Origin of the sequence: Mycobacterium sp. P7213 (genome assembly GCF_900604305.1) — a bacterium.
Lineage (GTDB): Bacteria > Actinomycetota > Actinomycetes > Mycobacteriales > Mycobacteriaceae > Mycobacterium.
The window spans coordinates 1-99,727 of sequence record NZ_UWOA01000006.1 but is presented as its reverse complement, the minus strand read 5'-3'; the positions used below and the strand labels follow the sequence as shown (position 1 = coordinate 99,727).

General features: G+C 67.4%; 79 protein-coding genes, 2 pseudogenes and 1 riboswitch. Of the genes and pseudogenes, 37 read left to right on the top strand and 44 right to left on the bottom strand.

What is annotated here, in order from left to right:
- A pseudogene (locus EJK91_RS03860) lies at positions 1-604 on the top strand (type I glutamate--ammonia ligase); the annotation flags it as partial.
- A gap of 120 nt (positions 605-724) precedes the next feature.
- Positions 725-1,780, top strand: a complete 1,056-nt coding sequence (locus EJK91_RS03855; RefSeq protein WP_024441676.1) for a MinD/ParA family ATP-binding protein — start codon at positions 725-727, stop codon at positions 1,778-1,780.
- On the opposite strand, the gene EJK91_RS03850 is transcribed toward EJK91_RS03855, so the two are convergent.
- Both EJK91_RS03850 and EJK91_RS03845 read right to left on the bottom strand, forming a co-directional pair.
- A complete protein-coding gene (locus EJK91_RS03850) occupies positions 1,768-2,223 on the bottom strand; it encodes a MaoC family dehydratase (protein WP_125078299.1) in 456 nt (151 codons plus the stop codon). The two genes, EJK91_RS03855 and EJK91_RS03850, sit on opposite strands and share 13 nt — an antisense overlap.
- 18 nt (positions 2,224-2,241) lie before the next feature.
- Positions 2,242-3,474, bottom strand: coding sequence for a CoA transferase (locus EJK91_RS03845; RefSeq protein WP_241178616.1), 1,233 nt, complete (start codon positions 3,472-3,474; stop codon positions 2,242-2,244).
- 183 nt (positions 3,475-3,657) lie between these two features.
- Here EJK91_RS03845 and EJK91_RS03840 point away from each other — a divergent pair, with 183 nt between their 5' ends.
- The gene (locus EJK91_RS03840; protein ID WP_024441673.1) at positions 3,658-4,650 is read left to right on the top strand and encodes an esterase family protein; all 993 of its coding nucleotides are present in this window, start codon (positions 3,658-3,660) and stop codon (positions 4,648-4,650) included.
- 116 nt (positions 4,651-4,766) lie between these two features.
- Here EJK91_RS03840 and EJK91_RS03835 read toward each other — a convergent pair whose 3' ends face one another.
- Together EJK91_RS03835 and EJK91_RS03830 are read right to left on the bottom strand one after the other, a co-directional pair.
- Entirely contained in the window at positions 4,767-5,444 is a 678-nt protein-coding gene (locus EJK91_RS03835) for a YoaK family protein (protein WP_024441672.1), read from the bottom strand.
- Between the two features lie 15 nt (positions 5,445-5,459).
- Positions 5,460-6,506, bottom strand: a complete 1,047-nt coding sequence (locus tag EJK91_RS03830; RefSeq protein WP_046301687.1) for a S1C family serine protease — start codon at positions 6,504-6,506, stop codon at positions 5,460-5,462.
- A 220-nt stretch (positions 6,507-6,726) separates the two neighbouring features.
- Between EJK91_RS03830 and EJK91_RS03825 the strand changes: the two genes are divergently transcribed.
- From EJK91_RS03825 to EJK91_RS03815, 3 genes are read left to right on the top strand one after another with little or no spacing between them, the layout of a single operon-like run.
- Positions 6,727-8,823: an elongation factor G-like protein EF-G2 gene (locus tag EJK91_RS03825; protein ID WP_125078298.1), complete on the top strand. Its 2,097-nt coding sequence runs from the start codon at positions 6,727-6,729 to the stop codon at positions 8,821-8,823.
- A 20-nt stretch (positions 8,824-8,843) separates the two neighbouring features.
- Entirely contained in the window at positions 8,844-9,326 is a 483-nt protein-coding gene (locus tag EJK91_RS03820; RefSeq protein ID WP_024441669.1) for a hypothetical protein, read from the top strand.
- A 39-nt stretch (positions 9,327-9,365) separates the two neighbouring features.
- Entirely contained in the window at positions 9,366-10,130 is a 765-nt protein-coding gene (locus EJK91_RS03815; RefSeq protein WP_046301691.1) for a L,D-transpeptidase, read from the top strand.
- A 73-nt stretch (positions 10,131-10,203) separates the two neighbouring features.
- Here the strand turns inward: EJK91_RS03815 and EJK91_RS21655 are convergent, their stop codons facing one another.
- The 4 genes from EJK91_RS21655 to EJK91_RS03800 form a co-directional block, all read right to left on the bottom strand.
- Positions 10,204-10,380, bottom strand: a complete 177-nt coding sequence (locus tag EJK91_RS21655) for a hypothetical protein (protein ID WP_155943338.1) — start codon at positions 10,378-10,380, stop codon at positions 10,204-10,206.
- 340 nt (positions 10,381-10,720) lie between these two features.
- Positions 10,721-14,245, bottom strand: coding sequence for a carboxylic acid reductase (gene car, locus EJK91_RS03810; protein ID WP_125078296.1), 3,525 nt, complete (start codon positions 14,243-14,245; stop codon positions 10,721-10,723).
- A 143-nt stretch (positions 14,246-14,388) separates the two neighbouring features.
- Entirely contained in the window at positions 14,389-16,464 is a 2,076-nt protein-coding gene (locus EJK91_RS03805) for an acyltransferase family protein (RefSeq protein WP_036457561.1), read from the bottom strand.
- 146 nt (positions 16,465-16,610) lie between these two features.
- Positions 16,611-17,408, bottom strand: a complete 798-nt coding sequence (locus EJK91_RS03800; protein WP_024441665.1) for a rhomboid family intramembrane serine protease — start codon at positions 17,406-17,408, stop codon at positions 16,611-16,613.
- A 55-nt stretch (positions 17,409-17,463) separates the two neighbouring features.
- Between EJK91_RS03800 and EJK91_RS03795 the strand changes: the two genes are divergently transcribed.
- Both EJK91_RS03795 and EJK91_RS03790 read left to right on the top strand, forming a co-directional pair.
- Complete coding sequence (locus tag EJK91_RS03795; protein ID WP_125078295.1) at positions 17,464-18,105, top strand: class I SAM-dependent methyltransferase; 642 nt, start codon at positions 17,464-17,466, stop codon at positions 18,103-18,105.
- Between the two features lie 66 nt (positions 18,106-18,171).
- On the top strand, positions 18,172-18,612 hold the full coding sequence (locus EJK91_RS03790) for a hypothetical protein (protein WP_024441663.1): 441 nt from the start codon (positions 18,172-18,174) through the stop codon (positions 18,610-18,612).
- Between the two features lie 126 nt (positions 18,613-18,738).
- Here the strand turns inward: EJK91_RS03790 and EJK91_RS03785 are convergent, their stop codons facing one another.
- Positions 18,739-19,356 (bottom strand): TetR/AcrR family transcriptional regulator, encoded by a 618-nt coding sequence (locus tag EJK91_RS03785; protein ID WP_231384016.1) that lies wholly within the window; start codon positions 19,354-19,356, stop codon positions 18,739-18,741.
- Between the two features lie 123 nt (positions 19,357-19,479).
- Here EJK91_RS03785 and EJK91_RS03780 point away from each other — a divergent pair, with 123 nt between their 5' ends.
- The 3 genes from EJK91_RS03780 to EJK91_RS03770 all read left to right on the top strand — a co-directional run bounded on the left by EJK91_RS03780 (position 19,480) and on the right by EJK91_RS03770 (position 23,686).
- Complete coding sequence (locus EJK91_RS03780; protein WP_231384015.1) at positions 19,480-19,926, top strand: MmpS family transport accessory protein; 447 nt, start codon at positions 19,480-19,482, stop codon at positions 19,924-19,926.
- Positions 19,923-22,883, top strand: a complete 2,961-nt coding sequence (locus tag EJK91_RS03775; protein ID WP_241178614.1) for an MMPL/RND family transporter — start codon at positions 19,923-19,925, stop codon at positions 22,881-22,883. The genes EJK91_RS03780 and EJK91_RS03775 overlap by 4 nt, the downstream gene beginning before the upstream one ends.
- A gap of 131 nt (positions 22,884-23,014) precedes the next feature.
- The gene (locus EJK91_RS03770) at positions 23,015-23,686 is read left to right on the top strand and encodes a maleylpyruvate isomerase family mycothiol-dependent enzyme (protein ID WP_125078294.1); all 672 of its coding nucleotides are present in this window, start codon (positions 23,015-23,017) and stop codon (positions 23,684-23,686) included.
- A 1-nt stretch (position 23,687) separates the two neighbouring features.
- On the opposite strand, the gene EJK91_RS03765 is transcribed toward EJK91_RS03770, so the two are convergent.
- Complete coding sequence (locus EJK91_RS03765) at positions 23,688-24,314, bottom strand: hypothetical protein (RefSeq protein WP_125078293.1); 627 nt, start codon at positions 24,312-24,314, stop codon at positions 23,688-23,690.
- A gap of 67 nt (positions 24,315-24,381) precedes the next feature.
- Here EJK91_RS03765 and EJK91_RS03760 point away from each other — a divergent pair, with 67 nt between their 5' ends.
- Positions 24,382-26,430 (top strand): MMPL family transporter, encoded by a 2,049-nt coding sequence (locus tag EJK91_RS03760; protein WP_125078292.1) that lies wholly within the window; start codon positions 24,382-24,384, stop codon positions 26,428-26,430.
- A 3-nt stretch (positions 26,431-26,433) separates the two neighbouring features.
- Here the strand turns inward: EJK91_RS03760 and EJK91_RS03755 are convergent, their stop codons facing one another.
- Positions 26,434-27,891 carry an aldehyde dehydrogenase family protein gene (locus EJK91_RS03755; protein ID WP_125078291.1) on the bottom strand — a complete coding sequence of 486 codons (1,458 nt, stop codon included), beginning with the start codon at positions 27,889-27,891 and terminating at the stop codon, positions 26,434-26,436.
- 140 nt (positions 27,892-28,031) lie between these two features.
- On the opposite strand from EJK91_RS03755, the gene EJK91_RS03750 reads away from it, so the two are divergent.
- The gene (locus EJK91_RS03750; protein WP_125078290.1) at positions 28,032-28,652 is read left to right on the top strand and encodes a TetR/AcrR family transcriptional regulator; all 621 of its coding nucleotides are present in this window, start codon (positions 28,032-28,034) and stop codon (positions 28,650-28,652) included.
- On the opposite strand, the gene EJK91_RS03745 is transcribed toward EJK91_RS03750, so the two are convergent.
- From EJK91_RS03745 to EJK91_RS03735, 3 genes and pseudogenes are all read right to left on the bottom strand, one after another.
- Positions 28,621-29,565: an oxidoreductase gene (locus tag EJK91_RS03745; protein WP_046282870.1), complete on the bottom strand. Its 945-nt coding sequence runs from the start codon at positions 29,563-29,565 to the stop codon at positions 28,621-28,623. The genes EJK91_RS03750 and EJK91_RS03745 overlap by 32 nt on opposite strands.
- Positions 29,566-30,067: pseudogene (locus EJK91_RS03740) on the bottom strand (SRPBCC family protein). It lies immediately after the preceding gene.
- 36 nt (positions 30,068-30,103) lie between these two features.
- Positions 30,104-31,867, bottom strand: a complete 1,764-nt coding sequence (locus EJK91_RS03735) for an N-acyl-D-amino-acid deacylase family protein (RefSeq protein WP_125078289.1) — start codon at positions 31,865-31,867, stop codon at positions 30,104-30,106.
- An 81-nt stretch (positions 31,868-31,948) separates the two neighbouring features.
- On the opposite strand from EJK91_RS03735, the gene EJK91_RS03730 reads away from it, so the two are divergent.
- Complete coding sequence (locus EJK91_RS03730) at positions 31,949-32,551, top strand: TetR/AcrR family transcriptional regulator (protein WP_046282873.1); 603 nt, start codon at positions 31,949-31,951, stop codon at positions 32,549-32,551.
- On the top strand, positions 32,538-33,677 hold the full coding sequence (locus EJK91_RS03725) for an epoxide hydrolase family protein (protein ID WP_125078288.1): 1,140 nt from the start codon (positions 32,538-32,540) through the stop codon (positions 33,675-33,677). The genes EJK91_RS03730 and EJK91_RS03725 overlap by 14 nt, the downstream gene beginning before the upstream one ends.
- Before the next feature lie 4 nt (positions 33,678-33,681).
- On the opposite strand, the gene EJK91_RS03720 is transcribed toward EJK91_RS03725, so the two are convergent.
- A complete protein-coding gene (locus tag EJK91_RS03720; RefSeq protein WP_082108050.1) occupies positions 33,682-34,854 on the bottom strand; it encodes an aromatic ring-hydroxylating oxygenase subunit alpha in 1,173 nt (390 codons plus the stop codon).
- A 92-nt stretch (positions 34,855-34,946) separates the two neighbouring features.
- On the opposite strand from EJK91_RS03720, the gene EJK91_RS03715 reads away from it, so the two are divergent.
- Complete coding sequence (locus EJK91_RS03715; RefSeq protein ID WP_125078287.1) at positions 34,947-35,543, top strand: TetR/AcrR family transcriptional regulator; 597 nt, start codon at positions 34,947-34,949, stop codon at positions 35,541-35,543.
- Here EJK91_RS03715 and EJK91_RS03710 read toward each other — a convergent pair.
- Genes EJK91_RS03710 through EJK91_RS03700 form a run of 3 tightly spaced genes read right to left on the bottom strand, consistent with a single transcriptional unit; the run spans position 35,530 to position 39,262 of the window.
- Complete coding sequence (locus EJK91_RS03710) at positions 35,530-38,364, bottom strand: MMPL/RND family transporter (protein WP_125078286.1); 2,835 nt, start codon at positions 38,362-38,364, stop codon at positions 35,530-35,532. The genes EJK91_RS03715 and EJK91_RS03710 overlap by 14 nt on opposite strands.
- Entirely contained in the window at positions 38,361-38,804 is a 444-nt protein-coding gene (locus tag EJK91_RS03705; protein ID WP_024441648.1) for an MmpS family transport accessory protein, read from the bottom strand. The genes EJK91_RS03710 and EJK91_RS03705 overlap by 4 nt, the downstream gene beginning before the upstream one ends.
- A complete protein-coding gene (locus EJK91_RS03700) occupies positions 38,801-39,262 on the bottom strand; it encodes a hypothetical protein (protein WP_046282877.1) in 462 nt (153 codons plus the stop codon). Before EJK91_RS03700 ends, EJK91_RS03705 begins: the two co-directional genes overlap by 4 nt.
- Positions 39,263-39,410: 148 nt before the next feature.
- Between EJK91_RS03700 and EJK91_RS03695 the strand changes: the two genes are divergently transcribed.
- The 10 genes from EJK91_RS03695 to EJK91_RS03650 all read left to right on the top strand — a co-directional run bounded on the left by EJK91_RS03695 (position 39,411) and on the right by EJK91_RS03650 (position 51,797).
- On the top strand, positions 39,411-39,983 hold the full coding sequence (locus EJK91_RS03695) for a TetR/AcrR family transcriptional regulator (protein WP_082108051.1): 573 nt from the start codon (positions 39,411-39,413) through the stop codon (positions 39,981-39,983).
- Positions 39,984-40,099: 116 nt separating this feature from the next.
- Positions 40,100-41,569: a cytochrome ubiquinol oxidase subunit I gene (locus EJK91_RS03690; protein WP_125078285.1), complete on the top strand. Its 1,470-nt coding sequence runs from the start codon at positions 40,100-40,102 to the stop codon at positions 41,567-41,569.
- Positions 41,570-41,589: 20 nt separating this feature from the next.
- Positions 41,590-42,630, top strand: coding sequence for a cytochrome d ubiquinol oxidase subunit II (gene cydB / locus EJK91_RS03685; RefSeq protein ID WP_105295483.1), 1,041 nt, complete (start codon positions 41,590-41,592; stop codon positions 42,628-42,630).
- 56 nt (positions 42,631-42,686) lie between these two features.
- Positions 42,687-44,300: a thiol reductant ABC exporter subunit CydD gene (cydD, locus tag EJK91_RS03680; protein WP_125078284.1), complete on the top strand. Its 1,614-nt coding sequence runs from the start codon at positions 42,687-42,689 to the stop codon at positions 44,298-44,300.
- Positions 44,287-45,996 (top strand): thiol reductant ABC exporter subunit CydC, encoded by a 1,710-nt coding sequence (cydC, locus tag EJK91_RS03675; protein ID WP_125078283.1) that lies wholly within the window; start codon positions 44,287-44,289, stop codon positions 45,994-45,996. Before cydD ends, cydC begins: the two co-directional genes overlap by 14 nt.
- 53 nt (positions 45,997-46,049) lie before the next feature.
- A complete protein-coding gene (locus EJK91_RS03670; protein WP_125078282.1) occupies positions 46,050-47,078 on the top strand; it encodes a fused (3R)-hydroxyacyl-ACP dehydratase subunits HadA/HadB in 1,029 nt (342 codons plus the stop codon).
- A 473-nt stretch (positions 47,079-47,551) separates the two neighbouring features.
- Entirely contained in the window at positions 47,552-48,820 is a 1,269-nt protein-coding gene (locus EJK91_RS03665; RefSeq protein WP_046301498.1) for a PPE family protein, read from the top strand.
- A gap of 68 nt (positions 48,821-48,888) precedes the next feature.
- The gene (locus EJK91_RS03660) at positions 48,889-50,217 is read left to right on the top strand and encodes a PPE family protein (RefSeq protein ID WP_125078281.1); all 1,329 of its coding nucleotides are present in this window, start codon (positions 48,889-48,891) and stop codon (positions 50,215-50,217) included.
- Positions 50,218-50,268: 51 nt separating this feature from the next.
- Positions 50,269-51,444 (top strand): sodium-dependent bicarbonate transport family permease, encoded by a 1,176-nt coding sequence (locus tag EJK91_RS03655; protein WP_125078280.1) that lies wholly within the window; start codon positions 50,269-50,271, stop codon positions 51,442-51,444.
- Between the two features lie 35 nt (positions 51,445-51,479).
- Entirely contained in the window at positions 51,480-51,797 is a 318-nt protein-coding gene (locus tag EJK91_RS03650) for a DUF732 domain-containing protein (RefSeq protein ID WP_036457547.1), read from the top strand.
- A 5-nt stretch (positions 51,798-51,802) separates the two neighbouring features.
- Here the strand turns inward: EJK91_RS03650 and EJK91_RS03645 are convergent, their stop codons facing one another.
- From EJK91_RS03645 to EJK91_RS03630, 4 genes are all read right to left on the bottom strand, one after another.
- Positions 51,803-52,927 (bottom strand): acyl-CoA dehydrogenase family protein, encoded by a 1,125-nt coding sequence (locus tag EJK91_RS03645; RefSeq protein WP_125078279.1) that lies wholly within the window; start codon positions 52,925-52,927, stop codon positions 51,803-51,805.
- Positions 52,927-54,159, bottom strand: coding sequence for an acyl-CoA dehydrogenase family protein (locus EJK91_RS03640; protein WP_024441636.1), 1,233 nt, complete (start codon positions 54,157-54,159; stop codon positions 52,927-52,929). Before EJK91_RS03640 ends, EJK91_RS03645 begins: the two co-directional genes overlap by 1 nt.
- Positions 54,160-54,263: 104 nt before the next feature.
- Complete coding sequence (locus EJK91_RS03635; RefSeq protein WP_125078278.1) at positions 54,264-54,758, bottom strand: nuclear transport factor 2 family protein; 495 nt, start codon at positions 54,756-54,758, stop codon at positions 54,264-54,266.
- Complete coding sequence (locus EJK91_RS03630) at positions 54,755-55,621, bottom strand: LLM class F420-dependent oxidoreductase (protein WP_046301500.1); 867 nt, start codon at positions 55,619-55,621, stop codon at positions 54,755-54,757. The genes EJK91_RS03635 and EJK91_RS03630 overlap by 4 nt, the downstream gene beginning before the upstream one ends.
- Before the next feature lie 120 nt (positions 55,622-55,741).
- On the opposite strand from EJK91_RS03630, the gene EJK91_RS03625 reads away from it, so the two are divergent.
- Positions 55,742-56,563 carry an SDR family NAD(P)-dependent oxidoreductase gene (locus EJK91_RS03625; RefSeq protein WP_125078277.1) on the top strand — a complete coding sequence of 274 codons (822 nt, stop codon included), beginning with the start codon at positions 55,742-55,744 and terminating at the stop codon, positions 56,561-56,563.
- On the top strand, positions 56,563-57,180 hold the full coding sequence (locus tag EJK91_RS03620) for a TetR family transcriptional regulator (RefSeq protein WP_046301502.1): 618 nt from the start codon (positions 56,563-56,565) through the stop codon (positions 57,178-57,180). Before EJK91_RS03625 ends, EJK91_RS03620 begins: the two co-directional genes overlap by 1 nt.
- Here EJK91_RS03620 and EJK91_RS03615 read toward each other — a convergent pair.
- The 5 genes from EJK91_RS03615 to EJK91_RS03595 are packed head-to-tail and all read right to left on the bottom strand — an operon-like array spanning position 57,130 to position 61,427.
- The gene (locus EJK91_RS03615) at positions 57,130-57,861 is read right to left on the bottom strand and encodes a hypothetical protein (RefSeq protein WP_125078276.1); all 732 of its coding nucleotides are present in this window, start codon (positions 57,859-57,861) and stop codon (positions 57,130-57,132) included. The two genes, EJK91_RS03620 and EJK91_RS03615, sit on opposite strands and share 51 nt — an antisense overlap.
- Entirely contained in the window at positions 57,858-58,658 is an 801-nt protein-coding gene (locus EJK91_RS03610; RefSeq protein WP_082105754.1) for a DUF1906 domain-containing protein, read from the bottom strand. The genes EJK91_RS03615 and EJK91_RS03610 overlap by 4 nt, the downstream gene beginning before the upstream one ends.
- A gap of 28 nt (positions 58,659-58,686) precedes the next feature.
- Positions 58,687-59,607, bottom strand: a complete 921-nt coding sequence (locus tag EJK91_RS03605) for an LLM class F420-dependent oxidoreductase (protein ID WP_125078275.1) — start codon at positions 59,605-59,607, stop codon at positions 58,687-58,689.
- Positions 59,608-59,631: 24 nt separating this feature from the next.
- Complete coding sequence (locus EJK91_RS03600; protein WP_125078274.1) at positions 59,632-60,453, bottom strand: SDR family NAD(P)-dependent oxidoreductase; 822 nt, start codon at positions 60,451-60,453, stop codon at positions 59,632-59,634.
- Positions 60,453-61,427, bottom strand: a complete 975-nt coding sequence (locus tag EJK91_RS03595; RefSeq protein ID WP_125078273.1) for an acyl-CoA thioesterase — start codon at positions 61,425-61,427, stop codon at positions 60,453-60,455. Before EJK91_RS03595 ends, EJK91_RS03600 begins: the two co-directional genes overlap by 1 nt.
- 471 nt (positions 61,428-61,898) lie before the next feature.
- A riboswitch (M-box (ykoK) riboswitch) is annotated at positions 61,899-62,071 on the top strand.
- Between the two features lie 289 nt (positions 62,072-62,360).
- Between EJK91_RS03595 and EJK91_RS03585 the strand changes: the two genes are divergently transcribed.
- Positions 62,361-62,660 (top strand): PE family protein, encoded by a 300-nt coding sequence (locus tag EJK91_RS03585; protein WP_125078272.1) that lies wholly within the window; start codon positions 62,361-62,363, stop codon positions 62,658-62,660.
- A 14-nt stretch (positions 62,661-62,674) separates the two neighbouring features.
- Positions 62,675-63,883 carry a PPE family protein gene (locus EJK91_RS03580; protein ID WP_125078271.1) on the top strand — a complete coding sequence of 403 codons (1,209 nt, stop codon included), beginning with the start codon at positions 62,675-62,677 and terminating at the stop codon, positions 63,881-63,883.
- Here the strand turns inward: EJK91_RS03580 and EJK91_RS03575 are convergent.
- On the bottom strand, positions 63,880-64,698 hold the full coding sequence (locus EJK91_RS03575) for a carotenoid biosynthesis protein (RefSeq protein WP_164517874.1): 819 nt from the start codon (positions 64,696-64,698) through the stop codon (positions 63,880-63,882). The two genes, EJK91_RS03580 and EJK91_RS03575, sit on opposite strands and share 4 nt — an antisense overlap.
- 228 nt (positions 64,699-64,926) lie before the next feature.
- On the opposite strand from EJK91_RS03575, the gene EJK91_RS03570 reads away from it, so the two are divergent.
- Positions 64,927-65,721, top strand: coding sequence for a DUF1906 domain-containing protein (locus EJK91_RS03570; protein ID WP_046302122.1), 795 nt, complete (start codon positions 64,927-64,929; stop codon positions 65,719-65,721).
- A 358-nt stretch (positions 65,722-66,079) separates the two neighbouring features.
- Complete coding sequence (locus tag EJK91_RS03565; protein WP_125078269.1) at positions 66,080-66,994, top strand: MBL fold metallo-hydrolase; 915 nt, start codon at positions 66,080-66,082, stop codon at positions 66,992-66,994.
- Here EJK91_RS03565 and EJK91_RS03560 read toward each other — a convergent pair.
- The 4 genes from EJK91_RS03560 to EJK91_RS03545 form a co-directional block, all read right to left on the bottom strand.
- Positions 66,988-74,310, bottom strand: coding sequence for a beta-ketoacyl synthase N-terminal-like domain-containing protein (locus EJK91_RS03560; protein ID WP_164517873.1), 7,323 nt, complete (start codon positions 74,308-74,310; stop codon positions 66,988-66,990). The genes EJK91_RS03565 and EJK91_RS03560 overlap by 7 nt on opposite strands.
- 21 nt (positions 74,311-74,331) lie before the next feature.
- Entirely contained in the window at positions 74,332-77,493 is a 3,162-nt protein-coding gene (locus EJK91_RS03555; RefSeq protein WP_125078268.1) for an SDR family NAD(P)-dependent oxidoreductase, read from the bottom strand.
- On the bottom strand, positions 77,415-81,149 hold the full coding sequence (locus EJK91_RS03550; RefSeq protein ID WP_125078267.1) for a type I polyketide synthase: 3,735 nt from the start codon (positions 81,147-81,149) through the stop codon (positions 77,415-77,417). Before EJK91_RS03550 ends, EJK91_RS03555 begins: the two co-directional genes overlap by 79 nt.
- A gap of 255 nt (positions 81,150-81,404) precedes the next feature.
- The gene (locus EJK91_RS03545; RefSeq protein ID WP_239651172.1) at positions 81,405-83,057 is read right to left on the bottom strand and encodes a PfaD family polyunsaturated fatty acid/polyketide biosynthesis protein; all 1,653 of its coding nucleotides are present in this window, start codon (positions 83,055-83,057) and stop codon (positions 81,405-81,407) included.
- Positions 83,058-83,254: 197 nt separating this feature from the next.
- Here EJK91_RS03545 and EJK91_RS03540 point away from each other — a divergent pair, with 197 nt between their 5' ends.
- Positions 83,255-84,754, top strand: a complete 1,500-nt coding sequence (locus EJK91_RS03540) for a bifunctional phosphatase PAP2/diacylglycerol kinase family protein (protein ID WP_024443071.1) — start codon at positions 83,255-83,257, stop codon at positions 84,752-84,754.
- A 13-nt stretch (positions 84,755-84,767) separates the two neighbouring features.
- Here the strand turns inward: EJK91_RS03540 and EJK91_RS03535 are convergent, their stop codons facing one another.
- The 8 genes from EJK91_RS03535 to EJK91_RS03500 all read right to left on the bottom strand — a co-directional run bounded on the left by EJK91_RS03535 (position 84,768) and on the right by EJK91_RS03500 (position 93,098).
- Positions 84,768-86,147 carry an acyl-CoA dehydrogenase family protein gene (locus EJK91_RS03535; RefSeq protein WP_125078266.1) on the bottom strand — a complete coding sequence of 460 codons (1,380 nt, stop codon included), beginning with the start codon at positions 86,145-86,147 and terminating at the stop codon, positions 84,768-84,770.
- Positions 86,148-86,251: 104 nt separating this feature from the next.
- On the bottom strand, positions 86,252-86,737 hold the full coding sequence (locus EJK91_RS03530; RefSeq protein ID WP_024443074.1) for an SRPBCC family protein: 486 nt from the start codon (positions 86,735-86,737) through the stop codon (positions 86,252-86,254).
- Positions 86,738-86,749: 12 nt separating this feature from the next.
- A complete protein-coding gene (locus EJK91_RS03525; protein WP_036458234.1) occupies positions 86,750-87,082 on the bottom strand; it encodes an ArsR/SmtB family transcription factor in 333 nt (110 codons plus the stop codon).
- A gap of 63 nt (positions 87,083-87,145) precedes the next feature.
- Entirely contained in the window at positions 87,146-88,129 is a 984-nt protein-coding gene (locus EJK91_RS03520; protein WP_024443069.1) for a PE-PPE domain-containing protein, read from the bottom strand.
- Between the two features lie 121 nt (positions 88,130-88,250).
- Complete coding sequence (locus tag EJK91_RS03515) at positions 88,251-89,438, bottom strand: cytochrome P450 (RefSeq protein WP_444850793.1); 1,188 nt, start codon at positions 89,436-89,438, stop codon at positions 88,251-88,253.
- 12 nt (positions 89,439-89,450) lie between these two features.
- Positions 89,451-91,007, bottom strand: a complete 1,557-nt coding sequence (gene mhpA, locus EJK91_RS03510; protein ID WP_125078264.1) for a bifunctional 3-(3-hydroxy-phenyl)propionate/3-hydroxycinnamic acid hydroxylase MhpA — start codon at positions 91,005-91,007, stop codon at positions 89,451-89,453.
- 13 nt (positions 91,008-91,020) lie between these two features.
- Complete coding sequence (locus EJK91_RS03505; RefSeq protein WP_125078263.1) at positions 91,021-91,959, bottom strand: fumarylacetoacetate hydrolase family protein; 939 nt, start codon at positions 91,957-91,959, stop codon at positions 91,021-91,023.
- Positions 91,956-93,098: a VOC family protein gene (locus tag EJK91_RS03500; RefSeq protein ID WP_046300794.1), complete on the bottom strand. Its 1,143-nt coding sequence runs from the start codon at positions 93,096-93,098 to the stop codon at positions 91,956-91,958. The genes EJK91_RS03505 and EJK91_RS03500 overlap by 4 nt, the downstream gene beginning before the upstream one ends.
- A 111-nt stretch (positions 93,099-93,209) precedes the next feature.
- Here EJK91_RS03500 and EJK91_RS03495 point away from each other — a divergent pair, with 111 nt between their 5' ends.
- The 4 genes from EJK91_RS03495 (at position 93,210) to EJK91_RS03480 (ending at position 97,640) form a co-directional block, all read left to right on the top strand.
- Positions 93,210-93,902, top strand: coding sequence for a TetR/AcrR family transcriptional regulator (locus tag EJK91_RS03495; RefSeq protein WP_046300795.1), 693 nt, complete (start codon positions 93,210-93,212; stop codon positions 93,900-93,902).
- Between the two features lie 120 nt (positions 93,903-94,022).
- Positions 94,023-94,991 carry a PE-PPE domain-containing protein gene (locus tag EJK91_RS03490; protein ID WP_125078262.1) on the top strand — a complete coding sequence of 323 codons (969 nt, stop codon included), beginning with the start codon at positions 94,023-94,025 and terminating at the stop codon, positions 94,989-94,991.
- 43 nt (positions 94,992-95,034) lie between these two features.
- Positions 95,035-96,552: a serine hydrolase domain-containing protein gene (locus EJK91_RS03485; protein ID WP_241178613.1), complete on the top strand. Its 1,518-nt coding sequence runs from the start codon at positions 95,035-95,037 to the stop codon at positions 96,550-96,552.
- A gap of 59 nt (positions 96,553-96,611) precedes the next feature.
- Positions 96,612-97,640: a CobW family GTP-binding protein gene (locus EJK91_RS03480; protein WP_046300797.1), complete on the top strand. Its 1,029-nt coding sequence runs from the start codon at positions 96,612-96,614 to the stop codon at positions 97,638-97,640.
- Positions 97,641-97,665: 25 nt separating this feature from the next.
- Here the strand turns inward: EJK91_RS03480 and EJK91_RS03475 are convergent, their stop codons facing one another.
- The 4 genes from EJK91_RS03475 to EJK91_RS03460 form a co-directional block, all read right to left on the bottom strand.
- On the bottom strand, positions 97,666-98,556 hold the full coding sequence (locus EJK91_RS03475; protein ID WP_046189044.1) for an alpha/beta fold hydrolase: 891 nt from the start codon (positions 98,554-98,556) through the stop codon (positions 97,666-97,668).
- Positions 98,557-98,698: 142 nt separating this feature from the next.
- Positions 98,699-99,088, bottom strand: a complete 390-nt coding sequence (locus EJK91_RS03470; RefSeq protein ID WP_046300798.1) for a type II toxin-antitoxin system VapC family toxin — start codon at positions 99,086-99,088, stop codon at positions 98,699-98,701.
- Positions 99,085-99,318, bottom strand: coding sequence for a type II toxin-antitoxin system Phd/YefM family antitoxin (locus tag EJK91_RS03465; protein ID WP_125078261.1), 234 nt, complete (start codon positions 99,316-99,318; stop codon positions 99,085-99,087). The genes EJK91_RS03470 and EJK91_RS03465 overlap by 4 nt, the downstream gene beginning before the upstream one ends.
- A gap of 192 nt (positions 99,319-99,510) precedes the next feature.
- Positions 99,511-99,727 (bottom strand): IS3 family transposase (locus EJK91_RS03460; RefSeq protein ID WP_164517872.1); only part of this gene is annotated, 217 nt, incomplete at its 5' end.

Genomic DNA, 99,727 nt, shown 5'->3' with positions numbered 1-99,727 from the left:
CCAATCGGTATGGCAAGACGGCGAACCATTGTTCTACGACGAGATCGGCTACGCCGGACTCTCCGACACCGCCCGCCACTACATCGGCGGCATCTTGCACCACGCGCCCTCCCTGCTGGCGTTCACCAACCCCACCATCAACTCCTACAAGCGTCTGGTCCCGGGCTACGAAGCACCGATCAACCTGGTCTACAGCCAGCGCAACCGCTCAGCCTGCGTGCGCATCCCGATCACCGGCACCAACCCCAAAGCCAAGCGGCTGGAATTCCGCTGCCCCGACTCCTCCGGCAACCCCTACCTGGCGTTCTCCGCCATGCTGATGGCCGGCATCGACGGCATCAAGAACAAGATCGAACCGGCCGCACCCGTCGACAAGGACCTCTACGACCTTCCGGCCGACGAGGCGGCGTCGATCTCGCAGGCCCCCACCACGCTGGCCGAGGTGATGGACAACCTCGAGGCCGACCACGAATACCTCACCGAAGGCGGTGTATTCACCCCCGACGTGATCCAGACCTGGATCAACTACAAGCGGGAGAACGAGATCACCCCCGTCAACCTGCGACCACACCCCTACGAGTTCGCCCTCTACTACGACTGCTGACCGGTGAGCCGGCCCGACTCGCGCTTCTCGGGCTGGCTCACGGTTGATGGGCACCTCCGCGACTAGGCTGCGGGTGTTGGGCCACCTGGCCGTACCACCGCCGGATGCCTCGAGGAGCCGATGAACGCAGACGACGACTTTCTGCGGCAGCGTGTGCCGCAGCAGCAGCAACAGCCGGGGCCTTGGACGCAGCCTCCCCCGCAGCCACAGCAGCATCCGGCGCCTCCGCGGCCCTACCCGCCGCCGGGTCCGATACCACGGCCGCAGCCGGCCCGTGGCTGGCGACGCGTGGTCCTGTCCGCGACGCTGGGGTTGGTCAACCTGGGCCCGTCACCGGCCGAGCGGGAAGAGATGGCCTACCAGATGGCCATCCGATCCCTGCCCAACGGCAGCTACAAGGTCGGCGTACTCGGAAAGGGCGGGGTCGGTAAGACGACGGTGGCGGCCAGCGTCGGATCGGTGTTCGCCGCACTGCGCCGGGCCGACCACGTGGTGGCAGTGGATGCCGACACCGCATTCGGCCGGCTCGGCAGCCGCATCGACCCGCATGCCACCAGCTCCTACTGGGATCTGGCCGCCGACCAGAGCATGCAGTCGTTCGCCGACATCAGTAGCCGGGTGGGCGCGAACGCGGCGGGGCTCTACGTCCTGGTGGGCGAGCCGGCCGCGGGGAGCCGCCGAATCCTTGACGCGGCGTTGTACCGGGAGGCCGCGCTGCGCCTGGACCGGCACTTCACCATCTCGATCATCGACTGTGGTTCGACGATGGACTCGCCGGTGACCCAGGAGGCGCTGCGTGACCTGGACGCGCTGATCGTGGTCTCTTCGCCTTGGGCGGACGGTGCCGGCGCGGCCGCCAAGACCATGGAATGGCTGGCCGACCGCGGCCAGGGTGGACTGTTGCAGCGCACCGTGGTGGTGCTCAACGACTCCGACGGTCATGCCGACCGGCGCACTCGCTCGGCATTGACGGCGCAGTTCCTGCAGCACGGCCAGGCGGTCGTTGAGGTTCCCTTCGACCCGCACCTGCGCCCGGGCGGAGTGATCGACGTGATGAGCGAGATGGCACCGGCGACCCGCCGTCGATTTCTGCAGATCGCCGCGATCGTCGCGCACTACTTCGCGTCCCGACCCCGGGGCCGGGACGCTAAGCCCGGCCGTCCTCAGAGCACGTAGCGCACAACACTCTCGGCGACGCAGGCCGGCTTGGCGTGGCCGTCGATAGACACCGTGGTCGAGAAGGTCACCTGGTGGGCACCGCCACCCACATCGGCGACCTCTACCACGGAAGTCTCGGCCCGGATCCGGGAGCCGACCGGCACCGGAGCCGGGAAGCGCACCTTGTTCAGTCCGTAGTTGATCGCCAGCTTTACCCCGTCGAGGCGGCTGATCTGCGCCATCAGCTGCGGCAGCATGGCCAGGGTCAGGTATCCGTGAGCGATCGTGGTGCCGAAGGGCCCGGTGGCCGCACGCTCGGGGTCGACGTGGATCCACTGATGATCACCCGTCGCGTCGGCGAACAGGTTGACGGCGTCTTGGGTAATGGCCACCCAGTCGCTGTGCCCAATCACCTGACCCTGACATGCAGCAAGTTCATCGATTGATCCGAAGATACGCACGTGCTTTCGCTCCCTTTGCTAATCCGTTGCCACCACGCCACTTTGGCGCAGCTGATTGATCTCGTCGGTGCTCATTGCCAGTCGTGCGGCCAGCACTCGCACGGTGTCGGCGCCCAACGCGGGCGCCGCCACGGCGGGCGGGTGGGCACCGTCGATCGATGCCGGCAGCCCAGCCGCCAAGTACTCCCCCACCCGGGGCTGATGCAGCGGCGCGAACATCGGGTTGTCGCGTAGGCGCTCGTCGGCAGCTACCTCGGCAAAGCTGCGGTAGCGGTCCCACAGCAGCGACGTCCCCGCCAGCGCGGCTTCGATCTGCGCCGCCGGCCGCTCGGCGAACCAGCCACTGAACAATCCGGTCAGCAGGTCGCGGTGACGATAGCGCTGCCCTTCGTCGCCGAAATCGATTCCACGCGCTTGCGACAGTGCCGCAAGTACTTTGGTCGACCCGGTCAGCTCGGCAAGGTCACCGAAGTGCCGATTGGTCAGCGTGACGACCATGAACGTCGCCCCGTCACCGCTGGCGAAACTCTGCCCGTACTGCCCATAGACCGCATTACCGATGCGTTCCCGCCGGTCGCCGTTCACCATGGCCTCGGTGAGGAAACCCAGTGCGCTGGCGGTGCCCAATGCCACGTCCTCCAGCGCCAGCCGGATCCGGCAGCCCTCGCCGCTGTGGTCGCGACGGTGCAGCGCGGCAGACACCGCCAGCGCGGCGTGCAACCCACAGGCGATATCCCAGGCCGGCAGCACGTGGTTGATCGGGGCGGCGTAATCACTGGGCCCGGTGACCAGCGGAAAGCCGATACCGGCATTGATAGTGTAGTCCACCGCGGTGGAGCCGTCAGCCCGTCCGAGCACCTCGAGGTGGATCAGGTCGGGGCGCTGCGCCGCCAGTGTTTCGTAGGAAAGCCCTTGCCGGCCAGCCATATTCGTCAGCAGCACCCCACTATCTGCGATCAGTTGCTGCACCACCCGCTGCCCCTCGGTCGCGCGCAGATCGACGACCACGGAGCGCTTGCCCTTATTGAGGCCCGTCCAGTAGATCGAGGTGCCGTCGGCGGTGACGGGCCAGCGCCGGTAGTCGGCCGCGCCGCCGACCGGGTCGATGCGCACCACGTCGCAGCCCAGTTGCGCCAACGTCATTCCGGCGAGCGGGACGGCGACGAAACTGCCGATCTCGATGACGCGCACACCGGCCAGCGGCCCGGGCGTCTCCGCAGCACTGGCCTGCATGACCTGCCCTTCGTCCATGATTACGTCGACTATATGCCTACCAAAACGCCCATCCGGTCGGTGGCGAGTCCGCGCTGAATCTCAATCGTTGCCGAACCGCGATATGAAAACCCGTGGCGGCGAACAGGTCACGGTGGCGCCGGTGTGTTTGACTCCGTTCAGAAGGGCTAGACCGCACGACATTGGGATGGGACAAGAGCTATGAAGAGCGTTGAGAAGTTGCGTAACGCGGCCAGTCGGCTACCGCGCCGGCTCACGGTCGCGGCGGTGGGGGCCGCGCTGCTGAGCGGCCTCGTCGGGGCTGTCGGTGGTGCGGGTGACGCGTCAGCGTTCTCCCGCCCGGGTCTGCCGGTGGAATACCTGCAGGTGCCGTCGGCGGCGATGGGCCGTGAGATCAAGGTGCAGTTCCAGCCCGGCGGCACCCACGCCGTATACCTGCTGGACGGGCTGCGGGCCCAGGACGACTTCAACGGCTGGGACATCAACACCCCGGCGTTCGAGGAGTACTACCAGTCCGGGTTGTCGGTGATCATGCCGGTGGGCGGCCAGTCCAGCTTCTACTCCGACTGGTACCAGCCGGCATGCGGCAAGACCGGCTGCCAGACCTACAAGTGGGAGACCTTCCTGACCCGGGAGCTGCCCGCCTGGCTGCAGGCCAACAAGAGCGTGTCACCGTTCGGCAACGCCGTCGTGGGCCTGTCGATGGCGGGTAGCTCGTCGCTGACACTGGCCGCCTACTACCCGCAGCAGTTCCCCTACGCGGCAGCGCTCTCCGGCTTCCTGAACCCGTCAGAGGGCTGGTGGCCGACCTTGATCGGGATGGCCATGAGCGACGCCGGCGGCTACAACGCCTCCAACATGTGGGGGCCGTCGTCCGACCCGGCGTGGAAGCGCAACGACCCCATGGTGCAGATCCCGCGGCTGGTGGCCAACCGCACCCGAATCTGGATCTACTGCGGCAACGGCACGCCCAGCGAGCTCGGCGGCGACAACCTGCCCGCCAAGTTCCTGGAGGGCATGACACTGAGCACCAACAAGACGTTCCAGCAGAACTACACCGCAGCCGGCGGCAACAACGGGGTCTTCAACTTCCCGTCCGACGGCACGCACGACTGGCCGTACTGGAACCAGCAGCTGGTCGCGATGAAGCCCGACATCCAGCGCACGCTGGGCGTGGGCGTCGACCCGACCTGATCGACCCCCCCAACACGCCGGCGGCAGTGCAATCCAGCACTGCCGCCGACGTGCTTTTCAGGGAAAGAAGGACGGGCTGGCAGGGAACCCGGGGCGCGCCTGAAGCGGGCGAACGGTCAGCGCCACAACCCGCGGCTGTCGACGTAACGATGGCTGTACCAGGTAGCCATCAGGCAGATGAACGTGGCGGTGGCCAGCATCCAGGTACCGCCGACGAACAGGCTGATCAGGCCACCGAAAGCCGCTCCCGAGATGTACCCGGTCAGCAGCATGAAATTGAAGAACCAGTCGTGAATGGATCCGCCGCTGATATGGCGCTCGATGCCTTGACCCAGCTTCACCACGGTGCCGGTCACGTAGCTCAGGGGAATCGACACTTCGCCGTCACGGACGAACGTGGTGTTCAGCGCGCCTACCCCGAACGCGACGAGCAGAATCGGGAGCAGGGGCACCGGCAGCGCGGGCCCGCCTTCGATCCAGTCGGTCACGGTCGCGGCGAACAGCGACACCGCGGTCAACCGCAACGCCCCGTGGGGCCGGCTGCGCCACACGTGGCGATGGCACAGCGAGGCGATCACCACACCGGAGATGAAGGACACCAGCAGGGCGGCGGCCGAAATCGACATCCACTGGCTGTCGGTGAACAAGCCCAGCGCCGCACGCCCGGCGTTGCCGGTCATGAAGGTGACGAAGTAGCCCTCGGAATGGGTGTAGGCCGTGGCGGCCAGCACACCGGCCAGCCCAGCAAGTACCCACGACAGTCTTGATTCACTGCCATAGCGTTTATCTAGCACACGCGCCTAAGTGAGTCAGCCGACCGGACCCGGAACCAGGGTCACGGTGGCACTGTGTTCGCCGCCGCCCGGGTTACGCCACGTCAGCGTGACGGTGTCGCCCGGGTGGCGCTGGTCAAGTACGTCGGTCAGGTCGGTGGCCGAGTTCACCGGACGGCCGTTGACCGAGGTGATGATGTCGTCCCGGGCGATACCGGTGCCCGCGGCCGGGGTGCCGTCGAGCACCTGCGCGACCCGCGCGCCGCCGTTGCTGTCGACCACGCCGACGCCCATGAACGCCGTCTCACCGATGTGCACGGTGTTCGACGAGATGCCGGCCCGGATCTGGCCGGCGATGGCCATCGCCTGGTCGATCGGGATCGCATAGCCTTCGCCGCCGGGCTGGGCGAACTTGTAGTTGTCCGACGCGGCGGTGTTCATGCCGATCACCTGTCCGGCGGCGTTCACCATCGGACCGCCCGAGTCGCCGGGGCGGATCGCGGTGTCGGCCTTGATCATGTTGGTCAGGGTCTCGGTGCTGCCGGTCAGCTCGTCGGCCGCGGAGACGGTCTGGTTCAGTCCGATGACGCGTCCGGGCACCGCACTCGGCATGCCGCCGTGGCCGCCGGCATTGCCCATCGCGACCACCGGGTCACCGATGGCGACCCGCGCGGAACTGCCGATATTGGCGGCGGGCAGCCCGTCGGCGCCACGCAACTGCAACACCGCGACGTCGTGGCTGCGGTCGAAGCCGAGCACGTCGACCTCGTAGCTCTGGCCGTTGGCAACCGAGACCGCGGTGAGGCCGGTCGCGCCGGCGATGACGTGGTTGTTGGTCAGCACCACGCCGCTGGGGTCCAGCACGATGCCGGTTCCGGCACCGACTGCGCTCTGGTAGCCCATCTGGGCGTCGATGTTGACCACTGCCGGACCGACTTGGGCAACCATCGCCGACGGGTCGAGCGGAGGAGCGGGCAGAGTGGGCGACGCCTGAGCCGGCACCGCTACCAGCCCCGCGGTGGCGACCGCCGCCGTCATCACGCTGAGCAGCCGCCACCGGCCGGGGCGATACGCTCCGCTCATCCGTCATACCTCCTGCAGTCAGGGTCACAGTCCAGGCGGCGTCGACCCGGCACGTCCCGGGATGTTGCAGACGCTGAACTCGCGAAACAAGAATGCCCAGCTTACCGGAACCTCGAGTCGGCCTGGCAAACGCTATACGGCGGCAGTGCAACCGCCGCCGGTTCGCAAGTCTTGTGCTCAGCGCCCGTTGAGGGAAGGCTGAACTCCGGAGGAGGCTGCCATGGCAGACAAGACCGTGACCTCACGAAGTGGCGCTGCTGCCCCGATCGCGGCCACGCCGGCCGCCATCCGCAATGTCGTTCTGGTCGGTCCGGCCAGCTCCGGAAAAACCACGCTGGTCGAGGCGCTGTTGGTGGCCGCCGGGGTGTTGCCTCGAGCTGGTTGCATCGCCGACGGCAGCACGGTCTGCGACTACGACGACGCGGAGCTCCGTGGGCAACGTTCGGTAGGAGTCGCGTGCGCCTCGCTGGCGCACAACGGTGTCAAGGTCAACCTGATCGACACCCCGGGCTACGCCGACTTCGTCGGAGAACTCCGCGCCGGGCTGCGGGCCGCCGACTGTGCACTGTTCGTGATCGCGGCCAACGAAGATGTCGATGACGCGACTGCCGCGCTGTGGCGGGAGTGCAGCCGGGTCGCTATGCCGCGCGCCGTCGTCGTCACGAAGCTGGACCACGCACGGGCCGACTTTCCGGCCCGTCTGGCCGCCGCCCAGGCGGCGTTCGGCGACACCGTGCTGCCGCTGTATCTACCCGCACCGGCCGAGGGCGCCGGCCTGCTCGATCTACGGGCTGTCCAACCCGGCGCCGAGCAGCAGCGCGGCGCGCTGATCGAGGCGATCATCGAGGAATCGGAGGACGAGTCGCTGCTGGACCGCTACCTGGGCGGCGAGCAGATCGACCCGGGGGTGCTCACCGCCGATCTGGAGCGCGCCGTGGCGCGCGGTTCGTTCTTCCCGGTCATCCCGGCATGCAGCGTCACCGGCATCGGCATTCCCGAAGTGCTCGGGCTCATCACGACCGGCTTCCCCGCGCCGCCGGAACGTCTGCTTCCAGAGGTGTTCGACACGAGCGGCGTAGCGCGCACCGGGCTTACGTGCGACCCGGACGGGCCCCTGCTGGCCGAAGTCGTCCGTACGACGTCGGACCCCTACTTGGGCCGGGTCAGCCTGGTGCGAGTGTTCTCCGGAACTATCAAGCCCGACAGCGGAATCCATGTCAGCGGTCATTGCGAGAGTTTCTTCGGCGATGGGACCGGTCGCTGCGACCACGACGAAGACGATCGGATCGGGACCCTGGCGTTTCCGCTCGGCAGACAACAGCGCCCGGCCACAGTCGTGCTGGCCGGAGACATCTGCACCATCGGCCGTCTCAGCCACGCCGAGACCGGAGACACCTTGTCGGACAAGGATGAACCTCTGGTGTGCAAACCGTGGTCGATGCCGGATCCGCTACTGCCCGTGGCGGTCATTCCGCGCGCCAAGACCGACGAGGACAAGCTTGCGGTCGGCCTGGGCAGGCTGGTCGCCGAGGACCCCAGCCTGCGTATCGAACGGAACCCGGAAACCCATCAGATCGTGCTGTGGTGCATGGGTGAAGCCCACTCCGCGATCGTGCTTGACGCGCTGGCCCACCGCTATGCGGTAGCGGTGGACACCGTCGGACTGCGGGTGGCACTGCGAGAGACGTTCGCCACCAAGGCCAAAGGCCACGGCCGTCATGTCAAGCAGTCCGGGGGACACGGCCAGTACGCGATCTGCGACATCGAAGTGGAGCCGCTGACGCAGGGAGCCGGCTTCGAGTTCGTCGACCGCGTGGTCGGCGGGTCGGTGCCCCGCCAGTTCATCCCCAGCGTCGAGAAGGGCGTTCGCGGCCAGATGGAGCGGGGGCTGACCGGCGACGCCGGCGGCGGTTATCCGGTGGTCGACATCCGGGTCACCCTGATCGACGGCAAGGCGCACAGCGTCGACTCCTCGGACTTTGCTTTCCAGATGGCAGGCGCAGCCGCGCTCCGTGACGCGGCAACCAACGCGACGGTGCGCCTGCTCGAGCCGATCGACGACGTCACCGTGCTGATCCCCGACGAACTGGTCGGCGCGGTGATGGGCGATCTGTCCGCTCGCCGCGCTCGGGTGCTGGGCACCGACAAGGTCGGGGCCGACCGAACCTGCGTCAAGGCCGAAGTACCGCAGACCGAGTTGATCAGGTACGCGGTCGACCTGCGATCGTTGACCCACGGCACCGGTTCGTTCACCCGCGGCTTCGCGCGTTACGAACCGCTGTCAGAGTCGGCGGCCGCGCACGCCAGCACCGCCTGATCGCCGCAGAGAGGACGTTCATGTCGACAATCGCCGGGCTGCCCGCCCACGTCCTGCTGCTGCACGTGGTGGTCTCACTGGTCCCGCTCACCGCGGTCCTGCTGATCGTGTGTGCGCTATGGCCTGCGGCCCGACGGCGACTGGTCTGGTTGGTCGTGACGTTCGCCGGCATCACGCTGCTGGTGACGCCGCTCACGGTCACCGCCGGCGAGTGGCTGGCCGACACCGGCAAGTTCGCCCCGTCTCCCGAACTGGACGCGCACATGGCCGCCGGCGAGTACGGCCTCTATATGGCCCTGGGCCTGGCGGTCGCCGCGGCACTGCTGGCCGGGCTGCACGTGGCGCTGTCACGCGGTAGCAATATCGGCTCGCTGCTGCGGCTGGGAATCGTCACCGTGGTGGTCGCACTGGCGGCCGGGTCGATGTTGGCGATCCACAACATCGGCTCGACCGGGACCGAGGCGGCCTGGGGGGACCTGCTCACCGCGTCAGACGACGGCTAAACCTGCGCTGATGCCGTCGCTGTTGGCACAATGGACGGCATGCGCAACGTGAGGCGGGGAATTGTGGCGATTGCCGGGTCGGTGGCCCTGGCTGTCGGGTCGGTCGGGGTCTCGGCCGGAATCAGCGAAGCGGCTCAGACTTCGCCGGCACGGGGGCTGGCCGTCGCGGCCATCGAGCCCGCCGCCGGCTCGGTCGTGGGGGTGGCCTACCCGGTGATCGTGACCTTCAACGGACCGGTCGGGGACCGGGTGGCCGCCGAACGTGGCATCCACATCAACTCCACGGGCAACAATGCGGGCCACTTCGAATGGACGAGCAGCGATGTCGTGCAGTGGGTCCCGGACGGCTACTGGTCACCGCACAGCAAGATCAGCGTCGACGCCCACGGGATGTCGACGGGCTTCGAGACCGGTGACGCCGTCGTGGGACTCGCCGACATCTCCGACCACACCTTCACCGTCAGCGTTAACGGCGAGATCCAGCGGATCATGGCGGCGTCCATGGGTAAACCCAAGCGCCCCACGCCAATCGGTTCCTTCACCGCGTTGTCGAAGGAGCGCACCATCAAGTTCGATTCGCGCACCATCGGCATCCCGCTCAATGACCCCGAGGGCTACCTGATCAACGGCGAGTACGGCGTTCGGGTCACCTGGAGCGGTGTCTACGTGCACTCCGCTCCATGGTCAGTGGGCTCGCAGGGCTATTCGAACGTGAGCCACGGCTGCATCAACCTGAGCCCCGAAGACGCGGCGTGGTACTTCAACTCAGTGCATCTGGGCGACCCGATCATCGTGCAGGCCTAGGGCTTAACGGCTGAAGCGATCGTAGACGCGGTGCGTCTACGATCGCCTTGGCCTTGACCCGGGACGCACCGCGTCAGCAGGCGCCGAGCACCGCTGTGGGCATGTGCGCCACGTAGCGCTGTGCGCGCTGCTCGCGACGCAATTCGCGACGAGCCGCCAGCCGGTTGCGCAGCCGGTTCACGGTGCGGTTGCCCGCCCGGTAGTCCGACGAGCCGTCGAGAGCAAGAACGCTGATGGTGATGAAAGCCATGATTTTCTCCTGCCGGGAAACTCACCGGCCGACGAACCCGGAGGGTCGGCAGAACTCGTGGCTCAGGCCTTGGAAAATCCTTCAGCAAAGGCGCCGAAACCGGTGAGGAACAAATCGATCGTGGAACACGGATACGGATGCGGACCGTCACTAGAACTCACTTCGCCCTCACCTCCTTCCGGCCGGGACACACGGGCATGTCGTGGCAATGACCACCATGGTCCCATCGAATTACGGGACCGTCAAACGCAAACGGGTCGTGGCGGTGCTGGTCGCCGCACTACCGGAGACCAGCACCACCACGAAACCAATTAGCGGACAGTGCTATTCAGTGCTGCACTCAGAGCAGACCGAGCAGTTGCAGATCGGTGACGTACTTGACGATCACCGCCGGCGTCACATGCGGGATGTCGGGATGCTCGGGGTCAGGCCCGATCCCGGCCGACTGCACCGCAGCCCGGAACCTCTCCGTCGGTGCGATCGACCCGCAGATCGGCGGCTGCGGCTTCTGGTAATTGTGCAGCAGCGGCAGCAGCGACACCTGGCGCTGGTTCTCCGGCAGCGCCCGCAACGTGGTCTCAAACCGCTGCAACCAGTCCCCGTAGTCGGCGATCCGCTGGATCGGGTAGCCCGCCTCGATCAGCCAGTCGACGAATTCGTCCATCCCCAGGCCGTCGTCGTACGGGTTCATCACGTGGTAGGTGGTGTACCCGCCGGTCGCGAAGGACCCCAGCGTGGTGGACGCCTCGGCGATGAACTCCACGGGCAGCCCGTCGTAGTGGGCGCGTTGCCGCTGACCGTCGGCGCTGAGTTCGTAGAACGAACCGGGTGCCACGCCGGTGGCAACCAAGCTGAACATCATCCGGGTGAACATGTCCGGCAGGTTCAATTGGCCGGCGTAGCTGGTGTCGGCCAGGATCATGTCGCAGCGGAACACCGCGACCGGCAGGCCACACAGGTCGTTGGCCTCACGCAACAGCACCTCGCCGGCCCACTTGCTGGTGCCGTAGCCGTTGGCGTAGCCGTCGTTGATCGCCCGGACCGCGCTCATCACGCGGACATCGGCGTCCTCGGTGAACTTGCCCAGCGGAATCTGGTCGCCCACACCAATTGTGGAGAAGTAGGTGAACGGCTTGATCTTGCTGGTGAGCGCGACCCGGATCAACTCGGCGGTACCGAGCGCGTTCGGTCCGAACAGCTCGCTGTAAGGCAGCACGTGGTTGACCAGCGCCGCCGGGTCGACGATCACATCGACGGTGTCCGCCAGACGCTGCCAAACATCTTGGTCCAGACCAAGATTCGCCTCGCCCTTGTCGCCGGCGATCACCTCGAGATGCTTGGCGGCAAGTTCGGTGTAGCGGGCCAGCAGCTGCTCGTCTCCACTGTCGAAGACATTGTCCAGCCGTCGGCGGGCGTCCTCGTCGGACTTCGCCCGCACCAGGCAGATCAGCTTTCCGTCCACCGGAGCCAGCCGCTGGAGCCACTCCAGCGCCAGGTAGCGACCCAGGAAGCCGGTCGCACCGGTCAGCAGCACGGTGCGCACCTGCTCCGAGGGGCCGGGCAGCGACGGAGCCGCGGCCAGGGTCGCCTCGTCGAGAAACTTGTCCAGCGTCAGGTCGGCTGCGGCGACTTCGACCGCGTCACGGCCGTGCACCGAGGCGAAGGTCGCTCGTTTGGAGCCGTTGCGCTCGGCGGTGATGTAGTCGGCGATCGCCGCCAGATCGTTTGCCGGGCTGACGATCACGCCCACCGGCACGTCGACATCGAAGATGTCCCGCAGCAGGTTGCCGAACGTCAGTGCCGACAGGGAGTCCCCGCCCAGGTCGGTGAAGTGGGCCTCTGGGCCCAGGTCGCCGGCTGAGGCCCCCAACAGCGCCGCTGCGGCACGACTGACGGTCTCCAGCGCCGGGCGCTGCGCTCCGTGTTGACGTAGTTCGCTCAACTCACTGGCCTGGCCCTCGGCCAACTCGGCGTAGCGGCGCTCCAGGCGATCGCCGTAGTGCGCCTTCAGCTTCGGCCAGGCCAGCTTGCGGATCCCGGTCAGCAATCCGTTCTCCAGCGTGAACGGCTCGGTCTCGACGATGAAGTCACGCGGAACTTCATACGACTGCAGATCGGCGTCTTTGGCCACCTGCTGCAGCGACTCGGCGATACCGGCCTTGAGGACGGCCTCGGATGCGAAGCGCGCCTGAGCTTCCGGGGTCGGGACCACCACGGCCAGTAGGTAGGGCTGGGCACTGTTGCCATAGACGTAGACCTGGCGCACCAGCGGGCTGTTGCCGAACACCGCCTCCAGCTTGGCCAGGGTGACGAACTCGCCCTGCGCCAGCTTGAGCACGTTGTTGCGCCGGTCGACGTAGACCAGGCGGTCCGGTGCGATCTCGGCCACTACGTCGCCGGTCCGGTAGTAGCCGTCGGCGTCAAACACCTCGGCGGTCACCTCAGGACGCTTGTAGTAGCCGGGGAACAGGTTCTCGGTCTTGAGCAGCAGTTCACCGCGCGGGTGCGGGGTATCGGTGCCGAAGTAGCCCAGATCCGGCACATCGGCCAGCTTGTAGTCGAGAACCGGCGGCCGCTGCACTTCGCCGTCGAAGAGCACCATGCCCGCTTCGGTGGAACCGTAGCCGTTGAGCACATGCTGCTCGGTGAGCTGATCCACCCAAGACCGCAGCTCGTCGGAGATCGGCGCCGAGCCGGTCATCGCGAACACGCACCGCCCGCCGAGCAGCTCGGCACGCATCTGCGCCAAGACCTGCGCTTCGGCGGCAGCCCGGTCTCCGCTCACACCGTCGGCTTCGCTGCGGAAGTGTTGGTAGAGCATCTCCCAGATCCGGGGGACGAAGTTCAGTTCGGTCGGGCGAACCAGGGCGAGGTCTTCGAGGAAGGTAGACAGGTCGCTGCGTGCGCTGAAGTAGGCGGTACCGCCGTTGCCGAGAGTGCCGTACAAGATGCCCCGGCCCATGATGTGGCTCATCGGCATGAAGTTCAGCGTGATCGAGACGGCAGTCGGGCCGAACCAGTTCTTGGCCGACCGCACCCACATCCGGGCCAGGTTGCTCTCGGGGTACATCGCACCCTTGGGGGCGCCGGTGCTGCCCGAGGTGTAGACCAGCAGTGCCAGCGGGTTGGGGTCGTCGCCAGCGTCCGCCTGGGCCGAAAAGTCCGGCAAAGACAGCGTGCGGCCCCGTGTCAGCAGGTCGGCGAGCGGCTCGACAACCACCTCGACGCCGGCCAGTCGCGCCCGCGCATCGGCGAGCGCCTCGCGGTGGTCGTCGACCTGCCCGTGGTAGTCGAACACCACCAGGCGGGTGGGGGCCGGGCCGGTCAGTACCAACTCGACCGCATCGGACAGCGAGTCCACACTGGCAGCGATCACCCGGGGCTCGGTCTCGGCCACGATCGGGACCAACGCGCTGATCGCCGCTGAGGTCTGTAGCGGCACCGACACGGCGCCGATCTGGCCCAGCGCCACGTCGATGACCGTGTAGTCGACGCTGGTGAAGCCCAGCACCGCAACCCGGTCGCCGGGCCGCACCGCACCGGCGGACAGGGCGGCGGCCGCGGCGCGGACGCGCTCCCCCAGTTCGGCGTAGGTGATGGTCTCGTAGTGCGGCAGCAGTGCGGCGGCGGTACGGCCGGTGCCCGAATCGGTGACGTACTCGACGGCACGCTGTCCGAGCGCCGGTCGCTCGGCGTAGCCGTCGAAGATGGCCCGGGCGATCTGCGCCGGCCGCGACAGCCCTTCGACAACGGCGGCGACGGCCGGATCGGGTCGGGCAGCGGCGAACTGCGGGTCGGTGGCGACGAGATCGGCGATGCGGCGGGCGAGTTGCTCCTCGTCAGCGGTGGGAGAAACAGGGGACATGTTCAAACCTCTAATAGCTATCGTGGAAAGTGATTTTTGAGGGGCGCATTCTGCGCCGACAGATACTATGTTAGCGAAACTAACTGAAATTTGAACCGCTGAGCTGCTGTGACGTTGCCCTCACGCAGTGTTTGCTGTGACGGTCAGCTCAGCGATTCCTCCAGCCACGGCAGCAGCCACTTCACCCCTTCGGGCGTGAGGTGAATACCGTCGCTGCGGACCTTGATGCCGTCGACTTTGGCGGTATAGGTGCCCGCCGGTCCCAGCTTCTTGTTCAGGTCCATCACCGTGACCGCACTCCGCCCGGAGACCTCGCGGCGCAGCAACGCGTTCCAGCGGTCGACGCGCTCTGGTTTGTCCTCAGGCCACAGGCTGCCGTCGGGCCGCTCGCCGTAACGGCTGTAGGGCACGGTCGTCACCACGACCCGGCTGCCGGCGGACTCCAGCACGTCGAGCGCACGGCGCAGCTCCGCGATCAGATAGGCGTCGAACGTCGGGTCGCCGATGTGCGACCACTGGCCCTCGTTGACTCGGTCCACGGTCTCCCAGCGGCCGACGAACAACAGCACGACGTCGGGCTGGTCGGCCTTGACCTGCCGAGTCCAGCGGGCCGGCCATCCGTCGCATTCCTTGCCCTGATCGATGGTCTTGCCGGCCCAGCGGTACGGACCGGCGCGCACGATGCTGCAGCCGACGACAGTGTGATCGATGAAGTCATAGCCGGGGGTTTCCGGCAGATAGTGCATCAGGGTCCAGCCGATCGAATCACCGAACACCGACACGGTGCGCGGCCGGTTCGGGTCGCGCCGCGCGGGCTGCGGGCGTGGCTTCTTGGCGTCCGAAAGCCGTGCCGGGGGTGAGGGGGACACCGCCGCGGCCGCGGCCACATCCGGGGTCACTCCGTTTTCGGCCGTGGGCCGCTCGACGACCGGGACCACCAGCACGGTGACCGCCACAGCGGTTCCGCTGACCGCCGCCCCCAGCGGCAGCAGCGACACCCGCGCGGGCCGCCACCGCCGGATCGGCTCCTCGATGGCCCACCACGACACCGCCGCCAGCGCCAGCGTGGCGGCGCACCGTACGCCGAACAGCGCCCACCCCGACCAGCCGGTGCGCTGACCGTTGAGCACCAGGAAGACCGGCCAGTGCCACAGGTACACGCCGTAGGAGATGGTCCCCAGCCACACCAGCGGGGACCAGGCCAGCACCCGAGCGACCAGGCCGCTCTGGTGCAGGGCGACCGGGGCGATCACCGCGATCGCGGCGACGGCCACCAGGGTGAGCAGGCCACCGCGGAACTCCGCGGCCGTGCCGGTGGCGCGGTGGACCGCCATCGCCAGCACGCCCAGGCCCAGCAGCGGCATCAGCCGGGCGACCCACAGGGCGCGGCGGCTCCGCACCACCGACCAGCCGGCGGTCAGCGCCGGCCAGTCGCCCACCAGCAGGGCCGCGGCCGCGGCACCGATCAGCAGGGCCTGCGCGCGGGTGTCGGTGCCGAAGTAGACCCGGTCACGGGTGGCATCAGAGGCGAGCATCTCCGCGGCCGTCGCCGAGGCCGCCGCCCCCGCGCTGGCCACCAGGAAGACCGTCAGGCGCACCCCGCCGACGGAAGCCCACCCGCCGCGACGCCGCGCCCGGGCCCCCAGCAGCAGCGCGATCGCGATCAGCAGCAGGGGCCACAGGAAGTAGTACTGCTCCTCGACGCCCAGCGACCAGGTGTGCTGCAGCGGCGACGGGGTGCCGGCCTCGGTGAAGTAGTCCGTGTGCTGAGCGACGAACCGCCAGTTGGCCATCCAGAAGAAGGCGGCGATCGCGTCCTCGCGCAGGCCCACCACCGCCTCCGACGGCAGCAGCTCGTGGGCGATCGCGACGGTCAGCACCATGAGCACCAGCGCCGGCAGCAGCCGGCGGATCCGCCGGATCCAAAACCCGGTGAGGTCGATGCGGCCGGTCCGGCCCAGCTCGTCGATGAGCAGCGAGGTGATCAGGAACCCGCTGAGCACAAAGAACACATCCACGCCCAGGAACCCACCCGAGAGTCCGGGAATGCCGCCGTGGTCGGCCAACACCAGCGCGACGGCTATCGCACGCAGACCATCCAGGGCGTGAATGCCCGGGCGTCGTCGCTCCCGCCGAACCCGGTCCGCGGCGCGCGCGGTGGTCAACCGGGCGGCACGCGGGGCCGGCGCAACCCAGCGGGATTTACCCGAGGTGCGCATCGAGGTGGCCTGGCGAGTCCGGTTCCCGACCGGTCGACTCATGTCATCTTGGTCGCCGTTGGCGCCGATTGGTCGATCCTCTCGCTGGTGGACCACCGAAAGCTTAGGGGGCCACCCGGCGGCTCAGCGGGAGGACACGCTCGTGATCAGGAGACCAATTCGGCAGTGCGCCACCAGATCAGCGCTACCAAGACGCCCAACACCACAAGAACGATTGCGGCCTGAAGTCGGCCCCGGTAGGCCAGCGGCGGGTAACCGTAGACGGAGGCGGTCACCAACCCGGTGATCAGACCGCCCAGGTGACCTTGCCAGCTGATGTTCGGCACGGTGAAGGTGAAGACCAGGTTGATGACAATCAGGGCACCGATCCACCCGACGTCGACGTTCAACCGGCGGCCAAGGACCAAGGTGGCACCGAACAGCCCGAAAATGGCGCCGGAGGCACCAGCCGTTGCGGCGTTCAGCGGCGCCAGCAGATAGGCCGCAACCGAACCGCCCAACGCGCTGAGCAGATACAGCGTGGTGTAGCGCACTCGGCCGAGACTGCCTTCGAGTGCTGGTCCCACCACATACAGCGCCCACATGTTGAGCAGTAGGTGCATCGGACCGTAATGCAGGAATGCCGACGTCAGCAGGCGGTAGATCTGCCCGTCGGCCACCGCCGGCGTCCAGAGCACCAACTCGGACTCCAGCTCGTGCGAGGACAACTGCGCGACGAAGGCCAGCACGCTCAACGCGATCAGCCCGTAGGTGACCACCGGGGTGCCGGTGACGACCCGAGTGAGCACGTTCGTCCGGCGCCCCGGTGCGGCGCCGGCGTGCGCACAGTCCAGGCAGTGCTGGCCGACGGAGGCGCCGCGCATGCAGTCGCCGCAGATGTAGCGGTCGCACCGCGTACAGCGCAGTGCGGTGGACCGGTCGGGGTGCCGATAGCAGACGGTCATGGCTATACCCTCTCAGAGCGCGCTTGCCCGAGCACCGCGGCGTAGATTTCACGCCATGTCGTCTCAAGCTCCGCGCCAAGCGTTCAACGACGTAGTCACCCGGTTTTGGAGCTTCGCCGCTCCCGCCTATGACACCGGATTCCTGCAACGTTGGGTCTATCGCCCGGCCCAGGACGAGCTGATTGCCGCGCTACGGTCGCACAAGCCGGCCCGGGTCGCCGACGTCGCGTGCGGCACCGGCATCCTGGCCGACCGCATCGAACGTGAGCTGTCCCCGGAGGCGGTCTACGGGGTGGACATGTCCGACGGAATGCTCAAGGAGGCGCAAGAGCGTTCGTCGCGCGTGCAGTGGCTGACCGGGCCTGCCGAGCAATTGCCATTTGACGACGGCGCGCTTGATGCGGTGGTCACCAGCTCGGCGTTTCACTTCTTCAACCAGCCGGCCGCGGTACGGGAGTTCTACCGGGTGCTGGCGCCGGGCGGGATGGCGGCGGTCACGGCGATGAGCCCCCGGCTGTCCGACCCACTCGAGGCGCTGACCGGGATCCGGTGGAATCCGGCGCGTCAACCGACGCCCAGCCAGATGCGCACGCTGCTCACCGACGCCGGTTTTACCGTTCCCGACCAGCATCGGGTGGCGCGTCCGGTGTGGACGCTGGTCGTGTCGGATCTGATCACCGTCGGGGTCAAGCCGTAGGCAGCCGGCCGGTGAGGACCCGTCCCCCGTTATTGCGTGGCGGTACCTTCGTTAGGTATGAGATCAATGGAGCTGGCCGGGACGACGGCGATCGCGCTGGCGACCTGGTTCACCGCGGCCGGAGTCGCCGGGGCTGATCCGGCCCCTCCTCCCCCGCCCGCGCCCAAGCAGGTGATCGACACCGACGGCACCTTCGCGGTCGGCAAGGACATCGTGCCGGGCACCTACCGCTCCGACGGCCCCCGCGACGGCAACGCCTGCTACTGGCGTCGAAACAGCGGCGACAAGGTCGTCGACAGCGCGATGACCAAGAAGCCACAGGTTGTGCTGATCGAGCCCAGCGACACCACCTTCCGGACCGACCGCTGCCAGACCTGGCAGTTGACCGAATGTCCGCCCACCTGCGCACCGGTGCCGCAGCAATCGGTGGGCCTGCCCGATGTGCTGAAGGGCTTCGTGCCGCAGGCTCGGCCCCCGGCCCCGGCGCCCGCTCCCAGCGGCGGTTAGCGCTCGAGCCGCCGGCACCCACTCGACGGGGCGCGTAGGGCCGCTTGAGCTGAGCGCCCAATGAAAGCCACCTGAAGTCGCGCCGGGTATTGCGGCTACCGCTGATAGGCCACCGTGGCCGTCAGCTCAGACTCGTTCCGCCTCGGCCAGCAGTAACGTTGCGCCGTCAACCAGCGTTCCGATCACCTCGTCGGTGCTGAAATCACTGAGCCACAGATTCGGGGTGTCGGTGCGATGCAGCATCGCGACACCGTGCAGCGCAACCGACAACGCCGCCGCGATCCGGTCCGAATCGGGATCCGAGTCCGAAACCGGAGTCTCCCCCCGGCAGGCCAGCAACCCTCGGGTTACGACGGCCAGCGCCCGGCGAGCCGCCGGCGGAGCGTGACCATCCTGGGTCATCAGGGCGTAGCGCAGTGGATGCCGCTGTGCGAACGACACGTACACCCGACACCCGATGAGCAGGCGTTCCCGCGGGTCAGTGGCCTGCTGGACGTATTCGGCGATCTCTTCGGAGACCTGAACCCAGCTCGACTCGGCGACCGACTCGAGGACCCGCTCCAGGTCGTCGAAGTGCGCATACACCGACGGCGCTGCGATGCCGGCCTCCCGGGCAATGCGGCGCAGCGAAACCTCCGCCTCGCTGTCCGCGCTATCGATGACCCGGACAGCGGCGGCCAGGATCTCGTCGCGCAGCAGCGCGCCGTGACCTCGCATATTGCGCCGACGAGGGGGAGTGGGCACGCGGTGATCCTAACGGCCTGTGAGTTGTCCCCACCTGCGTTCCGCATAACATCTTCCGCGCAAGTGTGAGCTGGCACCTTTTAACTTTACACGCGTTTATTTACGGTCGTAAGGTTAAGCGTCATGAGGGCAATGGAAAAGCTGCGCGGTCCGCTCGAGCGGCTGTGGATCGCGCTGGTGATCGTGCCGGTCGCCGCGATCGGCGGACTGGTCATCTACCGGCTCCACGGCGTATTCGGCGCAGACGGAGCGGCGGTTGCCCGTGGCGCCGGTGGCGAGATCGTCTCCACCGTGCCGAAGTACGTCACCTATGAGCTCTACGGACCCGAGTCGACGTCGGGCATGGTCAGCTACGTCGACGAGCGCGCCCAGTCCCGGGAGACCCGGTTCCACTCGCTGCCCTGGTCGCTGACCCTGACCACCACGCAGCCCAGCGTGTTCGCCAACGTCATGGCGCAAGGTGACGGCCACGAATTGGGCTGCCGGATCACCGTCAACGGCGAACTGCGCGACGAGCACCAGTCCGATGGCCACAGCGCCGCGGCGTTCTGCGTGGTGAAAGCGGCATGAGCGGCCTCCACAGCCCGACCGGCCCGGGAGCACCGCGGTTCCCGCGGCTGATCCGCGCGTGCGCCATCCCGATCATCCTGTTCTGGCTTGCCGCGGCCGCCGCGACCAATCTGCTGGTGCCGCAACTGGAGAACGTCGGCGCCCGCAACGCCGTCTCGCTCTCCCCGCAGGACGCGCCGTCGGTGATCGCGATGAAGCACATCGGGGAGAAGTTCGGTGAGTTCACCAGCGACAGCGTGCTGATGATCGTGCTGGAGAGCGACGCCGAGTTAGCAGAAGACGCCCACCGCTACTACGACGAGCTGGTGACGACCCTGCGGGCCGACACCACCCACGTCGAGCACGTGCAGGACTTCTGGGGCGACCGAGTCACCTCGGCGGGCTCGCAGAGCGAGGACGGCCGGGCCGCCTACGTGCAGGTGCATCTGGCGGGCAACCAGGGCTCGGCACAGGGTGTGGAATCGGTGGACGCGGTGCGCAAGATCGTCGAGGACTCCGACCCACCAGCCGGTCTGCGTTCCTACGTGACCGGTCAGGCGGCCCTGGTCGCCGACACCAACGAGGCCGGCGACGCCTCGATGGTGAAGATGACCGGTATCACCATGGCCGTCATCGCGGTGATGCTGCTGGTGGTCTACCGCTCGATCGCGACCACGCTGATCGGGCTGGCAGTGGTTGTCACCGAGATGAGCGTGGCCCGCGGACTGATCGCGGTGTTGAGCGATTCCCACGCATTCGCGATCTCGACATTCGTGGTCAGCATCCTCACCGCGCTGGCCATCGCGGCCGGAACCGACTATTGGATCTTTTTGATCGGGCGCTACCACGAGGCACGCAATGCCGGCGAGGACCGTGAGACCGCCCAGAACACAACGCTGTTCAGCGTCAGCCACGTCATCGCAGGCTCCGGCCTGACCATCGCCGGGGCGATGCTGTGCCTGCACTTCACCCGGCTGAACTACTTCAACACCCTGGCGGTGCCCTGCGCTCTGGGCATGTTCACCATCCTGGCGATGGGCTTGACCTTCGCTCCGGCGGTCCTCGCGATCAGCAGCCGCTTCGGGCTGCTGGACCCCAAGCAGGTCGCCAACACCGGCGGGTGGCGCAAGGTGGGCACCGCCGTGGTGCGATGGCCACTGCCGATCCTGGCCGCTGCCAGTGCCGTTGCCGCCGTGGGCGTCCTGGCGCTGCCCGGGTATAAGACCAGCTACGACAACCGGCACTACATCCCGGCCGACGTACCGTCCAACATCGGCTACGCCGCAGCCGAGAAGCACTTCAGCTCCGCGCGGATGAACCCCGACATGCTGATGGTCGAATCCGATCACGACATGCGCAATCCCCGCGACATGCTGGTGCTGGACCGCATCGCCCGCAACATCTTCCGGGTTCCCGGCATCGAACGGGTGCAGAGCATCACTCGGCCGCTGGGCCCGCCCATGGAACATGGATCGGTGCCGTTCCAGATCAGCGCCCAGGGCGTCACGATGGCCGAGAACCTGCAGTTCTTGCGCGCCCGCCTCGATGACACCCAGACCATGGCCGACCAGCTCTCGTCGATGATCACGGTGATGGACCGGCTGCACGGGCTCACCGTGCGACTCTCCGATGCCACCCACGGCACCGACGAGGCGACCCACGACATGGAAGGCACCATGGCCGAGGTCCGAGACCGCATCGCCGACTTCGACGACCAATTCCGCCCGCTGCGCAACTACTTCTATTGGGAGCCGCACTGCTTCGATATCGGCGTCTGCAACGCGTTCCGAGCGGCGTTCGACGCCACCGACGGCTTCGACAAATTGGCGGAGAACACCGCGGCGCTGGCCCAGCAGATGGACCGGGTCGACGAGATCACCCCGGCAATCGCCGATCAGATCCCGCCGATGATCGCCATCACCACCAACATGCGCGACCTGATGTTGACCATGCACAGCAGCTTCAGCCAGGTGGTGACGCAGCTGGAGCAGATGACCGACACCGCCGCGGTGATGGGCCAGGTATTCGACGACGCCCGCAACGACGACATGTTCTACCTACCGCCGGAAGCGTTCGACAGTCCCGACTTCCAGCGCGGGATGGAGTTGATGATGTCGCCGGACGGCTCGGCGGCCCGCATCCTGATCACCCATGACACCGATCCGGCGACCGTCGACGGCATCTCGCACGTCGGCGCCGAACTGCAAGCCGCCAAGGAAGCCGTCAAGGGCACGCCGCTGGCCAAGGCGAAGTTCTATCTGGGCGGAACCGCAGCCACCTACGCCGATATCGCGACCGGTGCGCACTACGACCTGCTGATCGCGGCGATCGCGGCGATCGTGTTGATCTTCGTGGTGATGCTGCTGATCACCCGGGCGCTGGTGGCCTCGATCGTGATCGTCGGCACCGTGGTGCTCTCGCTGGCCTCCTCGTTCGGGTTGTCAGTGCTGTTGTGGCAGTACGTGTTCGGCATCGAACTGCAGTGGCTGGTGATCGCGATGTCGGTGATCGTGCTGCTGGCGGTGGGGTCGGACTACAACCTGCTGGTGGTCTCGCGGATGAAGGAAGAGATCAACAGCGGCACGGCCACCGGCCTGCGCACCGGGCTGATCCGGGCGATGGGCGCCACCGGCAAGGTGGTGACGGCGGCCGGCATGGTGTTCGCCTTCACCATGATCGCGATGATCGCCAGCGACCTGCGGTCTGTCGGCCAGATCGGCACCACGATCGGATTGGGCCTGTTGTTCGACACGTTCATCGTCCGCAGCCTCATCACCCCGTCGATCGCGGCGCTGCTCGGCCGGTGGTTCTGGTGGCCGATCAACGTGCACCGCCGCCCGACCCCGATCACGGCCGTGCCCGCCGCCCGCGCCGAGCGCGCGGCCACCGTGACTGCCGCCGCCGAACAGGAAGACACCTTCACGCCCGCGCCGAAGCCACCGGCCCCGATGGCACCGCCGGCCGTCCCCGCCGGCTAAGGATCTTACTGTTACGCCAAGATATTCTTATTTTTCTTAATTTGTCTGTATCATGGGTCCCATGCGTCACGGAGAGGGGCTTGCGATGGTCAATTCGGGTACGTCTGCGGCGGTGCGGAGAGGAAGCTCCCTTGCTTGACGCCTGCTACCGGGCCGCACGCGCCAGGATCAGCAGCCTGGCGGCCGGGCTCACCGAGGACCAGTTGCAGCTCCCGGTTCCGGCGACACCGGGATGGTCGGTGCACGACGTGTTGGCCCACCTCACCGGTGGCGCCGCGGACGTCTTGGCGCAGCGACTCGATGGCGCGCCGGGTGACTCGTGGACGGCGCGGCACGTTGCCGAACGTCGCGACCGCCCGGTTGAGGAACTGCTCGACGAATGGGAGCGCGCCTCCCCGGCGGTCGAGGCCAGTCTGCCGGAGCAGTTCACCGGGCCCAACCTCGCCGCCGACGCGATCTGCCATGAAGCCGACCTGCGCGAGGCGCTGGTCCTGCCGCGGATCGACCGCGAACACTGGCAGCCGTTTTTGGACGTCCTGGGTTATCTGCCGGGCCGACGCCTGCCCGACACCAGCACCTTGGTGATCAGCGACGAGCTGGGGCAGCAGTGGCGGTGTGGTTCAGGTGAATCCGTCACCGTGTTGCGGGCTGAAGGTTACGAGCTGATGCGCGGGCTGTTCAGCAGGCGCTCCCGCAGTCAGATCGCCGGATGGGACTGGTCGCCCGAGCCGTCGGCGCACCTGATCGACAGCTTCGGGATTTTCGGCCACCGCGACGACGATCAGCCGATACCGGTCTGCTGATTCATACGCCGCAGGAGGCCAACCGCGGCGGGGAGAACGCGACCGAACCGACCCCGCCGTCGACGGCTCCGTTGTTGGCGAGTCGCATCGTCGTGACGTAGGTACAGGTTTGAATCTCGGTGGATGAATTGAGGTAGACCACGTTGTAGGTGTAGGTGAACGTGCGCACCAAGTGCTTGACATCCCAGGGCACATCCAGCACGAATCCGAGCGACGAGTCCATCGTCCGGATCCAGAGCGCCCGGTCACCGGTCTCGCCGATCGACGGCACCACCGAGAACGCCGAACCGTCGGGCCTGATGCCGGCGATGCTGAGGCTGTCGATGCGGTAGCCGGTGGCGTCCGCCGGCACCGGCGGACCGGGCTGAATCCTGGTGGTGAACTGGATCGCGTAGTTGGTTCCACCGCCGATCGCCCTGGTGGTGGAGAAGCTGGTCCAGCTGAATTCCTCCGGCAGCTCCACTGCGCAGTTGTCGATCAGCTCGTGCGGATCGCCGCACCCGGGCGAACCCGCCGGCGCCGCCAGCGCGCGCGGGGCGGCGAACGCTAGGCCGAAAACCGGCACCGACCAGGCGGCACCGCGCAGGAAGATGCGGCGCGAGATCGCTGTCTTCGCACGGCCGGGCACGAGCTCACAGTAGGCGATCTGAGGGCATTCGGTTGTTTGGCCGTTGATTCGGTGCCATGCTCGCCGGATGGTGTGGGAGCGCTTGTCCACGGCGGTCAGCGCCCGCCGTTCCTGGCTCGTTGCGCTGGTTCCGATCCTGATCGCCGTCGCACTGATGGCGCTCGGCAACGACAACGCGTCCGCGACACAATCCCCCGAGGCGCTGCCGCCCAGCGCCGAATCCGCCCGTGTCGCCGCGGCGCAGTCCACCTTCGCCGGTGGGGACCAGGCGGCCGCGCTGCTGGTCGCCACCCGCAGCGATGGTGGGCCCCTGACGCCGGCCGACGTCGCAGCGGTCAATGCCGCACGTGACCGTATGACGCAGGTGCCCCAAGTGCTCGACGGCCCGGCACCGCCGGCGATGCTGTCCACCGATCAGCAGGCGGCCCTGGCGACGGTGCCCTTGGCTGCCGACTTGTCCGGCTTCGAACTCACCGATGCGGTCAAAGCCCTGCGAGCGGCGGCCGCCGACGGCTTGCCTCCGACGCTGTCAACCCACGTCACCGGCGGGCCGGCGTTCGGCGCCGACATCGCCGATGCCTTCACCGGCGCCAACGTGACCCTGTTGGTGGTCACCGCGCTGGTGGTGGCACTGCTGTTGATCGTCACCTACCGGTCGCCGGTGTTGTGGCTGGTACCGCTGCTGGTGATCGCGTTCGCCGATCGGGTGGCCACCGTAGTGGGCTCCGATGTCGCACGCGCCGCGGGCGTGACCTTTGACGGCTCCACCGCAGGCATCACCAGCGTCCTGGTCTTCGGGGCCGGCACCAACTATGCGCTGCTGCTGATTTCGCGCTACCGCGAAGAACTGCGCTCACAGCCCGACCATCGGACCGCGCTGCGCCGGGCGGTGGCCGCCGCTGCCCCGGCGATCCTGGCCAGTAACGCGACCGTGGTGCTGGCTCTGCTGACGTTGATCTTGGCGGTGACCCCGAGTACCCGCAGCCTGGGGATCTGCGCCAGTTGCGGGCTGGTGGTGGCCGCCGTATTCGTGCTGTTGGTTTTACCCCCGTTGCTGGCGTTGGTCGGCCGGAAGGTGTTCTGGCCGTTCATTCCCCGGGCTGTCGACAATGGAGCCACCCCGGCCGGCCCGTGGTACCGCGTCGCCGCGGCCGTCTCGCGCCGCCCGGCCGTGGTGTGCACGGCGGCGATCGCCGTCCTGGCGGTGTCGGCCACCGGCCTGCTGGGCGCCGGTATCGGGTTGTCGCAGACCGAGCAGTTCCGGTTACAGGCCGACTCGGTGACCGGATTCGACACGCTGGCAGCGCACTTTCCGGACGGTGCGGCCAGTCCGACCGTCGTGATCGGCCCCACCGCCCGTTCGCAGCAGCTCAAGCGGGCGATCACCGCGGTTCCGGGCGTCGTCTCGGTGGTCCAGACGGGTATGTCCGAGACCGGCCGAACCATGTGGTCTGCGGTGCTCGACGCCGCCCCGGCAACCGAAGCCGCCTTCAACACCGTTGCCGGACTTCGAGATTCGGTCGGCGCGGTAGACACCCGCGCGATGGTGGGTGGCGCCGACGCGCAGGCCCTCGATGTGCGCGACGCGGCCGTGCGCGACCGCGCGGTGCTGATCCCGCTGATCCTGCTGGTGGTGCTCACCGTGTTGTTCGTGCTGCTTCGGGCCGTGTTGGCCCCGCCGGTCCTGGTTGCGGCGACGGTGCTCAGCGCGGTCGCCGCGCTCGGGTTGGGCTGCTGGGCCAGTCTGCACCTGTTCGGATTTCCGGCGCTGGACAACAGCACTCCCCTGTTCGCTTTCTTGTTCCTGGTGGCGCTGGGCGTGGACTACACGATCTTCCTGGTGACCCGCGCCCGCGAAGAGACGCCCGCACACGGCACCCGCGACGGCATGGTGCGCGCGGTGTCAGCCACCGGCGGAGTCATCACCAGCGCCGGCATCGTGCTGGCTGCGGTGTTCTGCGTGCTCGGGGTGCTGCCGTTGATCGTGCTGACTCAGCTGGGCATCATCGTCGGCTTGGGAATCCTGTTGGACACGTTCGTGGTTCGTACCCTGGTGATTCCAGCACTGTTCGCGCTGATCGGCGATCGGGTCTGGTGGCCCAATCAGCCACGCTGACTTCTACAGTGCCGCCCAGATCGACTTGGTCTTGAGGTAGCCGTCGATGCCCTCGTAGCCGAACTCGTGGCCCATACCGGACTGCTTGTAACCGCCGAACGGGACGTTGTGGTCGAAGACCAGCTGACAGTTCAACGTCACCGTGCCGGCCTGCAGGCGCTTGCCCAGGTTGTGTGCGCGCGCCAGGTTGGTGGTCCACGCCGTGGCCGCCAGGCCGTAGCTGGTGTCGTTGGCCATCGCCACCGCTTCGTCGTCGTCGTCGAACGGCAAGATGGTGACGACCGGCCCGAAGATCTCTTCCCGGTACAGCCGGCTGGTGGCCGGGTCGACGTTGGTCAGCACGGTCGGCTTCACGAAGTAACCCTTACGGTCCACCCGGTAACCGCCCGACACCACCTCGACGCCGTCCTTGCGTCCCTGGTCGATGTAGCCCATGACGCGCGCGAGCTGCTTGGCGCTGACCAGTGGGCTGATCATGGCGCCGTCGTCCTTGGGCCCGCCGAGCACCAAGTTCTCCCCGATCATCGCGATGCCGGCGACCACTCGCTCATAGACGCTGCGCTCCACGAAGATCCGCGAACCGCAGACACAGCCCTGACCCGAATGCACGAAGATGCCCATCGCGGCCATCATGATCGCCATGTCCAGGTCTGCATCGGCATAGATCAGCACCGGGGACTTCCCGCCCAGCTCCAGCGTCACCTTCTTCAGGTTGTCCGCGGAGTTGCGCATGATCTCCTTGCCGACATCGGTCGAGCCGGTGAAGGCGACTTTCTCCACATCGGGGTGGGCGGTGATCGCCGCGCCGGCGGTGGCGCCGTAGCCGATGACGAAGTTGGTGACACCGTCGGGAACCCCGGCCTGCGCGATCAGCCGTTCCAGCAGCACCGCCGACAGCGGCGTCTCCTCGGCCGGCTTGACGACGCTGCTGCAGCCGGCCGCCAGCGCCGGGGCGACCTTGGCGCAGGCGTTGAACAACGGGCCGTTCCACGGATAGATCAGGCCCACCACGCCGTAGGGTTCCTTCACGGTGTAGGCGTGCATGTTGGCGTAGGTGCTGTTGACGCCGCCCTCCATCTGCACCTGGTAGCTGCTGCCGTTGAGCTTGGTGCACCAGCCTGCGTAGTACCGGTAGAACTCCGCGCAGGTGGACACGATCATCTCGGCCTGCGCGGGCGGCATGCCGGCGTCCAGGGACTCCAGTTCGGCGAACTCCGCGGCGTGCTCATCCATCAGGTCAGCGAGCCGCCACAGCACCTTGGCGCGCTGGCGAGCCGGGAGATCAGTCCACACACCGGATTGGTAGGCCGTCTTGGCGCGGGCGACAGCCTCGTTGACGGCTTCGGGTCCGGCGTCGCGGAACTCGGTGATCTGTTCCTCGGTGGCCGGGTCGATGACCGGGATGACTTCACCGGTACCGGGCCGCTTCGCAAGATCATCGATTACCGACTGCACGGTCATTGGCGGGTCCTTCGGTTGCGACGGCAGATGCTGTGCACCTGCTTAGCATTGCGGACGCGGCGTGGTCAACAGTGGGCATCGGCCACCGCGGTTACGGTTCCGGCTATGAATCGGCGTCGAAGCAGGGCACGGAGGTTCTGATGCGCACCCGCGGCTGGGCCGGCAATGTGCCCGCCAGCGACGAGGAGGCGGTGGCACGGATTCTGCAAGCCACCCGCCGGACCATCGACGAACGCGGTGAGCAGACCAGCATCGCCGACGTCGCGCGGACGCTGGGCGTCACCCGGCAGACGGTCTATCGCTACTTCCCCAGCACCGAGGAACTGCTGACGGCAACGGCCGCCGATGGCGCCGGCGCCTTTCTGGATCAGTTGGCCGAAGCTTTGGCCGGAATAACCGATCCCGGCGAAGCCGTCGCTGAGGGCGTCGCACTCACCCTGGAACGCCTCCCCCACGACCCGTACGTCGGCCTGCTGCTGCGCACCCAACAGGCCAGCGCCTTTGCGGTGACTGTCACGACCGACACCGGCCGAAGCTTCGGGCACTCCCTGCTGGACCGTCTCGACGTCGACTGGTCCGGCTTCAACGATCGGGACGTCGAGGACATCATCGAGATGGTGCTGCGCACGTTGCAGTCGTTCATCCTGGCCCCGTTGCCCGCATCGGGCGACGAACTACGGCGCCTGCTGCGCCGGTGGATCGCACCTGCGGTGAGCGCGGCGCGCCGCGCTACGCCGGATCGCGCGTCAGCGAATAGGTGACGCCGGTCAGTGCTTCGGCGACCGTCCACAGCCGCCGCTGCGCATCGGCGTCACCGGCTCGGCCGGCAGCGCGTACCAACACCGGTGGGCCGATCTGCTCGAAACGCCCACCCGGGCCGTAGAACTGACCGCCCGTGGCGGCCGGGTCGGTCGCTGCCCGCAACATCGGCAGGGCGCCCTCGGCAGGCCCCTGGGTGAACCAACCCGTCACATAGCGAGACCGGCTGTTGAACACCCAGCGCACCGCCCTGGACTGCTCGCGCAGGATCGAGGTACGGGTGCCACCGGGGTGTGCCGCCAACGCGATCGCCGGGCTGGCAGCCGATTCCAGCCGCCGCTGCAGTTCGTAGGTGGCCATCAGTTGGGCAAGCTTGGACTGGGTGTAAGCCCTCGACGGAGTGAACGACGTGGTCAACTGCAGATCGTCGAACGCGATCCGGCCACTGCGGTGGGTCTTGCTGCTCACCGCGATGATCCGTCCCGCCGCGGAGGCGAGCACGCGATCCAACAGCAGGCCCGTCAACGCAAACGGCCCAAGGAAGTTCGTGCCGAAGTCACCCTCGAAGCCGTCGACCGTCAGCTGCCGGGTTTGGTGCATGACACCGGCGTTGTTGACCAGGATGTCGATGATCGGGTGGCCGGCCCGCAACTCGTCCGCGCATGCCCGTACCGACGCCAGGTCACTGACGTCCAGATGGACGACGTCGAGGCGGGCGCCCGGAGCGGATCGGAGAATGTCTTGCCGGGCCGCGGCAGCCGCTTCGGTGTTACGGCAAGCCAGCACGACCGTGGCACCGAGGATCGCCAGTCCCCGCGCGACTTCGAGGCCGACCCCGGTGTTCGCACCGGTGACGACGGCTACCCGGCCGGCCTGCGGAGCACCCTGCTGCAGTGACCATCCGGTTGCGCTCATCTAGCCGCGGCTCGCCGTCGCGAAACGCTGGTCGGTGTAGCGGCGCAGGTTGGCCAGGAAGCGGCGAAAACCCAGGTTCATCAGCGGGCCGCTGATCGGCGAGAACCACGCTGCCGGGCCGGTCAACCGATTGGCCAGGGTCCAGGTGAGCCGGCACCCCTGCGGGGTGGGCTCGATGATGTAGTCCGACGAACACAGCCAGCGCCGAGGTCGAGCTCGCATTGAAGCGAAAGGCCATGTGCCGTCCGGGTTCCCAGGCCAGGAACTCCTCGTCCCCGACAATGCCACCCCGCATGTCGACCACGCGGGTGGTGCCGACTCCGTGCGGTTCGGGGCTGGTCCAGGTCACGTTGGTGATGACACTGGCCCAGTGCGGCCAAGCTTCGGCGTCGGCTAGCACCTCCCAGATCTCATCGGGCGTCACGGCCAGGTCAACGCTGTTGCTGAACCGCTGCGGCGCCCGCTCGAGGAAGTCGAGGCCGACCTGCTCACACGGATGCATCCGAGACAACTGCTGATTCCTTTCGGTGATAGCCGACTAGCGCGCTCCGCGCACCAGACGCCCGGGCCGTGCACCGGTGTCGACGCCGTTGCGCCGGGTGACGGTACCGCTGACGATCGTCGCAACATACCCGCTCGCCCCCTGCAGCAGGCGGTGTCCGCCGGCCGGCAGGTCATAGGCCATCCGGGCCGGGTGCAGCCTCAGCGCGTCCATGTCGATCACGTTGATGTCGGCTTTCTTGCCGACCTCGATGACGCCGCGATCGCCCAGGCCGAACAGTTGCGCGGTGTCGCGGCACTGTTTGCGCACCAGGTACTCCAGGGGCAGTTTGTCGCCGCGATGCCGGTCGCGCGCCCAGTGGGTGAGCAGATAAGTGGGATAAGAAGCGTCGCAGATCATTCCGCAGTGCGCGCCGCCGTCGGAGAGCCCCAGCACACCGGCGGGGTGGGTGAGCATCTCGCGGATCGCGTCGTGGTTGCCATCGGCGTAGTTGAAGAACGGCAGCATCAACATGGCACCGGCGTCGGCCTGCAGCATCAGGTCATAGAGCGTTGCCAACTGATCGTCGCCGCGCGCCGCGGCGATCGCGGCCACCGAGCGGTCCGGGGTCGGCTCGTAGTCCGGCGGGTCACCCAGGTCATAGATCCGGTGCAGTGAGTGCTGCACCAGCGCGAACATCGCGTCGAACTGCAGCGAGGTGTCCACCGGCAGGTCCTGTTCGGACAGGATCGCGGCCTTGATCGCCGGTTCGGCCAGGCGTTGTGCGAGTTCCACGCGGCTGCACTGCGCCTTCAGTCGCCGGTAGGTCGGCCGGTGGGTGAAGGCGTGATGCCCGGCGAAACCGAGCAGCATGCCGAACGGGCGGGCCGCGACCTGTGGGTACAGCGCACTACCGGCCTGGTGCGCGGCCGCGGAGATGTCGAGTTGCTCACGCCACAGGTTCGGGTCGGCGTCGACCTGGATCAGTGCGAACGACACCGGGCGGTCGACCTCGGCGGCCAGGCGCTGCATCCACTCGAGTTCCTTCTTCGGCGCGACGATGTCCTCGCCGGCCGTGCCCTGCGGCGCCAGCTCGAATACGGCCTGGCCACCGGCCGCCATCGCCCGGCCCAGCCCGAACAGTTCGTCCTCGGCGGCGAAAGTTCCCGGCACCGGCTCGCCGTCCATGGCCCGGTGTGCCAGGGTGCGCGACGTCGAGAAGCCCAGCGCCCCGGCCTCGACGGCTTCCCGGACCAGGCGGCTCATGGCCGCGATGTCGTCCGCGGTGGCCGGTTCGTTGCGGGCGCCGCGGTCTCCCATGGCGTAGGCGCGAATCGCGCCGTGCGCGACCTGGCTGCCGACGTCGACGGCGAAGCCCTGCCCGTCGAGCCGGTCGAGGTACTCGGGATAGCTCTCCCACCCCCAGGTGATGCCTTCGGTCAGGGCGGTGCCGGGGATGTCTTCGACACCCTCCATGAGTTTGATCAGCCACTCCTCGCGGCCCGGCCGGACCGGGGCGAAGCCCACCCCGCAGTTGCCGGTCACCACCGTCGTCACGCCGTGACCGCTGGACGGCTCCAGCAGGTTGTCCCAGCTGACCTGCCCGTCGTAGTGGGTGTGGATATCGACGAACCCCGGCGCGACGACACGGCCGGTGGCGTCGATGTTCTCGGCCGCCTCGCCCGTCAGTCCCGGATCATCGGTTCCGGTGCGGCGCTGCACCGCCACGATGCGTCCGTCCCGGACGCCGACATCGGCGAGGTAGCGCTGTTCTCCCGTCCCGTCCACGACGGTCCCACCGGTGATCGTGAGGTCGTACACAGCCGTCTCCTTCAATAGTGGTGTCGGGCGCACCCAAGAACGGTGTTGATCAATTTGTACACATCTCGATAATGTGTGCAAGTGCCCGGTGAGAAGTCGTCGAAACCGCTCCCCACGCCGCTGCTCCTGGCCGCCACCGAGACCCTGCGCCATCTCGGCCCCCGGCGCTTCAGCCTGACCGCGGTTGCCGAAACGGCGGGCGTGTCACGCGGCACCGTGCACAACGCCTTTGGCACCCGCGATGACGCCATCGCCGCCGCACTCGACCATCTGTCCGCGGCATTCATCGCGACCATGGCCGCCGAGGTCAACGAGCTCGACACCCTGGCCGAGCAGGTTGCGGCCGCGGCGGTGCTGATCTCGGCGCATCGCCGCAGATCGGCGGCCGAGCCGCGCACGATCAATCAGAGCGTGCTGGTCCTGCTGCTCGAGCACGGCGGCGACGACCTGATGCAGCGCTCGGTGGCACTCTGGATGCCACTGGTGCGTGCCGCGCAGCGCCGCGGTGAAGTCGACAACACTCTCGACGCCGGCCGCGCCGGGGAATGGATCGTGCGGATGCTGTTCAGCTTCGAGCTGCTGCCGCCGATGCGGGTGAATCTGGACAATGCCCGCGCCGTGCGCCGCTTCGTCAGCGACCACATCATCGACGGACTAACCGGAGGCCACCGTGACTCACCCTGAACCGTTGCCACTACGCGTCCCCGAAGCCGAACTCGATGATCTGCGCCGCCGGCTCGCCAACACCCGCTGGCCGGCGGAGATCGAGGGCGCCGCCTGGGATTACGGCACCGACCAAAGCTTCCTGCGCTCTGTGGTGGAGCACTGGCTGCACGCATACGACTGGCGACGCGTCGAGTCCGAGGTCAACGCGCTCGGGTCGTTCGTCACCGAGGCCGCCGGGCAGCGTGTGCACTTCCTGCACATCCGGTCATCCGAGCCCGACGCCATCCCCCTGCTGATCACCCACGGCTGGCCCGGCTCGATTGTGGAGTTCCTGGATGCAGTGCCGCTGCTACGGAAGCGATTCCACGTCGTGGTCATCTCGATGCCCGGCTACGGGTTCTCCGGGCCCACCCGTCGGACCGGTGTCGACGTTGCGGCCGTGGCAGCCGCAGCAGACGACGTCATGGGGCAGCTGGGCTATCACCGTTATGTCGCCCAAGGCGGCGACTGGGGCGCGCTGGTCACCCGCCACCTCGGCGAGCACTACGCGGGCCGCGTCGCGGCCATTCACACCAACATGTGCTTCGCGCCGCCCGATCACGACCACTCCGAACTGATGGCCGCGGTGACACCGGCAGAGCAGGCGGCGATCATCGACTCGGTACAGCGCACCGCCGACGGCACCGCATACCTGAACCAGCAGGCCACCCGCCCCCATTCGCTGGGCTTTGGCCTCGACGACTCACCGGTGGGCCTGGCCGGCTGGATTCTGGAGAAGTTCCACGCCTGGTGCGACATTCGCGAGGGCATGCCGATCAGCACCGATCGGCTCATCGACAACCTGATGTTCTATTGGCTGACGGTGACCGCGACGTCGTCGGCTCGGCTGTACTGCGAGTCGGCCCGCGCCGGCAACGGCGCGCTCAGCTCGTGGCAGGGGCGCGTCGCCGTGCCGACCGGCTACGCGGTTTACCCCTATGAGCTACTGCAGACGCCGCGGGCGTGGGCCGCCAACCGCTACAACCTCGTTCACTACAGCGTCGCCGACCGCGGGGGGCACTTCGCCGCCTTCGAGCAGCCCGCGATCTTCGCCGCCGACCTGGTGGCATTCGCCGACGTGCTGGCGCAGCAGGCGGTGTTCTAGTTCGTCAGCTCAGCGCGATACCCAGTTCGTCGGCGAACGTCCGGATCATGTGCTGGACGCCGATTTCGTTGCGGCCGATGATCATATGGTCGTGCTGGCCGTGGCGGACCCCCTCGCCACATTGCGGCAGCATGGTGAAGTCCTCATCGCGCACCGCCGCGTGGACGGCGGCGAAGATCGTGTCGTAACCGGAGCGGGTGGCGTCGTCGACGGCCGGAACCCGGGCCAGCCAGCTGTGCCGGACCGTGCAGCGGGTCGGGGATCCGGCGGGCAGGATGTCGATGACCTCCACGCCGACGGAGCTGTTCGCCAAGATGATGTTCGGGTAGATCCAATAGATCAGCCCCATGTTGTCGCGCACATCCCACGAAGCGTTCGCGTCGCTTTCCAGGTTCGTGATCCAGTTGAACGGGAAGCCCATTCGATGGTGCCTGCCGAAGCGGTCGTGGATCGACGTGTTCGCCAGGGCGTTCTGACCGATGAGGCTCTCACCGTGCACGAACGGGAAGTGGTAGCTCTCAGCGAACGCCTCCAAGGCGCCCTTCCACGACACCTCGGACTCGAATTCGCGGTAGTCGTGGTAGCCGAAGGAGGTGTAGTTCAACGCTTCCAGGTCGGGGCCGACGTCGCCGAGGTGCGCCTCGACATCGATGTCGGCACCGACCGTCAGCACGGCCCAGATGAATCCGTGGCTCTCGGTGTTGGGCAGTTCGACCAGCCCATAGTCGTCCTTGGCCATTCCGGTGAAGCCGGTGCTGCCTGGGACGCTCAGCAGCTTCCCGTCGTTGCGGTAGGTCCATGCGTGATACGGGCAGGTGAAGCGTGCCGCACTGCCTTCCCCGCAGGCCGGCTTCGCGCCGCGGTGGCGACAGTAGTTGAGGAAGACGTGGCTGCGGCCGTCCTTGTCCCGTGTGACCAGGAGCGAATCTCCCAGCACCGACCGCACGACGTAGTCGTTGGGCTCCGACACCTGCACGCTCGGGACAATCGCCAGCGGGGTGCGGCGAAGGATCTGGGACTCCTCGATCTCGGTGACCTTCGCGTCCCGGTAGTAGTGCAGCGGTACCCGCAGCACGTCGTCCGCCATCTCGGTGGTCTTGTCGAGCACCAACCGCAGTGCCCGCCGAGTGAGTTCGGTGTCCAGCGCACCGGTGCGCTCTTGCGGAGGGATCGTCACCAGAAGCCCCTTTCGGCGTCGTTATTCCAGACCATACACATGACACATATGTATGGTCCATTAAGACGCCGAGCAAGCGGTAACGTTCGCTCATGCGCACCCACGGCTGGTCGGGCGCAAAACCGGCCGACGATGACGAGGCCGTCGCCCGCCTCCTCGATGCCGCCCGGCGGCGAATCGATCAGTCCGGGATGAACTTCGGGATCTCCGATGTGGCCAAGGACGTCGGCGTCACCCGCCAGACGGTGTATCGCTATTTCCCCAGTACCGAGGCGCTGCTGATCGCGACCGCAGTCACTGAGGTCGACCCCTTCCTCGATGGCCTGGCCGACCACGTCCGCGGTATCCACAATCCAGCCGAGGCCGTCGTGGAGGGCATCGCGCACACCTTGGAACTGCTGCCCGACGAGCGCTACATGAGCCTGCTGCTGACGCCCGGCAAAGCCAGCGCGTTCTCCGCCGGAGTCACCTCGGATGCGGCGTGTGCGTTCGGGCGCTCGATCGTCGAACGATTCGACGTCGACTGGGCCGCCGCGGGTTTCACCAGCGAGGACCTGGATCAGCTGGTGGAGTTCATGCTGCGCGTGCTGCAGTCGCTGGTCATCGACCCCGGCCGCCCACCACGCCGCGGCGCCCAGCTGCGGGCCTTCTTGCGACGCTGGGTGGCTCCGGCGATCACACCGACGTAGTCACCCGCGGCCGCTGCCGCAGTGGCCGCTTCCGCACGATCGTCGGCCACCAGAACCACGGCCCGTATATCCGCACCAGTGACGGCACGATGAACGACCGCACGATCAGCGTGTCGAGCAGCAGACCGATACACACCGTCGATCCCAGCTGTCCGATGGTCCGCAGATCGCTGGCGAGCATCGCCAGCATGGTGAACGCGAATACCAGGCCCGCCGATGTCACCACGCCACCAGTGCTGCCCAGCGCCCGGATCAGGCCGGTGTTGAGTCCGGCACCGAGTTCCTCTTTGAGCCGGGCGATCAGCAGCAGGTTGTAGTCCGAGCCGACCGCCACCAGGATGATGAACGTCAGCGGCAGAATCAGCCAATGCAGATGCAGCCCGATCAGATGCTGCCAGATCAATACCGACAGTCCGAACGCGCCGGCATAAGAGAACGCGACGGTTCCGGGAATCACCAACGCCGCCACCAGGCTTCGAGTGATCACCAGCATGATCAGGAAGATCAAGACGAAGGCGGCGATCGCGGCGATCAGCAGATCCGACCGTGAGTACTGCTGAATGTCTTTGTTGTTCGAGCCCGAGCCACCGATATAGATCTTCGCGCCGGCCAGCGAGGTCTCCTTCAAGGCGACCTTGATCGCCTCGGGGAACCGCTCCACGTGCTCGACGCCCTCGGGACCCATCGCGTTTCCTTCGTGGGTGACGATGAACCGAGCGGCCTTGCCGTCCGGGGACATCATCAGCTGCATCCCGGTTTTGACGTCCGCGTTGTCGAACGCCGGGCGGGGTATGTAGAAGAAGTCGTCGCTTCCGGAGGCGTCGAAGTCGTTGCCGACATTGATCATGTCACCGAAGGTCTGCTCGGTATTCTCGGCCTGAATGCTCGTGGGGCCGTATGTGTTCACGATCAATGCTTGCAACGCGATCTGGTCGTCGGCCATCTTGTTCAGTTGCGCGACCATCTGCGGCAGCAGCGTATCGACGACTTCCAGATGCGATACCGCGTCTTTGATGTTCGCCGCCAGTTTGTCGACGCTGTCCATCATGTCCCACAATGACCGAAACGCCCAGCAGACCGGGATATCGAAACAGTGTGGTTCCCAATAGAAGTAGCTCCGGATGGGCCTCATGAAGTCATCGAGATTGGAGATCTCCTCATCCATCTGTTCGGTGAGCGCCTGCATCTCCTCCATGGTGAGCACCGTGGCATGCATCTCGTCGGCCAGTTTCTGCGTCAACACGATCGTGCTCTGCAGCACCTCCACCGAATGCGCCATGATCTGCGCCTGCCGTTCGGTGTTGGCGTTCTGCTCCCGAGTGAACGGCAGTTGCTGGCCGTTGCCGCTGCCTTGGGTGGTGAACAGGTAGGGCAGCGACGCGTGTTCCAGTGCGCGCCCCATGGGCCGGGTGATGCTCTGCACCATCGCGACGCCCGGAAGCCTGATGAGCGCCTTGGCCACCCGGTCCAGGGTGATGAAGTCCGCCGAGTTACGCATGTCGTGATCGGACTCGATCATTAGCATCTCGGAGAACAATTTGCTTTGGGGAAAGTGCCGATCGGCGGCCGTGAACCCGAGGTTGGCGGCCGAGTCGTGCGGCTGGTAGCTGCGGTCGTCGAAGCTGACCACATAGGTCGGCACGAAGATCGCCCCCGCAGCCACCGCGGCGATGCTGGCCGTCAGGATCGGCTTGGGCCAGCGGACCACGCTGGTGGCGATTCGGCGGTACAGCCGTGCTTTGACCTGCTGGCGAGGATCGAACAGCCCGATCAGGCTGCCCACACTCAGAATCGCCGGTCCGAGCGTCAACGCGCCGGTGACCGTCAGCACCATACTGAGCGCCACCGCGGGCCCCATCGTGTTGAAGTAGTTCAAACGGGCGAAACTCAGGCAGAACGCCGCGCCGGCGATCGTGAGCCCGGAGCCCAGGATCACGTGCGACACCCCGCGATACGCCGTGTAGAACGCGTCTTCACGGCTCTCGCCGTTCAGCCGTGCCTCGTGGTAGCGGCCCATCAAGAAGATGCCGTAATCGGTCCCCGCGCCCAGGGTCAGCGCAACGACCAAGTTCACCGCGAACGACGACAGCTGGATGTAGCCGAAGTGGCCGAGGGTCGCGATGACCCCCTTGGCCGCCAGCATCAGGATCAGCACGCCGAACAGCGGCACCAGCATGGTGATGTAGGACCGGTAGACCAGCAGCAGCATGAAGATGATGAGGAAGATCGTCGCGATCGTGATGTTGTTCAGGCTCGAATTCGCGATCGCGACGGTGTCGGCGGCCAGCGGTGCCGCGCCGCTGACGTAGACGGTCAGCCCCGCCGGCGGGTCGGAGGTGGCGACCGTGCGCCGTACCGCGGCCACGGAGTCGTTGGCCTGCAACTGCCCGATGTCGCCGGCCAGTCGCAGCAGCACATAGGCGGCCTTGCCGTCGACGCTCTGGGCCCCGGCCGCGGTGATCGGCTTCCCCCAGGTGTCCATCACGTACTGGACGTGTTCGGTGTCGGCCTGCAGCGTACGCAACAGTGCGTCGTAGTAGCGGTGGTCCTGCTCCCCCAGTAGACGATCGGCTTCCAGCACCAGCATCGTCATGCTCGTCGAATCGGACTCCTGGAACTTCTCCCCGATCGCCAGCATCGCGGCCTGCGAGGGCGCATAGGTGGGGACCATCGGGCCGGCGAGTTCCTCGGCGACCCTCTCCACCTGCGGCACAAAGGTATTGGTCACCACCGCCAACAGTGCCCAGAACACGATGATCGGAATGGACAGCATGCGGACCAGCCGGGCCGCCAGTGGGCGGGCCGCGCGATGTCCGCTCATGCGGACTTCACCCGGCAACTGATGTCCGCGTTGGGATGGGCATTGGTCCGCTCGTCGCGAATCACGTCGTCGACCAGGATCCGGCAACCGACATAGTCGCCGCGCACCTGCGCCGAGATACTGCCGGACACCACCGTGAGCATCGTCGTCTCCTCATGGGTCCACGGCAGGGTGTCCAGCTCGACCGTGTGCGGGTGCCCGTCGATGTCGACGTAGGACAGCAAGGCGCCCGCGCCGACGGAGCCGAACACCTCATAGGTGAGCTTCTTCGGGTTGAACTTCTCTGCTGCCTGGGGCGGATTGACGGTCAGTACCGGCCCCGGTGCCGACATCTGGTGAACCTTCCACATGCCCAGCGCGCCCAAGCCGAGCGCGATGACCGCGACCAACGGCATCCAGGCGCGTGCCAGCAGTGACCGCCGCGGTGCACGGGGGCTCATTCGTCCGCCTCGCCGGGCAGCGCCGGGAGCCTCTTCTTCAGTTTCGCCGTCCGCAGCAGCTGGGCGGTCACATTGAATGCGCCGAGCATCGGAATGAGCCCCAGGAAGGTCCGCTCCGACGGAGTGGCACCGTGTAGCTGCTCCAGGCTGCCGAGGACGTAGAAGCATCCGAGCGAGAAGATCGTGGCGGGAATACAGAAGGCCAGCGGGCTTCGCTGATCGTCGATCGTGCGAGTGGCGAACTCCAGCTCCTGCGGTTCCAGCGCCTCGCCCTTGCGGACCTTGGCCAGTACGAATTTTCGGGCGCCGATTCCTTCGCTGATCGGGAGGGGCGGACGGTTGCGCAATCGCCGGATGTAGCGAAACGTCCCGATCGCGAAGGCCAGTAACGCCACGAAAGCGACCACCGCAAGGTCACCGAAGAGGTGCCAATTGGTGCCGAACATGGTCCAGCTCATGGCAACGCCCGCCCCCGATCTGTAGCGCGCACGCAGTGCGCGGCCGCACTCTCTGGATGGACAACTCCACCCGAACGCGGACACTATACGTCCACTAATGAGACGTCAACGTCCCATTAATGGACGCGCGGCAAGATATCATCCGGTCATGGACGTCGATGACCGGACGCTGACCGGTTCGCAAGCACGCACACGGGCGGCGATCCTCGAGGCGACGGCGTCGGTGCTCGCCCGCGACCGCACCGCCACGTTGCCCGAGATCGCTGCGGCCGCCCAGGTCGCTCGCTCGACCCTGCACCGCTATTTCGCCGACCGAGAGCGGCTGATTTACGAAACCACTCTGGATTCGGTCCGCATCATCAGCGACATCCTCGCGACGGCAGCGACAGCCGAGGGCCCGGCCATCGAGGCGATGCGGCGGGTGATCACCACCCTGGTACCCGAAGGCGATCGGATCGTGTTCCTGTTCGCAGACCCCGCGGTACTGCGCGATGTCCCCGCCGAGCACCTGCCGAACTCCGCGCCGATCCTTGAACTCATCGCGCGCGGTCAAGAAGAAGGCGTCTTCGACCCCGGACTCAGCACGGAATGGATCCGGATCGCGTTGTTCGGGATGATGGTCAAAGCCTGCAGCGACGCAGCACACGGCCTCATCTCCCGCCACAGCATCGTCCCGACACTCACGCGAATCTTCGAGCGCGGCGTGACCGCCCCGTTTTAGCAACTCAAGTCACGTCGCGGTGGCATCGTTATCCGCATAACAACGACCTGTTGCCAGCCCGCCAGAGCTACTACGCTCTGTCGTAGTAGTTGCCCTGCAGCTCCGGGAGATCGCCCATGGATGTTGTCGACGTATCGCGGTGGCAGTTCGGGATCACCACCGTCTATCACTTCATATTTGTGCCGCTGACCATCGGTTTGGCCCCGCTGGTCGCGGTCATGCAGACGGTGTGGGTGCTCACCGACAACGTGGCCTGGTATCGGCTGACGAAGTTCTTCGGCAAGCTGTTCTTGATCAACTTCGCCCTGGGAGTTGCCACCGGGATCGTGCAGGAATTCCAGTTCGGAATGAACTGGAGCGAATACTCACGGTTCGTCGGCGACGTGTTCGGTGCACCGCTGGCGATGGAAGGACTGGCCGCCTTCTTCTTCGAGTCCACCTTCATCGGCCTGTGGATCTTCGGCTGGAGCCGACTGCCGCGGGTGGTGCACCTGCTGTGTATCTGGGTGGTCGCGATCGCCACCAACGTGTCGGCGTTCTTCATCATCGCCGCCAACTCGTTCATGCAGCACCCGGTCGGCGCTCACTTCAATCCGGAGACCAAGCGTGCCGAATTGGACAGCATCATGGCGCTGTTCACCAACAACACCGCCCAGGCCGCGCTGTCGCACGCGGTCGCCGGCGCATTCTTGACCGCCGGGACGTTCGTCGCCGCGGTAAGCGCCTGGTGGATGGTCCGGTCCCGTGCCGGCGGCGCCCCGCAGGGCGCCGACAGTGACGCGGCAACCATGTACCGGCCGGCGACCATTCTTGGATGTTGGGTCGCGCTGGTCGCCGCGGTTGGGCTGTTCTTCACCGGCGACATCCAAGGCAAGCTGATGTTCGTCCAGCAACCGATGAAGATGGCGTCAGCGGAATCGTTGTGCGACACCGCCACCGACCCCAGCTTCTCGGTTCTGACCGTCGGGCGGCAGAACAACTGCGACCATCTGACCCGGGTGATCGAAGTGCCCTATGTCTTGCCGTTCCTGGCCGAGGGCCGATTCAACGGCGTTCGGCTCGACGGGGTCCGCGACATCCAGCAGCACTTCGAGCAGAAGTTCGGCCCCGGCGACTACCGGCCGAACCTGTTCGTCACGTACTGGTCGTTCCGCGCGATGATCGGGCTCCTGCTGTTGCCGGTGCTGTTCGCGATGGTCGCGTTGTGGCTGACGCGCCGCGGGCAGATCCCCCAGCAACGCTGGTTCTCCTGGTTGGCGCTGCTGACCATCCCTACCCCGTTCCTGGCCAACAGTGCCGGCTGGGTCTTCACCGAAATGGGCCGTCAGCCTTGGGTTGTCGCCCCCAACCCGACCGGGGACCCGAATGTGCGACTGACCGTCGCCCAAGGTGTGTCGGGGAACAGCGTGGGTGTGGTGGTCACCTCGCTGGTGATGTTCACCCTGGTTTATGCGCTGCTCGCGGTGATCTGGTTCTGGTTGATCAGACGCTATGTGGCCGAGGGACCACTGGAGCACGACGCCGAACCCGCGCCGCCGGCACCGCCCGCCGAGAACGAAGTGGCGCCACTGTCGTTCGCCTACTGACGTAGAAGGGGGTCGTCGCGATGGACCTACAACAGGTGTGGTTCGTACTGGTCGCGGTGCTGTTTCTCGGATTCTTCGTCTTGGAGGGCTTCGACTTCGGGGTGGGGATGCTGATGGCGCCGTTCGGGCGGGTGAGCACCCAGGACCCCGAAGCCCACCGTCGGACCGCGCTGAACACCATCGGCCCGGTCTGGGACGGCAACGAGGTCTGGTTGATCACCGCCGGCGGTGCGATGTTCGCCGCGTTCCCGGGCTGGTATGCCACGGTGTTCTCGACGCTGTACCTGCCGCTGCTGGCAATCCTGTTCGGCATGATCGTGCGCGCCGTCGCGATCGAGTGGCGCGGCAAGGTCGATGACCCGAAGTGGCGCGCCTGGGCCGACCTCGGGATCGCCGCCGGTTCCTGGCTGCCGGCGATTCTGTGGGGCGTGGCGTTCGCGGTCCTGGTCCGTGGCCTGCCGGTGGACGCCGATCACCATGTCCGCCTGGCCTTCAGCGACGTGATCAACGCCTACACCCTGCTGGGGGGTCTGGCCACCGGCGGACTGTTCCTGTTTTATGGCGCGGTCTTCACCGCGTTGAAAACGGCCGGGACGATCCGAGACGATGCGCACCGCTTCGCGACCAGGCTGGCGCTGCCGGTGACCGCGCTGGTCGGCGGCTTCGGGTTGTGGACACAACTCGCCTACGGCACCGGCTGGACGTGGCTGGTGCTGGGCGTCGCGGTGGTCGCGCAGCTGGCCGCGGTGACGCTGGTGTGGCGCCGGGTGTCCGACGGCTGGGCTTTCGCCTGTAGCGCGGTGGTCGTCGCAGCGGTGGTCATCTTGTTGTTCGGCGCCCTGTACCCGGCGCTGCTGCCCTCCACGCTGGATCCGCAGTGGAGCCTGACGATCTACAACGCGTCGTCGACGCCGTACACGTTGAAGATCATGACCTGGGCCGCGGTGATCTTCGCTCCGCTGGCGATGGTGTACCAGGGTTGGACGTATTGGGTGTTCCGGCAACGGATCTCAGCGGATCAGATTCCGCCGTCCATCGGGTTGGCGAGGCAGCAGTCCTGAGTACCCGGGCCTCTCGGGCGCCGCTGGACCCGCGGCTCTGGCTGGCATCGACGGCGGTGCGCCGCTTCCTGCTGGCTATGGTGGGCTGCGGAGTGGTGATTTCGGCCTGTGCAATCGGGTCCGCAATCGTGTTGGCCGACATCGTGTCTGGAGTGATCACCGAACCGTCGACTCGAAGCGTCGCGCATTGGTCACCGCTGCTGGCCACACTTGCGCTGTTGTGGACGGTGCGCACCCTGGCGCATTGGTTGCAGGCTCGCCTTGGCCAGCGCGGAGCCAGCGCGGTGATCGCCGACCTGAGCGGGCAGGTGCTGGCCGCTGTCACCGCACGCTCCCCTCGCCGGCTGGCTGCCGAACGAGACGCCGCCGCAACGGTGGTCACCCGGGGATTGGACGGCCTGCGACCCTATTTCACCGCTTACCTGCCCGCTCTGCTGCTGGCAGCGATTCTGACCCCGGCGACCGTGCTGGTGATCGCCCTCTACGACCGACGCGCGGCGGTGCTCGTCATGATCACGCTGCCGCTGATCCCGGTGTTCATGGTGTTGATCGGCCTGGCCACCGCGGATCGCTCGGCGGCGGCGTTGACCGCCATGACGACATTGCAGGCACGGCTGCTGGATCTGATCGCCGGCATCCCGACCCTGCGCGCCCTCGGGCGTGCAACCGGGCCGGAGCGGCGCATCGCCGAACTGTCCGACGCGCAGCGTCGGTCGACGATGGCCACCCTGCGGATCGCGTTCCTGTCGGCACTGGTGCTCGAACTGCTGGCCACGCTGAGCGTGGCGGTGGTGGCCGTCAGCATCGGCCTGCGACTGGTGTTCGGCGAGATGAGTCTGACCGCCGGCCTGACGGTGTTGCTGCTGGTTCCCGACGTGTACTGGCCCCTGCGCCGGATCGGGGTGGAGTTTCACGCCGCCGAGGATGGGCGCGCCGCCGTCGAGAGGGCCTTTGCGCTGATCGGCGAATCACCTCGCCCGGCGCCGGGTCGCCGCACGGTATCCGCACGTGGCGCGCGGATTCTCCTCGATTCACTCTGCGTGGCCGGCCGAGATGGCGATGCGCCGGCCGGCCTGACCGCGCTGATCGAATCCGGCCAAGTCACCGTGCTGACAGGAGCCAACGGGGCCGGCAAAAGCACCGTGCTCACCGCTGTCGCCGGCCTCACCGAACCCACCTCTGGGCACATCACGGTGGCCGGTGTCGACATCGCCGACCTGGACCTGCCGGCGTGGTGGGCCCAATTGTCTTGGCTGCCGCAGCGTCCGGCGCTGATCCCGGGCACGGTGGCGCAGAACCTCGCGTTGTTCGGCGAACTTTCTGACACTGAAGAGGCGTGCACTGCAGCCGGATTCGACGAGGTGATCGCGGGACTACCCGACGGGCTGCACACGGTGTTGGGTCGCGGCGGTGTCGGTTTGTCCTTGGGGCAGCGGCAGAGGCTGGGGTTGGCGCGAGCGCTGGGGTCCAGTGCCCCGGTGCTGTTGCTCGACGAGCCGACGGCCCACCTGGATGCCGCAACCGAGCAACGGGTGCTGGCCGCGCTGGTGCAACGCGCGCGCGCCGGCGCGACGGTCGTGGTGGTGGGCCACCGCGCTCCGGTGCTGGCGATCGCCGATCGAGTTATAACCGTGCACAGCGAGGGGGTCGCAGTCCATGCACCGGCCTGATCCGCTGTGGGAAGCCCTCGGGCTACTGCGGCCGCGCCTGCCCCGGCTGCTGTTGGCGGGCCTGCTCGGGACGCTGTCACTGTGCAGCGCGCTCGCGTTGGCCGCGATCTCCGCCTGGCTGATCACCCGGGCCTGGCAGATGCCGCCGGTGCTGGACCTATCGATCGCCGTGGTGGCGGTGCGCACGTTCGCGATCTCGCGCGGCGTACTGCACTACTGCGAGCGTCTGGTAAGCCACGACGCGGCGCTGCGGGCCGCAGGCAGTGCCCGCGGCGGGCTCTACGGGCGACTGGCCCACGGACCGGTGCAGGCCGCAGTGCGGTTGCCCAGTGGCGAGTTGGTGGCGCGGGTGGGCGCCGATGTCGACGAGCTGGCAGACGTCCTGGTACGCGCCGTGCTGCCGATCGCGGTCGCCGCGGTACTGGGCGTGGTCGCCACCGCGGTGATCGCGGTTATCTCGCCGGTGGCAGCTGCGGTCCTGGCCGCCTGCCTACTGGTCGCGGGTGCGGCGGCACCGTGGCTGGCCGCGCGGGCCGCCGCGGCCCAGGAGCACACGGCCCGCGACCACCTCGCCGAACGTGACGTCGCGGCCTTGGAGGCACTCGACCACGCCCCCGAGCTGCGGATCGCCGGGAAGCTGCCCACCGTCATCGGTGAGTCCCAACACCGGCAGCGGGCGTGGGCCGCGGCCCTGGACGAGGTCGCCAAACCGGCCGCGATCGCCGCTGCGCTGCCCACCGCCGCGATCGGGGTCAGTGCACTGGGCGCGGTGGTGGCGGGGATCGGGCTCGCCGATACCGTGGCGCCCACCACCCTGGCCGTGCTCATGCTGTTGCCGCTGTCCGCGTTCGAAGCGACCACCGCCCTGCCCGGGGCCGCCGTCGCGTTGACCCGCGCACGGATCGCGGCACGGCGGCTGCTCGACCTGGCACCGGCAGCAGACCCCGTGGCTGCGGACACGCCGGTGGCCTCCCCGGCGGATTCGACCCGTACGCCGGCACTGCACGCCGAGCTGCGTTCCGGATATCGAGAAGACCAGTGCGCCCAGGTGCGGCTTGATCTGGCGCCCGGAGACCGGCTGGCCATCACCGGTCCCAGCGGGGCCGGCAAGACCACGCTGCTGATGACCCTGGCCGGTCTGCTGGCACCGCTGGCCGGTCGCGTTTCCCTAGACGGGACCGCTCTGCAGGAGCTGTCCGAAGCCGACCTGCGATCGGCGATCGGCTTTTTTGCCGAGGACGCGCATATCTTCGCGACCACCGTCCGCGACAACCTGCTGGTGGCTCGGGGCGACTGCCGCGACGACGAACTGGCCGCCACCTTGGGCCGGGTGGGACTCGGGAGCTGGCTGGCCGGCCTGCCCGATGGCCTGGCAACCGTGCTTACCGGCGGCGCCGAGGCGGTGTCGGCAGGTCAGCGGCGGCGCCTGTTGCTGGCTCGGGCCCTGCTCTCGCCGGCCCGGATCGTGCTGCTCGACGAGCCCACCGAACACCTGCACGCCACCGACGCGGACGACCTCCTGCGCGACCTCTTGGCCGTGCCCGGGCTGTTCGGAACCGACCGGACCGTGGTGGTGGCCACCCACCACCTGCCGAACGACGGCGCAGCGCCCGGCTACGCCGCGCTCGCGGTCCCCGCTGACCCAACGGCGGCGACCCGCAGCGCCCGGCTACGCCGCGCTCGCGGTCCCCGCTAGGGTGCTTTAGTCGGCTTTCCGCAAACCAGCCGATAGAACGGTTGAGTCAACTCATGACCACAGCAGAGACGTCGGCGCTGGAATCGCGGGTCGGCCACTACTACCAGATGGACGGCACCTACGTGGTCGGCCGGGAGAAGGTCCGCGAGTACGCGCGCGCCGTGCAGGACTATCACCCCGCACACTGGGACGTCGCCGCTGCCGCGGAAATGGGCTACTCGGGTCTGGTGGCGCCGTTGACGTTCACCTCGACCCCGGGCATGGCGTGCAACCGGCGCATGTTCGAATCCGTTGTCGTCGGCTACGACACCTACATGCAGACCGAAGAGGTCTTCGAGCAACACCGCCCGATCGTCGACGGCGACGAACTGACCATCGACGTCGAGCTGACCTCGGTGCGGCGAATCGCTGGCCGCGACCTGATCACCGTCACCAACACCTTCACCGACACGGCTGGGGAAGTGGTGCACACCCTGCACACCACCGTCGTCGGTGTCACCGCCGAGGACATCGGCCCGGAGGTCAAGACCGCGGTGCAGCGGGCCATGATGCACGACGTCAACATCCTTGACGTCGGCGAATCGGCCGCCCGCTACGAAAAGACGGTGCGGCCTGCCGGCGAAGTCCGGATCTCCGAGGGCGGCCTGACCCGCACCCCTGCCACACCCTCCTTCGACGACGTGAAGGTCGGCGACGCACTGCCGGTGCATCACACCCGGCTGTCCCGGGGGGACCTGGTGAACTATGCCGGTGTCGCCGGCGACGCCAACCCCATCCACTGGGACGAGGAGATCGCCAAGCTGGCCGGTCTCCCCGATGTGATTGCCCACGGCATGCTCACCATGGGCCTGGGCGCGGGCTTCGCCTCCTCCTGGACCGGCGACCCGGGCGCGGTCACCCGCTACGCCGTACGACTGTCCGCGCCCGCGATCGTGTCCGCCAAGGAAGGCGCCGACATCGAATTCAGCGGCCGGATCAAGTCGCTGGACCCGGAGACCCGCAGCGGTGTCATTTTGGTCGCCGCGAAGTCCGAGAGCCGGAACATCTTCGGCCTGGCGACCATGAACGTCCGCTTCCGCTGACCTTCGGCTCGGTACGAGGATCTTCAAGCCTGGCAGGACGCCTGCAGTACAGCGACAGGGAAGAGCCAGTTCGCTGACAGCTAGTTTCCAGTAAACACTGCGTACGATCAGTCCGACTGAGATGACGCTTGTGAAGAACAATTTCGCCGAACGTAGAGGCGTAGACCGGATTCGACAAACCGGCTGATGACGCAGCCGGATAACTCGAATCGGCTGCGATTTCTCTCGTTTGGAAATTAGGGCATTAGAGCCGTCAAAAAGCTTGATGTAAGCGGGGAATCGCCGCGGATAGCCTGATGACAGCTGCCTCACAACAGTTTTCGAAGATGTACTGCTACCACTATCAACTGAAAAAGTCGCACGCTGTTTACATCGCAGGAACCTCGAATAGACAACGGCCGTCTAGCGTTCGGGTTTCTACGCGAGTTTCGAGCGTCGACAGTCAAGACGCGTGACGTAAGGAGTCACCCGATATGGATTTTGCTGCATTGCCGCCGGAGATCAATTCCGGACGGATGTACGCGGGTGCGGGCTCCGGCCCCCTGCTGGCGGCCGCTTCAGCTTGGGATGCGCTCGCCGCGGAATTGGGTTCGGCGGCTTCGTCCTACGAGTCCGTGGTATCGAGCCTTACGGGCGAATGGTCCGGCCCGTCGTCCACTTCGATGGCCGCCGCAGCCGAGCCGTACGTGACCTGGATGAGCACGACCGCCGCCCAAGCCGAACTCTCAGCCAACCAGGCCCGCGCCGCGGCAGCAGCCTACGAGGCGGCCTTCGCGGCCACCGTGCCACCGCCGGTGGTGGCAGCGAACAGGATGCAGCTGGTAACCCTGATCGCGACGAATCTCCTCGGGCAGAACACGCCGGCGATCGCAGCCACCGAGATTCACTACGCGGAGATGTGGGCGCAGGACGCGGGGGCGATGTACGGCTACGCCGGCTCGGCCGCGGCGGCAACGCAGCTCAGCCCGTTCAGCCAGCCCCCGGAGACCACCAATCCGGCCGGCGCGGCCAACCAGTTGGCAGCGACGGCAGAGGCAACCGGAAACTCGGCGGCCTCCAACATCTCGCAGCAGGTCTCCCAGCTGCTGAATGCGATGCCCCAGGCACTGCAGTCGCTGGTCTCCAACCCCATGGGGACCGCGGCGGCGACAACACCATCGGATCTCTTAGCCAACTGGAACTTGATCTTTTCTACACTGACCGGGCCCACAACCCCGCTCGGCTGGTCGACGATCCCCGGTGGCTATTGGCTGGCGTTCGGGCAGCTGTACTCCTGGATCATGAACTCGATGGCTGCGCAGTCCTTCTTCGCCGGCCCGAAAGCCATTACCGGAGCGCTGCTGCCGCTGGCACCGCTCGCACAAACAGCACTACCGGCGGCAAGCCTGAGCAGTGCCACAGGTGTACTGGGCAACGCGGCGTCGGTCGGCAAGCTCTCGGTGCCGGCATCATGGACAGTTGCGGCACCCGCGACCAAGTTGGTCAGCATGGCTTCGTCACTGCCGGCAACCCTGGAGGCCGCCCCGATGGCGGCCGTCGCCGGTCAGGACGCCATGTTCGGCGAGATGGCACTGTCCAGCCTGTTGGGCCGCGGCCTGGGCGGCACCGCGACCCAGTCCGTCGGCGCGGCGACCCGGTCGCTGCGCAACAGCGGCGGGTCCGATGCCTTCGGCCCCATTCCGCCCGGTGAAGCCGATCCCGCGGCGGCCACCATCATCGTCATTCCGGCACTCGACGAATGACCCCGCGATGACGAAACGTGGCCTCCCCCAGCCGACTCAGTCGCACTCGACCAGATAAGGGTGTCGAAATGTACTTCTCTTTTCTCCCGCCGGAAATCACCTCGACCAACATGTACGCCGGCCCCGGCTCCGGGCCGCTGATTGCCGCCGCCACGGCGTGGGGTCGTCTCGCCAGCGAATTAAGCACCGCGGCATCTGAATACGACGCGGTGCTCGCCTCGCTGACCGGTGAATCGTGGACCGGTCCGTCGGCGGCGGCGATGACGGCGGCCGCCCAGCCCTTCACCGCCTGGATGTCGACGACCGCGGCCACCGCGGCGCAGGCGGCCGCCCAGGCGCAGGCCGCGGCCACCGCCTACGAAGCGGCGCACGCGGCGGTCGTTCCGCCGGAAGTCGTCACGGCCAACCGGACCCAGAACCAGATGCTGTACGCCACGAACTTCCTCGGCCAGAATCTCGCGGCCATCGCGGCCAACGAAGCCCAGTACCTGGAGATGTGGGCGCAGGACGCCGCTGCGATGCAGACCTATGCCGCATCGGCCGCCGCGGCCACCAAGATCACCGCGTTCACCGAGCCTCCGCAGACCACCACCGGGACCGCCGCAGCCACCTCGGCGGCCAGCACGGGGTCGGCGGCAGCCACCTCGGGCAGCAACTCGATCCTGGATTTCCTGGCCGACCTGGCGACCCAGTACAACACCTTCGTCAACAACCTGCTCGTCCAGCTGACCGGCAACCCGAGTGCTCCAGCCAACTTCGCGTCGCTGTTCGCCGCCTTCAAGGGTCCGGCGGGGCTGACCACACCATTCAACGACGTCTCGCTGCTGGTGAACTTCCCGATCCAGAACTTCCTCAAGTTCGGAACTCCGATAGGCCGGGTTTTCGAAGGCCTGCCGCTCAGCGGGCTCGGCGCCGGGCTTCGTGCCGGAGCCGCCTCCGCAGGTCTTGCCTCGACGGTGTCGGCCACCATGTCGGAGGCGAACCTGGTGGGCAACCTGTCTGTCCCGCCGAGCTGGGCCTCTGCCAGCCCGGCGATCCGGCTGGCGGCCACCGGCGCGCCCGCCGCGGGCCTGGCTGCCGCCCCGGCCGCGGGAATGGCCGGCGGCCTGCTCAACCAGGCGGCACTGGGCAGCATGGCCGGCGGTGCCCTGGGCAGTGCCAGCCCCCGGACCGCGAACGCCGGCTCCGGGCGGATCCGGATCCAGGGCGGCAAGGCCAAGACTCCGGTCAAGCTCGACGCGGTGATCGCCAAGCTGCAGAGCCAACCCGAGGCGGTCCAACACTGGAACGTCGATCAGGCCGGACTCGACGAACTGCTTGACGAACTGTCCCGCAAACCCGGCGTTCACGCCGTGCACCTCAAGGGCGCCAAGAAAGCCGCAACGCCCCTCAGCTGACGCCCACCAACGGCGCCAAAAGCGTTCCCCCTTCCCCGAAAAGAGAGAGTAATGCTTCTCGAGTTCTGGCAGAACTTCACGCACAACCTGTTCAAGCCACTGTTGTTGTTCTTCTACTTCGGCTTCCTGCTCGCACTGGCCAAGGTGCCCTTCGAGTTTCCGAACGCGATGTATCAGGGCCTGACGATGTACCTGCTGCTGGCCATCGGCTGGCACGGGGGCGAGGAGCTCGCCGGCATCGACCTGTCCCAGGTCGGCGGAATCCTCGGATTCATGCTCACCGGCTTCGTGCTGAACTTCCTGATCGGCACCATCGCCTACCTGTTGCTGAAGTACCTGACCAAGATGCGGGAAGTCGACCGCGCAACCGTCGCGGGCTACTACGGCTCCGATTCGGCCGGAACCTTCGCCACCTGCATGGGCGTACTGGCCACCATCGGCATGGCCTTCGACGCCTACATGCCGGTCATGCTGGCCATCATGGAGATCCCCGGCTGCTTGGTGGCGCTGTTCCTGGTCGCCCGGTTGCGCCACCGCGGTATGGACGCGTCGGGCAACATGCCCCACGAGCCGGGCTACACGGTGCCGGCCGTTTCGGTCCCGACAGCCGTGGGCGCCACCCAGGCCGGTGACCCCACCGGCGGCCTGGCCATCGAGACGAGCCCCGAGCGTCGCGTGGAGACCGGGTTGGCCTCGAACGGGCGCCTGATCAGCCGGGAACTGGTGCGAGAGGTCTTCCTCAACCCGGGCATCTGCCTGCTGCTCGGTGGCATCGCGATCGGTTTCATCAGTGGCCTGCAGGGCTCGAAGGTCACCGGTGTGGACGACCCGGTCTTCGTCACCGCGTTCCAGGGCGTGTTGTGCCTCTTCCTACTCGAGATGGGGTTGACCGCGGCGCGCAAGCTGAAGGACCTGAAGTCCGCCGGCCGTGGTTTCATCCTCTTCGGCCTGCTGGCTCCCAACCTCTTCGCAACGCTGGGTCTGTTTGTCGCACACACCTACTCGCAGCTGACCGGCGTCCATTTCCAGCTGGGCACGTACGTTCTGTTCGCCGTGCTGTGCGCCGCGGCGTCGTACATCGCGGTGCCGGCGATCCAGCGACTGGCGATCCCGGAAGCCAGTCCCAGCCTGCCGTTGGCCGCATCGCTGGGTCTGACATTCGCCTACAACGTCACCATCGGCATTCCCCTCTACATCGAGATCGCCCGTCTCATCACGTCGCAGTAGGGGGATTGCACAGCATGCAACGTAGGAGGAACGATATGCGCAGCGTGTTAGCGATCTTGGGCATTGCCGCCGTCATCGGGTGCGCCGCGCCGGCGTACGCGGATCCCGGCGACGGCGACGGCGGTGACGCCGCTTTCCTGTCTGACCTACGAGCCGCGGGGCTCACCTTCGCCGGTAGCGATCAGGCCATTGTGGCCGGCCATGCCGTCTGCAGCATGGCCAACAACGGCGAGACGGGTTTGCAGGTCGTCAAACAACTCACGGCCGACAATCCCGGGCTGACGATGGACGGCGCCGCGAAGTTCGCGGCCGTCTCCGCCAATGCGTACTGCCCGCAGCACTTGCGGAAGTAGTCGGCCTACGCCTTTGTGAGCTCCGCGTAGCGGGCGATGTGGGCGTCGGTGGTTCCGAACTCGTATTGAATTGCGGTGAGCCGCTTGAAGTAGTGGCCGATCGCCAACTCTTCGGTCATGCCCATCCCGCCGTGCAGCTGCACCGCCTCCTGGCCGACGAATCGGGCCGCCCGGCCGATGGTGGCCTTGCCGGCCGACACCGCACGGGCCCGGGTTGCCTCGTCGGCCTCGAGGTTGAGGATCGCCAGGTAGACCGCGGCAGCCGACTGCTCCACCTCCATGAACATGTCGACCATCCGGTGTTGCAGAACTTGGAAGCTGCCGATGGGCTGCCCGAACTGCTGGCGCTGCTTGCAGTACTCGACGGTGTCCGCCAAGACTTTCCGCATGCAGCCCACCGCCTCGGAGCAGATCGCCGCGGCGCCCTCGTCCCGGGCCTGCGCCAATGACGGCCACGCACCGCCACGCTCGCCCAGCAGGGCGTCGGCGCCGAGCCGCAGATCGGTGAAGGTGATGTCGGCCGCGCTGCGGTCGTCGATGGTGCGATACGGATGCAGGGTGATTCCCGCGGCGTCGGCCTCGGTGAGGAACAGCGAGATTCCGTCTTCACCCTCGATGCGGGCGGTGATCAGCAGGTGCGTGGCCAGCGGTGCCGCCACAGCCATGATCTTCGAGCCGTTCAGCACCCAGCCGTCCCCATCGGGGCGCGCCAGGGTCTCCGCATCCTGCCACCGGTCGGCCGAACCCGGCTCCGCGGCGGCCAGGGCCACCACCGCGGTACCGGCGACCAGCTCCTTGAGCACGCCGGCTGCGACCGGGCTGCCGGAGCGGTGCAGCAGACCGCCGGCGACCACCACAGTGTCGACATAGGGCTCAATCACCAGCGCATGCCCGAGCGCCTCAGTGATGACCATGAGTTCGACTGCGCCGCCGCCAATTCCGTCGAACTCTTCGGGGAGTGTCGCGCCAAGGATGCCCAGTTCACCGGCGAAGGCGCGCCAGATCTCGGGCTGCCAGCCGGCTCCGGTCTTGGCCGCGGCGCGGCTCGTCTCGAGGTCGTAGCGCGCGGCGAGGAACTTGGTGATGCCGTCACGCAGCATCTGCTGCTCAGTGTTCACGTTGAAGTCCATTAGAGCCCCAATGCCGCCTTGGCCAGAATATTCCGCTGAATTTCGTTGCTACCGGCGTAGATCGAGCCGGCCCGGTCGTTGAAGTAGCGCAGGGGAGCCACCGCCTGCCACGGTTCGCCAGACGCATATCCGTCGGCGGGCGGCTGGTAGTCGGCGATCGGCCCTCCAGGCGCGGTGACATGCGGCTGATAGATGCGTCCGCGCGGTCCGGCCGCCTCCAACGCCAGCGCGGTCAGTTCCTGGCTCAACTCGGTGCCCAAGATCTTCAGCATCGACGACGACGCTCCGGGATTACGCCCCTCGGCGACGGCGGTGAGCACCTGGTATTCCAGGATCTCCAATACCTCGGCGCGAATCCGCGCGTCCGCCAGCTTGCGCATGAAGGCGTCGTCGTCGGCGAGCTTGCCACCGCGCGGTCCCGGCTGGTCCTTGGCCGCCGTGGCGATCTCCTCGGCCACCACCTGCAGGCCCGGGGCCACCGCGCCGCCGCCGCGCTCGAATTCGAGCAGGTACTTCGCGACGGTCCAGCCGCTGTCGATCTCTCCGATGACGTTGGTCTTGGGGACCCGCACCTCGTCGAAGAACACCTGGTTCTGGATCTCTTCCCCGGAGGTCATCACCAGCGGCCGGATCTCGATGCCGGGCGAGGTCATGTCGATCAGCACGAACGTGATGCCCTGCTGCTTCTTGGCGGTCCGGGAGGTCCGTACCAGGGCGAACATCCAGTTCGCCTCGCCGGCGTGGGTAGTCCAGATCTTGCTGCCGGTACAGACCAGGTCGTCACCGTCGACGGTGGCGGCCATCGACAAAGCGGCCAAGTCCGATCCGGCTTCCGGCTCGGAGTACCCCTGACAGAAGAACACCTCACCGGTGAGAATCCGGGGCAAGAAGTAGTCCTTCTGTGCGTCCGTTCCGTACCGGACGATGGCGTGCGCGACCATCCGGATTCCCATCGGCGACAACGACGGTGCACCGGCAAGCGTCGACTCGCGGCTGAAGATGTAGTGCTGGGTCAGGCTCCAATCACAGCCGCCGTGCTCCACCGGCCACGCGGGCGCCGCCCAACCCCGCTCATGCAGAATCGCCTGCCACGCCATGCTGGCCTCGTGATCGGCGTAGACGCTGGTCATCAGCCGACCCGCTCGACGCAGCTCCGGGGTCAGCTTTTGGTCGAGAAAATCCCGCACCTCCGCTTGAAACGCCCGGTCTTCCTCCGACCACCGCAGATCCATTAATCTCCCCTGCCGTATCGGCGGATAGACGCTTTTCCGCGAAGTCTAGCCGCCGTGCTGTCGGGCCCGACTCCCGCCGCCTCGGCTGATACGCGCGGGCTTGCCTAACGGATGCGCCCAGCGATGCCGTCCACCAACAACGCACGACCCTGCTCGGTGCCGTCGAGCATCCGGGTGATCCGCCTGACGATCTGCCACCGGCCGGGCGCGCCCGCCACCCGGCCGAGGTGAAAGTAGTTGGCGCCGCCGCGCGCGACGCGAAACTGGTTGCCTTGTTTGACCAGCAGCATCGAGTCACACACGGCGACCGCCTCGTCACCGGTCACGGTGACCACCGCCGGGCCCAGAAAATGCATACATCCGCGAGCGATCAGATCCTGGTGACCACGAGAGTGCACCATCGCCGCAATCTCCTCGCGGCCGTTCATCAAACAGTTCTCGACGTCGTAGACCCCATCGTGTTGCCACAACGCCGCAGTCGATTCGGAGTCGCCGGCGTCCACCAGCGGGCCGTAGGACGCGATCAGCCGCTCGATGGCGCGCTCGTCCTCGACCTGCTGCAGGCGCCGCTCCAGTTCGGCCAGCCGTTGCTCGATCATCGCCCGACCCGGGGCGACAGGTCGGCCAACTCCGCCAGTGCGATCAGCTGGTCACGGAAGTGCGCCGAAGAGCGCGCTGCGATCATACAACTGACATCGGTGGCACCGACGTCAGCGAGCCTGCCGATCCGATCGAGGGCCTGCTGCGGGGACCCGATCGGGTCCAGCGGCGGCGTCGACAGCACGACTGCGAAGCTGTCCGGGAGATCCACAGAGCCAAGGTGTTTCGTCAGCTCCTCAATACGCAGGCCGAACGGCGTCCAGCCGTCACCCAGGTCCACCGCCCGCCGAAGCGAACGGCGGGTGTGTCCGCCGACCCAGATCGGAACTCGCTGCTGTACCGCGCACGGCTGCACGACCATCGAGTCGAAGCTGTAGAAGGCGCCGTGATAGGCGGGGTGGGTGGTCGATAGCGACGCCCGCAACGCCTTCATTGCGTCATCAGCCCGGGCGCCGCGGTCATCCCACGCGCAGCCGAGCAGGTCGAACTCCTCACGCAGCGATCCGACCCCGACGCCGAGGGTCAGCCGGCCGCCGCTGAGCCGGTCGAGGGTCCCGTACCGTTTGGCGAGCTCCAGCGGATGGTGATAGCCCAGCACCACAACCGATGTCACCAACCTAATGGAGCGGGTGCGGGCGGCCAGAAACGAGAGCGTGGCCAACGGGTCCCAGTAGGTCGTCCCGCGACCGGCCGCGGCCTCGGCGGGCACCGCGACATGTTCCGAGCAAGTGAGGTAGGCGAAGCCGAGTTCATCCGCGGCCGCGGCGATCTGGCTGATGTCCTCGACGTTGCCGTCGGCTTCCCAGCTCGAGGCTGCGCCAGGGACCTGGATGACGACCGGTGTCGCCAAGCCAAGCCGCATCAGCGGGACCGAATCCGGGGACCGTTGTACCGCAAGGGCTCTACGCCTTTCGTTGCGCCGCGCGAGTGGGATAGCCTCATGGAGCTAAACTAGAATGAATTTTAGTTATGGAGGCGTCTCTTGTCTAGCGGTGGTCAACCCGGGTGGGTACAGCAGTACGGCCCCTGGGCTGTGGTCGCGGGCGGCTCGGAAGGCGTCGGCGCCGAGTTCGCGTTCCAGCTGGCCGACGCCGGCATCAATCTGGTCCTGGTCGCGCGCAAGCCAGACCCGCTGCGCGACACCGCCGATCGATGCAGGACACGTGGCGTGCGCGTCCGTGAGCTGGCCGTGGATCTGACTGCCGCGGATGCGGTCGCGCGGATCGGCGAGGCGACGTCGGATGTCGAGGTCGGGTTGCTGATCTACAACGCGGGCGCCAACACTCACAGCACACAGTTCCTCGACGGCGACCTGGCGGCCTTCGAGCGAGTGCTCGACCTGAACGTTCGGACGCCGCTGGCGCTGATCCACCACTTCGGGAAGCCGATGCGCATCCGGCGGCGCGGTGGCCTGCTGCTGGTCGGGTCACTGACCGGGTATCTCGGTTCAGCGCGGCAGACCGTATACGGGGGCGTGAAGGCGTTCAGCAGGATCTACGCCGAGGGCCTGTGGCTGGAGTTGCGCGACTACAACGTGCACGTCCTGGAGTTGGTGCTCGGTGTGACCAGGACGCCTGCGATGGCACGGGCCGGCCTCAACTTCGACCTGCCGGGGCTGCGCGTGTCCGATCCGGCCGATGTCGCCCGTGAAGGGCTCGAACAGCTTCCGCGGGGACCGGTGCACGTCATCTCGACCCACGCCGACAGTCCTGCGGTGCACGCCATCACAGATCGGGCCGAAGCTGTGCTCGCCTCGCATCGGCTGATGCAGAAGTTGCTCGCAACGGCCCCCCCGAGCTTCTGATGCCCCGCCCGCCGGTTGAGCGCGACGCCGCTGTTCCCACCACGGCCGCGCAACGGCAACGCTGCGAACGCATTCTTGCCACCGCGGCCCGGCTCGGTGCCCGCGACGGGCTGGAAGCCGTTCGGATGCAGGATGTGGCCGACCGGTCGGCGGTGTCGATCGCAACCCTCTACCGCTACTACCCCACCAAGCATCACCTGTTCAGCGCGTTGTTGTTGCACTACACTCGGACCGCCGGCCCGTCGCACCCGCCGACGGGCTGCCCGGCGGCCGACGTCACCGACCTCATGGTCGGCATCTGCCGTTCGATGCTCGCGCGGCCTCGGCTGGCTCGCGCAATGGTCATCTCGGTCAATGCCCGCCGGTCCGAGTCGCCGGCAACCGGGGACTTCAACCTGCGTGCCCGCATCTTGTCGGTGGCCGGGATCTCCCGGCCCGCACGGCGGGACACCCAGTTGGCGCTACTGGTCGAGCAGTGCGCCTACGGCATCTTGTCTTGGGCGGTGATGGGTGAGACGACGCCGGCGCAGGCCGAACGCGACATGCGGCGCGCCTGCGAGCTGCTGCTAGCGCCCTGGCGAGGTGATCCGCACGCCGGACCCGCGACGCTGCGTTGACAACGTGCCCGGGGATACGCCAGCGCTGGAGCGGGGCATTGCCACCGCCGTCCCGAGGATCCAGGCGAACAAGAATGCCGGCATCGCGGTGATCGAGTAGCCCTCCAGCGACAGCGGACCGCTGCGGAAGACGAACGTCAGGAGCAGCACCGGATGGACCACGGCGGCAGCCAGTGCCAGGTGACCGGTGTAGGCCGGCAACGCCTGGCGCGCATAGACCGCGATCACGAACGCGCCCAGCGCCACCACCAGGGGCATCCCCGACATCGCCAGCAGTCCGAACGTCAGGTCGTAAAGCAGTGACGCCGCGTCGGCACTGCGGCGCCGGTACAGCAGGAGGTCAAAGGCGGTGAAACCGCTGAGCAGCAGCGTCAGGCATCCGATGAAGCCGGCGGCGAAGCAGGTCGGAAGGATCGACTTCATGGGCAGCCGATCCCGTAGGTAGGCCCACACCGCGGCCCCGAAGACGAACCAGAGCGTGACGCCGATGGTGTTGAGCGCCATCGCCACAACCAACCGGTCGTGGTGAGCCATGGCCCACCGCGCCACGTCGACGGACTGCGTTCGGGTTTCCGGGAAAGACCAGATCGGGTAAGCCAGCAACGTGGCCGCGGGCAGAACGGCGCCCAGTATGCCGGACCACCGGGCCACCCGTGGCGCGTCCCAGGATGTGCCGATCACGAAAGTTCCCCCTGTGGTCGGGCGAGGTCCCATTGACCGAAGTCCGCGGCGAGGACGTCGTTGACATCCACATGCGCACCGTCGATGACGAAACCCGGCTCGGTCGCGGTGACGATTTCTCGTTGGAAGAGTACGGCTGCCGGTTCGCGGTCTCCGTGCGACCATGCCCGGGTCTGCCATGCCCACCGGTGACCCGGGCTGGTCGACTGTCCGATCACCCCATCGTTGATCGCCCAGGTGCATTGGCGCGCGCCGCCGTAGATGCCCGTGCGGTCAACGCCCAGGACGGAGTTGATCCCGCGAAACCATTGGAGCGCCAGCTTCCTCCATGTTGTGGCGTCGATGTCCTCGTCGACACTGAAGTAGATCGGCGCCGACGGGGGTCCCCCGGCCGCGGCATGCAGCCGCAGCGCCGTCTGCGCATCGGCCACGCCGCCGTCGTAACCCCGGGTGAAGTCCGACGGCGACTGTGTCCAGCCTGGTTTGCCGAACTGGTAGCAACTGGCGACCTGCAGGCCGGCGGCACGCAGCCCGTCGGCGTAGTCGCGGGTGACGGGTTTGAAGTCGAAGGTGGCGCCCGGACGGAGCTCGGAGACGTACACCATCGCCCCGTCGAATCCGGCGGCCTTGATCTGGTCGGGCGGCACCAGCCGGTGGGCGAAATCAACGACCTGCAGCCCGTTCGCACGGGACCTCGGTGCGCCGACCGTCGCCCCGAGGACGCCGGGCAGGGCCAGCGCCGGGGGAAGTAACGCGGCATACCTCAGCAGGTCGCGGCGCGAAGCGGAACGCGTCACAACTGGCAAGGGTACCGGGGAGACGTTCCTACAATGTGCTGATCACCGATTCGCCGAACTGGCCCAGTGCCTCGACCGTATGGCTGAGGCTGTCGCCGGGAACGGTGACCTGTACCCAGGTCACGCCGGCTTCGGCCAGCTGGCCCAGGCCGTCCAGGTAGGCGCCGGGATCGAAGTCGTCGTAGCCGGGACGGCCGCCGACGAGGTTCGAGAAACAGATGTCGATGGCGGCCCAGTCACGGCCGGCCCCGTCGCAGCGTCGTTTCAGGTCGTCGATGCCCGCGGTCAGGGCTTCGACCGAATTCATTTCGGCGGTGCGGGCGGTGCTGGCCAGGCCGGGCGACGCCGGGAACGGCGCCCAGCCCTGGCCCCGTGTCGCGACCCGTTGACGCGCTTTGCCGGTGTTTCCGCCGATCCAGATCGGCGGATGGGGGCTGCTGACCGGTCGCGGGTGCGCGGTGATCCCGCGGGCGCGAAAATGCCGGCCCTCGAATGAGACGTCGTCACCGGTCCAGATGGCTCGGATGACGTCCAGGCTCTCTTCGACCAGTCCGGCGCGCTCCTCGAAGTCCACCCCCAAAGCGGCGAATTCGCCCTTGAGGTAGCCCACACCGACGGCCAAGGTGAACCTTCCCCCCGACAACAGATCCAGGGTCGCACCCGATTTCGCCACCACGAACGGGTTGCGGTAGGGCAAGACAACGACGTTCGGGATGAACCGGATCGTTTCGGTATGCGCCGCGGCGAATCCCATCGCCACGAAGGGATCGAGACTGTCGTGGCCGCCGGCGTCGAGCCAGCGCTGTGTCGGTGCCGGGTGGTCGGTGAAACCCATGGCGTCAAACCCGGCGGCTTCGGCGGCCCGCGCAACGGCGCTCACCGCCTGCGGCGAAACCAGCTCCGGATGGCAGGGATGGGTGATGATCGGGTAGGTGAACGCGAACCGCATACGCCTCTCCTTCGCGTGGAGTTGCTAAGTGGTCGTCGGCCGTGGCGGGCCGAGGATGTAATCGCCACCGTCGGGATGGTGGTACCAGCCGCCCGCGGCGTGGGTTCCGCCGTCGACGTGAAGCGTCTGGCCGGTCACGTACGAACTCAGGTCGCCGGCCAGAAAGACCGCGGCCCCGGCCATCTCGTCGACATGACCGGGGCGGCCCATCGGAATCATGTGGGCCACGCCGGCCAGCATCTCTGCCGAGCCGACTCGTTCGATACCTTCGGTGAGCGTGAGGTCCGGGGCCAGGCAGTTGACCCGGATGCCGTGCGGCGCCAACTCCAGAGCCGCCGTTTTAGTCAGGTTGATGACACCCGCTTTCGCCGCCGCGTAGGCCGCATAGCCAGGCGCGGCACGGGTGCCTTCGATGCTGGCGACATTGATGATGCTGCCGGCCGCGCCGTGTTGGACCAGTGTTTGCGCGACGCGCTGCGTGCAGAGCAGGACCTGGGTGAGGTTGGACCGGATCAGGGTGTCCCAGCCCTTGGGTGCCGTCTCCAGCAACGGGGAGAAGAACACCCCGCCGGCATTGTTGACCAACACCGTCGGCAAGCCCACCGTGGCAAGGGTTTCCGCCATTGCCGCATCGACCTGGCCGGAGTCGCGGACATCGATTGCGCAGGCATGACCGCCGACCAGCTTTGCGGTCGCTTGGGCTGCTTCGGCGTCGCGTTCCCAGATCACCACCCGAGCGCCGAATTCCGCGAAGCCCTCGGCGATACCGCGGCCGATTCCCGAACCGCCGCCGGTGATGACCGCTACGCGTCCATCGAGTGTCGCCGTCTCTGCGCGCAGGACCACTACTGGTCCCCGGGTTTCTGCCGTCCCGGCAGCTCGGCTATCGGCCGGACGAGCACTTCTTGTGCGGTGCTGGCCACATGGCGGCCGGTGTCATCGACCATGGTGCCGTGCACCAGGGCGCGGTGTCCGGCCGTGGCGACGGTCTGCTGGGTGTAGAGGTGCCATCGATCGAACTGGACTGCACGGTGCAGCCACACGCTGTGGTCCAAGGTCAGGCCGGTGTGCGTGGCATGGTCGACCGGCTGCGGGTGGGCACGAAACGCGGTATCCACCAGCAGGTAGTCGCTGGCGTAGGCAAGCAGCACCGCGTGCAGCTGGTGATCGCCGTCGATTCCACGCGGCAACCGCATCCAATGGGCACGCGGACCCGGCGCTTGGGCGCCGCCCAGGAAGACCGGGGCTTCGGCGGTGCGAACTTCCAGCGGCGGGGGCCGTTCTATCCAGGTGTTCCCTCGCCCGGCCAGGTATGGCGGGGCGTGCTGCACCCAGTGCTGTAGCAGCGGAAGGGCTTCCGGTGCAGGCCCGGGCGGCGGCACGGGGTCGGCGTCTGTGCTGTCCGGGCTGGTGTCGAAGGACACCGTCGCCACCACGAGGGTGCGACCGCCCTGCTGGATGGTGACCTGCCGTGCCGACATGGTGCGCCCGTCGCGAGTGCGGTCAACGGCGATCTCCAGTGGTACGCCCGAGTCGCCGGGACGCAGAAACGACGCGTGAATGGAATGGGCGGTCAGCTCGGGGACCGTGGCCGCGGCCGCTGTCATCGCCTGGGCGATGAGCTGGCCGCCGAAGATCCGGCCGAACCGGCCGGCCTCGTTGTCCGCCCGGAATCGGTCCTCGCCCAGTGAGTGCAGCGTCAGCACCTGCTGCAGCCGGTCCAGCGCGTCGAGCGTGGCGCGTTCCAGTTGACTTCCCGACCCGAGCAGGGGACCGCCGTAGTCGGGGTGAGCGGAGACCTCGGACGCCGACGTCTGCACAAGTTCCTCCTCACCCGCTGTGGCCCGTCCGCGGCGGACTGCCGACACGGGTAGCCGGTGATGTGACTGCTAGCCCATTTAAGTAAATCCGGGCTACGTAGGTCAAGGGTGGAGCCCGAACCGCGCGCCGGCAACGACGCGCGCTCGGATCGACCGGGGGCACTTCCGAAGGTAGCAGGAACTCCATCCGGTGCGGGTTTCCGAATCGCCTCCCCGCCAATCCGTCCGGTCGTCCGGTTGCAGCCGTGACTTCGGGATGCATTGGCAATTATGACCGTTCACCTGTTCCGTTGCTTGGACATTCTCAGCAACAACCGATCGATGCGGAGAGGCAAACTTTCTGCGGACATGAATCCTGGTGCACACCAGTATTGTTCGCGAGACATATGCCATGTCAGGCGAACTCATCCGGTAGCGCAGACGTGCTCGTTCGAGTTGACGGCGGCCAGCGGTGATGCCACCATGGCCGCGAACGCACCTCGCTAGGTGAGGCGTCTGTACGGATACAGGCCACTGACCTCAAACGTCGAGAGACGCCCAGGGTCAGGACAGCTCTTCCCGGCTTAAGGGTTGAGCCCAAGTGGCTTTCGGCACATGACTGGATACGCCGTGCAGTGCCAAAACTCTGTCGAGAGGGGTGCCGTCCGGCCAACTCTGCGCTGGTTCGGTTAGCTCCGATGTGCTTACCACAACGGCATCCCCGTATGCCCTGGCCGCGAGGAGGTGAGAGCGACTTTGAGTCCGAGCGATAGTCCCTATCCGAGATCGACGACCATGTCGTTCGAATCCTGCCCCGGCGCCGCCTTCATCCTCTGAATCGGTTCGCCCTTACCGCATCAGCGCTGTCCGCGTCGTGGACGTGTGCTGCTTTGGCGCGCGACTGTTCTTGTGTGGCAGCGAAATTCGTCATGTCCTCTCGAAGGAGAGTCTCCGATGTCTTTTGTGTACGCACTGCCCGAAGATCTCATCGCGACAGCGGCCGATCTGCGCGGTGTCGGCGACACGGTATCCGCGCAAAGCGCCGCTGCCGCAGCGCCGACCACCGGCGTGATTCCCGCCGCCGCCGACGAGATTTCTGCACTGACCGCGGCGCAATTCGCGCGGCATGCACAGATGTACCAAGCGATCAGCAAGCGCGCCGCGGAGGTGCACGAGATGTTCGTCAAAACGCTGCTGCACAGCGCAGAGTCGTACGCAGTGACCGATACCGCAAACGTTATCTCCTTCTACTGAAAGGGTTTTGGCCAATGGACTACGGATCGATGCCACCAGAGATCAATTCGGCGCGCATGTACGCCGGAGCAGGATCAGGGCCGATGCTGGCGGCTGCGGCGTCATGGAATTTACTGTCCGCGGAATTGCGTTCAGCGGCAACGTCGTTCGAATGGCTGGTGGCGAGCCTGGGCAGTCAAGGCTGGTGGGGCCCATCTGCATCGGCGATGGCTGCGGCTGCCCAGCCTTACTTCGTGTGGTTGAGCGTGACCGCCGAGCAGGCTGAGCAGACCGCGGCACAGGCCTACGCCGCGGCCGAGGCGTATGCCGAGGCCCACGCTATGACGGTGCCCCCGGCTGCGATCGAGACCAACCGCGTGTTGTTGGCGTCATTGGTCAAGACCAACGCGCTGGGCCAGAACACACCGGCGATCGCAGCGACCGAAGCGCGCTACGGCCAGATGTGGGCGCAAGACGCGGTGGCGATGTATGGCTACGCCGCGGCTTCCGCCACCGCCACCCAACTGATCCCCTTTGCCAATGCGCCGGAAACCACCAATCGAGATGACGGCAGGCAGGCCGCGGGCGGTGTGGACCCCACCGATGCCCACACCCAGCTGCCCGATGCGCTACGGAGCCTCGCGTCGCCGGCGGAGGGCTCGCGTCCTACGGATCCGGACTGGCACTGGACGAAGTTCTTCGACGGCCTCTTCGACGGAACGTGGGGCCACGACGACGGGTCGGGTTTGAACATCAATGCCCAGCTGTGGAACACGATCGCCGCTACCGGCATTTTCGACCCCGGTGGCAACATCGAGGGGTTTTCCGGGTTAGCCACGCTCGGCTTTCTTGCGCGCGGCATGGATGGCGGCACGGCCGCCCTGGCCCGCGGCGGGGTCGGGTCCATGCCGGGCATGACCCTGGCGTCGACGGCCACTGGTGAGCTGGAGACCGCGGCCCGCGCTGCCGGTGGCAGCAGCTCCCCGGTGGCCGCGGGAGTGGGCCGGGCCACCCTGGTCGGCTCGTTGTCGACGCCCCCGAGCTGGGCGGCGGCCACCCCGACGGGACCTCCTACCGCTGGGATGGGTAGCGGCTGGACCGTCGCCCCGGAAAACCGGTCGATGACCGCGATGCCTCCCCCGATTCCTCCGGGCGGCGCCGGCCGCCACGGCAGCTATGGTCTGGGCACGCCGCGCTATGGCGTCAAGCTGACCGTCATGCCGCGGCCCGTCGGGGTCGGTTAGCCGGCGCGGTGTGCGCTCGAGTCGGCGATCTCCGGCGAGGTCGCCGGCGTGCCCTGATAAAGCCGTATCACGCTGATCACCACCACCAGGCCCATCATGAACCAGGTCATCTCAGCGGACGTCTCATAGATATCGGCCAGAGCAACGGGCACGCCCTGGATGGTCGTGGTGGCATCGCCGGCGCGCAGCAGCCCGAGATTCACCTGCAGGCCCAAACCGAACCAGATGATGGACGGCATCAACAAAGCCGATCGGGTCGAGGTTGCGGGGTCGCGTCCCCACCGTCGTTCGATCAAGGCAAAGGTCTGAAACAGCACCCACCCGGTGATCAGCCAGCCGATGTAGTTGCTCAACGGGACACCCAGGACCCCACTCGGTGATCGGTAGGCGAACATGTGACGCACGTAGGCGCCGATCGGATCGATCACCAGGTCATAGCCACCGACGATGAGGGTGGCCACGACGGGTGTCACCACAACGGACAGTCGCCGATTGTGGATCTCGCCCACAATCACCCGGGCCAGAATCCACGCCAACCAGGCCAGAATCACCCACGCCGCCACGACAACCACCGGAACGTCGAACGCGCGAGGCCCTTCCGCGTAATGGACGTAGAAGCCGAACGGGAAGCCGGTCGCAATACTGCACGCCTCCAGGCCGAGACCCACCGTCACGGCCGTGGCGAAGTAGGCGACGGCTCCGGCGGGTTTATAGAGCGTCAACGTATGGAGCACCACGAACGCCGCCAATGCGGCACCCGAGATTGCTTCGGCTACAGCGGATATCGATCCGGCACTCAATGCCGTCGTTACCATCGCGGCGATGTAGATAGCAACGAGGCACCAGCCCGCAACCACGAGCGGGGCTCTAGGGGCGCGCGGAGTCGTCGGCGATGATGTGCTGGTGACGGGCGTCGACACGCACCGAATCGTAGCCGTCGGCGACTCGTTCTCCGGGCAAAGCAAGGATGTTCGGGGAAAAGCATTCAGGGTTCCCGGCGCGGGCGACACAGTTAACAGCTGCCACATTGTTAACATCGGCCCGTGCCTGACTCGCCGCGGACTTCCCACCCTCGGAACCACGTTTCCCGACGGGACGCGCTGCGGTACGCATCCGCCGCAGCGCTCACCGGGCTGGGCGCGGCGTCGGCCGGTGCACCGACGGCTTCGGCTGCGGCTCCCACGCTGATCGACTACGCCATGCGTCAGATTCCCGCGCAGGACATCCGTGCCGCGGGCCATGCCGGCGTCATCAACTACGTGTCGACGTCGCGGCCCGGCTCCAACTTCGGCGCCAAGCCGATCACCCGGCCCTACGCCGAGTCACTGACCGCCGCGGGACTGGTGATCGTCAGCAACTTCCAGTACGGCAAGCCCGGCGGGACGGCCCCGTCGGACTTCACCCGGGGCTACCCCGGCGGGGTTGCCGACGCACGCACCGCCTGGCAGATACACACCGCCGCCGGCGGGGGCCAAAGCGCGCCGGTCTTCTTCAGCGTCGACGACGACATCGACCGCAACACCTGGAACACCGTGGCACTGCAGTGGTTTCGCGGAATCAACTCGGTACTGGGAGTGCAGCGAACCGGCGTCTACGGGGGCGTGAACGTGTGCCAGTGGGCGGCCGCCGACGGTGTCATCGGAGTCTCACGCACACCCGGTAAGCGGTGGGCCTGGCAGACCCGATCCTGGTCACGTGGTCAGGTCGATCCCGGGGCAGTGCTCTACCAGCGCATTGTGAGTACCGCCTCGAACCCGGGGCCCATCGTCGGTGGGATAGAAGTCGACGTCAACGACGTCCTGGCCCAGGACTGCGGCCAGTGGAATCTACATCCGTGAGGTCGTGCGACCGATCAGGACCCGCTGGCCCAGAAGAGTGCCAGGGTAAGCAGCACGACACACGCGAGGCACGTGTAGACGCCCAGAGATGCTGACGCCATGAGTGGGCTCCTGTCTGCGAAGACTTGGTCGGTCTCGATTCGTTGACGGCCGATCTACGTCCAGCTGCGTAGCTGGACGGCCGTGCCGCGATCGCCACTAAGTTAGCCGTCCACCTCGGCCGCAGTCAACAAACGCTCCAGAGCCCCCGGGGGCGCCAAGGACTACGCGGTTTCCAGGGTGCGCAGACCGACGCTGTCGCGCGATTCTCGATCCGAACGATCCGGGCAGGCGCAGACCGACGATCAAGGAGACGCAGATGAGCTTGAACACCGCCGTACGTGCTGAGAGTCACGAGCCGAACGATCTGGTTCCATCGCGATACGCGGTACAGGTCGGCGACATCGAGGTGCTGGTGATCAGTGACGGCGTGCTGCCGATCAACGCCGCGACCATGGCCACCAACGTCGACTCGTCCCGCCTGGCGGGCTGGCTCGACGACATGTTCCTGCCGCCTGACGTCATCGACTGGCCGTTGAACGTGGTCGTGGTGCGCTCCGGTGACCGGACCATCCTCGTCGACGCCGGCCTCGGGATGGAGTTTCCGGACTTTCCGCGTGCAGGCCAGGCAGTCCGTCGGCTGGAGGCCGCCGGCATCGATCTGTCTGCCATCACCGACGTGGTGCTGACCCACCTACACATGGACCACGTAGGGGGACTGCTCACCGACGGGGTCAACGCGCGACTGCGTCCGGACCTGCGGATCCACGTCGCGGCCGCGGAAGCCGAGTTCTGGGAGGCGCCCGACTTTTCCGGGACCAACATGCCGGCTCCGGTTCCGGACGCGCTGCGATCGATCGCCTCGCGGTTCTTGGACGAATACCGTAACCACCTGGTCCCCTTCGAGAAGTCCTACGAGGTTGCCCCCGGCGTGCTCGCCACACGTACCGGCGGGCACACCCCCGGCCACAGCGTGGTCCGGCTAGCATCCGGTGATCACCGACTTACCTTCGCCGGCGACGCCATATTCCAGGTCGGATTCGACAACCCCCAGTGGCACAACGGATTCGAACACGACCCGGAGCAGTCGATCGAGGTCCGGGTCGGCCTGCTGCAGGAGCTGGCATCGACCGGCGAAGCGCTGGTGGCCACTCACCTCCCGTTCCCGTCGGTGTGCCACGTGGCCGCCGCCGGCAACGCCTTTCGGTGCGTACCGGCGGTGTGGGATTACTGAGCTGTGCTCGCTGACTGCCGAAACCCGGCCAGCTCCCAGTCCTCGTCGGCGATCAGGTTTCGCCAGTCGACCGGCAGCGAGTCCAGCGCGTCCTCGATGCAGAACCACACCGACTCCAGCGGCGAGGCACCCGGGGCGGCGGCCGTAATCCGGCTCTCCACATCGTAGTTCGGGGCGTGCGGTGCGTCACTGAACGGTGCGAGCGCGTTGATCGCGTCCATGACGTAACGCCGCAGCTCGGCGTAGGGACGACCGCGCAGCTCTTCGGGCAGAATCGGCCTGCCAAAGATGTAGTCCTGCGCGGCATGGCCGTAGGGAACTTCGAGCTTGTGCGGCAACGGCTCCTCGGGCAGGCCGCCCGCGAAGTACACCGGCACGATCGGCATCGCCATCTCGATCGCCATGTCCAGCAGTGTCGACGTCAGCCTCTCCACCCGCTGACTCGAGCTCACACTGCGGGTCCCGTCGGCGTGCACCATGACCGACACCCCCAGCGCCGCGGTCTCCCGCTTGAGTTCGTCGACCAGACCGAAGAACTCCTGGGGCTGCTGCTGGTCGAAGTAGCGGAGATGGCCCAACTGTTTGCCCGCCGCCGCGTCGATCATCTGCAGCAGATTGCCGACCCAGCCGGTCTCGTGTTTGGCGTGGCCGATAGTGACGACTTTCGTGCCGGTCAGCCACGATCCGATGGTGGTGCCCAGCAGTGATTCGACCTGCACCTGGTGGTTGGCCAGCAGCAACACCGGCCGGCCGTGCACGGCCGCCATCGCGGCCGGATCGGTGACCACCACGTGGCGTACATAGCGCGACAGCACCGCTCCCAGGGCCAACTCGCCGAACCAGCCGTCCGGCATGCCGGCGCTCTCGGTCCACCAGGCTCGGACCGGCTCCCAGTCGGTTGCCGCTGACGCGCTCGCACGGCACGCACCCGGCCCGAGCTTCTCGACGTCGACCGTGATGCGCTCCAGCGGCAGCGCGGGGCAGCTCACCTTTCCGTCGATGACCTGAACCTGAGCGGGGTGGACCGCATTGTGGACTGCGTCCGCGACCGCTTCCTTGGTCACGATGTCGACCATCAGCGAATCGCCTTGGCTGTCGGTGCCGTACACGGCCTGCAGAGTGCCTTTGAACCAGTCGAGGGTTGCCATCCGGGCGGTGTCGAGCTCCAGTACGCCGCGCCCGAGTCGTTCGCTCAGCGACAGTCCCGGGACCGCCTGCCGGTCACCCATGAAGGCGCGTCGTTCGGGCCCGCCGACCTCGGCCAGCGGTCCCTTGCTCAGCAGGAACTCGGCCATCCGGATACGGGCCCAGGGTTTTCCGGCGACGCTGAGCCACAGGTCGAAGGTCGGCATACGGCGTTCGTCGTCGTCGAAGCCCACGAATCGGGCTTCGACATCCACGGTTCCGGCCACCGGGGTGTCGGAGTAGAACCGGGCCGAGAGGATGCGGCGCGGGAACCCGACGTCGGGGTCGCTGGCATCGGCATACGATGCCGGATCGGCGGTGTCGGTGGTCCACACGCTCATCGCGGTGTGCGGTACGACATGCAGCGCGCCGTCCAACAGCCCCGGCTGCAGTTCGCCGACCGGAACGGCGCAGCGCTCGATCGCGAGCGTTCCGGTCGAGCCGTTGCGGCCGATACGGGCACCCTCGGTCAGGGTCGCGAACGCCGGGCCGTGAAAAACCGTTCCGTCATAGGGATCGGCGTAGGGCACCGCACCTTCCAGCGGGGCGGGCGGCTCGGGTTCACCGCTGTACTGTGCGGCGGTGACGACAACGGCGTGCGCGTGAATTTCCCAGCGGGACAACTCTGCTCGCGGCGCATCACGCCAGACTTCGAGGCGGCCCCGAAAATGTCCGGCCTCCGGCGTCTGCTCCAGCACGACCCGCAGCTGCTTCGGGGCGTCGACCACGACCCAGCGAACCATCTGGACATCGGTGATCTCGACGACCTTGGCTCCGCCTGAGGCACCGGCCGCCGCCTGGGCGAACAGGTCCATGACCGACATCATCGGCAGCGACGGGATCACGTACGTGGGGCAGTGATCGACGACCCAGGAGTCGTTGACCGGATCGAGCGTGACTTCCATCGTGGTGGTCGCGGGCGCGGTGTTCTGCACCGCGGCAGCAGTTTCCGCCGACGGCAGCGATGCCGGAGCGGCTGCACCCGCCGCGCTCCCCGGTACCGCTGCCGATGTGGTGATGGCCCCGGCAGCTGCCGGCGACAGCCGCTCCTCCGGGCCTGCCACGATGCGCATGCCCAGGTTGCTGGCGGTGTAGATGCGCTTGTCGTCCACCCACAGCGATGCCTCGGCCACCGCGAGGATGCCGGCGTCCTCGCGGACGATCCGGGTGATCTCCACCTGTGCGGTGATCTGCTTGTTGGTGGGGATGATCTGGCCGCGGTACCGCCAGGTCATGGCGTCGTGCAGGGCGGCCGGCTCGAAGCGGGCCGACGGTCCGGCTTCCTTGCCGAGTCCGAGGTCGAGCATCCCGAACTGCAGGAGCTGCAAAAGCATCTCGATGCCCAGGGACCCCGGTTGGACCGGGTCGCCGAAGAAGTGCGCCTTGAAGTACCACTCGCCGGGGTTGACGTCTTTAACGCCGCGCCATTGGCCCAGGCCGGCGGCGCCTCCGGTGGGCCAGCGGCCGGTGACCCGATCGACCATCAACAGCATCGGGTCTGCCAACCGCGCTCCCGCCCCGAAGAACTCGGCGGGCTGAGTGGTCAAGTCGACCAGCGGAGCGCCGGAGGGCTGCGCCAGAGAGGCGCGTTGCGAGTCGCTGACCGGGAGACCGACCTGGTTTTGCAGCGCTTCGCGTTTGAAGTAGCCGAACACGGTGTCGAAGGTGTAGACCGGTCCCTCGTCGGCCACGATCTCCCCGTCGAAGCCGACGATGATGGTTCCCGCGGCCTTGGCGAGGCTCTTCAGCTTCACCTTGATGCGCAGTGTTCCCGTCGCCGGGGTCACCTCCCGGTGTTGAGTTCCGGTCCCGTCCAGGTTGCGGAAGAACAGGTCCGCGTCGCCGTCCAGCGGGCAGCCGACGTAGCTGGCCAGCCAGCCGCAGGGCTGCAGCGCGACCTCCATGAGCACCGCGTTGGGCATCGTCTCGTGACCACCGGCGGCACCGTTCTCGGCGAAATACCAGGCATCGGCGGGCACGTCGTACTCCACGACGACTTCGGCGCCGGCCTTCATCACGCCGGTCTCGCCGGCCAGTTCGGTGACCCGGGACATGAAGTGATACGGCGGGCCCGGCAGCCGGGCCGCCTTGCGGGGAGAGTCGAACTTCTCGAACAACGGTCCGAACGCCATGGACGGCTTGGCGATCGCACTGGCGAGCATCGCCTGGTAGTCATAGCGGAACCCGTTGACTTCGGCGACCGCTTTGGGCTCGACGTAGCCTTCGAGTTCCTTGGCGCCGAGGTCCATCGGCCAGCCCGGTGACAGCTTCAGGCCCATCCGCTCGCAGTGGAAGGCGGGCAGCCCGTCGACGGTGCACAGCAGGTCGGCGAACAGTGTCGGCTCGGGTCCGGCGATCACCTCGCGGACGAACACTTCGTAGACCACCTCGCGCGACTGCGGGGTGACCTGGCCCCGGCAGCGCAGCTTGTAGGTCTCGAAGGGAACCGGTTCGAAGCGCCAGCCGTCGCAGTCGAGTGTCATGCCCAGGGCGGTCATGTAGATCGCCATGGTCTGCATGGTCGCCTCATACATCAGCGTGCCCGGCATGCAGGGATCGTTCTTGAAATGGCCGGCGAAGAAGCAGTTCTCCTGCGTCACGGGCGCGACGGCCCGCAGATATCCGCGGCCCCACGGCCCACCGGTGAAGTCCAGATCCGTCACTTCGTCGACGAAGAGCATGTCGCCGGCGTGGATGCTGGGGGTGCGAGTGTGGCTGCCGGCGCGCTCGAATCCCTCGCCGAACGTACGCCAGATCTCACCGGACGCCATCGCCTCCAGGTCGGCGCGCTGCAGCGAGGTGCGCGACGTCTGGGCGGGCGTCTGCTCCATCGGTCCGCTGACGGCCTGTTCCTCAGGCCGCCACAACACCCCGCCGGATGCCGCCAGCTCCTCGTCGGTGAAGAAACCGGCCTGGCCGTTGCGCATCGACATCCGCTCGACACCGTCGATCGTGCAGTCGTAGTGGAAGAAGAACAGCCGCACATCGCCTTGCCGGGCGTGGCCGTCCACGTGGATGTCGAAGCGCAGGGTGTCGCCGATCTCGGGCAACCCACCCAGGTAGGTGACCTCGCAGCCGAGCAACCGATAGACCCGCTCGCTCTTGTTGAGCAGATCCGCGCCCATCCAGGAGATGAGCATCAGGTCGGCCTGCCCGCTTTCGATCATGATGCCGGCGGGCATCCGGCCCTGCTGGAGCCACCAGGAGTCGGCGGTGACATCGGTTTCGGTCCACAGCGTTCCGGTGCCGTGCCGAGCCGGCTCGGCGTCGATGCCCAACAGCCGATCCGCCAGCAGCAGTGGCGGTTCGGGCATCCGGACCTGGCGCGGATATTGGTCCTGCTCGGCGAAGGCCGGGCCGAAGATCTCGGAGATGTTCCCCGAGGAGTGCACGCGCAACCCGTCCTTGTCGAGCTTGAGGCCCACCGGCTCACGCTTCACCGTCGGGGTCGGGACCACCTTGTCGGCAGGTTTGACCGGCTGGATCGCCCGGCTTGCGCCGGCGGGTGCGGTGGCGGGCGTCGCGGGGGCAGCGTCGGCCGCAGTCGGCTGCGGTTCCGGTAGCGCCGGTGTCGCCGCGGCGACACCCAGCGGCAGCCGGGCCAGCGACTCCGCGACCGTTGCCAAAGCCGGAGGCATCGGGAGTTGTATCGGCATGAATTGCTCCAGTTGATCAGGGGGGTTCGTTCCTGGGGCCGGGACGCGTGGGGGCAGGTGGACCGCGGGCAGGTGCGCGGGGAAGTTGAGCCGGATGGGTTTCCCGGCACCGTTGGCTGCTGCCGGCGCCGTCAAGGCCGCGGCCTCCGGCCCGGTTGCCGAGGACACCAGCGTGATGTGTTGTCGCTGGCCGGCCAGTCCGGTGAGTTCGACGGCGATGCGCCGTTGCGCGGATGTCCAGGGCTCGCCGTCGGGCCACACTCCGAGGGCTGCATAGAGCACGCCGGCGGCCACATGCAGCAGTCCCGAGGCGGCGTGCGCGTGACCCAACAACGCCGACAGGCTCACCGCACCGGGAACGGTGCCCAGGTGCAGACATTCGGCGTCGACCGGCTGATCGGGCAGCAGGGTTGCGTACACCGGGTCGCCGTCACGGCGCGCGTCGGCGGCGCGCTTGAGCACCAGGACGACGGCGGCGTCTGCGGGTGTCTGCTCATCGGGGTGCAGTAGGGCGCGCGCCGCCGCCTGATGCACGGGTTCGCAGCTGAGATCCACCGCCCCGACCACGGCCGCGTCGACCTCTCCGCGGCGTAACGCCCGCGCGGCCATCTCCAGGGCGGTGGTGCCCGAGAGCTGTTCGCGCGACACCGTGAAACTGGGCCCACGTAAATCGAATTGGCTGTTCAGTCGGTTCGCGACGATGTTGGGCATGGCTCCCACGACCCCCGCGGCGGTCCACCCCGCGACGACATCGTCGCGAGCGGCGGCGAGCCGGCCGGGGTCGTCGAATTCATCGGCCAGCCGCCAGCGCTGGCCGAACCGGTTGACTTCGGCGTCGCAGCCCATGCCGACGACGACGCTGGTGGTGTCCGGCGGCAGGCTCTTGATCAACTCGCCGATGCCCAGGGCCGCACCGAGCAACGCCAGTTGTTGGGGCTGGGTCTGTTTGAGATCGGCCGGTGGGAAGCGGGTCTGGGTCAGATCCAGGCAGACCTCGTCCATGCGTGCGCCGCGGGCTCCGTCGGCCAGGCCGGTGGGTATCGGCTGACATGTCTTCAAGTGCTCGGCGACGGAGGCGGTTCCGTGACCGTCGCCGATCAGGAGGCTCAGGCCGACGATCGCGATCTCCTGCTCGGCCCGGGGCGCGGCGACCGGAGGAGCCGGCGTGGGACCGGGTCCCTCGACCCATTCTTCGAGCAGCAGGTGGGCGTTGTTTCCGCCGAAGCCGAAGTTGTTGACCGCGGCGCGACGCGGCCCGTCGGTGTCCCAGGGCTCGGCCTCAGTGAGCAACCGGAACGGCGAGTCGGCGATGAACGGGAGCGGATCTTCGGCGTGCAGGGTCGGGGGACGTATCCCGGCACGCATCGCGGCCAGTACTTTGATGGCTCCCGCCGCGCCGGATGCCGTGATCGAGTGGCCCAGATTGGATTTCAGTGAACCGATGGGCACGTCGGTCATGCCGGTGAAGATGCGCGCCATGCTCATCAGTTCGGTCAGGTCACCGCGCGATGTCCCGGTGGCGTGGCATTCGATGAGGGAGATGTCGCGCGGCTCGAGTCCGGCCATCTCGTAGGCCAGGCGCATCGCGCGTTCTTGGCCGTCTTGGGAGGGCACCAGAAACCCATGTCCCCGACCGTCGTTGCTCAAGCCGACGCCCCGGATGACGCCCAGAATGGAGTCGCCGTCGACGATCGCGTCGTCAAGCCGCCGCAGCACCAGGATGGCGGCGCCCTCGGCGGGGACCAGGCCGTCGGCGCCGTTGTTGAACGGTCGTGACCTCCCCGTTCGGCTCAGGGCCTGTAAGGCGGTGAAGCCGACGTGCAGCAGCAGATCACTGGCGCCGTTGATGCCGCCGGCGAACATCACGTCGGCGGTGCGGTCGTGTAGCCGATCGCAGGCCAGCTTGATGGCATACAGCGACGAGGCGCAGGCGGCGTCGAGGGCCGCGGCTCCGCCAGTCAGGCCCAATGCCTGCGCGATCAGGTGAGCCGGCAGGCCGGACATGAAGCGGTTGCGCCAGTCGACTCCGGGTTCTTCTCCCCGCCAGACTGATTCGGCGAGGTCGGTCATCTTCTTGGTCGGATAGCTCAGGTTGCCCAGGACGATCCCGGCGGAACCCGGCACCTCACCTGCCCGCCATCCCGCACTGTCCAGGGCTTGTCTGGCCGCCTCGATTCCCCACCGGTAGAGCGGGTCGAGTCCGGCCAGGTCGTCGGCGTCGAGGAACAGTCCGCGCGGATCGAAAAGGTCGTCGAACCCGCGGACGTAGCCGCCGCGGTCCGACCAGGTGTGGTCGAGTTCGGGCACGTCCGCCGGGGCGCACAGGACGCGCTCCGGGGATACCCCCCAGTAATCCGGCCCGGGTGAGCCCAATGCGTCGCGGCCGTCGTGCACCGTTGTCCAGAGCTCACCCGCGTTCAGTCCCCCGGGCAGGACACACCCCTGCCCGACGATCGCGATCGGATCAAACTTCACTTCGAATCAGCCGCCGTCGATTCAGCCGCCGTAGGGATACAACTCGAGTCGTTTGAGACTGATCACCAGCTGGTTGTCGGCGTCGACCAGGTCAAGATCGCAGACGGCACGGCTGGTCTTGGCGTCCCCACCGGTGAGCACGCATCGCAGGCCGGCACCCAGCGCGCCGGACCGGTAGCGGACGATCTCGCCCACCCGCAGCGGAAGGACATTGCGGCCGAGCAGTTCGTAGCTCCAGACCAGTGCCGCCTGCAGGCATCCGTCGACGGCGGCCGGGTCGGTCGCCCAGCCCTCCCCCGCCCAGCCCACGGACGTCAATCCGGACAGATACGCCGTCGCGGTGGTCTCGGCGCAGTCCATGCCGTCGAGCACCCGGAATGCGGCTCCGTGGAACAGTGCCCCACCGGTGTAGCAGGCTTCGCGGTCGATCCTGCGACCGTCCGACGCCGGGGCCGGGGCGCCCGGGACCACCGGTGCACCCGAACGCATCTCGAGTTTGGCCGAGTAGTACACGGTCGAGCCCTCGATGTCGGAGAGCGTCACGGTCAGCAGTTCGGGCCGATCGTCGACGGGCACACACCGCACGATCAGGGGATTGCCGTGCCTTTCGAACTCGTAGAGCGTCACACCACGCAGCACCTTGAGGTCGAGCACCCGATCCACGTGGTGGCCGGGCCGGCATGCCTCAGCCATCCGGATGAACCATTCGAGCGCCTGCACCACGGGCAACACGACATTGCCCTGGACCCGGTGGTCGAGCAGGTAGGGCTGCTGCGTCACGTGGGCGAGCACCCGCGCGACCCTGCCTTCCGGCGGGATCGGATGCGTGGGCAGCCCTGCCAGTACGCCGTCGCCGAGAGTCACCTCGGAGCTTCCGCTCTCGCCGTCGAGGACGTCGGCGACAAACGCGCGCGCGCCGTCGGCGAGTGGGATCAGCGAGATGCCGCGGGACTCGAACATCGCCTTGAGGCCCGGGGTCACCATGCCGGAATCCCAAGGGCCCCAACCCAGTGCCCGCACCAGACAGGACGGTCCGCGCCGGGCCTGCTCCGCCAAGGCCACCTTGTTGAGGATTTCATTGGCCATGGCGTAGTCGCTTTGGCCGACGTTTCCGCTGCGCGCGGCCACCGACGAGAAGAGGCAGATCACCTTGAGCGCATCGTTGGCTGTGGCATCCAGCAGCGCGCACGCGCCGCCGACCTTGGTCTCGAAGACCCGGTCGAACCCGTCGAGGGTCTTCTTGTGCAGCGGCGCATCGGCGAGCACGCCGGCACCGTGCACCAGGCCGGTGATGGGACCGAATTCGCTTCGCACACTGTCCAGCAGCGCGCTCAGCTGCGCGGCGTCACGGACGTCGGCAGCGGCGTAGCGGACGCGGGAACCGGCCGCGGTCAGCGCGGCCAGAGTGGCCCGCACCTCGCGGTCGGCCAGGATGCGCTGCGCCTGTTGCTCCAACTGCTTGGGTGTGACCTTGAGTCCTTGCGCCGCAGCGCTGGCAAGCAGCGCCCGCTTGAGCTCCGCATCGGTGGTCAAGCCCTGGGCTTCCGGCGGTTCGTCGCTGAGTTCGGTGCGCCCGATCAACACGAACGCCGCCTGGGTCTGCTGCGCCAGGGCGATCACCGAACCGGCGGTCACCCCGCGGGCGCCACCCGAGACCACAATGACGTCCTGCCGGCCGATGCGGTGCGTGCGGGTGCTCACCTGCTGCTCGTCCGCGACGACCGTGGTTCGCCCGTGTGGACTACCGAGGCCCACTTCGAGCTCCACCCCGCCGGCTAGGACTTCGTCGGCGATCTGCTCGGCGACGACCAGCGGGGAACGATGTCCGACGGCGATATCGATCGCCTTGACCTGCGCACTGGTCCATTCCTGCGCAGCAGTTTTGGCCAGCGCACCGATCCCGCCCGACCAGGCCCGCAGGCCGGGGTCGGTGAGCAGACCGAAGGTGCCGCCGGTGTCTTGAACGGTGACGAAGACGCCACCATGTTCCGCGAATTGGGCTGCGACGGACTGCGCGTCGGCGAAGAGCACCCGGTTGACGGCAAGCGCCTCGTCACGAGTGGCGATTTGCCGCAGGCCGCCGAGATGGATGATCGCCTCGGCGTCGGCACTGGGTCGGGCCACGATCGCCGCGCGAATGCCGTGTGTGCGCAGAATTGCGGCCAGGGCCTCGGCCGTTTCAGTCAGCCCGTCCTGGACTGCCTCGGCCGTCACGATCTCGACGGTCCTGGCGGCATACAGACCGGGCATCCCCATCCCGCTCACCGGAGCGGCGGTGGCGCGTACCGCGTAGCGCGCCACCTCCGCTCCGGTTAACTCAAAAGGGGCGCGATCACCTGCCGGCAATCCGTTGGGCGCCACCAGATCCGGTGGTGGTGAACCTATCAATGACTGCAGGTAGTCGACGATCTCCTGCAACGTCACCAACGCCGCCATCGTCGCCGTCTCCACCTCAGGCAACGACGGAACCCGATCCTGCACCGCCGACAAGATCTCCACCCGCTTGATCGAGTCGATCCCCAGATCCGCCTCAAGCGCCATCGACAGATCCAGCATCTCCACCGGATAACCGGTCTTGTCGGCGACCACCGCCAACATGTCCCCCACCAGATCCACCCCCGCCGCGGCCGGAGCCGGCGCGGCGGCCGGTGCGGCAGCTACCGGGGCCGGCGCGGGCGCGGCCGCAGCAGGCGCAGTCGCCGCAGCAGGCGCAGTCGCCGGGCCCATCAACGACTGCAGGTAGTCGACGATCTCCTGCAACGTCACCAACGCCGCCATCGTCGCCGTCTCCACCTCAGGCAACGACGGAACCCGATCCTGCACCGCCGACAGAATCTCCACCCGCTTGATCGAGTCGATCCCCAGATCCGCCTCAAGCGCCATCGACAGATCCAGCATCTCCACCGGATAACCGGTCTTGTCGGCGACCACCGCCAACATGTCCCCCACCAGATCCACCCCCGCCGCGGCCGGAGCCGGCGCGGCGGCCGGTGCGGCAGCTACCGGGGCCGGCGCCGGCGCGGGCGCAGCAGGCGCAGCGGGCGCAGCAGGCGCAGCCGCCGGGCCCATCAACGACTGCAGGTAGTCGACGATCTCCTGCAACGTCACCAACGCCGCCATCGTCGCCGTCTCCACCTCAGGCAACGACGGAACCCGATCCTGCACCGCCGACAGAATCTCCACCCGCTTGATCGAGTCGATCCCAGATCCGCCTCAAGCGCCATCGACAGATCCAGCATCTCCACCGGATAACCGGTCTTGTCGGCGACCACCGCCAACATGTCCCCCACCAGATCCACCCCCGCCGCGGCCGGGGCCGGGGCCGGGGCCGGCGCAACGGCTACCGCAGCGGCCGGCGCGGGCGCGGCCGGCGCGGGCGCTACAGCCACCGCAACCGGAGCGGCAGCAACAGGAGCCGGCGCGGGCGGCGCGGGCATCGTCGCGACAGCAGCAGGAGCGGCCACCGGCGTCGGGGCTGCGGGTACCGGCGCGGGCGGGGCGCTGACCGGGGCCGGCGGAGCCGCAGGCGGCGCGGGCATGGCCGGCGGAGCCGCAGGCGGCGCGGGCATGGCCGGCGCTGGCGGCGGGGCCACCGGCGGAGCCGGAGTGGCCGCCACGCCATACGAGGCTACGGGCTGAGCCGGCACCACCGTGGTTGCGGCGGGAAAGGCCAACTGGGTGACCGGCATCGGCGTCATCCCGGTGCTGGAGACCAGGGTCTGCAGCAGGCCCTGCAGGTGGGCGATGGTCTGCTGCATGCTGCCCAGCGCACCGACCATGTGCGTCACCATCTCGGCGCCGGGACCCGACATCAGTGGCGATGTCACCACCGGGACGGCGGCGGGCTGAACCGGCACCGGGACGTGCGCCGGGACGTGCGCCGGCGACCCGTTCGTCGCGGGAACGTTTGGATGAGCTGCTGTCATTGTGGGCTCCGATACGGTCGCGTGGCCGTTGTGGTCACTGCGGGGGGTGGATGTCTCAAATTCTTCAGCGGGCCGCTGTAGCGGCTCGTCGTTGAGGTCTGGACGGCCGAAGTTGGTGCCGCTGAGCTTCATCGTCAGCTTGGGCGCCGGACGGGCTCGCGGGTCGTCACCGTGGCGGTAGTCGGCCCACAGGGCTTCGAAGTTCATCGGAACGCCGGCGGCCACCAGCTGGGCCAGACCCATCCACAGCGACCGAATCCCATTCCTGCCCTTGGCATCGAGGGAGACCGCGACGTGGTCCTGGCCGGTCAGGCACTTGCCGACCAGGTTGGAGAGCACGCTGCCGGGCCCGACCTCGACAAAAGTCCGGGCGCCGGCCGACCACATCGCCTGAACCTGCTCGACGAACCGCACGGGTTGCGCGATCTGGTTAGCCAGCGTGGCCTGCATCTGCTCGGCGCTGCCGACGTACGGCTGAGCCGTTGCGTTGGCGTAGACGGGCACCTGCGGCACGCCGAACGGAATGCCCGCCAGATACGAGGCGAACGGAGCCGCTGCCGAACTGACAATCTCGGAGTGGAAGGCGGTGGCGACATCGAGGAGTCGCGCATTCATACCCGCAGCGCTGAACCGCTGCGCGGCGTCGGCGATCGCCGCACTGTCGCCCGAGAGCACAACCTGGTTGGGGGCGTTGTGGTTAGCAATGACCACCGACAGGCCCCACTCGCCAAGCAGCCTGCCGACCTGCTCGGCGGGGGCGGTCACGGCGCACATCGCTCCGTCACTGCTGGCGGCGGCCTGGGCCATCAGCGCACCACGCGCGCGGGCGATGAGCAACGCGACGTCGTCGCTGATCACCCCTGCGGCGCACAGCGCGCTGACCTCGCCGAAGCTGTGCCCACCGACGGCGACCGGCGCGATGCCCAGCGAGCGCACGACCGACAGCAGGCTCAGGCTGTGCGCACCGATGCCCGGCTGCGCCCACTCGGTCCTGGTCAGCTCGGCGGCCTGAGCCGCGCGGTCTTCCTCACTGAACGCCGTCTTGGGCCAGACGACCTCGTGCAGGTCGCGGTCGGCGTTGAGTAGGTCGGCACGCGCGAGTTCCCAAGGCGCCAAAGCGGGTTCATAGAGTTGCGGGAGGTCGGCACCCATCCCGACGTACTGGCTGCCCTGCCCGGGGAACAGCAGCGCGACCGGTCCGGCTGGCCGGCAGGAGTAGTAGTAGCCCTTGGGTGAGCTGAACGACGTGTCACCGCTGGGGGTTTGAAGCTTCGCAGCGGCTTCCCCGAGCATCGTGCGCAGGGCTTCGACACTGTTGGCGACGACGGCGAGGCGGTGCGGGCGGCTGGCGTCGTACGCCGATTGCGTGCTGTGCGCGAGGTAGCCCAGCATGTCCGGTGAGTCGACCAGCGAGGCGGCCAGCTCCCCAGCCTGAGCGGCCAGCGCGGCCGCGGATTCCGCACCGAGGACCACCAGCTCGGAGTCCCAGGAGCGGTAGCGCGGTGCATGCTTCCCGGCGCCGGCGTACTCCTCGAGCGTGATGTGGAAGTTCGTACCGCCGAAGCCGAACGCGCTGACCGACGCGCGGCGCGGCACGTTCTGGTCGGCGATCCACGGCTTGGTCTGCGTCGACAGGTAGAAGGGCGACGATTCGATCTCGAGCCCGGGGTTGGGCCGGTCGATCTTGATGGTCGGCGGGAGGACCTTGTGGTGGAGCGCCATCACGGTCTTGAACAGGCCGCAGGCTCCGGCCGCGCCCTTGGTGTGCCCGACCTGGGACTTGACCGAGCCGACGGCGCACCATTGACGGTCGGCCCGGCCTGACTCGTCGAACACCCGGCGCAGGGCGGTGAACTCGGCGACGTCGCCGGCTTTGGTGCCGGTTCCATGGGCTTCGACGAGGCCGACCGTCTCCGGCCCGTAGCCGGCGGCCTCGTACGCGCGACGCAGGGCCTTGGCCTGACCATCCGGGCTGGGTGCGTAGATGCTCTTGGCCCGGCCATCCGAGGAGGTACCGATGCCGCGGATCACGGCGTAGATCCGGTCGCCGTCGCGCTCCGCGTCGTCGAGGCGCTTGAGCGCCAGCATGGACAGCCCCTCGCCGAGCATCGTGCCGTCCGACTGGTCGGAGAACGGGCGGCAGTCGCCGGTGCGCGACAACGCGGTCACCTTGGCGAAGCACATGAACATGAAGATGTCGTTGAAGGCGTCGACGCCCCCCGCGATCACCATGTCGGCCTCACGCAGGTACAGCTCGTGCAGCGCGATCTCGATCGCGGCCAGCGAACTGGCGCATGCGGCGTCGACAACGCAGTTCGTTCCGCCAAGGTCGAAGCGGTTGGCGATGCGTCCGGCGATGACGTTGCCGAGCAGACCCGGGAAGGTGTTCTCCTGCCACGGGGTGTAGCTCGAGGCGACGCGCTCGCTGAACGCGGTCAGCTCGTTGTCGGAGAGGCCTGCGGCGCGCAGGCCTCGTTCCCAGATCGGCCGATGCAGGCGACCGCTCATGTAGCCGGACATCTCGGTGCCGCCGGAGGAGCCCAGCACCACGCTGACCCGTTCCCGGTCGATGCTGGAGATGTCGCCGCCGGCGTAGTCCTCCAGCACTTGCTGCGCGACCCGCAGCGCCAGCAACTGAGCGGTGTCGGTCGCGGGCAGCACGTTCGGCGGAATGCCGAAATCCATCGGCGAGAAGTCCACGGGGGGCAGGAACCCGCCGCGACGGGCGTATACCTTGTCGGGCGTGTGAGGATCTGCGTCGAAATAGTCGTCGATCCGCCAGTGCGACTCCGGCACGTCGGAGAACAGGTCCGCGCCCTCGACGATGTTGCGCCAGAACCGCTCGGCTTCTTCAGACCCGGGAAACAGCGCGCTGACGCCGACTACTGCGACAGGTGGATGTTTGGCTACCACGGGTCTCCTTAAGAGCGACCTTGACAAAAAGCATTGAATACCTAAGTTTTGCCGTCAATGACATGGGTTATAGGTAAGAATTTTGATTCATTTTCGGCCGAGTGTTGCCGGGACCATATCAGAGTGTTGCAGTCATCACACATCGAAGATGTCCGCCCCAGACTGCCCCATGCATTACAGTCGTCCGCCGAAATGTTATGCCGGTGAGCCACTGAACAGCTCGAACATCCCTTTCCAGCGTATTTGACGGCAGCGTCAGACCGCCAGCGGCCGCGGGCTGTAGGCGAATGCTCTGGCCGGCACCGGCACCCCGCAGGAGCGGGCCGCGCTGGCGCGGGTTACGTGGGCGGCACCTTCGAGCAAGTTAAGCGCCACCTGGACAGCCTGGCGGTTCTCACACAGCTCCAGGTGGCTGCCCGCCACCCAGCTGTTGAACGCGCCCATCGCCGGGCCGCACCAGATCTGGTAGTCCAGCACGCGCTCGGGGATGCCGCTGATAGCCCACCGGCTCGACTGCCCCAGGTACCACCGGAACACCAGTGCCATCTGGTACTTGGGGTCCCTGGAGGCGAGTTCGAGAACGGCCGGGTCGCGCTGTTGCCAGTACCGCTGGGTGTCCGCCCACACCTCGGCGACGGTGGTGCCCAGGATCTTCTCCAGCTCGGGGCCGTGCTTGGCGACCACGCTGGCCAGGTCGGGGTTGCCCGCGTACCACTCGTAGAGCTTCTTGCCGCGCGGGGCGAACATCGTTCCCCGTTTGAGCACCTGCAGGTTGACGCCCATTTCGAACATGTCGGAGGCGGGCGCCATCATCACGTCGGCGATGCCGGCCTTGGCGAGCATGGCGCGACCGGGCGCTGAAAGCCCCGACTCCACGCAGGCCTGGTTGACCGTACCGGTCAGTACGTAGGCCGCACCCATCGCGAAGGCGCCGGCGACGGCCTGCGGTGCGCCGAGGCCGCCCGCCGCACCCACCCGCACCCGGCAGTTCAGCTGGTGCTGCTGAGCCAGCGAATCGCGCAGCATGACGATTTCGGAGAAAAGCGCCGGCAGCGGGCGGTTATCGGTGTGCCCGCCACTGTCGGACTCGACGGTGATGTCCTCGGCCACCGGCACATACCGAGACAACTCGGCTTCGCGCTGGGTCAACTTTCCCGCGGCCACCAAGCCGGACACCAACGCCGCCGGCGCCGGCTCCATGAACATCCGCGCCACCTCGGGCCGCGACACCTTGGCCATCACATGGTTGCGGCGCATGATGTTGCCGGCCGGATCGGTGTCCAGTCCCGACAGTGCGTAGTGCACCACCGCGGGGGTCAGCTTCATAAACGCCGAAGCCTCGACGACGGGGACGCCGCGCGCGATGAACAACTCGGCGACGCGCGTCTCGAGGGAGACCTCATTGGGCGAGTGGATCAGGTTGGCTCCCCAGGCGAGCCCGGGCCGGCCGGCCAACGCGGTCTGAATCTCGTCCAGCCCCCGCTCGACCGCCTCGTAGGAGAGTCCGCCCGCACCGAAGAAGCCCATCATTCCGGCCTCGGCCATCGCGATCACCAATGCCGGCGTCGCGATGCCGTTGGCCATCGCCCCGGTGACATAGGGGAAGCGGACGCCGTGCGCCTCGCAGAATTCGCGGTCACCGAGCCACTCGGGGTAGATCGCGGGCAGGGTCCCCACCAGGGACAAGTCCGATTCCCCGGCGCCGACCACCGCGCCGCCCAGGGCCACGCCCAGCATCCCGGTGGCCGCTTCGCGCACCACATGAACGGGGTGGCGTACGTGGCCGATGATGTCGGCGATGTCGTCCGGGGCGAAAGCGGCCGGTGCGGTGGTGGCCCGCCACCCCAGGCCCGGGTCGGCGCCCACTCCGCTTTGCTGCTCCAGTACTGCGCCAGGTCGCTCGTTCACAGTCGGTTCCTCTCGATCACCGGTGCTGTGAGCGCTCGCGCCGAGGGGCCTGCGCACGAACCGGAGAAAACGATGAGAGTTTCTCATGGACCGTGGTGGCGGGGAGTCTCCCCACCGTCAAACGGGTATAGGAGAGCCATTCGGCGCCGGCGGTGGCGCCGCTGGACGGAGGAATCTTTGCCGTGGGTCAACTACCGATGGCGCCCCTGCCGCGCCGCCGTTCCGGGCTGCGTCAGGTCACCGAAGGCCTAGCCGACCTCGACGCCGAGGTGTTCGAGGCGATCGCACAATCGCCCAGCCGCCTGCTCGACACGACCATGCCGGTGCTGACCCGCGCCGCCGACCATTCCAAACTGTGGCTGGCGCTGGCCGCCGCCATGGCCGCCACGGGCGGCCCGGCGACCCAGCGCGCCGCCGCACGCGGAGTGGCCAGCCTCGCACTGACCAGCCTGGTGACCAACCAAGTGGTCAAACGGATCCGACCACGGGCGCGCCCCAACATCCTGCTGGTGCCCCTGCTGCGCCGCGCCCGCCGGCTCCCGCTGTCCAACTCGCTGCCATCCGGGCACTCCGCGAGTGCGGCGGCCTTCGCGGCCGGGGTCGGCCTGGAGAACCCGCTGCTGGGACTGCCTGTCGCGGGGCTGGCCGGTTTGGTCGGCCTGTCCCGGATCGCCACCGGCGTCCACTATCCCGGGGACGTACTCGCGGGACTGGGCATCGGTGCGTCGATCGCGGTGGTCGGGGCAAAGCTGGTGCCGCCGATAGCCTCCCCGCCCGCGCCGCACACCGCGGCTCTGCGAGTCCCCTCCCCCGCGCGTCCCGACGGCAACGGCGTGACCTTGGTGGTCAATCCCGAGTCCGGCGCCGGGCGCGCGGGAGAGGTCGCCGCGCAGGTGCGCGAAGCCCTGCCGGCCATCACCGTCGTCGAAGTCTGCCCCGACGACGACTTGGCCGAATCATTGCGCCGCGCCGCCGATTCGGCCGAGGTACTCGCGATCGCCGGCGGCGACGGCTCGGTCGCGACCGCAGCACACGTGGCGTTGGAACGCGACCTGCCGCTGGCGGTGTTTCCCGGCGGCACGCTGAACCACTTCGCCAAGGACATCGGCTGCGACAGCACCGCAAAGACCATCCGGGCTATTGCCGACGGCAGCTTGTCGCGGGTGGACGTGGTGCGATTCAACGACGACACCACCGTGATCAACACGGCAAGCATCGGTGCCTACCCGACGTTCGTCCGACGCCGAGAAAGGTTGCAGGGCAAGCTCGGCAAGCCCGTCGCCAGTGCCTACGCCATGCTGATGACCCTGCGTCGTGAACGGCCGGTGCGCATCTGCTACGACAACAAGACCCTGCAGACGTCGCTGTTCTTCCTCGGCAACTCGGCGTATCAGCCCGACGGCTTCGCGCCGGCCGTACGACACCGGATGGACGACGGGCTGTTGGATGTGCGGATCCTGGAAACCGGCCGACCGTTGTCCACGCTGCGAATCCTAGCGGCGCTGTTGACCGGACGGCTGCAACGCAGTCGGCTCTACCACGAGTTGCGAGTTCCGCAGTTCCAGTTCACCGCAGTCGACGGACCGGTGCCGATCGCCCACGACGGCGAGGTCGACACCGCCTGCGCCGAAGCCGAATTCACCGCGTGCTATCGCGCGTTACAGGTGTTTCGGCCCATGCCTTCGGGCTCGCGGTAACGACACCGGCTGCTCATCTGGGCGGACGCAGAACCTTCATCGCGACGCGCAGCACCGGTGCGGGGATGCGGTCCTGCATCGCCAGCGCGCCGGCGGCGGCCCGGGTGCGCAGCGGGGTGCCGCGACCGAACATCCGGTTCAACGGTCCGCCGGACGGCTCGATCTCGACGTGCAGCGGCGGCGCGCCGACGGCGGCGCCCAACGCCTGTGCGATCACCATCCGCTGGATCTCGCTGGTGCCTTCGAAGATGGTGTACAGCTTGGCGTCTCGGTACCACTTCTCCACCGGATGGTCGGTGATGTAGCCCCAGCCGCCCAGGGTTTGGATAGCCCGCTCGGTAGCACGGACAGCGACCTCGCTCGCGGCCAGCTTGGCCATCGACCCCTCGCCGCGGCTGAATCCGATTCCGTTGGCCGCCATCCAGGACGCCCGCCAGGTCAGCAACCGTGCCGCGTCGATCGTCGTGGCCAGCTCGGCCAGTGGAAACGCGATGCCCTGGTTGTCGATGATCGGGCCGCCGAAGGCCTCCCGGCGGGTGGCGTAGTCGGTCGCGTACTCCAGTGCGGCACGGGCGATGCCGATGGCCTGCGCGGCGACCATCGGCCGGGTCTGCTCGAAGGTCCCCAGGGTCGCGGAGCCCGAGGGCGTCGCTCCGGCAAGGATTTCACGGGCCTTGGCGAGTTTGTGCTCGAGTTTTTCCGCGCCGCCGAGCAGGTTCTCCGACGGGATACGGACGTGGTCGAAACGCAGTTCGGCCGTGTGGGAAGCCCGGCATCCCAGCTTGTCGAGTTTGCGGACCAATTCCAGCCCGGGCGTGCCACCCGGCACGATGAACAATGCCTGGCCGCGGTGGCCCAGGTCCGGGTCGACGACGGCGTTGACCACGTGCACGTTCGCGATACCGCCGTTGCCGATCCACATCTTGTGGCCGTCGATGATCCAGTCGTCGCCGTCGCGGCGGGCGGTGGTGCGCAGGTTGCGAACGTCGCTACCACCTTCCGGCTCCGATATCGCCAGCGCCGCGAGTTTGAGATCTCCTGGCGTGCCGAAGCATTCCGGCGCCCATTGCAGCATCTGTTCGGCAGTGGCGGCCTGCCCGATCGCCGACAGGGCCAGCGCCGGCATCACGATCGCCAGCCCGATTCCGGCGCAGCCCCAGAACAGCTCTTCCATGAACATCGGCAACGACAACCCCGTCGAGTCGCCGATCAGGTCACGGTAGAACAGCGGGCTGTAGAAGCCCTGCGCGGCAGCCTCTTCGAGCACCGGCCACGGAAAGTCTTGACGCTGGTCATAGTCGAGTGCGACCGGCCGGATGACTGATTCGGCGAACTGATGGGCGCGACGGGCCAGGTCGTGCTGCGCCGTGGTCGGCGTGAGGTCGAAGGCCATGGCGGGATCCTTGCCGTCCTTGCGGCCCGCTGCAGCCGCACGAACACCTGGAATTGCCGCACCTGCGCCGGATCAAACGCGTCGGCCGGCTCCGAGGCCGTGATTCAGGACGCGACCAGGGCGTCGATCTGGTTCAGCGCCGATGTGGAACCTTCGACGACACCCATGTCCAGCACCTTCTGTAGGTCCTCGGCTGACGCGAATGTGCTCGTATACGTCGCGCGGGTTCCACCGTCGTGCTCGACGAAGGTGTAGACGTTCCTGGAGGTCGGCATCCCGGGATCCGGGTTGAAGTCCAGATCGGCGAAGCCGTCGTCGAAGGTGAAGCTCCGCGGCTCGTCGACGGCGATGATCTGCCAGTAGCCGGCGTACTTCTCACCGTCGGGACCGGTCATGAAGTAGTTCGTGCGTCCGCCGGGGGTGAGGTCGTGGTCGACCACGGTCGCGGGGAATGTCGGTGGACCCCAGACCTTTTCCAGCTGGCGTGGGTCGGCGTAGATCTGCCAGATTCGTTGCACCGGCGCGGCGAAGTCGGCGGTGATGGTCAAGGTCAAGGCGTTGATGTCGTGTTGCACGTCGATCACAGGCATGGTGCGGACCTCCTAGGTCTCCTCGGACGAGATGAGTTCGTCGATACGGGCGATGCGACCACGCCAAACCTGTTCCAACTCGGTGAGCATGGCCGCCACCGACCGCACCGCGGCGACGTCACCGCGGGCCAACTGCTCGCGGCCGCTGCGGCGCTTGGTGAGCAGGCCGGACTTCTCCAACACGGCGACGTGCTTCTGCACCGCGGCGAAACTCATCTGGTACTTCACCGCGAGGTCGGAGACCGAGTGCTCTCCGGCCAGCACCCGGCGCATGATGTCACGCCGAGTGCGGTCGGCAAGTGCGTGGAACAGGGCGTCCACCCGGTCGTCGTCGAGCGTGATCACCCGATAATCGTACAACCGATTGGTTGTAGATTGTCAAGGGGAGCCGGCGAAGCCGGGATCGGATCAGACCAACGGGAACCAGTAGTCGAGAGTCTCCTCGACACCTCCCCAGTCGATGCCCATCCAGTCGGTGAAGAACTCCTCGATCTTGCCGAAAGCGTTGTAGATCATCTCCACGATCGAGTTGAACAGTCCTACGAACACACCACTTTCGATCAAGCCGCCGCTTGTCAGCGCACTGATCCAGGTGCTGAACTCGTCGATATCACCGGAGAGGTCGATGTTGGTGATCAACCCGTCGGTGCTGAAGGTGTGGTTGGCGACCTCTTCCGGCGTTAGGCCCAAGTACATGACGTGCTCCCAGAGCAAGCCGAGCATGGAGTTCGACGCGTAGTCGGCAACGGGGTCACCGGGGAACTCGTAGATCGTGGTGGTGAAGGCGTCGTTGGGGGTATGGAAGCCGTTCAGCAGTGGGTACAGGTCGGAGGTGTTGGTGGCGCCGGAGGGATCCGACCACACGCCGGTCGTACTGGACGGATCACCGATGAAAACGAAGTGCAACGCCCCCGACGGGATGACATCGTTATGGGCCAATTGGGCCATCGCGATCGAGCCGGCGGTGGCGCCCTGCGAGTAGCCGAAGACCCACAGCGGGTGCTCTTCGTCGTAGGCGCCGGGGTTGGCGGCAAATTCGGCCTCCACGGCCTGGACGATCAGTGCCGCCCCGGCGAAACTGCTGTGCCCCTGCAGGATGAGTTGCGGGGTGGTCAGCACCTGAAGCGCAGAATCGCAGCCGGCGGAGCCGATCACGCACACGCTCGCGTCGTCGCCGACGTCGAAGCCCAGCGGCCGCAGGAACAGATCGGCCGCGGTGTGGGCGAACTGCGCCGACGGCGTGGTCAACATGGTCCCGCCCACGAAGATCGCGGTGTCCGCCAGCAGGGCTACTTGGCGCGCGTGCGCCGTTTGGACGACCGGGGTTCCGACGACACCGGCCGCGATCACGCTTGCGGCAGCAAGCGGCGCCAGAGCTTTCTTGGGGTCCATCCGCGCTCCCTGAGACACCTAGGTAAATCCTCATAAAAACATGAAAGACAGCCGCGGCGATCATGGCAGCATCGCGCCTGGCCGTCAACGCGCAGCGCGCGAACCGGGTAGGCGAGGCACCTCAGGCCGGCAGGAGCCGTACCGGCAGATGCTGATGACGACGAATGATGTTGTTGACCGCCCAAGTCGGCTCGCCGGTCGCCTCGATGCGGTCGACCTGGTCGATCAGGGCCTTGAGCAGGGCCGTGGCCTCCATCCGGGCAAGGCCTTGGCCGGCACACGCATGCGCGCCATTGCCGAACCCGACGTGCCGGCCCGCGTCGTTCCGAATGTCAAAGACGTCAGGGCTTCGCCATTCGCGTTCATCGCGGTTGGCCGACGCGTACATCACCAGTACCCGGGCACCTGCCGGGATCGTCACGTCGGCGATCTCGTGACTTCTGGCTACTTTCCGGGTGAAGGCCCGCAACGGTGATTCGAAGCGCACTATCTCGTTGAGCGCATGGGGGATCAACGACGGGTCCGCTTTGAGCAGCGCCCACTGGTCAGGATGGGTAGCCAGGAGGTGGACCGCACTGGAGATGGCGCTGATTGTGGTGTCCAGCGACGGTGCGATGTAGTCGACGAGCAGTGGCGGCACCTCGTCAAAGCTCAGGATACCGTCATCTACCGCGCTGAGCAGGTGGGCGGCCATGCTGCCCGGCAGCACGTCACGGCTGCGAGCGATGCGGCGTGCGAAGCGCAGCATCTGCAGGCTGCGTGGAATCGCCTTGGCGCCTTGCCAGTTAAGCGGCCCGAGCACATCGAAGGTAGCTGCGGCCCAATCGAGCAGATGTTCGCGTTGGTCGGTGGGCCAGCCCACCAGATCGGGAACCAACGCGAGCGGCAGGGCGGTGGCCAGATCGGTGACCGCGTCGATACTGCCGCGTCTCACCGCGTCCTCGACGAGCCTCTGCGCCCGCTGATCGACGCTGTCACTGAGAGCACGCAAGGCGCGGGGCATCATCTGGTGGGCGACGAGTTTGCGGCGCCGGTCATGCTCGGCGCCGTCGCTGTTAAGGGTGGTGCCCCTGGAGAAGCGGTTGGTGGGAGCGTTGGCGGCGACGCCGTGGCCCGACAGGTAGAGGGTGTCGTTGCGCAGGACGGCCTTGCACTGGACATACCGAGGTACGGCATAGAGCCGGTGACACGCCAGCCAGACCACCGGGCCCAGCTCGCGCAGCGCCCGGTAGTGCGGGTAGGGGTCCAGGATCGCCGACCGGCGGTAGATGTTGCGCCGGTACACCGGCAGGCCCCGGGGGCGGGTCAGCACAGTCGACTCCTAGTCATGGCGCCCCGCTGTCGCGGACGTCTGCGGCGGCGAGTCGAACACGAAGCTCGGCAGGTCCCGGCACAGCGCGCTGAGGTCCCGGCCGGCGACCATGACGGTTCCGTCGGGCCGTACCACCGCGGCAGTCACGCGGTGGTGATCCAGCCAGCGGGCCAGCTCGGTGCCCGGTGCGGCGAACACCGTCCGCGCTCCCCGGGCGTCGGCCAGGCGCCGCTGCTCGGCGGTCAGCGCCTGGGTGCTCACCACACCGAAACCTCGCCCAAGTTCCTCGTCAAGGCGACTCCCGCAGGCAAGGACTGGATTGGGGCACAGCCGCCCGGCCAGGCGGCGGGTGCGCGCGGTCCTTCGCACCATGCCCGAGCCTCGCAGCGGCGGGGTCGCCGAGTCGGTGATCTTGTCCCGCAGTCCGGGCAACAGGTGCACCCGGGGTACCACCAGTCGCCGCAACAGTGAGCCGAGCTCCCCGCCGGCGGTCATGGCACGGCCGACGTTGAGCGCCAGCGAGATCATCTGCCGGGTGTGGCGGGAGCGTTCGGGTTCGTAGCTGTCCAACACGCTCGCGGGCAGTCCCGCACGCAGGTGGCCGGCGATCTTCCAGGACAGGTTCATGGCGTCGCGCAGTCCGGCACCCATCCCCTGCCCGATGAACGGTGGGGTCAGGTGGGCGGCGTCACCCAGCAGGAACACCCGCCCGGATCTCCAGCGGTCGGCGATCTGGGCGCGGAAGGTGTACTCGGTGACGCGCAGCAGCTGCAGATCCGCGTCGGCGACGTCGCGAGTCCACGGCGCGATCAACGGGCGCAACGCGGCCAATGTGCTGTAGTCGTCGACTGACTCCTGTTCCGCCAGAGCGAATTCCCAGCGATATCTGTTCGGGCCGATCCGCATGTACGTGCCGGCGCGCTGGCTGTCACAGACCTGGTGCACCCCTTCCCACTGGCGCAGGTCCCGAGTGCAGCCGATATCGATCACCAGCCAGCGTTGGTCGAATCGCAGGCTGCGCATGGTCGAGCCGATCGCCGAGCGCACGGTGCTGTTGGCGCCGTCGCAGCCCAGCACGTAGTCGGCGGTGATCCGGGACTCACCGCCCGTCACCCGATCGCGGACCCGCAGCTCGACACCGTCGGCGCCTTCGGTGACGGCCAGAACCTCGGTGTCGCCGCGCAGCCGGGCGGCGGGGAAACGGGTGAGGTTCTGGCGCAGTAACTCTTCGAGCTCGGGCTGGTCGAACATGTTCGCCGCCGGAAATCCGTTGCGGGTCAGTGAGGTGTCCCGGCTGAACTCGGCCAGCACCGTCTGCTGACGATCCACCAGCCGCAGCCCTTTGGCCGGGCGGGTGATCGCGGCGAAGGCGTCCGCGACACCCAGGCGCGCCAGGATGCGGTAGACCTCGTCGTCCAGATGCACGGCCCGGGGCTGTGGGTAGACCTGTGGCCATCGGTCGAGCACCAGTGTGTCTATGCCGTACTGCGCCAGCAGCGTGGCGGCGGTGACTCCGGTAGGCCCGCCGCCGACCACCGCAACCGCGACGTGTTCGGCCGGCGTCATCGCAACCCGCAGATCATGTGTGCCGCACCGTCAGACGCTGCGCCCCCAGGTCGATGGCGCCGTCGTCGGTGGCGATGGTGGCCTCGACGACATCACCGTGCTGCAGGTACTTGGGGTTCTTGGCCTGCCGGGCGAAGAAGGCCTTCCACTTGACCTCCGGGGGCAGCAGGTTGCCGATGATCTCGATCGGCTTGGGGGGTGCACTGAGCGCGGTGCCCACCGGGGTGCCGGTCAAGATGAGGTCTCCGGTGGCCAGGTCTTGGAAGCGCGTCAGCGACTGCAGGGCCTGCAGGGGGCGGTACAGCATGTCGCCTTCGACCAATCCGTTCTGGCGCTGGTCACCGTTGACGCTCAACCGCAGGCGCAGGTCACCGAAGCGCGCCAGCTCGGCGGCGTCGACGAGGACCAGTGCCGGCCCCACGGGTGTGAAGGTCGGGTACGACTTGGCTTCGTAGAACTGGGTCTGCGGCAGCTGGATGTCGCGCGCGGAGACGTCGTTGGTGATGACCAGCCCGGCCACGTAGTCGGCCAGGTTGGCATCGGTGATCTGGATTCCGACTGGGATGTCGCGGCCGATCACCAGACCGATCTCGACCTCGTAGTCCAGCAGTGTCACGTGCGACGGACGCACGATCTCACCGTAGGGATCGGTCAGTGAGGCAGAGGATTTCCGGAAGAACGTCAGTGGCACCGTCTTGGGGTCCATGCCCGCGTCGGTGACGTGCGACTCGAAGTTGGTCATCTGGGCCACCACACGGCACGGTGCCGTCACCGGCGCCAGCAGCTGCAGTTCGTCGACCGCGACGGTGCCGCCGGATGCTGCGGCCGCGTCGATGGCGGGCCGGTCGGCGAGCAGCTCGGCGGTGGTTGTGGCCGTGGTGGCGATCTTGGCAGCACCCGTAGGGGTCTGCACCCACCAGGCCTCGGAGGTACGCAGGACGGAAATGGTCATGAGACAGCTACTTTCAGCAGGCCGATGAGGCGGTTGAGGTCGAATTCGTTGTCGTGCCGTAGGGCGGTGAGCATGGCGGTCGCCTGGCGGCCTGCCGCCCGGGGACTCGCATCGAGAAAGTCTTTGGTGGCCGGTGGCCCCCATTGGGCAAGTCCGGATGCGGTGAAGGGCGCCCAGCCCGGTTCCACGGTGTTGTCGAAGACGTCGCCGTCGGCGTAGTGCTCGACCAGAAACCCGTCGGGGTCGCGCCAGTAGTCGAAGATCTGGCTGCCCTGGATGTGGCGGCCGATCCCCCAGGACCGGAAATAGCCTCGCTCACGCAGGTATTCGCCGCCGGCGGCCAGCGCGTCCAGGTCGGCGACTTCATAGGCCGAGTGCACGTAGCGATTCTCCGGACCCAGCGCCAGGGCCAGGGTGTGGTGGTCGGCGGGGATGGTGCCGCGGTCGCAGCGGATGAAGCTCATGGCCGGCCCGCGCTCACGCTGCCCCGGGAAGAACTGGAAGTCACTGACGATCATGCCCAGCGTCTCCAGGTACCAGTTCAGCGTCCGCAGATAGGTAGTGGACTGCAAGACGATGTGGCCCAGGCGCTGCACCCGGGCAGGAACACGCAGCGGACGCACTCCGGCGTTGATCCGCCTCTGGGTGCTCCCGATGTTGGCGAGCGGCGGATCTTGGCTGGGCTGAGCCGGGAGGACGTGCATGCCGGCCACCACCTTGACGGCGGTGCCGCTGGGGTCGGTCAGCTGTACCGCGACGCCACCGATGGATTCCGGCAGCTGCCGCAGCGGAGCACCGGTCTTGTCAGCCAGCCGCGCGACGTCGGCTTCGTCGGCGGCGCGCAGTGCATACCCGGCGAAGCGCGTGTGCGGCCCGCGGCGCACGAATACGCAGGGCGCGCCGGGACTGGTGCCGCGCAGCTGCACCTGTGCGGGGTCGCGGTGGGCGATGCCGAACCCGAAGGCCCGGGCGAACGCCTCGGCGCGGGCCAGGTCCGGCTTGTCGAATTCCAGCCAGGCGATGTCGACCACCCGGATGAGCGGGTCGCGGGCGCGACCGGGATGCTCGCCGCGAACCGAGCCCTGCTCGCTGTGCAGCTCTTTATGGCCGTCGGCCCACGGCTCGCCCGTCTTCGGCACGTCGCGCCACCGCCTTCCGGATCAACTGACGAAATCGTCACATACGACCAAAGCTTCAGTCAAATGTTTTGACGAATTCCTCAGAACTGAGTTGGCTGATAATCTGCAGGCATGGATGTGGCCGAGCGCAACGGTGACCAGCCCGAGGCTGGTCCGGCCAACCGGCTCGAACGACGCAAACTGCGGACCCGTACCGCGTTGATCCGCGCAGCTCAAGGCTTTATCGCAGACGGCAGGCTCGCCGTGCCCGTCCTGGAGATCACCCAGGCCGCCGACGTCGGCATGGGCTCCTTTTACAACCATTTCGACAGCAAAGAAGAGCTGTTCGCGGCCGCGGTGACCGACGCGCTCGACAGCATCGGGGCCCTGCTCGACACCTTCACCTCCGATATCGCAGACCCGGCCGAGGCCTTCGCCGCCAACTACCGCCTCAGCGGCCGACTGTTTCGGCTGCGCCCCCAGGAGGCCGCGCTGCTGCTGGCCAACAGCTCCACGATGATCCTGTCCGACCGCGGCCTGTCGCCGCGGGCGTTGCGCGATATCACCACGGCGATCGAGCAGGGCCGGTTCACGCTGTCGGACCCCGAATTGGGACTGGCCCTGGCCGGGGGCGTGTTCGTCGGACTGGGGACGCTGCTGAGCCAACGGCCCGACCGCGATCCCGAAGCCACCGTCGATGCGGCCACCGAACACCTGTTGACCACCTTCGGCATGAGCCCCGAGGAAGCCCACCAGATCTGCAGCAGGCCGCTGCCCGATATGTCACCGCTGCGCGATTCACCTGCGGCTGGGCCACGACACTGACCACAGCGCAGCCATTGACTCCGCTTGGGAGCCCTGCGATGATCGCCCTCAGGTTCACCTTTGGATTTACTCGTGTGATTTTTAGCTGCGGGGTGGCCCGTTGCGGAAGGACGCCCACTGATGCTGACCAAGGTCTTCGCCCCGATCGCGATCGCCGGAACCGTGGCCGGAGGGGTGCTGGCCGCCCCGGTGACCCACGCCGCGCACATCGACGTCAGCCTGCTGTCGGGCACCGCGTTCTTCGTGGGCCCCACGACCCTGTCGACGCCCTCGCCGAGCTTCGCCCAAACCGCCGCTGACCTGTTCCTGCAGCCCCTGGGTTTCGACGGCGGTGACGACTTGGACTCCTGCGTGGTGGGCGTCGGTATATGTGACGCCCCGCTGCGCGTGCTGTCCACCCCGGCGCTGATTCAGCAGGGCCACAGCAGCTTCGTCGGTGCCGCCGAGATCGTTCGGGCGGTGCAGGCCGAACTCCAGGCCAACCCGGATGCCTACAACGCCGACAATCCGCTCTGGATCTTCGGCTACTCGCAGGGCGCCACGGCCGGTTCCATCGCGATGGCCCAGTTGGCCCACGACGGTGTCGATCCCGACGCCCTGCACTTCGTGTTCATCGGCAACCCGGCCGGAGAGGGCGGCGCGTGGTCCGAACGAGAAGCGGATCCGTCATCGGTGGACGGGTTGTTGAACGGCTTCCTGACACCCAACAACGCGTTCACCACCACCGTCTATTCGGTGCCCGGCGACCCGGTGGCCGACGCCTCGTCGCCGTCGGCCCTCGGCCTGTTGTGGGAGCACATGATGTATCTGGGGCTGACCCCGGATCAGGTCGCCGACCAGAGCGTCACCACCGACGGTCTGATCACCAACGTCGGAATCTCCGGCGACTTCGATCAGTTCGGCGCCTGGCTCAACGCCTGGGCGCACGGGCTGGTGGACAGCGGCTGGTGGGAGGGCATCTTCTACTCGCTGGTGGCGTCGTTCTACAGCGCCTTCGGCAACATCGAAGACTTCTTTGGTGACTGGCTGGGCATCGACTGGGGCGGAGTGGAGCAGACCCTCGACTACTGGTTCCCGACGGAGGTCTAACCGGCCCTCGTCGCCCTCGTGGCAGCTGGTTACCGTCGATGCTGTGCCACAGTCGCGAACGCGCATCACCCGGGCCTGCACCGTGGGAAGCGTCGCGCTCGTGCTTGCCGCCGCGCCGTCGTGCGGCCACCCGCTGCCTCCGTCGCTACCGGCCGCCACCCCCTCCACCGCAGCACCCGCCCAACCTCGTGAGGATGCGCCGCACCTGCCCCGGGAGGAGTTGGTCGCGCCGATCTCTGCCCTGCTGAACGACGCGATCGCGGTTCCCCGGCTGCCGGGCGCGGTAGTCCGGATCGGGCACGCCGGCACGATCGCCTTCAGCCAGGCGTTCGGCGCGCGCCGGCTCGCAGACGAACCCGCTCTGGACGGCTTGCCCGCGCCCGCCGAGCCGATGACTGAGGACACCATCTTCGACATCGCGTCGTTGACGAAGTGCCTCGCGACGACCGTCGCAGTCCTGCAGTTGCACGAACAGGGCCGGGTCGGAATCGACGAACCCATCCAGACCTACCTGCCGGAGTTCAACGAGGCCAACGACCCGCGACGCGCCCAGGTGACGTTGCGCATGTTGCTCACCCACACCTCGGGCATCGGGGGCGATCTGAGCCACCAGGGCCCATGGGGCCTGACCGAGGCCGACAAGGCCGGCGGTGTTCATCGGGCGCTGACCGCACCGCTGGAGTTCGGCCCCGGCGAGCTATTCCACTACTCGGACATCGGCTTCATCATCCTGGGCGTTCTGGTCGAGACGATGACCGGCCAACCGTTGGACACCTACGTGCAGGACAACGTCTTCGCGCCGCTGGGCATGACCGACACCCGCTACCTGCCCGCCGCCAAAGCCTGTGGCCCACACCAGATCCGCGGTACCGCCATCGCATTGGAACCAGAGACATCCCGGGACGACGACTGCCCGGTAGGCAGCTGGCGCACCGACCTGCTGGCCCGCATCGCGCCGACGGCGCATGACGAAGACACCCCCGGGATCAACCCCGACTTCGATCAACTGCTGCGCGGCACGGTGAACGACCCGACCGCACGCCGCATGGGAGGGGTGGCCGGCAGCGCCGGAGTGTTCTCGACCGCCTCCGATATCGGCAGGTACGCCCAGGCCCTGCTTGATCGGCTCGCCGGGCGCCCGAGCCCGTTTCCGTTGCGGCAATCCACCCTGGAATTGATGACCACGCCCCAGCAACCCGGCCACAACGCCACCCAGCTGGTGGCCGCGAACGCCGCTGCACAACAGACGAATGCAGCGACACCCAACCGGGCCGATCCGCTGCTCGCCGCGAACTATCCGGCGATCAACGGACAGGATCTCCGCGGCCTCGGCTGGGATATCGATACGCCGCACTCCCGGCCGCGCGGCATGATCTTTCCGATCGGCAGCTTCGGGCACACCGGGTTCACCGGAGTGACGCTGTGGATCGACCCGGGTTCGGACACCTACGTGATCGTGCTCGCCAACGTGATCCATCAGCGCGGCGGTCCGCCCATCGCAGGGCTCAGCGGCGACGTGGCCACCGTGACCGGCCGGGCGCTGCAGCTGTACGGCAGCTGACGGGCCAACTCCTCCCCCGTGGTCACACCCGGCCGCGCGCACCTGGCAATAATGGCCGGGTGGCCGATCGCAACGCTCCCGCTATCCCCGTCATCGCGCTGACGGGGTATCTCGGGGCGGGCAAGACCACGCTGCTCAACCATGTGCTGCGGGCGCCGGGCGCACGAATCGGAGTCATTATCAACGACTTCGGCGAACTGAACGTGGATGCCGGCCTGGTTACGGGCCAGGTTGACGAGCCGGTGTCGATCGCCGGTGGGTGCATCTGCCACCTGCCGGACGAGGGCGGGCTGGACGAGGCGCTGGAGAAGCTCGCCGACCCGAAGCTGGCGCTCGACGCGATCATTATCGAGGCGAGCGGGGTGGCCGAGCCCGCGGACGTCTCGCGGGTGATTCGGTTCAGCGGGGTGGAGCGGATACGCCACGGCGGTGTCGTCGACGTCATCGACGCAGCGGAACACTTCGACACAGTCGATACCGAGTCGGCCCCGCCGCAGCGCTACGGCGTGGCCTCCCTGGTCGTGGTCAACAAGCTGGATCGGATCGCCGAAGACGCCCGCGAAGAGGCCCTTGCTCGGGTTGAAGCCCGTGTGCGCGAACTCAATCCCCACGCTCACGTGGTGGGTGCGATGGCCGGACGCGTGGATCCCCGGTTGCTCTATGACATCAGCGACGGCGGCGAGTCCGGGCAGATGTCGTTTCGGGAGCTGCTCCTCGACGAGCCTGCCGACGCTCCCGGCGAGCACCACGACCACGTGCATGCCGCTTCGGTCACCGTCGTCGGCGACGGCGCCGTTGACCCGGGGCCACTCATCGACCTGCTCGAGCAGCCGCCGCAGGGCGTCTACCGGATCAAGGGCACAGTCGCGATCGGCAAACGTCATTACCTGGTCAACGTCGTCGGCACGTCGGTGCACGTGGTGACCGCGCCTGCCAGTTCCGGGGCCAGCCACCTCGTCGCGATTGGCACGCACCTGGACACCTCGGAGGTTCGGGGGCGGCTCGAGGAAGCTCTGCGGCCCGCCGGCGAGAAAGTGGCCGCCGCGGGCATGCGGCGGTTGCAGCGGTTGCGGCGCTACAGCATTTAGGGGTGGCCTTACTGTCAGGCGCTGTTCACTCCGATGCGGGACCGATGAATTCGATTCCTGCGCGAATCGCCGGTCGGTGCCGCAAGATTCGGAAATGTGCCAGCCGGCCGAGGCCCGCCGTCGTCATCAGGCGTGCGCCTGGCCAGGACGCGACGACCTTCTCGCTCGTCACATAGGGGGTGTCGGGGTCATCGGGGTCGTGGATGAGCAGCAGCGGCGGGTAATCGGTGTTCTCGGCGATCCGGACCATATTGGTGTCCTCAAGCGGCATGCCGATACGGCGTTCCAGGCGTCGATGTAGACCGGCGCGTATCCGCCGGCCGAAGTTGTGGCGCGCGGCGAACAGATCCAGGTAGATCGGGAACTCGCCCATCGGCGCGAGAAACACCAACCTCCCGACCGTCGCGCCCCACGACGCCGCGAATGCGGTCGCGTTACACCCGAGGGAGTGGGCGACTACCGCGCGGGCCGGCCCATGTGTCCGGATCATGGCTGCCACCGCTTCGGCGCACTCGATGGCTGTGGTGCGACCGGGCGCCAGGACGCCCGGGTCTGACTCGTTGTGGCTGGGCAGGTCGAAGGCGATAACGCGGTGCCCGGATTCGACCAGGGGTTTGATGAACATGCCGAGGTGCGGGCGCCGCCCGCCCCAGCCGTGCACAAGGTAGACCGGCGGCCCCTCGCCCCAGGATTCGCCCGCGACCCGGTGGCCGTCCCAGTGCGCTTCCAGCGGCTGACCAGGAGGGACGCCGGGCGGCATGCGCAGGCTAGACTCAAGGACCGGTGGAGTGCACCACAGTTCGACCGCCCACCGCGATCCGATGGCGGGCGCGAATCGCTCCAGTAGCCAGAACAGCCGCCGCACCCGAGGGGTGACCGGCGGTTGGACACCGGAGCCCTCCACGTCGAGAACGATCGGGCTGGGGGAACCGTCGCCGTCGGAACTGGTTCGATCTGGGCGAAGGCCCTCTCGCGCGGGCGGGGGGTTCGTTGGCTCCGGCACATATCGAGGTTAGCGAGATGATGCGGCCTGGAGCCACCATCGAGCTGGTTCTGGTTCAGGCCTTGAGGGTTGGTGTGATCGCCGAATCGATGATCTTGGTATCGCGGGTGGCGATGGTCAGATTGCGGCGTAACGCTTGGGCGACGATGATGCGGTCGAACGGGTCGCGGTGTTCCCAAGGAAGTCGCCCGGCGAGGATCGCGTCAGCGGAGTCAATCGCTAGTTCCGTGCTGCTCATGTCGGCCATGATGTCGGTCCAGGTCGACAGCAGAGCTCCGCCGTCGAGGCGGCCCAGCCTGGTCTTGGTCGCGATCTCCCATGCCGAGGCAGCAGTGACCCACACCGACGTTCCCGGATCGCTCAAAATCGCGAGCGTGTCGGCGTCTACGTTCGAAGGCTTGCTGACCAGCCACAGCAGAGTATGGGTATCGAGCAGGACGTTCACGCCTCGGCATCTTCCCAGGCCGCGAGCTCCGCTTCCGGCAGTGCGTCATCGAAGTCGCTTGGTACAACCAGGCTGGGTACCTGGCCAAATCTGCGCGGTACAGCGCTGATAGGTACGAGCCGCGCGACGGGTTGGCCGTGGCTGGTGATGGTGAACGACGCGCCGGCTTTGACGTCATTCAAAAGCCGGTTGAGCTGGTTCTTCGCGTCCGTGCTACTGATGGCCTCCATCGGAGACATCGTATCTGCGTTAGGCGCGTCGCGCTAGCGTCACTAGCGGGATTCCCTGAACTGGTCCACGGCGAACGCGAGTCGAGCAGTTCCGGCCCAAGATCCGCCCGGGGATTTCTCCCTTGTGCGTCGATCGAGACCCATCACGGGCGCACTGGTCGGGTCTGCTGCACGGATAGGTGACAGTTTCGGTCACGCGGCCTGACTGGCCGGTGTGGTCATGATCGTCTCGTATTCGATCGGGGTCAACCGGCCCAGGGCGATCTGGCGCCGGCGACGGTGGTAGGTGCGTTCGATCCAGGTGACAATCGCGATCCGTAGGTCTTCGCGGGTGGCCCAGCGGTGCCGGTCCAGGACGTTCTTCTGCAGCAAGCTGAAGAACGACTCCATGGCGGCGTTGTCGCCGGCG

Excerpts from the sequence above, each read along its gene's own strand:
- EJK91_RS03755 (WP_125078291.1), bottom strand. The coding sequence starts at position 27,891 with ATGACCGTGCAGTCGGTAATCGATGATCTTGCGAAGCGGCCCGGTACC.
- EJK91_RS03855 (WP_024441676.1), top strand. The coding sequence starts at position 725 with ATGAACGCAGACGACGACTTTCTGCGGCAGCGTGTGCCGCAGCAGCAG.
- EJK91_RS03695 (WP_082108051.1), top strand. The coding sequence starts at position 39,411 with ATGGACGTCGATGACCGGACGCTGACCGGTTCGCAAGCACGCACACGG.
- EJK91_RS03585 (WP_125078272.1), top strand. The coding sequence starts at position 62,361 with ATGTCTTTTGTGTACGCACTGCCCGAAGATCTCATCGCGACAGCGGCC.
- EJK91_RS03700 (WP_046282877.1), bottom strand. The coding sequence starts at position 39,262 with ATGAGCTGGACCATGTTCGGCACCAATTGGCACCTCTTCGGTGACCTT.
- EJK91_RS03795 (WP_125078295.1), top strand. The coding sequence starts at position 17,464 with ATGTCGTCTCAAGCTCCGCGCCAAGCGTTCAACGACGTAGTCACCCGG.
- EJK91_RS03820 (WP_024441669.1), top strand. The coding sequence starts at position 8,844 with ATGTCGACAATCGCCGGGCTGCCCGCCCACGTCCTGCTGCTGCACGTG.
- EJK91_RS03635 (WP_125078278.1), bottom strand. The coding sequence starts at position 54,758 with ATGATCGAGCAACGGCTGGCCGAACTGGAGCGGCGCCTGCAGCAGGTC.
- cydB (WP_105295483.1), top strand. The coding sequence starts at position 41,590 with ATGGACCTACAACAGGTGTGGTTCGTACTGGTCGCGGTGCTGTTTCTC.
- EJK91_RS03535 (WP_125078266.1), bottom strand. The coding sequence starts at position 86,147 with ATGGCCTTCGACCTCACGCCGACCACGGCGCAGCACGACCTGGCCCGT.
- EJK91_RS03465 (WP_125078261.1), bottom strand. The coding sequence starts at position 99,318 with ATGGAGGCCATCAGTAGCACGGACGCGAAGAACCAGCTCAACCGGCTT.
- EJK91_RS03605 (WP_125078275.1), bottom strand. The coding sequence starts at position 59,607 with ATGCGGTTCGCGTTCACCTACCCGATCATCACCCATCCCTGCCATCCG.
- EJK91_RS03840 (WP_024441673.1), top strand. The coding sequence starts at position 3,658 with ATGAAGAGCGTTGAGAAGTTGCGTAACGCGGCCAGTCGGCTACCGCGC.
- EJK91_RS03575 (WP_164517874.1), bottom strand. The coding sequence starts at position 64,698 with ATGGTAACGACGGCATTGAGTGCCGGATCGATATCCGCTGTAGCCGAA.
- EJK91_RS03690 (WP_125078285.1), top strand. The coding sequence starts at position 40,100 with ATGGATGTTGTCGACGTATCGCGGTGGCAGTTCGGGATCACCACCGTC.
- EJK91_RS03775 (WP_241178614.1), top strand. The coding sequence starts at position 19,923 with ATGAGCGGCCTCCACAGCCCGACCGGCCCGGGAGCACCGCGGTTCCCG.
- EJK91_RS03665 (WP_046301498.1), top strand. The coding sequence starts at position 47,552 with ATGGATTTTGCTGCATTGCCGCCGGAGATCAATTCCGGACGGATGTAC.
- EJK91_RS03780 (WP_231384015.1), top strand. The coding sequence starts at position 19,480 with ATGAGGGCAATGGAAAAGCTGCGCGGTCCGCTCGAGCGGCTGTGGATC.
- mhpA (WP_125078264.1), bottom strand. The coding sequence starts at position 91,007 with ATGACGCCGGCCGAACACGTCGCGGTTGCGGTGGTCGGCGGCGGGCCT.
- EJK91_RS03620 (WP_046301502.1), top strand. The coding sequence starts at position 56,563 with ATGCCCCGCCCGCCGGTTGAGCGCGACGCCGCTGTTCCCACCACGGCC.
- EJK91_RS03565 (WP_125078269.1), top strand. The coding sequence starts at position 66,080 with ATGAGCTTGAACACCGCCGTACGTGCTGAGAGTCACGAGCCGAACGAT.
- EJK91_RS03790 (WP_024441663.1), top strand. The coding sequence starts at position 18,172 with ATGGAGCTGGCCGGGACGACGGCGATCGCGCTGGCGACCTGGTTCACC.
- EJK91_RS03830 (WP_046301687.1), bottom strand. The coding sequence starts at position 6,506 with ATGAGCGGAGCGTATCGCCCCGGCCGGTGGCGGCTGCTCAGCGTGATG.
- EJK91_RS03490 (WP_125078262.1), top strand. The coding sequence starts at position 94,023 with ATGCTGACCAAGGTCTTCGCCCCGATCGCGATCGCCGGAACCGTGGCC.
- EJK91_RS03580 (WP_125078271.1), top strand. The coding sequence starts at position 62,675 with ATGGACTACGGATCGATGCCACCAGAGATCAATTCGGCGCGCATGTAC.
- EJK91_RS03805 (WP_036457561.1), bottom strand. The coding sequence starts at position 16,464 with ATGCGCACCTCGGGTAAATCCCGCTGGGTTGCGCCGGCCCCGCGTGCC.
- EJK91_RS03825 (WP_125078298.1), top strand. The coding sequence starts at position 6,727 with ATGGCAGACAAGACCGTGACCTCACGAAGTGGCGCTGCTGCCCCGATC.
- EJK91_RS03505 (WP_125078263.1), bottom strand. The coding sequence starts at position 91,959 with ATGACCATTTCCGTCCTGCGTACCTCCGAGGCCTGGTGGGTGCAGACC.
- EJK91_RS03630 (WP_046301500.1), bottom strand. The coding sequence starts at position 55,621 with ATGCGGCTTGGCTTGGCGACACCGGTCGTCATCCAGGTCCCTGGCGCA.
- cydC (WP_125078283.1), top strand. The coding sequence starts at position 44,287 with ATGCACCGGCCTGATCCGCTGTGGGAAGCCCTCGGGCTACTGCGGCCG.
- EJK91_RS21655 (WP_155943338.1), bottom strand. The coding sequence starts at position 10,380 with ATGGCTTTCATCACCATCAGCGTTCTTGCTCTCGACGGCTCGTCGGAC.
- EJK91_RS03760 (WP_125078292.1), top strand. The coding sequence starts at position 24,382 with ATGGTGTGGGAGCGCTTGTCCACGGCGGTCAGCGCCCGCCGTTCCTGG.
- EJK91_RS03815 (WP_046301691.1), top strand. The coding sequence starts at position 9,366 with ATGCGCAACGTGAGGCGGGGAATTGTGGCGATTGCCGGGTCGGTGGCC.
- EJK91_RS03530 (WP_024443074.1), bottom strand. The coding sequence starts at position 86,737 with ATGCCTGTGATCGACGTGCAACACGACATCAACGCCTTGACCTTGACC.
- EJK91_RS03645 (WP_125078279.1), bottom strand. The coding sequence starts at position 52,927 with ATGGACTTCAACGTGAACACTGAGCAGCAGATGCTGCGTGACGGCATC.
- EJK91_RS03800 (WP_024441665.1), bottom strand. The coding sequence starts at position 17,408 with ATGACCGTCTGCTATCGGCACCCCGACCGGTCCACCGCACTGCGCTGT.
- EJK91_RS03715 (WP_125078287.1), top strand. The coding sequence starts at position 34,947 with ATGCGCACCCACGGCTGGTCGGGCGCAAAACCGGCCGACGATGACGAG.
- EJK91_RS03520 (WP_024443069.1), bottom strand. The coding sequence starts at position 88,129 with ATGGACCCCAAGAAAGCTCTGGCGCCGCTTGCTGCCGCAAGCGTGATC.
- EJK91_RS03660 (WP_125078281.1), top strand. The coding sequence starts at position 48,889 with ATGTACTTCTCTTTTCTCCCGCCGGAAATCACCTCGACCAACATGTAC.
- EJK91_RS03540 (WP_024443071.1), top strand. The coding sequence starts at position 83,255 with ATGGCGCCCCTGCCGCGCCGCCGTTCCGGGCTGCGTCAGGTCACCGAA.
- EJK91_RS03650 (WP_036457547.1), top strand. The coding sequence starts at position 51,480 with ATGCGCAGCGTGTTAGCGATCTTGGGCATTGCCGCCGTCATCGGGTGC.
- EJK91_RS03705 (WP_024441648.1), bottom strand. The coding sequence starts at position 38,804 with ATGAGCCCCCGTGCACCGCGGCGGTCACTGCTGGCACGCGCCTGGATG.
- EJK91_RS03640 (WP_024441636.1), bottom strand. The coding sequence starts at position 54,159 with ATGGATCTGCGGTGGTCGGAGGAAGACCGGGCGTTTCAAGCGGAGGTG.
- car (WP_125078296.1), bottom strand. The coding sequence starts at position 14,245 with ATGTCCCCTGTTTCTCCCACCGCTGACGAGGAGCAACTCGCCCGCCGC.
- EJK91_RS03495 (WP_046300795.1), top strand. The coding sequence starts at position 93,210 with ATGGATGTGGCCGAGCGCAACGGTGACCAGCCCGAGGCTGGTCCGGCC.
- EJK91_RS03745 (WP_046282870.1), bottom strand. The coding sequence starts at position 29,565 with ATGAGCGCAACCGGATGGTCACTGCAGCAGGGTGCTCCGCAGGCCGGC.
- EJK91_RS03750 (WP_125078290.1), top strand. The coding sequence starts at position 28,032 with ATGCGCACCCGCGGCTGGGCCGGCAATGTGCCCGCCAGCGACGAGGAG.
- EJK91_RS03670 (WP_125078282.1), top strand. The coding sequence starts at position 46,050 with ATGACCACAGCAGAGACGTCGGCGCTGGAATCGCGGGTCGGCCACTAC.
- EJK91_RS03655 (WP_125078280.1), top strand. The coding sequence starts at position 50,269 with ATGCTTCTCGAGTTCTGGCAGAACTTCACGCACAACCTGTTCAAGCCA.
- EJK91_RS03845 (WP_241178616.1), bottom strand. The coding sequence starts at position 3,474 with ATGGACGAAGGGCAGGTCATGCAGGCCAGTGCTGCGGAGACGCCCGGG.
- EJK91_RS03710 (WP_125078286.1), bottom strand. The coding sequence starts at position 38,364 with ATGAGCGGACATCGCGCGGCCCGCCCACTGGCGGCCCGGCTGGTCCGC.